This window comes from Shewanella sp. ISS20 (assembly GCF_056522965.1).
This window is the reverse complement of sequence record NZ_JAWRZK010000001.1, coordinates 3402109-3517451: the sequence shown is the minus strand read 5'-3', so window position 1 is coordinate 3517451 and position 115343 is coordinate 3402109. Positions and strand designations below refer to the sequence as shown.

Here is a 115343-nt window from a genome sequence, read left to right as displayed (position 1 = left end):
GGTTTGCAAAATAGGGACTAAGCGATTGTCACTTAACTCTTTGATGAATAAATTGCCTTGATAAACATACGCCTGATATTGACCATTTGGGCTAGTTATCACATCAGTTGCAGCTTGATATTGCTCATTGATGGCTAATGGGCGGGTTTGTTTATCGGCGAGATTTAGTGCAAAACGCTCAGCAATTGCCGCTTGGCTGGCTTTACGCTCGAAATAGATAGTTTGGCTATCTGCACTAAAGTAAGGATTTTGCGCCAATAACCCCATCCAATCAGGATTAGCCATAATTTGCTCTAAGGTTAAGGCGCTAGTTGCCGTGGGCGGCGCGGCTACCAGTAACTTATGGGCGTTGACTGAATTATCGATTTCTACTGCCGGCTTTGATACCGCTGACAAGCCGCAACCACTAAGTACGGCAATAGCCAGTGCGCTAAGAGCTAAGTGTCGTCGCAAACAACTCATGACGTGTCCTTCTTTATTATTGTTATCTGTGCTGATTTTGAGCAGATGTTATAACACAGACAACAAGGTTAACAGAAGGTGTAAAAAGCTGTCTAAGACATGGATAAGAAGTTAGCTAACAGCTCATGCCCTTGCTCAGTCATAATAGACTCTGGGTGAAACTGCACTGAATACAAACGTTTGGATTTATTGCTAATCGCCATAATTTCGCGGCCATAATGCTCATCATCAAACCATGCATCAAGCTCAAAGCCTGCTGGCACACTATCGAGCAATAAAGAATGGTATCGAGTGACCCGCAGATTAGGATTTAACTGCGTAAATAAGCCTGTACCATTATGTTGAATTAGGCTGGTTTTGCCATGCATGACCCTTTGCGCCCGAATCACCTTAGCTCCAAACACTTGCCCTATGGCTTGATGGCCTAAACACACACCTAATATCGGCAGGCGGCCAGCAAAATGTTCAATCACAGCCAAGGAAATTCCGGCATCATTTGGGGTACAAGGGCCTGGTGAAATAACAATATAGTCAGGCGATAACGCCTCAATCTCAGCCAGGCTGATGTCATTATTGCGTTTAACCAACACCTCTTGTCCCAACTGCTGAAAATACTGCACCAAATTGAAGGTGAAGGAATCATAGTTGTCGATCATTAAAATCATGGATTTAACCTACCACAAATACACTGCTGCGATGCTATCACAGTGAAGGTTGGCAATCATCAAACACTAGGAATTGCTGCGCTCATTGGACGAAATTCGCCTACAATTGTCAGAGCGCCTACTTCTATTTATTTAGGGAAACGCGTACCCTTTTGACAAGGAGTGTCCTTGAAGATTTTGGTCAAATTATTAGCCATAGGCAATCAACATTGCAGCAGTCATAACCAGCAACGCAAGTTGATGATTGTTAACCTTGGCGCCTTATTAATGATGATCACCACACTCGTCTTTTGGCTGCTTTACCTTATGATTAACCATCCGCTACTGGTGTGGATTGGTAATGTGCAAATGTCGTGCTTAGTGTTTGTGCCTGTCATTTATTATCTTAATCATACTGGGCGATTATTGGCTGGCTGTTTACTAGTCTTTATTTGCGCTATGGTCTCGACCTTATTAGCCATATTTTTAGGCCAAGGTACTGAATTTAAGACTCAATATTTCTTCTTACTGTTTGCTATCTTGCCTTTAGCTATGTTGCAACGATCCCAATGGCCGGCACAACTTCTACTTGTTATCAGTAACTTAGCTTTATATATCTATCTTGACGTCTACCAGTGGCCACCAAATCCCGAGTTATTATTGGTACCACGATCAATATTGAACCTTATTCAAATTGCGGTCATTTGTTCGTGTGTCAGTTCCTTAATGATCATTCAAATCATCAATGAGCAGAATACCGAATTAGGTGAACGCGATCTAGAAATCATGGCCAATACCGATCCCTTGACCCATTTAGCCAATCGACGAATATTTATGAAGCTGTTGCAGCAGAAACTGCAGCAAGCCAAATCTAAGCCTGCCTGGCTATTAATTCTGGATTTAGATTACTTTAAACGAGTCAATGATGAGGCGGGACATGAATGTGGAGATATGGCGTTGATTCAAGTATCCAAGCTACTGAGTCAACACATAGCCCATGATGAAATGTTAGCCCGCATTGGCGGAGAGGAATTTGCTATCCTACTAGAGCATAGCGACAACATATTCGAACGCTGTGATGCTATTCGCCAAAGCGTTGCTGCGGTACCACTGATTTATCAAAGCCATACCTTCACGCTTACCATCAGCATAGGGCTTTGCCAAATTGTACCAGACGATAGTCTTCACACTTTACTAAGCCGCGCTGACCAAGGCTTGTACCAAGCCAAAGCCCAAGGTCGCAATTGCGTGGTACCTAGCATTCAACAGGCATAAAAAAACCAGCGCTAAGCTGGTTCTTTTGATGACACATGATTACTTCACTAACGTTAGATGGCTTTTGCGTTTTGGCTTATCGTCATCAGGTGATGAAGGCTCAACTGTTGCAAGCTCTTCACTCTCTTCATCCGCTAACTCGTAAGCATCTTCCTCTTCAAACACCACGCCAGCGCCGTTTTCTCGGGCATAAATACCAATAATCGATGCCATTGGCAAAATGACATGATGAGGTACACCACCAAAACGGGCATTAAACTGGACATATTCATTATCAAGAGTCAGTTGACCCACGGCAGATTGAGCAATATTCAGCACAATTTGACCGTCTTTAACAAACTGCTGCGGAACTTCAGTGCCAGTGACATAAGCGTCAACAACGACATGAGGAGTCAGCATGTTATCAGATAGCCAATCGTAATAGGCTCGTAGCAAATATGGACGGTTGGGTGTTAATGGCTTCATTAGATTCCCATGCGCATTTCGCGCTCGGTCTCAGTCAGCGAAGCTTTAAATGATTCACGCTCAAAAATGCGGGTCATATAAGCTTTAATATCTTTAGCTGCTGGAGTATTAAGCTCGATACCTAATACTGGCAGACGCCATAATAACGGGCCTAAGTAACAGTCAGCTAAACCGAATTCTTCACTCATGAAGTAAGGAACTTCAGCAAATACTGGAGCAATTGATAATAAGCTTTCAGTTAATTCTTTACGCGCAGCGTCGGCACGATCACCTTTACGGATACGATCAACCAGCACATACCAATCAGAATCGATGCGGTGCATCATCAGACGAGTTTGACCACGTGATACAGGGTAAACCGGCATCAAAGGTGGGTGTGGGAAACGTTCATCCAGATACTCCATGATGATGCGAGATTCATACAGAACCAATTCACGGTCTACTAACGTAGGTACTGAATTGTAAGGGTTCACTTCCAGCAGGTCTTCCGGCATGTCACTAGGGTCTACCTGCAAGACATCAACAGTAACCCCTTTTTCTGCCAGTACAATACGTACCTGGTGGCTGTAAAGATCGTCGGCACCTGAGAACAGGGTCATAACTGAGCGTTTGTTGGCAGCAAGAGCCATTGGTACCCTCCAGAATAAAAAACAACGCAAACGAGGGGAAAAACCCCTCGTTTACAATTTGCAGATATTATATTTTACCCGTTATTGCCGTCTAGTGCACATCTTTCCAGTACTCTTTCTTCAAGAGATAGGCAAGAATAAAGAATATAAACAAGAATCCGAGTACCCACCAACCCAATTGCTTACGCTCCATTTGACTTGGATCGCCTGCATATTTTAGGTAAGCCGTGATATCACGAGTCGCTTGTTGATACTCATCCTGCGTCATAATGCCACCAGTTGCCACAATTGAACCATCGGCTTGCATAACAGGAATACCTTGCAACCCTTGCAGCACATGCGGCATACCAACCATAGGGAAGACAGTGTTATTCACCCCAAATGGACGACTTGAGTCGGCATAAAAACCGTTCAAATACGAATATAGCCAATCTTCACCGCGAACGCGGGCTACCAGAGTTAAGTCAGGTGGCGCAGCGCCAAACCAATTGGCAGCATCTTTGGTTGGAATTGCGTTTTCCATCAGGTCGCCGACTTTAGCATCGGTAAACATATGCTTTTCACGCATTTCATCGATTGGCATACCAATATCGGTAGCTACACGATCATAACGCTGATACTGAGTGCTATGACAACCTGCGCAGTTTTCTTGGAACAAAACAAAACCACGTTGTAATGATTGCTTATCGTTCAAGTCAACATCTGCTGACTGGAGTGGCACACTACTACCTGCTGCCAAAACCATTCCCGGTACCAAGGCAGCTAAAATAATTAGAAGCTTTTTCATAATTAGGTCAACCTCTCTGGTACTGGCTTGGTTTTTTCATTCTTGCTATAAATCCACAAGGCAAGGAAGAAACCAAAGTAGGTAATGGTACATACCTGAGCTGCGATGGTTAATGCTGCAGTTGAAGGTACCGCGCCTAAGTAACCAAGGATGATGAAAGACACAGCGAACTGAGCAATATTCAGCTTGTGCACAGTACTGCGATAGCGCACTGACTTTACCTTACAACGATCAAGCCATGGTAAGACGAACAACACGGCAATCGACAGGCCCATCATGACTACGCCACCGAGTTTATCTGGAATAGCACGTAAAATGGCGTAGAAAGGCGTGAAGTACCACACAGGCGCAATATGATCAGGAGTTTTCATCGAGTTAGCCGCTTCAAAGTTTGGCTTTTCAAGGAAGTAACCACCGCCCTCTGGCATGAAGAACAAAACATAACAGAAGATGATTAAGAAACCTGCCACACCTAAAATATCTTTGACCGTGTAATAAGGATGGAAAGGCACGGCATCAACAGGCCAACCGTTTTCATCTTTATTCTTCTTAATTTCAATACCATCTGGGTTGTTAGAACCCACTTCATGCAAAGCAATTAAGTGCAGGAAGACCAGTACCACTAACACTAATGGCAGTGCAATCACGTGTAAGGCGAAGAAGCGGTTCAAGGTTGCCCCAGAAACAACATAGTCACCACGTATCCAGAGCGTCAGGTCATCACCAATCACAGGGATAGCGCCGAACAGTGAAATAATCACCTGTGCGCCCCAGTAAGACATTTGTCCCCATGGCAACAAATAACCCATGAAGGCTTCAGCCATTAACACTAGGAAAATCAACATACCAAATAACCACAGCAGTTCCCGAGGTTTTTGGTAAGAGCCGTAGATAACGCCGCGGAACATATGTAGATAAATCACCACAAAGAAAGCCGATGCGCCCGTAGAGTGCATATAACGTAATAGCCAGCCATATTCTACATCACGCATGATGTATTCAATCGAGGCGAAAGCACCTTCCGCGGTGGGTACATAGTTCATTGTTAACCAAATACCAGTTAACAATTGATTGACCAGCACTAGCATGGCTAGTGAGCCAAAGAAATACCAGAAGTTAAAATTCTTAGGAGTAGCGTACTGACCCACATGACGATTATACGTCGCTGTTAATGGAATACGCTCATCAATCCAATCAATTAGCTTTGCCATTATGCGACTCCTTCGTCTACACCAATGATGACATTGCTCTCATCCAAATATTGATGGGGAGGAACAACCAAGTTCAATGGTGCCGGAACGCCTTGAAATACACGGCCAGCCATATCAAATTTAGAACCATGACATGGACAGAAGAAGCCTGAAGTGACACCTTCTACTTTTTCGCCAAAACTGTCAGGCAAATAGGTTGGAGAACAGCCTAAGTGAGTGCATAAGCCGACGGCGATGAAGTATTCGGGTTTAATCGAGCGAACTGAGTTAGTTGCGTAACTTGGTTGTTGCGGTTCTTCAGAGTTAGGATCTCGTAACTCTTTATCAATGCCAGGCAGTTGTTGCAGCACAGTTTCTGTACGACGCACTACCCATACAGGTTTGCCACGCCATTCAACTCGGATAAGTTGACCTGGCTCGACTTTACTCACATTTACTTCAACCGGTGCGCCTGCAGCTTTTGCTTTAGCACTCGGATTCCATGACTTAATAAAAGGAACCGCGACAGCGACGGCACCTGCTCCGCCTATGACTGCGGTTGCGGCTGTCAGGAACCTGCGACGTCCGGTATCGACTGGCGCATTGCTCATCCACTTATTCTCCACGAGGGTGTTGGAATTATTTTAATATGGGTCTCTCAACATTATTCCTATGCTGAAATTTGAGACACGACTCATTATATCGAAAAACAAGAAGCAGATCATAGCAAAACGTGCAACATTCGCTGTTAGTTTGTCATTTTTCGTTAAATTGCGAGAAATACGTAGCAAAGTAGAAACATTGCGACGAGCGTGAGCAGATAATTTGATGACAGGACTTACATTTAATTTAGCTAATTTAGCTACTTAGCCGTGTTTGCCTCGGTAAAAATTTCTCTCATAAAAAACCCAGCCTTAAGCTGGGTTTTTAGCGAGTGAGTAAGCTAATGGTTATTGCTTACCAGATTCATTACGCATATAGCGGAAGAATTCACTGTCTGGCTCTAAGACCATGATGTCTGAGTTGTTATTAAAACTCTCACGGTAAGCTTCTAAACTTCTGATGAAAGAATAGAACTCAGGATCTTTTGAGTAAACATCAGCATAAATCTTAGCAGCTTGTGCATCACCCTCACCGCGTACGGTTAGCGCTTTACGCTCGGCATCCGCCACTTTAATCGCAACGGTAGCATCGGTAGTAGCGCGGATAATTTCCGCTTGCTCTTTCCCTTGAGCTCTATGCTCTTTAGCCACAGCTTGACGCTCGGCGCGCATACGCTGATAAATACTGCTACTGACGTTGGCTGGTAAGTTAATTTGCTTAACTCGCACATCGACAACTTCAATCCCCAAATCCTTGGCGCTCAACGAGGCATTTTTTAATGCATCGTTTTGCAATTCATCACGGCTACCTGAGACAATTTCTTTGATAGTGCGACGACCGAATTCAGTACGTAAATCGTTGTTGATTTTACGCTGCAACAAAGACTCTGCATTGGCCTTAATACCGCCATTAGTCGATAAGAAATACTTTTCGAAATCACTAATACGCCATTTGACATAAGAGTCGACCATCAAGTCTTTCTTTTCCGACGTCACGAAACGATCAGCGGCGCCATCTAAGGTCTGAATGCGTGAATCTAGGTATTTGATTTTATCGATCATAGGGATCTTAAAATGCAAACCTGGTCCGTAGACTTCAGTCACGCCTTCATTTTTAGCCACTTTACCAAAGCGAGCAACGATGGCGCGCTCGCCCTCATTCACCACAAAAATGGATGAGGCTAAGATAGCCAACACGATAGCGGCAATAATCAATCCAATTCTATTCATGATTATTCTCCCCCTTGACGCATGCGCTCTTCACGAGTCATACGACCAGAGCTCTGGTAATTTGGTGTTGACGATGAGTTAGAGTTAAATTGCTGACTCTCAGAATCTGGACGTACGGCTGGATTCTTTGATTCAACTGGCTTTCTATCCATCATTTTATCTAAAGGCAAATACATCATGTTACCGCTGCTCTTAGTATCAACAATGACCTTGTTATTACCAGACATTACATGCTGCATAGTATCGATATAAAGACGCTGACGAGTTACCTCTGGCGCTTTTAAATATTCAGGCAGTAACTTATCAAATTTAGCCACTTGACCTTGAGCTTCTAGCGTCACTTTCTGCTTATAAGCTTCAGCTTCTTGCGACATACGCTCAACCACACCACGCGCCTTAGGTTCTACTTCGCGGGCATAAGCTTCAGCTTCGCGAATAAAACGCTGCTCATCTTCCTGAGCTGAAATCGCATCATCAAATGCGTCTTTTACTTCTTCAGGTGGACGGGCGGGCAAGAAGTTAACGTCAACAACGGTTAAGCCTAAATGGTAAGGCTCAATGATGCGCTCTAACTCTTTCCAGGTGTCATTGCGAATCGCTTCACGACCTGTAGTTAAAATGTCATCCATCTTGTTGTGGCCGACAACATAACGCAAGGCGCTGTCAGTGGCTTCACGCAAACTGGCATTGGCATCCACGGCGCTGTACATAAAACGGTATGGATCAGTAACACGATACTGAACGTCTAATTCGACTTTAACTACGTTCTCATCAGTGGTCAGCATGCTACCGCTGGCAGGAATAGAGCGTACAGTTTCAACGTTAACCGGATACACTTCTTCAATAAATGTCGGTTTCCACTGTAAACCGGGATCTTTTAAGCCAACAAATTCACCAAAACGCAATGCAACACCGCGCTCAGCTTCTTTGATTGAATAAAAACCAGAAAGCACCCAAACAACGACTAAAACACCAAGGATCACAAGGATTCCTTTAGTTCCAAAGCCGGCGCCAGAATCTGAAGGACCACCCTTTTTGCCAAAACGCTTCGACAAGTTGCGGAAAACTTCGTCCATATCTGGTGGCCCTTTATCATTGCCACCTTTATTCCCCCAAGGGTCATTACCCTTGTTACCGGGCTCATTCCAAGCCATTTAGTACTCCATAAGTGGATAGAATATAAGAAAAAATATAAATATACCTATACTGTATCAGTAACAATATAGGTTTCCAATTCACCCTGACTTTGTTTTACCATGCGCCGCCAATCCGTATCAGATAAACGCACAGACAAGATACAGTTACCAAAGTCGTCATACTCTTGTTGCTGAATCGCTTCGAGTCGATGAAACTGACCAAGATATTGCCCTGCTGCGGCTGGCAGCCGTAGCGTGAGTGCAACAATCACTTCACCGACTAACTGAGTAATCGCCTTAGCAACTAATTCTAAGCCAAGCTTACGCTGAGCAGAAATCCACACTCGAGTAGGCTTACCTTCAGCATCATAATCGATCCTAGGGCTTTGCTCATCAAGTAGATCGATTTTATTGCAAATAATCAGTTGCAAAATGTTATCGGCTTTAATCTCTTTTAGTACAGCTTGAACCTGCTCAAAGTTATCATCCATGTTCTCATCGGCACAATCCACCACGTGTAGCAACAAGTCGGCATCACGAGTTTCTTGTAAGGTTGCTTTAAATGCAGCCACCAGATCATGGGGAAGATGACGGATAAAACCTACGGTATCCGCCAGAATAACCGCTCCATCATCAATAGATAATTTGCGTAAGGTCGGATCCAAAGTAGCAAAAAGCTGATCAGCCGCATAAACATCGGATGATGTTAATGCATTGAAGAGAGTCGATTTGCCAGCGTTGGTATATCCCACTAAAGAAACAGTCGGCATATCGCTGCGTTTACGCGCACGCCGACTTTGTTCACGTTGACGATCAACTTTGTCTAACCGTTTATTGATAGCCTTAATGCGGCCACGCAGTAAACGTCTATCTGTTTCTAGCTGAGTTTCACCCGGTCCGCGAAGACCAATGCCCCCTTTTTGCCGCTCAAGGTGCGTCCAACCACGAATAAGGCGAGTCGACATGTGGCGCAATTGCGCTAGCTCCACTTGTAACTTACCTTCGTGCGTACGCGCCCGCTGGGCAAAAATATCTAGAATTAGCGTGGTACGATCAAGCACACGGCATTGACAAATGACTTCAAGATTACGCTCTTGAGCCGGTGTCAACGCATGATTAAAAATCACTACATCAGCATCAGTTGCAGCAACTAATGTAGCGATTTCATCAGCTTTACCTGATCCTACGAAAAATTTACGATCTGGACTTCTGCGACTTGCAGTAATCACCCCTACTTCACGGGCACCAGCCGATTCCACCAACAACTGCAGCTCGACTAAGTCTTCACGGCGGTCTTCGTCAGTAAAATTGATATGGACAAGTACCGCATTTTCGCCTGCCTCATAACGATCAAACAAAGAACATCTCCCGCGAATAATTATTCAGCGCTATTGTCGTCAGCACCATAACCGCCAGTTTGTGGCTGGTGATTCGTCACAGTGAAAGGACGTGAAGGAACAACGGTTGAAATCGCGTGCTTGTAAACCATTTGGCTTACCGTGTTCTTCAATAAAATGACGAACTGGTCGAAAGATTCAACTTGTCCCTGTAGCTTAATACCATTGACCAAATAAATTGATACTGGAACACGCTCACGACGGAGAGCATTCAGAAATGGGTCTTGTAAAGATTGCCCCTTAGCCATTTTTATTTCCTTTTATTTTTGAAATTCAAAATTAAATTCTGCGATAACATCTGATTGCATTTTAGTATTATACAGCTCTGCTTATTATGCCAGCAGCCCAGATATAAAGTTCCAATCAAATCTTATCTTTACAGTTATATGCAATGTTGTTTTAACTGCGATAAATTACTGTCATTACCACTTTCTAACCATTGCAGCTCCGGCCAACTTCGCAGCCAAGTTAATTGCCGCTTGGCTAATTGCCGAGTTGCTGCCACGGCTTTTTCTTTCATAACCGCTTCAGAAAACTCACCATCTAGATACTGCCAACATTGACGATATCCTACACAACGTATCGACGGTAAGTCCAAGTGTAAATCTGGACGTGATTTAAGTTTAATCACTTCTTCAACAAAGCCATGACCCATCATGATATCAAATCTTTGTTCAATTAAACTATGTAACTCATGCCTTTGCGTCGGAGCGATGGCATATTGAACAAAATCATAAGGTAATGCAGGAGCTTTAGTCTGGGTAAGTTCAGTTAATGATTTACCCGAGATCCTAAATACTTCTAACGCCCGTGATAATCGTTGTGGATCATTGGGATGAATGCGTGCCCCAGCGATCGGATCTATCGCAACTAATTGATCATGCAGAGCCTGCCAGCCTTGTTGCTCAGCCTCAAGTAATATCTGCCGACGTATGTCTTCATTGGCACTAGGTAAAGGCGATAAGCCTTCTAACAGCGCTTTAAAGTACATCATGGTTCCCCCAACCAGCAAGGGGGTTTTACCGCGACTAATAATATCTTCGATTAATCGCAAGGCATCTAATCTAAAATCAGCCGCCGAATAACTCTGCAGTGGATCTAAAATATCCACTAAATGGTGCGGCGCCAACGCAAGCTCATCTGCCGTTGGTTTGGCCGTACCTATGTCCATGCCGCGATAAATTAGCGCAGAATCGACGGATATTATTTCACAGTTATGATCTTGGGATAACGCCATAGCTAAACTCGTTTTGCCAGAAGCGGTCGGTCCCATCAAACATAGTACTTTTGCTTTAGTCACTTAGATTCTCTTTTAGGTAGTCTTGCCAAGGCAAATCCACCTTGTGCCGCGATAAAGTTTCCACTTCATCTTGAGATAATTGGGTAAAATACAGCCAAGACTCCTGAGCGTCGCCTTGACGACTATGTTGCGCTAACCATGCCGCTAACGCTTCTAGCGCTGGCTCATCAAAGGTTAACCATTGCAATAATTCAGGCACTATTCGCTCTAACTGACTCTCTTTAATATATGGGGGCACTTTGCGAATTATCAACTGCTGATGGCGAATGATTAATTCAAATCCAAGCTGACGTAGTAACCCGTCTTTATCATTAATTAGTTGCCGCCAATCCTTGTCGGCTGTTAATGCTATCGGCATTAACAAGGGCTGCGCAATTAACCCGGTGGCTAATCTAGCCAAGATCTGTTGCTGCAACCACTGCTGCCTAACTATATCTATGCTGAGCAGTTGCAGGTGCGTGCCTACCGTCATCACCCAGTATTGATTATCAAGTACCGGCGGCATGGTCACACTAACATTGGCAGCGCTCCCAACCATTGGGGTTTGCAGTAACTGGCCATAACTACGCGCCGCACCTTTAGAGACTGGCGCAGAGCCATAATGGCGACTTTCTGCAACTCGGCCAGAATAACTGGCGCCCGAGCCAGCAGATGGGCTTGAGTAACTTGACTGACTTCCTTGGCTTGAGGAGTAACTGCTAGTCAGCGGCGCGCCATATGATGGTGAATCATGACTGTAACTAATATCTGTATCAACCGCACTAGCATCTGCGCCTGCTGCATCATAGCCGCCGCCCCTAGGGCTTGTGTGTTCAAACACATTGACCGATGTTGAGGCATTATCAAGCGGTAACTTTTGCTCAGCAAATTGCGATAATGCCGACGTCAGTGCTTGCAAGATAAAATCATGCACATAACGCGCTTGATGAAAACGCACTTCATGTTTAGCTGGGTGCACATTAACATCGACCTGCTGCGGCTCGATGCTGAGCATCAACACAAAGCCTGGCAACACAGCATCCACATAACTTGCAAATGCTTGCTTAATGGCATGATTGACTAATCGATCGCGCACTAAGCGGCCATTGACATAAAAATAATGCAAATCCGGGTCAGCCAATGCAATGGCTGGTGATTGCACGTAACCGGCTAATGTCATGCCATCATGCTGGCAATTAATGCCTATGGCTGATTCTGCAAAGGCTTTACCACCTATTTGGCTTAGTCTTTGTATATATTGGCTATCTGTCATGGCAGGGCGCAATTGCCGCACAGGCTTACCGTTATGACTCAGCACAAAATGAATATCAGGGCGGGCTAGAGCAATTCTTTTGAGCCATTCATCAATATGAGTGAATTCAGTTTTATCGCTTTTCAAAAAGCGGCGGCGTGCAGGCGTATTAAAGAAGATATCTTTCACTTCAATGGTAGTGCCATTAGGGTGCGCTGCCGGTATCACACTAACCGCCATTTCAGAGCCTTCGGCATAAGCCTGCCAAGCTTCGCTCTGTTCCGCCGTTTTTGAGGTTAAGGTCAGACGCGATACCGAGCTAATACTCGCCAGAGCCTCACCACGAAAACCAAAACTCATGATGGCCTCTAAGTCATCCAAACTGCTGACTTTAGAGGTGGCGTGGCGTGCCAATGCTAAGGCTAACTGATCTTTAGCTATGCCAGCGCCATTATCACGGATCTTAATGAGCTTACTGCCGCCCTTTTCAATCTCAATTTCAATTTTAGTTGCGCCGGCATCAAGGCAGTTTTCCACTAACTCTTTAACCACCGATGCGGGGCGCTCAACCACCTCACCTGCCGCTATTTGGTTAGCCAGTTGTGGTGGCAATATTTGAATACTGCTCATGTTATGCCTTAGGAATTGTGAGTTGCTGCCCTAACCTAACCGTATCAGAGCTTAAGTTATTGGCCGCCTTAATTTGGGCAATCGATACTTGATAGCGCGACGCTATCACCGACAGAGATTCGCCTTTACTCACTTTATGTTTTATTACCCCGCTGCGGCTAATCTGCTGCTTAGCCGCGCCTTTATTGGCAAATAAACTGCCATCGGGTGGATTGGCTTCAAAATATCGGACTAACCCGGTGTGCAAGGCTTTAGCTAAGCGCTCTTGGTGCTTGGTATTAACTAGATTGCGCTCTTCACTGGGATTAGAAATAAAGCCTGTTTCCACTAAGATTGACGGAATATCTGGTGATTTCAACACGGCAAAGCTCGCCGCTTCCGGCTTACTCTTATGTAAATGAGTCACCTTACCTAAATCCCGCAATAAATTGTCAGCAATCGAGTGACTCACTGCCATCGACTTATCCATCGACATATCCAGCAGTGTCATGGTCAGGTATTGTTCACTGTCCGTGCTTTGAATGATTTCGCCGGCGCCACCCAATAATTCTGAGTGTTTTTCTTTCTGCTCGAGCCAGCGACCAATTTCACTGTTAGCGCGGCGACGCGATAACACCCAAATGGATGCGCCCTTAGGGTTAGGTGATGTAAAGGCATCGGCATGAATTGAAATTAAAATATCGGCTTTATGATCGCGCGCTATGGATGAGCGCTTATCAAGATTCACGAAGTAATCGCCGCTGCGAGTCATCACAGCTTTCATACCTGGGGTGTTATTGACATGCTGCGCCACGCGTTTAGCGATTTGTAGCACTACCTTTTTTTCATACACGCCACTTGGACCAATGGAGCCTGGGTCATCACCGCCGTGACCTGCGTCAATCGCTACTATGATGTCTCTGAGAGCTTGCGGCTTACTTTTCACCACAGGCTTAGCAGTCTCTTGAATTTCATTAAGATCAAGCACTAAACGATTACCGTAAGGCGCCGTCGGGGATAAAGCGTAAACATTAGCCTTAACCGGACGTTTAAGGTCAATCACCACTCGTAAAACCCCTTTACCTGGCGCTTTACTCAGGCGAATGCCTTTGACTAACTTACTGTTATTATCAATCTTATCGAACTTAACCTTGGAACTGGTTTGCTTTAAGTCGATAACTAAGCGCTCAGGGTTATTTAACGTAAAAAAGTTGTAATCAGGACGCGTTGAGAGATCGTATACCACTCGCGTCGATTCTGGCGCAGCCCAAATCCTGACCCCTTGCAAATTATTTGCAAACGCCGTTGAGCTCCAACATAGCAACGTCAGAAGGATGAGATAGGGATAACCCTTAAAGTATGTAATTGGCATTGTTTTTATAATTATTCTTATAATTTTTCTAACAGACTCTTACCTAACTCACTGCCAGCATTAATCGTTAACAATCGACTATCGCCGTCATAAGCGAGATGTAAATGTAAATCGGCATCAGGTAATAAGCCTGCTCCCTGCTCTGGCCATTCCACTATACATAAGCTGCGATCGCTAAAATAGTCACGAATGCCCATATACTCTAATTCTTCAGGATCCGCTAAACGATAAAGATCAAAATGATAAACATCGATATCAGCGAGCTCATAAGGCTCAACTAAGGTATAAGTCGGGCTTTTAACCGCACCTTTGTGACCTAAGCTTTGAATAATTCCTCGGCTTAAGGTGGTTTTGCCAGCCCCTAAATCGCCAGTCAAATAAAGGGTTAAGGGCGGGGTTAACAAAGCCGCCATTTTTTGACCAAAAGCAACAGTCTCAGTGTCATCGTTCAGAAAAATAGTCTTGGGATCCATGATTAAATTCATTCTCTTCATTTTCAAACTAACAATATAAGACACGCCCAGCACTCAAAATAGCCTAAATTACCACTACTATTAAGTCATCAATAAACCAATGAGGATAATCAACCGCGCTGCCGATAAGAAAACGAGAGATTATATCAGAGATAACAGCGCAAAATTAACACCTATAATGAAACTGCTTCCCAGTTAAACAGGTATCGGCTTGCAAATGCTCAAGAGAACAGCATTTAGTCTTAAGCCTTAGAATTGTTTTGATCTGATCCAATACTTTTGGACACCACGCTAAGTGAGTAAAATGACTTAACGAGGTGAATATGACAATCAAAAAGCCCCGCAAGACCCACACGGCTGAATTTAAAGCTGAAGCCCTGAAACTAGCTGAACGTGTCGGTGTTGCTGAAGCTGCTAGGCAGCTCAAAATCTACGGATCACAACGTTATAACTGGCGCTCTGCCATTGAGAAGAAATCGACAACTAGCCAGCGTGAAGTCGAGCTTGCTGCTGAAGTTGCCAAGTTAAAACGCCTGTTAGCCGACCAAGCTGAGGATTTAGCCATCCTAAAAAAGGCGGCCACCTACTTCGCGAAGAATCAAAAGTAGAACGATTCGAATTTATGCTCGAACACCAGCACCAGTTTCGCCTAAAGCCAATGGCGACAGTGCTTGGCGTGACGCGAAGTGGGTATTATGCCTGGCGAAAATCAAGCAAAGAGCCGAGTACACGCTTGCGCAAACAGCACAGCCGTGATAAGCAAATCAAAGCTATTTTTGTCCAGAGCAAGGAACGCTCTGGCGCTCGGCGTATTCAAGTCGACCTCGCGGAAGATTACGATCGCGCTAATTTGAAAACCATGATGAACAGCATGACAAGACAGAATTTAGTGGCTAAAGCAGCCCGTAAATTCAAAACAACAACTGACAGCGATCACCAGCTTTCGGTAGCGCCAAATCTGCTGGAGCAGAACTTCGATGCCAGCGGCCCGAACCAAAAATGGGTCGGTGATATCACGTATCTGATGACAAGCGAAGGCTGGCTGTATCTGGCGGTGATTATCGATTTGTACTCGCGCGCCGTGATTGGCTGGTCGATGAGTAATCGCATGACGGCTAAGCTGGCTTGTGACGCACTGACAATGGCGCTGTTTCGTCGTGGTTTTCCAAAAAAAGTGATTGTTCATAGTGACCGAGGCAGCCAATATTGTTCACATGCGTATCGAGATCTGATTGAAAAAAATCAGCTTATCCAAAGCATGAGCCGCAAAGCCTGCTGCTGGGACAACGCCTGTGCAGAGAGCTTCTTCCATTCATTGAAGGTTGAGGCCATTCAGTACGAGCCGATCATGGACCGGGAAACCATGAAGCACACAGTGTTTGAGTACATAGAAGTTGATTACAATAAAACCAGAAGGCATAGTTCACTTGGCTATTTAAGCCCTGAGAATTTTGAATTGAAAATAGTGCTTAGTTAAGTGTCCAGAGTTAGCGGATCAGATCATTTATCTTGCTTAAACCAGAGTTAAGCGAGCAACTTAGAGCAAGTTTTTTGGCTGACAGCTACAAGTCATCAAAGCGAGCAGCACTATGAATGAACCTTTGCTGCTTGATTTCGGCACTATTGACCAAGCTTTTTAAAGCTAACTGAATTTTATGATTGAGTGAATTGGCCGCTAAGTTATCCAATGTGGCTATGACTTCTGAATCCAATTGCAAATGTAAATCGATAACCTGATCGGTTGACATATTGGCGGGTAGATAGATATTGGCGTAGCTACTGGTTAACCCAACGACAGAAGCATTTTCATACCAAGTATCCAGCATAGCTTTAGTGCTAGTTTCAATATATGTTGCCAATACTTGGGATTGTACTAGTTCTTGTTGCTGAAGATAATTAAGCAGTAATTTCGCCCGAGTACCATCAGCATAATGATAGAGACGCAGATAGAGTTTATGCATTTCTAAATAAGTTTCGACCACATGCTCTAGCATATCGCGTAATTGCTGAATTCGCATATCAACTCCTCAAGCACTTATCTCACTATGAATAAATGGAGAAATCAGTGTAGGGGCTAACTGCTTAAAAACGAACCAGAGCCGAATTAAAGCTGCAGTTGTTAGTCAATTATTTGAATGTGGTCACAAAAAAACCTAAGTCAGACGCTTAATTATTGGTTGTTAGAAAAATGGGTGAATTACCTCACCATATGAGTGATGAATAAGAGCAGACTAAGTGGGCAGAAAAGTATAGCTATGCTAAAGAACTTAATATATTGGTAGTGGTTTGTACGGATTAGAATGAGAATAAAAGAGATAAGTTAACGCAGAAGATTACAGGAGATAATTAGAGGAAAATAATTTAGGAGAAGTAATTTGGAGCGGCATATCGGGTTCGAACCGATGACCTATACCTTGGCAAGGTATCGCTCTACCAACTGAGCTAATGCCGCATCTTGTTTTGCTTTACATCTTTTAACTTTCAAACTTGGAGCGGCCCTGTCTTTTTACAAAGAGTGGTTGAATCGATGACCTATACCTTAGTAAGGTTTCGCTCTACGCACTGAACTGCTACCGAATTTTTTAACATCTAAACTTGGAGCGGCATATCGGGTTCGAACCGATGACCTATACCTTGGCAAGGTATCGCTCTACCAACTGAGCTAATGCCGCATCTTATTTACTTTACAACTTCAAACTTGGAGCGGCTCTGTCTTTTTACAAAGAGTGGTTCGAATCGATGACCTATACCTTGGTAAGGTTTCGCTCTACGCACTGATCTGCTACCGATTCTTTTAACATCTAAACTTGGAGCGGCATATCGGGTTCGAACCGATGACCTATACCTTGGCAAGGTATCGCTCTACCAACTGAGCTAATGCCGCATCTTATTTACTTTACAACTTCAAACTTGGAGCGGCTCTGTCTTTTTACAAAGAGTGGTTTGAATCGATGACCTATACCTTGGTAAGGTTTCGCTCTACGCACTGAACTGCTACCGAATTATTTAACTTTCAAACTTGGAGCGGCATATCGGGTTCGAACCGATGACCTATACCTTGGCAAGGTATCGCTCTACCAACTGAGCTAATGCCGCATCTTGTTTACTTTACAACTTCAAACTTGGAGCGGCCCTATCTTTTTACAAAGAGTGATTCGAATCGATGACCTATACCTTGGTAAGGTTTCGCTCTACTCACTGAACTGCTACCGAATTTTTTTACTTTCAAACTTGGAGCGGCATATCGGGTTCGAACCGATGACCTATACCTTGGCAAGGTATCGCTCTACCAACTGAGCTAATGCCGCATCTTGTTTGCTTCACAGAAGCAAATTTATGACTCTGAGTATTTTCAGATTAAAATTTGGAGCGGCATATCGGGTTCGAACCGATGACCTATACCTTGGCAAGGTATCGCTCTACCAACTGAGCTAATGCCGCTTATCTGTGCTACTTGAGGTGTTTCGCTAAATTTGAAGCCACCCCAGAAGTGAGGCAGCATTATATGAAAATTTCAGACCCCTGCAAGCCCTATATTGCAAAAAACTGTTCGTTTGCTCAAATTTTAAATACTGTTGCTCGATAAAACTGCAATTCGGCAATAGATTCTTGAATATCCATGAGTGCTTGGTGGGTATTTTGCTTTTTGAACTGACTCATCAGCTCAGGTTGCCAGCGACGAACTAACTCTTTAACTGTGCTGACATCTAAATTGCGGTAATGAAAGTAATCTTCCAACTCACGCATGTAGCGGTTTAAAAAGCGGCGATCTTGGCCAACGCTGTTACCACAAAGTGGAGATACACCTTTTGGCACATATTGTGAGATGAACGCTATGGTTTCATCGATTGCTTGCTGCTCAGTAACAGTACTCGCTTTAACACGCGTAATTAATCCAGAAGCACCATGGTGCTCTTGGTTCCAATCATCCATCAAACCTAAGATTTCATCTGACTGATGAATCGCCAGCACAGGCCCTTGAGCCAAAATATTTAATTGTGCGTCTGTCACTATGGTAGCGATTTCAAGGATACGATCAGTTTCAGGCTCAAGCCCTGTCATTTCCAGATCGATCCAAATTAGGTTGTTTTCATTTGCCGCCATACTCTGCCTTACTTCTTCCATTTGCCGCTAAATCAGGCTTTTTTATTCAAGACCGTGTATCATACTGCTTTTTATTGAACACGACATTACCTTAATGGCGAAGAGATACCTGTGACTAAAAAGAAACCATTAAATCATGGGCAGTTACGCAGAATGCGTGCAAACCATGAAAAAAGGCTTAACCGCGGTCATTCGCAAAACGATGCTCCTGAGTTACAGGATAGTTCACTTGGTCAAGAACAGCCTGCTATCGTCATCTCTCGATTTGGCCAACACGCTGATATTGAAACCGCAAGCGGACAAGTGGTGCGCTGCAATATACGTCGCAACATAGGCTCGTTAGTCTGTGGCGATAAAGTGCTAGTGCGTTTAGCCAGTGATACTAATCTTGATGAACCTACGACTGTTCGCGCTGGCATTGGCGGCGTGGTGGAAGCTGTGCACCCGCGCCACTCACTCTTGAGTCGCCCCGATCTTTACGATGGCGTAAAAATTATTGCAGCCAACATCGACCAGATCTTGATTGTGTCATCAGTATTACCCAGCTTTAGTACGCAGATTATCGACCGCTATTTAGTGGCCGCAGAAGATACTGGTATTCAGCCAGTCATAGTACTGAATAAAATAGACTTACTCGATGATGCGTTAAAGCCTGAAATTGATGCGGCGCTAGCTGTCTATGAAAAAATTGGCTATCAAGTGTTTAAAGTTAGTAGTCACGAACAAACCGGTATCGATGAGTTGCAAGCCTTACTAAAAGATAAGGTCAGCGTATTTGCTGGGCAATCTGGTGTGGGTAAATCATCCCTGATTAATGCACTATTACCCGATGTGGACTTAATCATAGGTGATGTGTCTGAAAACTCAGGTCTTGGGCAACACACTACTACTACAGCTAAATTATTACATTTCCCAGCGGGTGGTGATTTAATTGACTCTCCAGGCGTGCGGGAATTTGCCTTATGGCATTTACCCCCTGAGCGTGTGGGTTGGTGTTTTATTGAATTTAGAGAATACCTAGGCGGCTGTAAATTCCGTGATTGCAAACATGGCAGCGATCCAGGTTGTGCCCTGCGCACCGCCGTTGAAGATGGCCACATAGCCAATGAACGCTTTGCCAACTATCACAAAATTATCGCCAGTCTTGATGAGCAAAGACACGCGCGTCATTTCCGACATAGTGTTGACGACTTGTAAGCACTTATATACATTCTCGCCGTGACATTTTTTGTCACGGTGCCCAAGGTTTATTTGGGGCAAGTACGAATTAAAGGAATTTAGCTGTGGATAAAGTAAAAATTGCGTTGCAGTACCTGCTACCTAAGCATCTAGTGTCGCGCCTAGTGGGTAAGTTTGCCGCAGCACAAGCGGGCAGCATGACAACGGCTGCGATCAGCTGGTTTATTAAGCAATACAAAATCGACATGAGTGAAGCAGAGCGCGAGGCCCCAGAAGCCTACAGCACTTTTAATGACTTCTTTACTCGTGCATTAAAGCCAGGACTTCGCCCAATAGATAGCAATGCCAAGGTATTAGTGCATCCAGTTGATGGTACTGTTAGCCAGTTTGGTGAAATTAACGATGGCCGAATTTTTCAAGCCAAAGGCCATGATTACACCTCGCTTGCATTATTAGGTAATAACGCCAAAGACGCGCATCGTTTTAAAGGTGGCGACTTTGCCACTATTTATCTGGCGCCAAGTGATTATCACCGGATTCACATGCCAATTACTGGTACCTTGTCAAAAATGACCTTTGTGCCAGGCGATCTATTTTCAGTTAATCCATTAACGGCTCAAAACGTACCGGGTTTATTTGCTCGCAATGAACGTGTAGTGGCCATTTTTGAAACTGAGCATGGCCCACTGGCCATGGTGTTAGTTGGCGCAACTATTGTTGCCAGTATCGAAACCGTATGGGCAGGCACTATTACGCCGCCAGGCGGCAAAGAAATCGTGAGCTGGGATTACCCAACCACTGGTCCTGATGCCATTACTTTGCAAAAAGGTGATGAAATGGGTCGGTTCAAGCTTGGCAGCACTGTTGTTATGCTGTTTGCTGATGACATGCTTGATGACTTTGCTGATGGCATTAAGCCTGGCGCAGTTACTCGCTTAGGCCGCCCGCTGGCTCACCTAGAGTAATGCCGAAGCAGCAACATGCGCTGATTGAGCTACATATTGCCGTACTCCTATTTGGCGGTACGGCATTATTTTCTAAGCTCATCCCTTTAACAGCGCTTGATATTACTTGGCTTAGATGCGTAATTGCGGCGACCGCCTTAGCCATTTTTGTAAAATGCACCCAAGCATCGCTGCGCTTACGATCCCCCAAAGATTATCTCATTGCCCTGATATTAGGTGTGTTAGTTAGCCTGCATTGGGTGACTTACTTTGCCGCATTACAACTCTCAACCGTCGCTATCGGTATGATTGCCTTTTTTAGTTATCCTGTGATGACAGTGCTCATTGAGCCGTTACTGCATAAGCAGCGCCCAGCACTTAAAGATATTGTCAGTGGCATGGTTGTGCTTGTGGGGATTTTCTTACTTATCCCGCAATTTTCATTAGGCAATGAAACCACCTTAGGTGTGTTAGTCGGTATATTATCGGCCGCCTTATTTACCGCTCGAAACCTCACCCTTAAACGCTATTTCAGTCAGTACAATGGCGCCCATGCCATGTTTTTTCAAACCTTAGTGGCAGTAGCCATTTTGATGCCCGCCAGCGATTTAGCATTAACAGAGGTGAGTTCAAGCACTTGGCTATATTTGTTATTGCTAGGCCTAATGTTTACCGCCGCGCCCCATGCGTTATTCACCTCAGCATTAAGGCAACTTAAAGCGAAAACCGTGGGCTTAGTGGCTTGCCTGCAACCTTTATATGGCACGCTGCTAGCGTGGTGGTTACTTTCTGAACCCATTAACTGGCAAACCGCGGTAGGCGGAACCTTAGTGGTAGTCACAGCCCTCTATGAAACCGCACAAAACCATAACTCACAAGTACAGAAAAAAAAGTAAGAATAGATGTTATTCCACCAATAACTTAGCTAAGATCAGCACTTTCCTAGCTGTTATTATGTCTGTCATGTTTCGTATATTTTTGCTCGTATTATCTCTAATTAGTGCCTCTGCTTTTGCGAACTCCCCATTAGCATTAGACAAGCGCATGGGCATGAACTCGAATCAGGCTCAGACCTTGACTCTTGATCAGCAAATAGATCAATTAACTGTCAGCATAGTGAGCCTAGAGACGAGTCAACAGTCTTACGAGCAAGGGTTACGTGACAGTGAAATTCGCCGTCATAACCTAAATGCTAGGCTCAAAGCCGCGCGCACAGAACTTAGCATTAATCCCAAACAAGATTTAGGCCAGCAAGCCTCTATGGCTTATCTGCAATTATCTGAACTCAAAGAAACTGAGGCCAGCCTTGGTAAACAGATAAATGATGATATTCAGCGGCAAAAACAATTACCCCAAGCCTTAAAAGATGCCCGCGACGCACTGGCGCTACAGCAAAAAAATGTGAGTGCCCCCGCGGATACGCCAACCGGCCAACTGCAACGCACCCAACTTGACTTGTATCAACAGCATTTATTGACGCTGCAAGCCGAATTAAATTCAAGCCCCACCCGCATTGAACTCGCACAGTTGCAACTGCAGTTAGTGCGAGCGCAATTACTGCAACAAGAAAAACTGATTGAAGCCTTAAATCGCGCCTTAAGTGACGAGCGCAGCCAAAACACTGAAAATACCTTACTGGATAATTTATCAACCAATGTCACCTTGATTGATGAAATGTCACTGAGCCTTAGCAATACCAACATTAGTTTGGGCGATGAACTGCAAAGCGTGACTAAACAAACCAATCAGGTAGTGCGCGAGCAGGAAGACGCTGAAAATCAGTACCAACAGCAAGCTAAACAGCTTACCAATATTCAACAGCAAATTAGCTGGCTACAAGGTAACTCAGCCTTTGGTGAGCGTTTCTTGCAGATGCTGCAAAACCTGCCTAAACCACCAGATACTGAAGCGCTGCTAATTAAAATTGCCGATACGCGCTTAAGTCGCTATCACGTGGAGCAGCAACTCAGTCAAAATGAACAGCTGTTATTAAGTGATTCTGAGCTCAGCGAGTCGCAGCAAAAACTGCTAGATTCGCAGCAAGTGTTACTCAAAAAGCTAATGGAATCTTATGAGATTTATCTCGGTGAGTTAGCCAAGCTCAAATTTAGTTATGAGCAATTATCTCAGCAGCATCAAGAGTTAAAAAATACCCTCAATGAGCAGTTATTCTGGGTCCCCAATGCAGCGCAAATCAATAAGCCGTGGTTTATCGATTTGCAGCGCAGTATTGTGTGGATGTTTGACCAAGCGCCATGGCAGCAAGTCAGCTCAAGTTTTAGCCATCAAACCAATCTGTGGTCGTGGTGGATAATTCTTTTGACCTTGTGTGTGGTGATCCAAGATCTCATGGCCAAACCCTATCATAAGGTAGTGACTCACTATAGCCGTAACGTCGGCAAGGTGACCCAAGACAAATTCAGTAACAGCTTAAAATCATTATTAGTGAGCTTAGGTTACGCCATGCTGCGGCCCATCCCTGTGATAGTCGCAGGCGCTATTGCACTGGATTCCGACCACAACTTTACCCAAGCAATTGGCATGGCGACCATTGCAATTGGCGGCTTATACCTATTACAACGAGTAATCGACTTATTGTGCGCCGAAACCTCGCTTATTACTGGGCACTTTAATAGCCCGCGTGCAAGCGTTGTGCTCATGCAGGCTAAGTTTGACCGTTTTGTCATCATGGTGCTGCCGCTTGTGGGTATCATGGGGTTTACGGAAATCTTAGATGCCTCACTCATTCGCAACAGTTTAGGCCGCGGCGCCTTTATCTTATTCTGTATTTTATTGTTTTTGCTGTATCGCGATTTGGTCGGGATCTTCAACCAGATTAGAGACAACGCCGATAAAGACGGTAAGAATAAGCGCTTAATACATAAGACTTTATCCTATGTATTAGTGTCAGTTCCCTTGCTAAGTGCGGCTCTTGCCTTTATGGGCTTTTACTACACAGCGTTTCAGTTATTACTGCAACTGCAGTTATCACTAGTGCTCGGTCTTGCGGTGTTATTGTCGTATCAGCTGATTAAACGTTGGATGCTGATTGAAAGACGGCGCATTGCCTTTGATCGCGCCAAAGCTAAACGTGCTGAGCGCTTAGCCCAGCGGGAGAAAGGTGAAGCCCATGCTAACGATGGCCTTGAAACCTATGAAGAACCGATTGTCGATTTAGAGACCATTTCTAGCCAATCCTTAGGTCTAGTACGCTCCTTATTACTGTTAGGCTTCCTTGCCAGTATTATTGGCCTGTGGACCCAAACCCACATGGCGTTATTTTCCTTCTTAGATGGCATTACGTTGTGGAGTAGCACCACCAGCATTAATGGTATTGAACAGGAAATTCCGATTACGCTCAAATCCTTACTCTTGGGGCTAACGATAGTCGGCTTCTCTATGATGATAGCCACTAACCTCCCCGGCCTATTAGAGCTGATGATATTGCAACGGCTTGATTTATCACCAGGTACTGGCTTTGCTATTACTACGGTCAGCCGCTATTTAGTAGTCTTCTTTGGTACCTTGATTGGCTTTTCAACCTTAGGGATGGAATGGTCAAAACTGCAATGGTTGATTGCCGCGCTCTCGGTAGGTTTAGGTTTTGGTTTACAAGAGATTTTCGCAAACTTTATTTCAGGTCTTATCATCTTATTTGAAAAACCGGTACGTATTGGCGATACCGTTACTATTCGCGATCTCACTGGTACTGTCAGCAAAATTCAAATCCGTGCGACGACTATTATTGACTGGGACAGAAAAGAAATTATCGTGCCAAATAAGGCCTTTATTACTGAGCAGTTAATTAACTGGTCACTGTCTGATCCTATTACTCGCGTCATTATTAATGTTGCCGTGGCAAGGGATTCAGACCCATCGAAAGTAGAAGCGGCGCTCTATCAAGCGGTACAAGATTGCCAACTTGCCTTGCTAGTTCCTGAGCCAGAAATTTGGTTCGCTGGCTTTGGCCAGCACACTCAAGATTATGAAGTGCGCGCATACGCTAAAGACATGAATTCACGTTGGCCGCTGCGCCATGATTTACATAAACGGATTAGCCAGAAGCTTAAAGAAAATGATCTACAATTGGCCTATCCGCAGCTTGAAATCCATATATCTCAGCCGCAGCGGGATACTAATCCCATCATACGATAGGACATCATAATGCTAATTTTTGCTCACCGCGGCGCCAGTGGTTACGCGCCCGAAAATACTATTAAAGCGATGACACTCGCCATTGAGTTAGGCGCCACTGCGGTTGAACTCGATATTCATGCGGTGGAAGGCGAATTGATGGTGTATCACGATCGGCGCCTAGAAACTAAAACCTCAGGCCAAGGCATAATTGATGAGCAGACCCTCGTTTATCTTGCTGAGCAAAAACTAGCAGGCGAAGCCATTCCAAGCTTATGGCAATTAATGCAAAGCTTACCCACTAGCACGGTTGTGAATATTGAGCTCAAAGGTCGCAGCGTACTGGAGCCCTTTTTAGCCCTGTATCCAAGGTTAATCTCTGAACTTGGATTTGCGCCAGATAAGCTACTGATTTCATCTTTCAATCATCAGTATTTACTGACCTGTCGTAAGCTCTGGCCAGATGCGCGTATTGCGCCCTTGGTTGAAGGCGTGCCGCTAGATTTATGCCAATGCGCCACCACGCTAAATGCGCAATCAATTCACTTAGATATCAATTTCATGACAGATGAAATGTTAGCGGATGCTAAGCAGCGCGGCATTGATGTTTTTGTTTATACTGTAGATTATCCAGAAGATATCTTGTTACTGCAGCGCAAAGGGGTAGCAGGTATTTTTAGTAATTATCCCGATAATGCCGCCGCCGTATTAACTAAGGCATCGGCTAATCAATAAACCGATAAGGATGTTATGGCGCATTTACTGTTACTGCTGACCAAAGATAATAACTGCTACCGCCAACTATTAGCGCAGCAACAATTACCAGGATTAGTCATTGCCAGTGATGATCCGCAGTTCATTAGTAAAGCTGATATTTGGTTGGCAGAACCCGCCTTAGCCAAGCCATTATTGCCCTTATCCCCAGCACTAACTTGGATGCAAAGCACCTTTGCTGGGGTTGATTTACTGATGGCCCCAAGGCTTAAACAGGACTATTTACTCACCAATGTGCGCGGCATTTTTGGCCCCTTGATGAGTGAATATCTGTTTGCTCATCTCCTCACTCATATTCGCCAGTTACCAAGGTATCGCACCCAGCAAACTGCAGGGCTATGGCAAGCTTTGCCTCATGCCAGCCTTATGGGTAAACATATGCTGATTTTAGGTACTGGCAGCATAGGTAAGCATTTAGCCTTAACTGCGCGCCATTTTGGCATGCAAGTCACTGGCGTTAATCGCAGCGGCGAGCAACATCCAGAATTTGACCAATGTTATTCCTTAAGTGATTTATCCCGCGTGATCGCGACTTGCGACATCCTAGTGAGCGTATTACCAAGCACTACAGACACTAAATTACTGCTTAATGCTGAGCGCCTTAGCTTACTAAAAAGTGATGCCATCATAGCTAACCTTGGTCGAGGCGACTCGCTTGATGAAACCGCCCTTTACCAGCAACTGCTAACTAAGCCGCAGCAACTGGCGATTTTAGATGTGTTTCAACATGAACCTCTTGAGCAGCAACACCCGCTATGGCGCTGTCCGAATGCCATCATCACCCCACATATTTCAGCCCCTAGCGTACCAGAGCAAGTAGTGGCTATTTTTGCTGACAACTACCGTAAGTTTATTCAGCAGCAACCGCTTAACCATAAGGTCGATTTCAAGCGCGGCTATTAAGTTAGCCACTAGGCAGGCTTGCTATAAACCACCACTCATTTATTACATTATGGGCCGCCAAGCGCACGCTTCAATAATCCAGCGAGCGCTTACCACTTACAGCATCCTTAACAACAAAAAGCATCCTTACGGATGCTTTTTGTTGTTAAGGCTTACTTCGGAGTTGAATTCGGGATTAAGCCTTATCCCTGTTTCATTACTCTGTCTAAGAATTGCTTCACTAACGCCTGCTGCGCATTAATTTTTTGCAGTACTTGCTCATTAAGCCCAACCATATCCTCACCTAATGCATTGTTGCTATTTGATAATTGCGACGCATTGACTATGTTGCGATTTACTTCATTAGATACACTCGATTGCTCTTCAACAGCGCTTGCAATATGATGGGTCATATCGGTAATAGATGCTACAGCTTCACTGATAGTTCTCAGGGCAACACCCGCCTCATCGGCTTGTTTAACGCAAGACTGCGCAGCATCGACCCCTTGGTACATGCTTGTCACCGCTCGCGCGGTTCCTTGTTGTAATAAATTAATAATGCTTTGAATTTCAGTCGTCGATTCATGGGTTCGTTTAGCCAGCGCTCGAACTTCATCAGCCACTACAGCAAAGCCGCGGCCTTGTTCGCCCGCTCTCGCCGCTTCAATAGCCGCGTTTAATGCCAATAAGTTAGTTTGCTCAGCAATACTTTGAATCACATCCAGTACAGTGCCTATGCCTTTGCTGTGATTTTCAAGCTCAGCTATGGCTGCAGAAGTATCTTTAAGTTGGCTTGCCATAGACTCAATCGACTTAATAGTTTTATCAACAATAACATCGCCATTTTTCGCTTCAGCCGAGGCCTTTTGCGACGCATTAGCAGCGTCTGTACAATTGGCAGACATGTCATTTAAGGTCGCAGTCATTTCTTGCATTGCCGTGGCCACTTGATCCATCTCGCCTTGCAGTGAATGTCCGTTACCTTGCACATCTTCACCTTTAGCGGCCGATGTCCGCGCATCGGAGCTTGCTTGCTCACAAGAATCAAATGCTCGCCCTAACAGGGCTTTTAACTCTGAAGACTGCATTTGCATGGCAAGTTCAACCACCGCCACATCATCATTACGGCCGACATATAAATAGGTCATAAGTGGGCTGTCATAAATGGTTTTGGCTTTAGCCACTAACTGGCGAAAATGCCCCAAAGCCGCGTAACCACCACCAAAAATTAATAACGCTGACAAGGCCCACAAACCTAAGCCCATAGCGCCACTTATCCACGCCAGATACAGCATAGGTAACATGCCAAGACCAGCAAACAAGGCCAACTTGGTCGCTGTCGCCATACCGCCTCGTAGCGCAGATACCTTGCCTTTGGCATTTAATTCTTTATAAGCAGCTTCTGCGCGATCAATTTGCGCTTGTTGCGGTTTAACCCGTATTGATTGAAATTCAACGATTCTACCATGTTCAGAAATAGGAGTAACAAAGGCATCTACCCAATAATGATCGCCATTAGCGCAGCGGTTTTTAACTAATCCTTTCCAAGGTTGGCCTTTTTGAATTTTGCCCCACATGTCAGCGAATGCTGCTGGCGGCATATCAGGATGGCGCACCATATTGTGATGCTGACCTTGCATTTCACTTAATTTGTAACCCGCAATTTGACAAAACTTTTCGTTGGCATACTTGATACGACTTTGATCATCGGTAGTTGATAGTAAAATCCAATCCGCAGGATAATCATTGTTACGTTGGGTGACGGGCATATTCTTGCGCATAATGGGCTCCAATCCTTGTTATCACTGACACTTATCCAAAGTGACCTGCGGTTCTATTTCCTGAGCTTATATAAGGTGATTCCTAACACTGAGTACAACGACTGCATGACGTTTTAAAGCTCGCAATATTGAATTAAGCCTAGACTAGGTATAATCCAATTACCAAATTGATTTCAAACAATAAGCCCATTTTGACAACCTTTTTTAAAATTAATAGATGTGATAATCATTCTCAACTAGAATGAGGGGGTAAATTAGCCGGAGTTTCTATGTTTATTTGTCTTTGTAATGGCATCACTGATAGCCAGATTAAACGCGCTGTAGCCGCTGGCGACACTAGTCTTAACGATGTGCGCAATCGTCTTGGGGTTGGCGACCAATGTGGTAAATGCATCAGCATGGCAACCGATATAATACAAGCGCAATTACTCAGCATAGCGACCGATGCCGTCGCGGTTAAAAACACGGATTCAGCAACTACAACTATCAATACTGGTATGAATGATGACAGCCAGGTTCAAGGGAATTGCATGACCAAGCCCGATAATTTCTATCAAGTGGCTTAAATTCTTTAGCGCCTACCTAACGCTTACGTCTGCGGCTTAGCCCTGTGACTTAGCACTGTGACTTAGACCTGCTACTTAGCACTGATGCTTAAGGTCAATACTTAACACTGCCGCTTAAACCGTATAGATATAAAAAAACCGACTAACTGTCGGTTTTTTTTATGATTAAAGACTTATGCTGTCATCACCTAAGGTGACTTGGTCAACGCGCTGTAAACCGCGCGGCAATTTATTACCACGCCGTCCGCGCTCACCGCGATAATGCTCAAGATCACTCGGCTTTAAGGTCAGCTTGCGTTTACCAGCCCATAACGTCACAGGCATGTCAGCAGGCACCAGCAATAAATGCATCAACCACTCTTCACGCTCTTTGGCGCGCTCAGTTGGAATACCTATGATTTTATTGCCCTTACCCTTGGTTAGTTTAGGCAGCGCATCGAGTGCAAATAACAGCATTCGACCTTCATTGGATATCGCCAAAATCGATGGGGATAGCGTCTTATCCACTTTTTGCGGCGTTAATACCTTAGCGTTTGTCGGTAAGCTTAACAGGGCTTTACCAGCCTTATTGCGCGACACCATATCGCTATAGCTACAAATAAAGCCATAACCGGCATCACTTGCCAATAAGAAATCTTGGCTTTCATCCGCCAGCACCACATGGGCTATGGTTTCGCCAGTCGCTATATTAAAGCGCGTAGTAATTGGCTCGCCCTGACTTCTAGCCGATGGCAGAGTATGAGTTTCAGTTGCAAAGGCGCGGCCACTGGTATCAATAAATACACTCGGCTGATTGCTGCGACCAATGGCACTGCATAAATACTCATCACCAGCCTTATACGACAAACTGGTGGGGTCAATATCGTGCCCCTTAGCGCAGCGCACCCAGCCCTTGTCTGAAATCACCACAGTCACAGCTTCTGTTGGCAGTAATTCTTGCTCGGTCAGCGCTTTAGATTCGGTTCTTTCTTTCAGTGGTGAGCGGCGATCATCACCATAAGTGGCGCTATCTTGCTGTAACTCTTTTTTAATTAAGGTTTTTAAACGGCGCTCTGAACCTAACAGTAATTCTAACTTGTCACGTTCAGCGGCTAAATCATCTTGCTCGGCGCGGATTTTAACTTCTTCTAACTTAGCTAAATGGCGTAACTTTAATTCTAAAATCGCTTCGGCTTGCTTATCAGTTAAGCTAAAACGCGCCATCAACTCAGCTTTAGGTTGCTCATTGAAACGAATAATCTCAATCACTTCATCAATGTTGAGAAACGCCACCATCAAGGCTTCAAGAATATGCAGGCGCGCTAAGACTTTATCTAATCGATAAGATAAACGCCGCTTGACCGTTAGCGTTCGAAACTCTAACCACTCACTCAGCATTTGCTTTAAGCCTTTAACTTGCGGACGGCCATCAAGCCCCAGCACGTTCAGGTTAATGCGAAAGCTTTTTTCTAAATCCGTGGTCGCAAATAAATGCGCCATTAGTTGCTCAAAATCAACACGGTTTGAGCGTGGCACTATGATAAGACGCACGGGATTTTCATGATCGGACTCATCACGTAAATCGCTGACCATAGGCAATTTTTTAGCTTGCATCTGCGCGGCAATTTGCTCAAGGATTTTGCCACTACCGGTTTGATGCGGCAGTGCAGTAATCACTATCTCGCCTTGCTCAACACTATAAACTGCACGCATTTTAATGGAGCCGCGGCCAGTCTCATAAATCTTGGCAATATCGGCTCTTGGAGTAATGATTTCTGCTGCCGTTGGGTAATCAGGGCCCGGCACTAACTCCATCAATCTTGATAAGGGTGTTTGCGGATCATCTAACAATTCAATACAGGCAGAGGCCACTTCACGAGCATTGTGCGGCGGAACATCGGTAGCCATACCCACAGCAATACCAGTAATGCCGTTGAGTAAAATATGCGGCAAGCGCGCAGGCAAGACTTTAGGCTCCTTCATGGTGCCATCAAAGTTTGCGCCCCAATCAACAGTGCCTTGGCCTAATTCAGATAACAAGACTTCTGAAAAGCGTGACAGTCTAGCTTCGGTATAACGCATGGCCGCGAATGACTTAGGATCGTCTGGCGCCCCCCAGTTACCTTGACCATCGACTAACGGATAACGATATGAGAATGGCTGAGCCATTAATACCATGGCTTCATAACAAGCGCTGTCACCGTGGGGGTGATACTTACCTAATACATCACCCACAGTACGGGCAGATTTTTTATGTTTTGACTGCGCTGATAACCCCAGTTCACTCATGGCATAAATAATTCGACGTTGCACCGGCTTTAAACCGTCACCAATATGGGGCAATGCCCTGTCCATGATCACGTACATGGAGTAATTCAGGTAGGCCTCTTCGGTAAAGCGGCGCAACGGCATTTGTTCAACGCCGTCTAAGCTCATCTCAATCGAATCACTCATTGTTTTTTCCTATTCAAGCTCAGAGCCTTGGTAATACAGGCGATAAATGTTGCCTTTAAGGTCATCTGAAATAAACATGGCTCCATCGGGAGCCGTTACTATGGAATGTGGTCTACCTACGGCAAACTCACCATCCATAAAATTCACTAGGGTTTGTCTTTGTGTTATTTCATCGCCCTCAAACAGTAAGGCGACCACTTGATAGCCGACTTTGCTGGAGCGATTTAGAGAACCATTTTCAGCCACAAATAGCTGTTCCTGATAGTTATCAGGAAATTGTTGGCCTCGATAAAAATGCAACCCCATGGGCGATACATGGGCCGGTAACAAATACTCAGGCAAGCTGATGGCTAACTGTTGTGGCGACGGATAACTGGCTTCATTCACCTTATCGCCGTGACGATAGGGAAAACCAAAATGGCTGCCAGGCGTTGCTATGGCATTAATTTCATCGGGGGGTAGATTATCGCCCATCCAATCCCGACCATTATCGCCAAACCACATTTGCCCTTGGGCAGACCAAGCCATACCGCCGACATGGCGCACGCCACTAGCCACTTGCTCAACCGCGCCGCTTTCAAGGGTTATGGCAAGAATACTGCCAAGCGGCGCTTGCGGTTCACACACATTGCAACCGGCACTTAAGGCTAAATACAAACGACCATCGCTACCGAGTGCTAACGTACGCATGATTTCGGCGCCAAATCCCCCCAAGCTGGTAAATACCGATTGCGGCCGCCCAGGGCGTTTGAGTTTGTGCTCAATTTGGCTGTATTTCACTATGCCAGTATTTAAGGCGACATATAAATCGCCATTAACAAAGGCCATAGCACTCGGAGAATCAAGATTACGCCCTATGGTATAGCGCTTATCAACGCGGCCATCATGGTTTTCATCCACTAAGGCCACCAGCGTCCCTTCCAGATCGCTACCGACAAACAAAGTACCGTTATCGCCAATGGCCATTTGCTTGGCATCACCTAAGTCAGAGGCATATAAACTAATGCCAAAGCCTTTGCTGACGGTCAGCACCACACTCTCAGCCGCCTGACCCGATGCTGTCGTTAATAGCATCAGCATTAATCCGTTCATCCATTGAAGCATTATTTTATATGACATCAAACATCCTGTTGAGCCGATTGAGTTGGTACTGTTATCTTGCCGCTGTTGTGCGTGTTACCTGTAGCCTTTTTCACGTGCAAGCTTTAATCATAAGATGACTTAAGTGGCTGGTACTTATAAATAAGCAACCATTTATAAAGAAGCAACCACTCACTTAAGCCCGCCTTACTGCACCGCCGCCAAATCACCTTTGCTCTCTAACCAAATTTTACGATCGCTCGAGCGCTTTTTCGCCAATAACATATCCATTAAGGCATGAGTCTCATCGGCATCATCTATGGTTAATTGCACTAAGCGGCGAGTGTTGGGATCCATAGTGGTTTCACGCAGTTGCAATGGGTTCATTTCACCTAGACCTTTAAAGCGGGTCACTTGCACCTTGCCTTTCTTATTTTCAGCCGCAATTCTATCTAAAATGCCAGCCTTTTCAGCCTCATCCAAGGCGTAAAACACTTCTTTACCAATGTCGATTCTAAACAAAGGTGGCATAGCAATATAGATATGACCCTTTTCCACTAACACGCGGTAATGCTTAAGGAATAATGCGCATAACAAGGTGGCGATATGCAAACCATCCGAGTCAGCATCGGCCAAGATGCAAATTTTACCGTAGCGTAATTCCGAGATATCAGAACTATCAGGATCGCAGCCAATGGCCACGGAAATATCATGTACTTCCTGCGAGCCTAATACTTGAGAGGCATCCACTTCCCACGTATTTAATATCTTACCGCGCAGCGGCATAATTGCCTGAATTTCGCGCTCACGGGCTTGTTTGGCACTGCCACCCGCTGAATCACCTTCCACTAAAAATAACTCAGAGCGGCTTGGGTCTTGGCTAGTGCAATCGGTAAGTTTACCGGGTAATGCTGGGCCTGCCGTCACGCGCTTACGAGCCACTTTCTTCGCGGCTTTCATGCGGCGCTGGGCATTGTTAATACAGATTTCAGCTAAGGCTTCTGCTTGATCGGTATTGGAATTTAACCACAGCGAAAATGCGTCACGCACTATGCCAGAAACAAAGGCGGCACTTTGACGACTCGAGAGTTTTTCTTTAGTTTGACCAGCAAACTGCGGGTCTTGCATCTTGAGTGAGACGATATATGCAGCTTTATCCCAAATATCTTCGGCCGACAATTTAAGTCCGCGGGGGATGAGGTTACGAAACTCACAAAACTCACGCATTGACTCTAATAAGCCTTGACGAAAACCATTAACGTGGGTACCACCTAAAGGCGTGGGAATGAGGTTCACATAACTTTCACTGATGGACTCGCCGCCTTCAGGCAGCCAAGTTATCGCCCATTCAATGGCTTCTATCTGGCCACTAAAGTTACCGACAAAAGGATCTGCAGGTAAACATACATTATCAGCCATGGCCGAGCGCAGATAATCGGTTAACCCCGCCTCATAAAACCATTCGTGGGACTCACCATTTTGCTTATTCTGAAAACGTATCATTAAGCCTGGGCATAATACTGCCTTAGCTTTGAGCAGATACATTAAGCGGCTCACCGAAAAATTAGCTGAGTCGAAATAACTAGGTTCTGGCCAGAAACGCACCCGAGTACCAGTATTACGGCGACCACAAGTGCCAGTGACATGTAACTCTTCTACCCTATCACCGTGCTCAAACGCCATTTCATAGACTTGAGCATCGCGGCGCACACTAATTTCAACACGGCTTGATAGCGCGTTGACCACAGAAATACCAACGCCGTGCAAGCCGCCCGAAAACTGATAGTTTTTATTGGAGAATTTTCCGCCCGCATGCAGCTTAGTTAAAATCAACTCGACCCCAGGAATACCTTCTTCAGGGTGAATATCCACTGGCATGCCGCGGCCATCATCTATGACTTCCAGTGAATTGTCGGCATGCAAAATGACTTCGATTTTACTGGCATGGCCTGCCAAGGCTTCATCAACGCTATTATCAATGACTTCCTGACCCAAATGGTTTGGGCGTGTCGTGTCGGTGTACATACCTGGACGGCGTTTTACAGGGTCTAAACCATTGAGAACCTCAATGGCATCAGCAGTATATTGATTGGTCATAGCACACTTAATATATGATTACGTGAGCCATAGGGCTCACGCTTAGGTTGTTAAGGCAAAAAATTGGAAAATGCCGTCGAGTTGTTCCTGGTATCCCGTAAACGCGTGATCGCCACCTTGCTGCACTCGTAACTGACAGCAATGGTAATAAGTGACCGCCTCGCGATAATCTAAAACCTCATCACCGGTTTGCAATAACACTAAAAAACGGTCTGGATGAGCGATAACCTTAACGGCCATTGCCGCTAATTGCGTTTGATGCTCTAGAGTAACCTGATATCGCTCGCCGGTATAAGGATTCGTTTGCCATCCAAGCAATGAGGTCATCAATTGATGAGGCTCAATGGCAGGGTTTACCAGCGCCGCGACACCGCCATAACGCTCAGCCAAGATTGTCGCAAAAAAACCACCCAATGAGGAGCCGATATAGTATAGCGGCTCATCCTTGGCCAAGGCTTGTTCTGTGATATCACATAACATAGCAAGTGCGGCTGCTGGATGAGAAGGTAGCTGAGGTTGATGCACCAGCAGCTCAGGATACTGCTCTTGGCAATAGGCTAAGGTTATCCGCGCCTTATCCGATTGAGGGGAACTGTTAAATCCATGAATGTATAACAGCATAATTCCTCACGCTGCGGCAGTATTCAATAACCACCGGCCGATTCGTCCGGAAAAAAGGTTTTTCCCGGTACCCGATAAACATGAGTGCTCATGCTACCATCGGCGTGCAAGTCCAGCAAACGATAGCCAGGCTGTAAATTATCTAAAGCAAAAAAATCAGACTTTGGGGTGAACTGAATGCAGGTCGATGGCGTCGCCATTAGATGTATGTCACCCGTGGCGCCTGGATAAGTTTTATCAATTTGTTGATGCACATGCCCCCACATGATACCGCGAACATTCGCCAATTGGCTCACACTCTTGAGCACCTCATTGCCATTAGCCAGACAATGCTGATCTAACCAAGCCGCGCCCGTCAATATTGGATTATGATGCATCACCAGTAAACAATGGCGCTGCGGCTCTTGCGCCACACTGCGCTCAATAAAGCTCAATTCAGCATCACTGAGTAAGCCGCCAGGCTTCCCCCTAACGGTTGAATCAAGCATCAGAATTTGCCAGTTACCCACCAAGATTTGTTTATCACCAGAGAGTTTCTCGCCTTGCAAGTGCAGATTCATGGTATGGATATCATCATGATTCCCAGGCAAGTAATGACAAGGAACAGTATGAGTCGACATCATAGCGGCAAAGGCTTGATATGACTGCGCCGAGTAATCTTGGCTGATATCGCCAGTCGCTAAGATGCAATCGACGTTTTGATGATTATCATGCACCAATTGCAGGACTGAGGCTAAGCTCGCACGGGTATTAACCCCTAGCAATTGCCCTTGAGGATCAGAAAAAAGATGCGGATCTGTGATCTGAACCAAGCGTATGCTTTGGCCTTCAATAATGTCATAGGTTGTGGCATCTTTTTGCAAACGATCACATCCAACACGGTTAGGACTGACACACCAATGTCGCTCGGTGGCCTATTTTAAGTAAATCCTCAAGGAATGCATTGACCTGGTATTTTTCATCTCGTTGGTACATATGCATATTTGGGTAATCATAAACTGGATTTAGGTCACAAATCTGTCGACTAGTTAACACTTCTGCCAATTGCGCGTCATGGTAAACCCTAACTAACAACAACGGGTCTTGCATCGACGGATTAAGCGCCCCTAACGCGCTGTAGCGTTTTATTTCGAGCACCTGAGTGTAAGGAGTGTTTTCCAGTAACGTCACCGATAAGCAGCCAAACACGCCCTGCCACTGCCATTGCTGCCCAGCACTATGGCCCCTAGGTAGCCATTGCTGAATATGACTATAGTTACGGGCACATAATGCCAGAAAACGACTGAGATCGACGCGGTACGGTTTTGCCTTCATGTTACTTGTCACTGTGTTACTGATACTCATTGCTATGGACGCTCATAGGGCAGACTTAGATTGCCCCCCCCCATGCAAGGCTTATGACAACTCTTGATAGTTAAGCTGCAGCCACTGCAAACCAATCACAGTGGCGCCGTTATCTATTTGCCCTTGCTTAAGTAAAGTATATGCCTGTTGGCGCGACATCACATGCAGGCGTATATCTTCATGCTCATCACATAAACCGTGCAAGCCTTGGGCTTTACTCGCATCTATCTTGGCCCAGTAAAAATATAATCTTTCTGAGCAGCCGCCAGGGCTAGGTAAATACTGACTAACGGCTGTCATAGCACTGCATTCAAGCCCTGTTTCCTCAAACAATTCGCGCACAGCCACATCATCGCGCGCCTCACCCGCATCTATCATGCCCGCCACTAATTCAAGCAACCAAGGTCGCGATGACGTGGCTAAGGCTGGAATACGGATTTGCTCAATTAAGACCACTTGATCGCGCGCCGGATCATAAGGCAGAACCACTACTGCATGGCCGCGCTCAAATACTTCGCGGCGCACTTCTTCACTCCAGCCGCCGGCAAATAATTTATGCCGAAAGCGGTACTCTTGCAGCTGAAAAAAACCTTGATATAACGGGCGCTGACTAATGACTTCAACATCGTCGTTGCCAAAGGTGGTCATAGTTTCCATGGGTGAATCCTTCACTGCTGACATAAAGTTTCCTTTATCCTTTAAGCTCAATGACTAGCCATTATTAGGCCCTCAGAGTAGAAAGCAAAAGCCCCTAATAAAATCTGTTACACTTGACATTTGACTTGAATGAAAATTATTACTTATTATCTATGCTAACTTGCTAATAGAAATATTAAATTTACCTTATTGACGCATTGAAATGTCCTAATAAACCTTGTGAAAAGGCATAATTTCGACTAATTATATTTTCATTCCATCAGCAGAGGCTGATGAACTGCGTCTCACCAAAGGACAACCCATGAAATTTAACATCAGTTCCCTCTGCGCCGCCATGACCTTAGCTGCTATTAGCAGTGCTAGTTATGCTGACGATTTACTGCAGGTCTATCAAAAAGCCCTAACTAACGATCCTATCGTCCTGCAAGCTCAAGCTCAACGTGATTCATTGTATTCACAAATTGAGACCTCGCGCGCGCCTTTATTACCAAGCTTATCTGCCAATGTAGGTTATGGTAAAAGCTGGGTTGATGAAAACAATGACACCAATGCCTCTTATAATGCTGGCGGTTTCACTGGTGGCGTAACCTTAAACCAAGTCATTTATAATCATAGTGCATGGGTTGGCTTGAGCTTAGCGGAAAAGGCCGCGTCACAAGCTGACGCATCTTACGCTTCTGCCCTGCAATCATTAATTATTCGCGTCACTAGTGCCTACTTTGACGTGTTGAGCGCTAAAGATGCGTTAGTGTTCCAGCAAGCGGAAGTGTCTGCCATTGGCCGTCAACTGGAGCAAACTAAACAGCGCTTTGCCGTTGGTTTAACTGCAATTACCGATGTGCATGAAGCTCAAGCTCAATATGACTTAGCCCGCGCCCAAGAAATCTTAGCGGAAAACACGCTGCAAAATAGCTATCAAGCCCTGCAAGAAATCACAGGCCTTGATTACGACAGCATTAACTTATTAGATACTCAGCGTTTTTCCGCCGCTAAACCTGCGCCAGAAGGCTCAAATGAGTGGCTGAAGATGGCCGAAACCAATAGCATTGATTTGCTTATCCAGCGCATTGGTAAAGAAATTGCGACTGAGCAAATTGAACTGGCTAAATCGGGTCACTTACCATCATTAAATTTAAATGCTGGCTATAACACCAACCTTGATCGTAATGGCAGCAATAACTACCCAGGTGGCACTAACGATAATGGCACTACTAATGTGGCATTACAGTTAAGCGTACCGATTTTTGAAGGCTTTAAAGTGAGCTCGCAAGTTGATCAAGCCCAATTTAACTTTGTTAATGCGAGTGAAAGATTAGAGCAGACTTATCGCGCTACCGTAAAAAACATCCGCAATAACTATAACAACGTTGATGCCTCTATCAGCTCTATCCGCGCTTATGAGCAAACGGTCATTTCATCTGAAAGTGCCTTAAAAGCGACTCAAGCCGGTTTTGAAGTTGGTACTCGTACCATAGTTGACGTGCTAAATAGCACAGTGAATTTATATAACTCTAAGCGTCAGTTATCTGATGCACGCTACTCGTATATCAAGTCGATTTTGGCCTTGAAACAAGCGGCAGGCACCTTAACTGAGGCCGATGTAGTGGCTATTAACAATGGCTTATCTCAAGCCACCACCACCTCTGCGCCGCCACAAGCTTAAGCTCTGACTACTCATTAATCATAAATTAGTGATACCAAAAAACCGCCACACTGGCGGTTTTTTATTATGGGTGTTAGTCATACCTTGTTTTAGAAATCTAATTCAACACCGGCAAACACACCATCAAACTTCAAGTCAGAATTGGCGCCAGAGAAATCATTGGCATCAAAGTTAAACTGGCGATAACCAACGCGTACGCTGGTATCTAATAGCGTGCCATCAAACTTCCAACCTAAGCCTAACTGCACGTCATGAACGCTAGTTTCATTGAGCCCTGCCATCACATCCGCAAAGCCAAATAAACCTAAACCAGGAATACCTACCATGGCATTGGCATACGCCATGACTATGCCTGAATCTATGTCAGTGTTAGTACCAGCAGTGCGGTAGCTGCCATGCATCAACTTATAAGCGCCGCCCACATCTAACGAGACTAAGTCATTGTCGAGCAGCTCGTAATACAGCACATAGTCGGTATTACTTAAATCAACTTTGCCTGAGGTAGCTGCGCTTGAATAATCATCTTTAACGCGATTTTCACGCACTAATACATTCGGGATCAGCGGAATTGGATGCTCAAGTGCAAACCATAAACTTCCTTGCGATGATGAATCGAAGTTGTAATTAGGCTGAATTGCGCCTTCATTAGCAAAAGTGCCACTGGTGTCTGCCATCCAGTAATCAGCACCGACTTTAAAGCCCAGTAAGGTATCAGCTGATGCGCTACCTGCTGCCATGGCAGCAAATAAAGAACTGACTAATAATACTTTTTTCATAATTACCCTTGTGTTAACAAATTAGTTAAATCAATGACAGCAGCATTGGCACGCGAAATATAGTTCGCCATGACTAATGAATGGTTGGCCACAAAGCCAAAACCGTTGCCATTTAAAATAATCGGCGACCATACAGGTTGCTGAGTTGCCTCAAGCTCACGAATAATCTGACGTAAGCTCACCTCGGCATTTTTCTTCTTTAGAACATCAGCAAAATCGATTTCAATCGCTTTCATAAAATTCAGCAGTGCCCACGCTGAGCCACGAGTTTCATAAAAGACATTATCAATACGCCACCAACTAGTTTTCACTTGCGTAGTGCCATGTGACGGGGTTGATTGGCGCGCGCCAGAATCGCCTGCTAAATCAGTATTTAATCTATCTTGGCCCACACTCGCCGATAAGTTTTGTGACAAGCTACCTAAACGCTTTTGCACTTCTTTCAGCCATTCATTGAGGTTGTCAGCGCGGGCGTAAAACTGGGCGTCCTGATTATCAGGATCAGCCATTCTGGCGCGATACAGCTTCAATAATTTAACCGCATCTTGATACTCACTTTCTGAACTTGGTACTAGCCAGCTAGTGTGGGAAATATTCAGTTTAGAATGCGCACCTAACAAATCTGGGTCGGCCGATGACTGCGATTGACTGCGGCTAAATTCTTTACGCATGACACCCGCAAGATCGCGCACTTGCTCAAGCGCACCGAACTCAAACGACGCCATATCATCCATCATCACAGTCGGCAGCAAGATATCGTTAGACTGCCAACCACCGGGTTTAGTCAGTAAGGTCTCCATAGTGTCAATCAAGGCACTGGTAGTGGCGTAACCGACGAGCGGTTTACCTTGAGTGTCATTCATCTGTTTGGCGTGGATCACGTCAGGTTCAACGCTCCACCAAATAGTTATTCCATAAAGAATTACAAACAATCCCAGTAAGGACAATATTATTCGTTTTGCGGATAGAGCTATCATAATCAGTCCTTTACAGTAGCTTTGGCTAAATAAATTTAGTGATGTTGGTGATGAGTTTCTTCTGCGCCTATGGCCATCACAGGTAGGCTGACATCTAAGGTTTGACCATCATCAAATTGCAATTGCAAGCCAACGGATTGACCAAGCGTCAGCGGTGTCTTAAGTCCGAGCAGCATAATATGATCGCCGCCAGCGCTTAAGGTTAAGCTGTGCTGCGGCGCAATAGTTAACTCATGGATTTGGCGCATTTTAACCACACCATCTTGCTCGATAATAGTGTGTAGCTGCGACTCACGGGCGATATCAGTCCTTACACCTACCAGCTTGACGGTTTTATCCCCTTGATTAGATAAACTCAAATAAGCGGCGGTATTAGGGGCTGAAGGCGGCATGGCGCGGACATGACCTTGGTCAAATGTTACTTCGGCATAACTTCCAAGACTCACAACACTGATGCCAAAGGCTGTAAACAGCTGTTTAATTTTTGTTCTCAATGTCATAAACTCCTTTTTACTTGCCTTCCCGTTAGGACGTCAACCCATGAACAATATCCAAGTCCAAGATCAACAGGGCGTTAGGATAATTTGCTTTAATCGGCCAGAAAAGCGCAATGCACTTAATCTTGATATGTATAAACGAGTTACAGAATACCTGATCGAGGGGGAAGCCGACAACGGTATTCGTGCTTTTATGTTCTGTGGAAAGAATCAATGTTTTACATCGGGCAACGATATTGCTGATTTCCTTAACAATGGCGATTTAGGCCCAACCCACCCTGCGGTTCGATTTTTGTATTGCTTGTTAGAGCTTAAAAAGCCCGTGGTAGCAGCGGTGTCAGGCTCAGCGGTCGGGATAGGAACCACCTTATTACTGCACTGTGATTTAGTCTATGCCGATGACAGCGCGGTATTTCAACTGCCATTTGTTAATTTAGCGTTAGTACCCGAAGCGGGTGCCACTTTGCTGCTACCTAAATTGATTGGCTATCAAAAAGCCGCTGAATTATTGCTATTAGGCGAGAGTTTTAGCGCTGAAACCGCCAAGCAGCTCAATATGATCAATGATATTGTAGAAGCATCGCAACTGTATGAATTTGCACTGGCTAAAGCGGTACGTTTGGCACAGCAACCCCCGCAATCATTACAAGCCACTCGCCAGTTAATGCGGCCAAATAAGAGCCGAGTACAACATCAAATGCATCAAGAATTAGAGCAATTTAGCGCTTGTTTACACGGCGAAGAAGCACGGACTAAATTGACTAGATTTATTCAAAAAAAGTAACTCTCATTTAGGCCAATCAAGGTAACTGCGGCTGTGATTGGCCAATGACTACACAGATAACACCGACTATACAAAAACTCATTACTGGCATCAGCCATAACCACAACAGCATCCTGCTTAGCTCAACCATCATGGCTTGGCTCGGTTAAGATCTACGCGGCCCTCTGTTTGGCTCGCGCTAGCTTTACTTGCACTGGCTTCAAATAATTGCTGCTGCTCTTTAGCTGTTTGTTGAATATGATTTTTTAATCCTAACGACAAGGTCACATCATTAAGCATGGCTTGCTGCGCATCCGCCATACTTGAACCTAATTCAGACTCAACCCCAGTTGCTACCATTAATTCAGAATCACTTCCTGTCACCATCAAGTTTGAGGTAACGTCAGCAACCATTTGCTGCTGCGCCAGTGCCATACTTTGCTCTAATTCCGCGAAGATGGATGGCTCTTGCGCTTTATCATTGGCTAAGGCAAAAGCGGCAGGTGACAACATCATAGTTAACAGTAGGGATTTGATAGTAATGGTGTTCATGGGTTATTCCTCTAAGGTATCGTTGACATTAGAGGTAATTCAAGACGCGTGCCAATTGAGATAAAAAACCAAACGCTAATATAACCACCTGATTTTTAGATATAAAAAAAGAGCTAGACAGTGCTATCTCTTAGATTATACGCCCGGTCTCGCCCCTTCAATGTTAGCAACTAGTGAAAAATGCTAACAACTTACGGTTTAACTCATTAATCGGCGAGAAAGAGTGAAATATTAATACTGACTGACTAACTGAGCTTGCTCATTCATCATCTCACGCGCCTTAAGCATGACCTCAATCCCAGCGCCAGGCTTATGGGCTTGCTCACTTAAATGACGACGCCAAGCGCGCGCGCCAGGTAAGCCTTGATATAAACCGAGCATATGGCGGCTAATATGGTTTAAACGCCCGCCATCGGCTAAATGCTGCTCGATATAAGGCAGCATAATATCAACCACTTGATCGCGGGTTAACACTGAGGTATTGGTGCCAGTCAGTTGCTTATCAACTTCGGCCAATAAATAAGGATTCTGATAAGCCTCGCGCCCCACCATCACGCCATCTAACTGCGCCAAATGCAGCTTAGCTTCTGCAAGTGAAGTCACGCCGCCATTCACGCTAATGTGCAAATGCGGATAATCTCGTTTGAGCTGATAAGCCCGCTCATAATCTAATGGCGGAATTTCACGATTCTCTTTTGGGCTCAAGCCATTAAGCCATGCTTTACGCGCATGAATAATAAAGGTATCGCAACCGGCATTAGAGACAGTATCAATAAACTGAGTCAAAAACTCGTAGCTATCGTGATCATCTATGCCAATGCGCGTCTTAACAGTGACAGGCATAGAAACTTGCGCACGCATCGCATTTACGCATTCAGCAACTAACCGCGGCTCAGCCATTAAACAGGCACCAAAGCGGCCGTTTTGCACCCGATCCGATGGACAGCCGACGTTAAGATTGACCTCATCATAACCATAATCCTCGGCGCGCTTAGCGCACTGCGCCAAACTCACAGGATCGCTACCACCGAGCTGCAAGGCTAACGGATGCTCTTGCTGGTTATAACCTAAGTAATCACCTTTACCGTGTAAAATAGCGCCCGTGGTCACCATTTCGGTATAAAGCAAGGTATTGGCCGACATTAGACGTGCAAAATAACGATAGTGTCTATCGGTCCAATCGAGCATTGGCGCAACGCTAAACACTCTACTTATTGATTTTAAAGACATTTAATACCAACCATTTAATTTAAAACGAGTGACGACCACTAATAGCCGCATATTTTAAATTATTTTGAGATCTTTTTAAGAATTTTCGCTTAATGGTTAAGCATGAATCCTGCTCTTACCCTCACAAAGAGTTAGTCATTGAGTGGATAACACCACTAAAACTTGGCTGGATGATGAAAAACACTGTGGTTACAGACTCACTCCCCGTCAGCTGAGTCACATGTTCAGGCTTAATTGGTTATGATTTTAACGGCTATTTTGAAGTCACACCCGCGCTAAAATTTCGCTAAGTTTCACTTTCAATGACGATTTATCTTCTATGCTTAGACCTATTGATATCGTGAGGGTAACTACATGGAAGTTAAATACATCAATCCGTTTCTTGAGTCATTCTTGAACGTGATAAGCACTATGGCCACTATTGAGCTGTCGGCTGGCCGGCCGCGAATCAAGCAAGATGAGATAGCCCTTGGTGATGTGTCTGGGCTGATTGGCATGATTAGCCCACAAGTAAAAGGCTCACTATCTATAACCTTTGAAAAAGGCTTAGCCCTTAAGATAATGCACAACATGCTGGGGGAATGCCCCGACCATATCAATGATGAAGTTACAGATATGGTAGGTGAAATTACTAACATGGTGTGCGGCGGCGCCAAAAGAATTTTAGGCGAGAAAGGCTATCAGTTTGAAATGGCCACCCCTATGGTGGTGGCCGGTAAAGAGCATCATATTTCCCATCAAGCTCATGGCAAGAAAATTATCCTGCCCTTCACTAGTCTCAATGGTAAAGCTTTCGTCGAAATTTGTTTCCAAGAAAATGGTTAAAACGGCTGACTAACCATCACCCAGAATTGCGTGCTTTCTTGGCTTTTCGCGATTTCAGCACGCACGACTATGCTTTCCACTTCAAAGCGTACACCAGTGCCTAGGGTCCAGTGCATGTCTTGATGCAGACTCGCCGCAGAAAACTCATCGCTGACTTGCCCCGCTTCTGCAAACGCAACCCATTGCCACCAAGGCACTTGATACCACTCAAACACAGGCCAGTGTTGCAATGGTTGCCAATGGGGTTGCACCCGATACTCCATACTATAAAGTAAGGCGCTGCGGCCGCTAAAACGCTTAGCGGAATAACCGCGCAGGCGATCAAAGCCGCCTAAACCAATGCCAGCGTAATAGGGCGGTCGATGAGCTTGACCTTGATTATCTGTGTCATTCCAGCTCGGGGTATCAGCCAGATACAAATTCAGCGCCATCACTTGCTGGCGAAATAACTCATTGCTACTCAGTGAAACAAAGGCCGATTGCTCAAGCTCCCACGTGGTCCATGACGGTGCGCCTCTACCTTCAAAGCCATGGCGCAGAGTAAAACTGGTTTCACCACCTTGTGTACTGTTATTCGCTTGATCACGATTATCCCAATTAAGGAGTAACTCAGCCCCTTGCGTACGCTCTGGAATCATCGACTCTATGCCAAGCTGCTGCGCCCGCGTAAAGGCGGTTAACTTAACGCTAGATACCCCAGAGACTCTTGGGTCCCAACTAATATCCGTTTGCGGCAACATGCTTGGCGCCGCGCCATAAATGCCATGACCTACAGGTAATACATAGCGGGCATGCAGCTTAGTAAAGGATTCATCCCCTGTAGTGATTGCACGCTGCTCTTGCCCATTAAGATCCGGCAAGTAATACACGCCTTCGCTAAAATGCGCTTGATAGGTTTCTGCGCTAAAGAGCCATTGCTCAAGCCCTGGCAACTGATAATTATTGGCTGAAAGATAAGTAACATAACTGTCATTACTTGAATAAAGGCCGATGCCAAAAATACTCGCTTGCACTTGCCCTGCATGCTTAATCACGCCAGCACCACCAAAGGCAGTACTGAGATTTTCACTAGAAAACACAAAAGGCACAGCCGCAAATTCAGGGGATGACTTAGCATTGGTAGCCGCGGCTTTTTCTAATTGTGTTTGTGCTAATCCAGTTTGCGCCAGAACAGGCGCTGCAATAGCCGTTAATAAACACAAGCTAACACTAGCAAAGATGGTTTTATAAGAAGACTTCAAGGCAATTCCTAACAAGATGGCGACGCATAAGCAAAAACGGCGCTAGGCGCCGTTTAATGTCAAAGCAGACGGATTACTCAAAGAACAAGCTGACTCGCGGCGTTAACTTAGTGACTAGCTCATAAGCTATGGTACCAATATGCTCAGCAACTTCTTCTACGGGTAAAGCTTGTCCCCACAACAAGACATCATCACCGACTTTATCGCTCGATGCTGGCCCTAAATCGACGGTAAGCATATCCATAGAGACGCGCCCGACAATCGGTACCCGCCGGCCATTAATCCACACAGGGGTGCCAGATGGCGCATTGCGCGGGTAACCATCGCCATAACCAATAGCCACGACCCCAAGACGAGTATCTTGCGGCGCGCGCCAATAAGCACCATAACCCACTGAATCACCAGCCTTATGGTCACGAATAGCAATTAAGCGTGATTTCAATTCCATCGCCGCCACTAAACCATGATTACTGCCTACGTCACCGGTCACAGGGGACACGCCATACATGGCTATGCCTGGGCGAATCCAATCTCGCTGAGTTTGCGGCCAATACAAGGCGCCAGCTGAGTTTGCAAGCGAGCGGTCACCATCAAGGGCTTGAGTTAATTCGCAAAATTGATCGTATTGCGCCAGCGTAAACGGATTATCAGGCTCATCGGCGCAGGCAAAATGAGTAATCAAGTGCACAGGTTTAGCCACGCTTGGGCAAGCGAGCAAACGCTGATACACAGCTTCAAATTGCGCCGCAGTAAAACCTAATCTGTGCATGCCGCTGTCTATCTTCAGCCACACAGTTACAGGTTTAGCTAATTGCGCTTGCTCTAACATCTCAAGCTGCGACTCATGATGCACGACTGTGTCAATATCATGCAGCACTAACAAGGGCAGATCTTCTGCTCTGAAAAAACCTTCCAGCAGCAGCAACTTACTTGTTATTAGCCCATGGCGTAACTTCAGGGCTTCTTCAAGGCGCGCGAGGCCAAAACCATCCGCCACGCCATCTAAGGTTCGGGCCACAGGCAGTAAACCGTGACCATAAGCATTGGCCTTCACCACTGCCATAATTCGGCTAGTGGGGGCCACTAATTTTAATTGCGCAAGGTTATGCTGCAGCGCGCTGACACTGATTTCAGCTCTAGGAAAGGGTTTCAAAAATCAACCTTGTTAGTGTTCAGGCCTTAGTCCTCTTCGAACTGCGGTCCTGCATAGTTATCGAAACGGGAATATTGACCTTGGAAAGTTAAACGTACGCGTCCAATGGGGCCGTTACGCTGCTTACCAATAATAATCTCAGCGGTGCCTTTATCAGTAGAGTCATTGTTATACACTTCGTCGCGATAAATAAACATAATTAAATCAGCGTCCTGCTCGATAGAGCCTGATTCACGCAAGTCAGAGTTAATCGGACGTTTATCGGCACGCTGCTCAAGGGAGCGGTTTAACTGCGACAGTGCAATCACAGGAATGTCGAGCTCTTTGGCCAAAGCTTTAAGCGAGCGTGAAATTTCCGCAATTTCTAGGGTACGATTCTCAGCTAATGACGGCACTTTCATTAACTGCAAGTAGTCGACCATGATCATCGATAACCCGCCCCAATCACGCGCAACCCGCCGAGCGCGGCTGCGAAGTTCGGTTGGGGTTAAGCCTGAGCTATCATCTATGTACATCTTGCCTTGTTCCAGCATGATCCCCATAGTCGATGATACACGCGCCCAATCCTCGTCATCCAACTGACCAGTACGAATTTTGGTTTGATCGACGCGGCCAATAGAGGCCAGCATACGCATCATGATCTGTTCTGACGGCATCTCAAGACTGAAAATAAGCACGGGCTTATCTTCATGCATAGCCGCTTGCTCACACAAGTTCATGGCAAAAGTAGTTTTACCCATGGACGGACGCGCCGCCACAATCACTAAATCGCCGCCCTGAAAACCTGTGGTCATTTTATCTAAATCACCAAAACCACTAGAAACCCCAGTCACCCCTTCGTGCGGGTTATTGTAGAGTTTCTCAATCTTATCGACGGTTTTGGCCAGAATACTTTTAATATCCTCAGGGCCTTCGTTGGCATTGGTGCGCGATTCAGCAATTTTAAATACTTTGGTTTCGGCGAAATCTAGCAAAGCACTGGAATCACGACCTTCAGGGTGATAACCCGCATCGGCAATTTCGTTGGCAACACGGATCATATCGCGCACAACCGCACGCTCACGCACAATAGAGGCGTACGATAATATGTTACCCGTACTTGGGGTATTTTTAGCGATTTCAGCTAAATAGGCAAAGCCACCGGCGTCATCCAGCAAGCTTTCAACTTCTAGCCCTTCAGACACAGTCACTAAGTCAATCGGGTGACCGGCATCAGTCAATGACTGCATGGCGGTAAAAATAAGCTTATGAGCTCGCGAGTAAAAATCGTCTCGAGATACGGCTTCAGCCACTTTATCCCAAGCCTCAGAATCCAGCATCAAGCCACCCAGTACCGATTGTTCCGCTTCCAACGAATGCGGTGGTAACTTTAAAGCATCAAGCTGAGCATCTCTTGGCTTTCCCTTGGGCTTAAAGGCAGTTTGCTGTGACATTCACGCTCCCAATTACAATGAGTGTTCAAAATATGTTATAACATTGCAGCGTTTTTACGGAATTTTTACCGTAACACTCCAAATTTAACTCGTTTACCCTGCCGCATTCTGCGCTTTGCATCCTTGAGTTATCCCGATAACTCAAGATGCCTAGTGTTAACTGTGAAGGACATAAAGATAACAATAAGGAAAAGACATGCGCATCACTTTGATTGCAGCTATGGTGGCGGTTTCAACCGCCGCGATGGCTGATGAAGGCCAATGGCAACCTCATCAAATGCCAAGCATTAGCGATAAATTAGTCGCCTCAGGCATCAAAATAAGTGCCGACCAATTAGCCGACCTCACTCAGCATCCTATGAATGCCGTTGTCAGCCTCGGCTATTGTACCGCCAGTTTTGTTTCGCCCCAAGGGCTAGTTGTCACCAATCATCATTGTGCCCACGGTGCCATTCAATATAACAGTAAAAAAGAACACAATTATCTCGCCGAAGGCTTCCTGGCAAATCAATTAAATGAAGAACTTAGTGCCGGCCCTAATGAGCAGTTGTTTATTACCGAAGCGGTGGATAATGTCACGACTGCTGTACTTAGCAATGTCAGCGAGCAAGCATTAGCCCGCTATGAGGCCATAGAAGCCAACAAAAAAGCCTTAATTAAGCGCTGTGAAGTCGATAAAAATTATCAATGCTCAGTGCGCAGCTTTCACAATGGCTTGGAATACTACCTCATCAAACAGTTAATTTTACGCGACGTACGCTTAGTGTACGCGCCGCCTGAAAGTGTTGGCAGTTTTGGTGGCGACATTGATAACTACGAATACCCACGCCATAGCGGCGACTTTACTTTCCTGCGCGCTTATGTCGCTAAAGATGGCAGCCCTGCGGCATTTCATCCCGATAACGTGCCCTATCAGCCTAAGAGCTATTTAGCTATTAATGCCAATGGCGTGAACGCGGGTGATGGTGTGTTTGTTGCAGGCTACCCAGGAGCCACCAGTCGTTATCGCTTAACCTCTGAATTGCTGTTTGCTAAAGACTGGCAATATCCAGCGCAAGCGGCACGCTTTCAGCGCCAAATTGACACAATTACGGCTATGGGTGAGCAAGACCAAGCCATCAAAATCGCCTACGCCAGCACTTTAGCCGGTAATGCTAATCGTATGAAAAAGCTTAATGGCTTACTCGATGGCTTTAAGGCCACTAATATCATTAGCATTAAAGGCCAGCAACAAGCAGGCTTTGATGCTTGGCTCAGTAAGCAAGCTGCCAATAAAGATGTCAGCAAGCGCTTAGAAGCTTTACTGAGCAAACAGCAGCAACAAATTCAAACGCAATTTTATTTCGATAACGCTCAGTCAAGCGCCCTGTTAAGCGCCGCTAATCAACTCTATCGCTGGGCCAAGGAGCAGCAAAAAAGCGATATTGAGCGAGAAACTGGCTATCAAGAGCGCGATAAAAAGCAGTTTAGCGCCGCCTTAGCGCGTTTAGATTCACGCTTTATTAGCGAAGTTGATAAAGATTTGTGGCGGCAAGACATTAACGCTTATATCGGCCAAACGAATCGAGTCGAGACGCTGGATAAGTGGCTTAATGTCGATGCTGATGCCCTCAATGCCAAGCTTAGCGCTATGTATGCAGAAACCCGCTTAACCAATAAAGAGCAGCGCTTAGGCTGGATGGAAAAATCCGCCAGTGAATTTGAAGCCAGTCGCGATCCTTTCATTCGTCTAGCGGTCGCCTTATACCCAAGCAATATGGCAAACGAGCAAAAAACCAAAGAGTTAGTCGGTGAGCTTACTATGGCTCGCCCTGCCGTCATGCAAGCTATTATTGATTATTACCGCGCTAACAACTGGCCCGTGTACCCTGATGCCAACGGTACCTTAAGAATTAGCTATGGCAGTGTCGATGGCTATCAATCGGCTGACGGCCTGTATAAGCAGCCTTTTACTCGTCTTGAAGGCATTAAGGCCAAGCACACTGGAGAATCGCCATTTAATGCCCCAGACAAATTACTGAATGCCATTGATGCCGGCAATCTTGGACAGCATAAGGTGGCTAGTGTGTATCAAGACCCACGCGGATGGTTGTGTCGACTCGTGTCATGCGCTGCAACCCCTGAGCAATTTAACTCAGTGCCAGTCAATTTCCTCTCCAGCGTAGATACTACCGGTGGCAACTCAGGTTCCCCAGTATTTAACGGTCAAGGCCAATTAGTAGGATTAAATTTTGATTCCACTTATGAAGCCATCACCAAGGATTGGTTCTTTAATCCAACCATAACCCGCGCCGTACATGTAGATATTCGCTATATCTTATGGATGATGGATAAAGTGGATAACGCGCAGAACTTATTGACTGAACTTACAATAGCAAGGGATTAGCCAAATAATGCAGAGAGTAACTGAGTAACTCAGTAACTCAGTAACTCAGTAACTCAGTAACTCAGTAACTCAGTAACTCAGTAACTCAGTAACTCAGTAACTCAGTAACTCAGTAACTCAGTAACTCAGTAACTCAGTAACTCAGTAACTCAGTAACTCAGTAACTCAGTAACTCAGTAGAGCGTGCGCCACGACTCTATGCTTAGCAAATATTTATGCCTAAGCATGGAGTAACATCCACAAAAAATAGGCAAAAAAAAACACCGCCGCAGCGGTGTTTTTATTCGTCGGTGTTAATTAAGCTTCTGCAACAACAGTTACTTTAACAACAGACTTAACTTCGGTGTGCAACTGAACTTCAACTTCGAAGTCGCCAGTGTTGCGCAGAGCGCCCAATGGCAGACGTACTTCAGATTTAGCCAGAGCAACGCCAGCAGCAGTAACTGCATCAGCGATATCACGGTTGCCAACTGAACCGAACAGCTTACCTTCATCGCCAGCTTTAGAAGCAATAACAACTGCTCCTAAGGCAACGATCTTTTCAGCACGTTCGTTAGCAGCAGTTAATTCTGCAGCTAATTTAGCTTCCAGCTCGGCGCGGCGAGCTTCGAAAACTTCAGTGTTAGCAGCGTTAGCTACAACTGCTTTGCCTTGTGGCAGCAGGTAGTTACGAGCATAACCGGCTTTAACAGTAACTTTGTCACCCAGGTTGCCCAGGTTCGCGATTTTATCAAGCAAAATAACGTTCATTATCAATTCCTCTAAATATGACTAGGAGTCAATACCGATTACTGAAGATCAGTGTACGGCAGCAGTGACAGATAACGAGCACGCTTGATAGCGCGAGCCAGTTGACGCTGGTATTTAGCACTAGTACCAGTGATACGGCTAGGAACGATTTTACCGCTCTCAGTGATGTAGTTTTTCAGGGTAACAATATCTTTGTAATCGATCTCAGTAACACCTTCAGCGGTGAAACGGCAGAACTTACGACGACGGAAATAACGTGCCATGGTGACAGTCTCCTAAGATTTCAATTCGACATTTTCAGCATGGAGAACCAAACGGTTTTGCCCGTTTCGGCTTTGCTGCAGATTAATAAATCCCTGCACCTCGATCTCCACACCGGCTTTTAGTTTGTCTGCGACGCTTAAAAAGCGTTCTCCACTTAAAATCACCTGTATCTGGCAATATACATCTCGCAACATTTCAGCTTGATAACGCTGAGACTTATGTTCCAGTGTTAACACCCAATGGCTAATGCCAGCAGGACTGTCAAATTGTCTTGAGCGCACTATGCTCCCAGACATAGACAGATGATTCAGTGACACAGATAAACTTACTCAGCAGATTCTTCAGCGTTTTCAGTAGCTTCGTCACGGTCAGATGAGAAAGAACGACGTGAGTCGCGCTCTTCTCTGGCCTTAGACATTGGAGAAGCTTCAGTGATGGCTGCTTTAGTACGCATTACCATGCTACGCAGAACGGCGTCGTTGAAACGGAAAGCAGTTTCCAGTTCTTCGATTACTGCAGCAGTTGCTTCTACGTTCATCAGAACATAGTGAGCTTTATGCAGGTCTTGGATTGGGTAAGCCAGTTGACGACGGCCCCAATCTTCCAGACGATCAATTTTGCCGTTAGCTTCGGTGATTAAACCTGTGTAACGCTCGATCATGCCTGGTACTTGTTCACTTTGATCTGGGTGAACCATAAATACGATTTCGTAATGACGCATTTATTGCTCCTTACGGTTAGGTAGCCTCGGTTTTGGCTCAGTCGGACCAATTGGAGGCAAGGAACGAAATATAGTGACTGATTAAGGAGCGCGATAGTACAAAAACCCTGCCATAAACTCAAGCATTAATCGCCAAACTATCTAAATTTGCTACTTTGCCCCACAGAAGTTAATCGGTATTATGATCATCAATAGGTTTGCAACTCTTTGCAGCTAAGGTCATAGCCATCACACCATAAGAAAATATTCATGCCTAAGACATTTAAGACGCTGTTGGCTTTAGGCCTTTATTCAAGTAACGCTTTGGCCTTAGTGCCACCCGATTACCAAGAGCCACCGAGCGATTTTACCGCCGAAGTTGAGGCGGGATTTCAGCTCAATACCGGCAATACCGAATCTGCTAGCTTTAATGGCCGCACTAAACTTGAATATGACACAGTAAACACCACCCAAACCGCTGTGTTTAAAAGCTATTTTTCATCTGAAAATGAAGTCACTAAATCTGAGAAATATGACTTACAGCTGCAGTCTAACTACAAGCTTGATGGTGGTTATGTGTTTGGCCGCGGTGATTTTACTTGGGATGAATTTGGCTCTTATACGAAAATCGTCACAGTATCGACGGGTTATGGTTTTGATGCCGTTGATTTACGCAACACTAAATTGAGCTTAGAAATAGGCCCAGGTTATCGTTATAACGTGCCGTTTGCTGTGGATAGTAGCGATGGCGAAGTGCTGGCAGAGCGGGATTATATTTTACGTACCGCCGCCAAATTTGAGCAAAGGTTTCATGAGTATTCCAGCATGGCTGCCGATATAACCGCTGAAACTGGTGAAAACAACAATACCTTGACCTTAGACATGGGCTATAAAAATACCATGTTTCAGGACTGGGCATTTAAGATAGGTATCAACGTAAAATACACTGAGCGCGTGCCAGAAGGCACTAAGCCCACAGATACCATTACCACCTTCAATCTGCTCTATACCTTCCAGTAATAGCCAAAAAAAAGATGAGCTAGGCTCATCTTTTTTATGACGTTAACTCAAATTAGACTACTGCCTATTTAAGCTAAAGCGCATGATCGCTAAAACCAACTCAGGCTAAGCGTTGGCGCACGGCTTCAAATAAACAAATACCGGTAGCAACTGACACGTTCAGGCTTGAAACACTGCCCGCCATAGGGATTGAAATCAAGCTGTCGCAAGCTTCGCGGGTTAAACGGCGCAGTCCCTTACCTTCAGCACCCATAGCTATAGCTAATGGTCCCGTCAGCTCGGCTTGATACAAGGTACCATCCGCTTCGCCAGCTGTGCCTATGATCCAAATACCTTGCTCTTGTAAATAACGCATAGTGCGCGCCAAGTTAGTTACTTGGTACAATGGCACGATTTCCGCGGCGCCGCAGGCCACTTTAGTCACAATCGAAGTAATACCTACGGAGTTATCTTTAGGTACTATGATGCCTTGCACGCCAGCGGCATCGGCATTACGTAAACAAGCGCCCAAATTATGCGGGTCTGTTACGCCATCTAAGATCAATAAAAATGGCTTATCTGTGGCTTTTAACAGCTCAGCTAAATCATGCTCACTCAGGATTTTCGCCGGCTTTACGCGGGCAACAATACCTTGATGTTGGCTGCTAGCCGTTTTTTCATCCAGTACTTTGCGCGACATTTGCTGCAAAGACACGCCATATTCTTGCGCCTTAACAATCAAGGGGGTAACTCTATCATCCACTCGACCTTGCAGCAGATATAACTCGAGCACGCGCTCTGGGCTGTTTTCGAGTACGGCGCTTACGGCATGAATGCCAAACACTAATTCTTGCTTTTTCATTAACTACTTTCTCTTACGACTTGCGCTTAGTTTTGGTCGGTTTTTTTGCCTTTTTAGGTTTAGCTGCGCTACTAGCAGCAGCTCCACCTTTGGCTGGCGATTTACGACGGCTTGATGATCCACGCTTTTTAGCTGCAGGCTTATCTTTAGCGCCATCTTTACCTTTTGCGCCATTGCTAGCTTTAGCTTCTTCTTTAGTCGCTTTAGCTAACTTGGCACCTTCTAAATTAACGCGCTCACGAGCGGTTAATTTATTGGCAGGCTTGCGGCGACGACTGCCGGCAACTTCGCCTTCCATCAATAAATCAATCTGGCGATCATCAAGGTTGACCGCAGCCACTTTAACCGTGACGGCATCTCCTAGTTGATACACTTGACCACTCGCCTCACCGACTAAGCGTTGACGCATTGGGTCGTATTGGTAGTAATCGCTACCTAAGCTTGAGATATGCACTAAGCCATCAATAAACAAGTCGTTAAGGCGCACAAATAAGCCAAAGCTAGTGACCGAGGCAATGACCGCATTAAAGGTATCGCCCACATGATCTTGCATAAACTCGCACTTGAGCCAATCACTCACATCGCGCGTTGCTTCATCGGCGCGGCGCTCGGTGTTAGAACACTCTTCACCCAGCTTATCTAGCTCATCAAGCTGATAATGATAGCCGCCATCACGGGTCCACTTTTCATCACTAGCGCCTTCAGCTTTAGTCAATAAGTAACGAATAACGCGGTGCAATACCAAATCTGGATAACGGCGAATTGGCGAGGTAAAGTGAGAATAAGCTTCTAACGCTAAACCAAAGTGGCCTTGATTATCAGGGGTATACACAGCTTGGCGCATAGAGCGCAGCAGCATAACTTGAATCAATTCGGCGTCTGGACGACCCACTAATTTTTCCATCAAAGCTTGGTAATCAGCTGGTGTTGGCTCAAGACCGCCATCCATGCTTAAGCCACGCTCAGCCAAAAACTCTTTAAACTGCGTGAGTTTTTGCTCTGATGGCGCGTCATGCACGCGGTACAAGACTTCGCCCTTGTTCTTTCTCACAAAAGCCGCCGCGGAAACGTTAGCTAAGATCATACATTCTTCGATGATCTTGTGCGCCTGATTGCGCGAGCGCGGCACTATCTTGTCAATCTTGCGATCAGCATTAAAGATAAACTGAGTTTCTAAGGTCTCAAAGGCGATGGCGCCACGCTTAGCACGCTGTTCATCCAAGGCCAAATATAAGTCCTGCAATGCTTTAAGATGCGGGAACAGTGCTTGATGCTCAGGCTTAACGTCAGCACCTTCGAGCATGTCAGCCACTTGGGTATAAGTGAAACGGGCGTGCGAGTGCATTACAGCTGGGTAAAACTTATAGCCAGATAACTTACCATTGGCAGAAATAGTCATTTCCGCCACCATGCATAATCGATCAACGCCAGGGTTCAGAGAACACAAGCCGTTAGACAGCTTTTCTGGCAGCATAGGGATAACTTGCGATGGGAAATATACCGAGTTACCACGAGCGCGCGCTTCAGCATCTAAGGCTGAATCTGTGCGTACGTAGTGACTTACGTCTGCAATCGCTACCCATAAACGCCAGCCACCGCCACGCTTAGTTTCGGCATATACCGCATCATCAAAGTCGCGAGCATCTTCGCCATCAATAGTGACTAAAGGTAATTCGCGTAAATCTAGCCGACCTTTTTTATCATCTTCTGTGACTTCATCGCTGATACGCTTAAGCTTTTTCTCAATATTGCTCGACCAAGTGTGCGGTAAATCGTAATTACGCAGTGCAATTTCAATTTCCATACCCGGCGCTTGTTGCTTACCCAGCACTTCGGTCACTTTACCGGCGGCTTTAACATAGCGACCTGGGCGGCGAGTTAACTCAACCACTACCACATCGCCATGACGAGCACCCATGCGATCGTCTTGATCAATCAAGATTTCTTGAGTGATGCGACGATCGTCAGGCACCACAAATGCCATGCCACAATCGACATAGAAACGGCCAACTAATGCGGCATTTCTTGGCTGCACTAAGCGAACAATACGTGCATCGCGGCCACCTTTGCGGCCTACACCTGCTTTTTGGGCTAAGACTTTATCGCCGTGGAAATACAGCTGCATATCTCGCTCAGAGATAAACAGATCATCGCCACCTTCTTCAGGGCGGAAAAAGCCAAAGCCATCACGATGCCCAAGCACAGTGCCTGTCAGTAAATCCATACGTTCTGGAAGGCCATAACACTGACCACGGGTAAAGACCAGTTGACCATCACGCTCCATGGCACGCAAACGGCGGCGCAGGGCTTCGAGTTGATCTTCATCGGTTAATTTGAGGGCGTCAGCAATATTCTGCCGCGTAAGAGGTGCGGATTGAGCTTGTAAGTAATTTAAAATCCACTCGCGACTGGCGATTGGGTTTTCATAATTTTCGGATTCACGCTCAAAATGAGGGTCTTTTATCATTCAATTTCCATTTTTGCCCTGATCTTTGCAGGACATATCAATTACCAGATAGCCGCTGTTGCTGCGCCCTAGAAACGGCGCTTGCCGGCATTTTGGTTTCTAATTGTTGTAACAGTCGCAAGGCTTCAAGTTTGGTCTTGGTATTGACAAATACCTCATTAAATAACCAGTGATAGCCCATTTCATAATCCATAGGACTACCATACCCCTGCGCCTGTAATCTGACCAGCATAATACGAGCTTGCTGATCGCCATTGGCCGCGGCAGGTAATACGAACTGCACGGCCCGGTGTTTATTCTGGATCACGAATCTACCGTCGTGATAATACTCAGCAATTTTTACCATGGCTTCACTGCTGCCTTGTTCTGCCGACATCTGCAAAATTGACATGCCATAGCGGGGATCGGCGGTCACACACACGCCATGATTGAGCATTTCTCCCCAGAGAAACTGATATAACGGTTGCTTAAGCACCATAGCGCGAGCTTCGATGTCTTGCAATAACTGACAGTCATCGGTTTTGACTCGCTGCAAATAGGTTTGCGTACGAATTAACGACAACAACTGTGCATCTGAATAAATATCTACGGCTTCAATTGTCGCTAACGCCTTTGGCGTAACGAGCCACAAACAGCTCAGTAGTAGTAATATTCGGCTAATACTTTTTTCCATAAGGTCAATATCCATAGCAGTCGCTTTAGTTGGATATCGGCCGTGATGGGATTTTCTTAATTAAAAAAGGCCGCAATTTGCGGCCTTTTTGATATCAATAAACTTAGTTAAATGGATTAACTAAAATCATAGTCTCGTTACGGTCAGGACCAGTAGAGATGATATCGATAGGCGTTTCGAGTAACTCTTCGATACGCTTAATGTAGTTGATGGCTGCTTGTGGCAACTGCTCAATTGAAGTAGCACCAAAGGTGACATCGCTCCAACCAGGCATTGACTCATAAACAGGAGTCACTAAGTCATAACCTTCTGCCGCTAACGGCGTGGTTTGAGCAATAGTGCCATCGGCATTCTGGTAACCAACACACAGTTTAACTTCTTCTAAGCCGTCTAATACGTCAAGCTTAGTCAGACAGAAACCTGTGATGCTGTTGATTTGAACGGCGCGGCGCATAGCCACGATATCCAACCAACCTGGACGACGCTTACGACCTGTGGTCGCGCCGAACTCATGGCCTTTAGTTCCCAAGTAATCACCGATTTCATTTTGCAATTCAGTCGGGAAAGGACCGGCACCAACACGAGTGGTGTAAGCCTTAATGATACCCAGAACATAATCCAAGTGACGTGGACCGAAGCCACTACCCGTTGCCACACCACCTGCGGTAGTGTTTGACGAAGTCACGAAAGGATAAGTACCGTGGTCAATATCCAGTAAGGTGCCTTGAGCGCCTTCGAATAAGATGTCGTCACCAGCTTTACGCGCTTGATCTAACAGATCAGCCACGTCAACACACATGCTCTTCAGGTAATCAGCAATTGCTAATGCATCATCCAGCGTGGTCTGGTAATCAACTGCATCTACGCCATAGTATTCTGTCAGCATAAAGTTGTGATATTTCATCACTTCTTTCAGCTTTTCAGCAAATAGCTCTGCATTGAACAGATCGCCTACGCGTAAACCGCGACGGGAAACCTTATCTTCATAGGCAGGACCAATACCGCGACCGGTAGTACCAATGGCATTGTTGCCACGAGCCTGTTCGCGAGCGATATCTAAAGCGCAATGAAATGGCAGGATCAAAGGACATGCTTCTGAGATCAGCAAGCGCTCCTCAACCGGAACGCCGCGCTCTTTGAGCATAGCGATTTCCTTCAATAGCGCATCTGGTGCTAACACCACGCCATTACCGATAATGCAAGTTACATTATCACGTAAGATCCCTGACGGAATTAAGTGAAGGACGGTTTTTTCACCATCGATAACCAAGGTATGACCAGCATTGTGGCCGCCTTGATAGCGAACTACATATTTTGCCTGTTCGGTGAGAAGGTCGACAATTTTACCTTTTCCCTCGTCACCCCATTGAGTGCCGAGAACAACTACGTTTTTGCCCATTGTTTGCTGCAAGGTTGCGGTTAAAGCAGGATTTTAACAGATTTTAGGGGGCATAAGGCAAGTAATTTATGAAAAAATAATCAATAAAACTATTCCGGCCGTTACTAAAGCGCCACCAATGCGTTGCAAAGCATTGTTTTCTATAGCGGTCAATTCCTGAATATAATTTCGCCAGCGATTTGGGAACAAAAAAGGACCTACGCCTTCTATCACTAATACTATGGCCAAAACCAGCATCCACTGTGCAAATGTCATTAACGATCCTCCTAAATTGAAAAACATGACCTATGCGATAGCCTGTGATCAACAAACTTATGCTCAGGCGCCCTTATCATAATTTGCAGCCATAAAAAAACCCAGCCATAAGGCTGGGTTTCCAAGTCGTACTCGAGCGAAATATTAACGCTTAGAGAACTGTGGTCTACGACGTGCTTTACGCAGACCAACTTTCTTACGTTCAACCTGACGAGCATCACGGGTAACGAAACCAGCAGCGCGCAGTGAAGGACGCATTGCTTCGTCCAGTTGCATCAGAGCACGGGTAATACCGTGACGGATAGCACCTGCTTGACCGGTGATACCACCGCCCTTAACAGTCACATAGATGTCCAGCTTTTCAGTCATTTCTACCAGCTCAAGTGGTTGACGAACAACCATACGAGCGGTTTCACGACCGAAATACTGGTCTAATGGACGCTGGTTAACAACGATGTTACCACTACCTGCAGTTGCGAAAACGCGGGCAGTTGAAGTTTTGCGACGGCCAGTGCCGTAGTACTGAGTTGCAGCCATTTGCTTAATCCCGTTTAGATATCAAGAACTTGAGGTTGTTGTGCAGCGTGGTTATGTGCAGCGCCAGCGTAAACTTTCAGCTTACGGAACATAGCGCGACCCAGAGGGCCTTTTGGCAACATACCCTTAACAGCCTTCTCGATGATCATTTCTGGCTTATGAGCTTGCAGCTTTTCAAAGCTGATTTGCTTGATGCCACCTGGGAAGCCAGAATGTGAATAGTAGATTTTGCCTTTAGCTTTGTTACCAGTAACAGTCACTTTTTCAGCATTAACAACGATGATATAATCACCGGTATCAACGTGAGGAGTGTACTCAGCTTTGTGCTTGCCACGCAAACGCAAAGCAATCTCGGTAGCAATACGACCTAAAGTCTTGCCTTCAGCATCCACGACGAACCAGTCACGAGATACAGTTTCTGGCTTAGCAGTAAAAGTAGTCTTCATTTTTACAAAAACCCAAAGTTAAATTTTATCTCACATGCTATTTGCCAATCAAATAACACGAAGTGTCACCACCTCACCCCTTCGAGCGAAGTAAGCAAACATGGTTTGTTCCGCCCAATCGGCGGAGTAACGTGGGCAGGTGGCGGATTATAGCCAAGCATGAGTTAAAAATCACCTGATATTTCACTAAATTTCTAAAAAGATCGGCGATCGCAACGATCTGATTCACTGTTATCGGCTAAGCCAAATGCGCCATAGCTAAATACTCATGGGATTGCATTTCAGTTAAGCGTGAACGGCAACGGCGAAACTCAAAACTCAGTAAGCCATCGCTGTAGATGTTTTCAAGTGGCACGGCCGCAGAAATAATCAGCTTTACCTGGCGCTCATAAAACTCATCCACTAATGCTAAAAAACGCCGCGCGATATCATCACCCGCAGTGGCAGCGCCCATTTGCTCCACATTACTTAGCAATACGGTATGGTACTCTTTTGCCAATTCCATGTAATCCACTTGGCTGCGCGGACCATCACATAAGGCGCGAAAGTCACACCATAAAACCCCTTTAGCTTGGGCGCGAATCGTTAACATTCGTCCCTCTAGTTCAATGTCGGTCTGCTTGTCATCGGCTTCTGGTGCCAGCTTAGTAAAATAAGTCGCTAAGTTACTGTCAGCTTTACTATCTAATGGATAGTGGTAAATTTCGGCCTGCTCTAAAGTACGCAGGCGATAATCAATGCCGGCATCCACATTCAGCACTTGGCAATGACGTTTAATTTGCTCGATTGCCGGTAAAAAGCGGGCGCGTTGTAAACCATTTTTATAAAGCTCATCGGGGATAATATTAGACGTCGCGACTAGCACTACACCTTGTTCAAATAACGCAGTAAATAAGGTGCCAAGCAACATGGCGTCGGTAATATCTGATACAAAAAACTCATCAAAACAAATAACCCGATAACGTTTTGCCATTTCGGCGGCGATCACAGGTAAAGGATCGCGCGTGCCTTTACGCTCATGCAAGTCATGATGTAACTGATGCATAAAGCGGTGAAAGTGAGCTCGCAATTTATCGTCAAACGGCAAAGCTTGATAAAAGGTATCCATTAAATAGGTTTTACCGCGCCCAACACCGCCCCATAAATACAGTCCCTGTATGGTTTGTGGCTGAGAGCCCATCAGCTTTTGCTGTAACCATTGCCACTTACTTGTGGCAGGCTTGGCAATTAGCGCCTGATAAACGCCTTCGAGAGCAATAACAGCTTGCTCTTGGGCACCATCATGACTGAAATCCTCGCGTAACAAATCTTGCTGATAATGTTCTAGTGGCGAAAGTCGAGACACGTTGCATCCTATTCATGGTCTTTTTAGCGAGAATAACATGCTGAGAAACATTTGCAGAGTGCAAACACAGTCTGCCTATTCATGCTTTCTATAGCGCGCTTACACTGACAAGGGTTTTGCTTTCTGGCACAATCTGGGCTGGTTTAACAACTAAGGAATAATTATGGAATTTGCGCTGTTATTGGCGGCATTTGTTATGGGAATAGTTATCGGCGCCGTTGGCCGCCCATTACTTTTTAGAGCGACTCACACTCAAGATAATCAAAAGCAGTTAGAGCAAGTGACGCTCGAATTGACTCAGTATCGCCAAGAAGTGTCTGATCGTTTTGTGGAGCATTACCAGCAGTTAGCTAGCCTCACTGAACAAATCAATAAATTAAATGCTAATTGGAACTTAGCCGCCAATCAGTTAACTCTTGATGCTGACGATGAAATCAAACATCTGCCACAACTCGTCCCACATTCAGAGCGTGAACAGCCGCTGCCGGCGGTTTATTAAACTCATTTTTGCTGCCAAATGAACTTTTCAATAAGCTATTAATCTTATTTAATAACCATAACTTAGCTTAACTGTACTTCAGCAATCGTTAATTTTTAGCGCAAGTTCAGTCATGGTCAGATGCATTTGTCGCAACTATGGAGTTTATATATTGATGAAGAAAACCTCATCCTTACTCACTGCTACGCTAACAGCCACCCTCTTATCATCAAGCTTGGCTTTAGTGGCCGCGCCGGTTAGTGCGGCTCTTCCCGTAGTCGTTGAGGGTCAAGCCCTACCAAGCTTAGCGCCTATGTTAGAGCGCACTACGCCGGCTGTGGTATCAGTGGCAGTGTCTGGCACACAAGTATCCACCCAACAAGTTCCTGAAGTCTTTCGCTATTTCTTTGGCCCTAACGCGCCGCAGCAACAAGTGCGGGAACGACCATTTCGTGGTCTTGGCTCTGGCGTCATTATCGATGCCGACAAAGGCTACATAGTCACCAATAACCACGTCATCAATGGCGCCAATAACATCATGATAGGTTTGCATGATGGCCGCGAAGTGGAAGCTAAACTTGTGGGCACAGATGCCGACTCTGACATAGCGTTACTGCAAATTGATGCCGAGGATTTAGTGGCCATTAAAGTCAGTGATTCTAATCAACTGCGAGTTGGCGATTTTGCTGTCGCTATTGGTAATCCCTTTGGTTTAGGTCAAACCGTCACTTCAGGCATTATTAGTGCTTTAGGTCGCAGTGGCTTAGGCATTGAGATGCTTGAGAACTTTATTCAAACCGATGCAGCCATCAACTCAGGTAACTCAGGCGGCGCCCTCGTTAACCTAAATGGTGAACTATTAGGGATTAACACTGCCATTGTTGCCCCCAATGGCGGTAACGTTGGCATTGGCTTTGCCATCCCAGCCAATATGGCCTTAAGCCTTGTTGGCCAGATTATTGATCATGGCGAAGTGCGGCGCGGCATTTTAGGGATTTCAGGGCGCGATCTTGATAATCAACTCGCAAAAGCCTTAGGAGTATCGACTCAGCACGGCGCTTTTGTCATCGAAGTCTTGCCTAATAGCGCCGCTGCCGATGCGGGCATTAAAGCCGGTGACATTATTACCAGCATAGATGGCAGAAAAATTAAAAGCTTCCACGCACTTAGAGCGCAAGTCGCGACCTTAGGTGCGGGTTCTAGCATCAATTTAGGTATCAATCGTGACGGCAACACTAAGACGTTTAACCTCACCTTGGGTGAAGCCAAAGCTGCCAATCAAGCCGCGGTTGAGCAAATGCATCCACTCTTTGTTGGCGCAAAGCTTGAAGATACTAAGCAAGGGGTGAAAGTGCTAGATGTAACTCAAGGCTCGCCTGCTGCCATGAGCGGGCTAATCTCCGGTGATATGATTACCGCAGTAAACCGCACAGCCATCACTAACCTCAAGCAACTAAAGCAAGCCTTAAGCGATAAACAAGGGACCACGGCCCTTAGAATTATACGCGATGGCAATGCCTTATATCTAGTTCTCAGAGGCTAAGCAAAATCAGCGGACGCGTATGCGTCCGCTGACGCAAGCAACAATTTCATGATAGGCTAGCGCCACTTATTGAAATTGATAACGACCATGAATTTTAAGAACCTTTTCCTATATCTGAGTAAAGCCGTCTTACTCGGCCTGTTTATGGCTGGCGTGATCTTATTGGTCAATCAGTTATTACCTAAGCAAGCATCACTCAATAACCTCTTTCAAACCCGCGCCAATGGCACGGTCGAATTATCCTTCGCTAATGCGGTGCGCCGCGCAGCGCCTGCTGTGGTTAACATTTATAGCCTCAGCATAGATCAGCGCCAGCCTTTAGGTAACAGTGCCCTGCAAGGCCTGGGCTCTGGCGTTATCATGAGTGGCGAAGGTTATATCCTTACTAACTTTCATGTGATCAAACAAGCCGATCAAATAGTGGTCGCCTTGCAAGATGGCCGTAAATTTACCGCGGAAGTGGTGGGCTCAGATCCTGAAACCGATTTATCGGTAATTAAGATTGAAGGCGATAACTTACCTATTATTCCTTTAAGTCTATCAACCCCTGCAGAAGTGGGTGATGTGGTATTAGCCATTGGTAACCCCTACAACTTAGGTCAAACCATTACTCAAGGTATTATCAGCGCCACTGGTCGCAACGGTCTTTCAAGCGGCTATTTAGATTTCTTACAAACTGATGCAGCCATTAATGCTGGTAATTCTGGCGGCGCCTTAATTGATACTAACGGCTCGTTAATCGGCATTAATACCGCCGCCTTTAAGATAGGGGATGACAACGGCGGCCATGGCATTAACTTCGCCATTCCGATTAAATTGGCTCACAGCATCATGGCTAAACTCATTAAAGATGGCCAAGTGATCCGCGGCGCACTCGGGATTTCTGGTGAACCCGTAGTGCCTGTGATGGCGCAAATCCTGAATCTTCCCAATCTTAATGGTGTAGTCGTTACAGGTATTGACCCTAACGGTTCGGCGGCAAAAGCTAAATTAAAAGTGCGCGATGTCATCACTCAATATCAGCATGAAGATGTGCCAGGGGTTGAAATGCTGATGGATAGAATTGCTGAAACCCAGCCAGGTAGCAAAATCACCATGACGCTGATTCGTGATGGCAAGGCGATGGAATTACCCGTCATCATTGGTGAGAAAAGTAATAAACGCTAAGTAATCAGCGCTAACAGCTAAAAGCAGCGCGGGTTGGCAACAACTAAGCTAACCCGCACTAAGCTAACGCGTAAGCGCCAGACTAAACCTTGCCCTTATTAACCTTACCTTAAACGCCTAAGCGTTAGCCCCTAAACGTTAGCCATAAAAAAACTCGGCAAGCCGAGTTTTTTATGAGTGTTACAAGCGTTATTAGCTCTCTTTCACAAACTCTTTTACGCGAACCACATGCCCGCCTAAGCCTTCAAACTTCTGTTCGATATGCTCATAACCACGGTCAAGGTGGTAAATTCTATCTACTACTGTGTCGCCATCAGCCATTAAGCCTGCTATCACTAAGCTTGCTGATGCGCGTAAATCGGTCGCCATCACTTGCGCGCCGCTTAAACGCTCAACGCCATGGATAATACAAGTGTGACCTTCTAATTCCATGTCAGCGCCCATACGCAGTAGCTCAGGGACGTGCATAAAGCGGTTTTCAAAAATGGTCTCAACGATAGTGCCAGAACCAGTCGCCAGGGCATTCAATACACAAAATTGCGCTTGCATATCGGTTGGGAAACCTGGATATGGCACAGTCTTGATGTTGACCGCTTTTGGACGTTGACCTTGCATATCAAGCTCAATCCAATCAGCGCCAGTCGTGATAGTTGCGCCCGCATCTTCAAGCTTAGCAAGAACCGCTTCTAAAGATTTTGGCTTAGCATTTTCACAGCGAATATGACCGCGAGTCACAGCAGCAGCGACCAAGAAAGTACCAGTCTCGATGCGATCTGGCATTACGCGGTAATGACAACCATTTAATTTTTCAACGCCTTGAATGCGAATGGTATCAGTACCTGCGCCTTCAATGTTGGCACCCATGGCTATCAAGCAATTGGCTAAATCTGTAACTTCAGGTTCACGCGCCGCGTTCTCAATAATGGTTTCGCCATCAGCTAATGCCGCAGCCATCAGTAAGTTTTCAGTGGCGCCAACGCTTATCATATCCATCACGATATGAGCGCCTTTCAGGCGGCCATCAACACGCGCCTTGATATAACCTTCTTTCACTTCGATGTGAGCGCCCATTTGCTCTAAACCATGCAAGTGCAGGTTCACTGGGCGGGCACCGATAGCACAGCCACCAGGCAAAGACACATCCGCAGTACCAAAACGAGCCAGCAAAGGGCCTAAAATTAAAATCGAGGCTCTCATGGTTTTAACTAAATCATAAGGTGCACAGAAATTATCGAGCTTGTCGGTACGGATTTTAATGAGACCATCAGCAGTCACATCAACTTCAGCGCCTAAACAGCGCAGCAGTTTGCAACTGGTAGTTACATCGCGCAGCTGTGGCACATTACTTAACACAAATTCAGACTCAGCCAATACGCCTGCCATTAAGATTGGCAAGGCAGCATTTTTTGCACCCGAAATTACGACGCTACCACTGAGCGCGCCATTGGCTTGAATTGTTAATTTATCCACACTTACTCTCTACACTGGCGAGTTAAATATTTTTTCGCGTTTCCACTGGGTCGGCGTAAAAGTTTTAATAGTTAATGCATGTAATTGACCACTGGTGATGCTTTCCATCAATGGACCATAAATACTTTGCTGTTGCTTAATGCGGCTCAAACCTTCAAAGCATTCGCCTACGGCTATCACTTTAAAATGACTACCATCAGTGCTGACATGCACTTCTTCAAGCTGAAGTTGTGATAACAACAGCTGTTCGATTTCGTTGCAATCCATTTGATTACCCTTAACTGGCTCGCGGCAAACTCAAGATTATTGCGAGGGAAATTGTGAATCTAAATCATACAGACCGAGGAGTTTACTCAGTTGTGGCGAAGGTGCAACCAAAGTCAGCTGACTTTGGTGCACTAATCCTAGCTGCCATAGCTCGATTAAAAAGGCGATGCCAGCGCTATCACTATACTCAAGCTCAGATAAATTAAGCTTAAGTGTTTGCTTGCTAACTAAGTCATGGCGCTTAGGCCATAACTCAATGACATCTTTTTCCGTGAGACGACCGCGAATGAAACACTCGCTATCTTTAGCATCAAAACTCACAGCAAGACTCATGGCTTAATTCCCTTTGGCATTTGACTTAGGCGTAATAGGTTTGGCCGCCAAAGTTCCTAACTGAGTAATCACAGCATCTATGCCTTCACGGCTAATGATACCTGCTACCTCAGATTCTTTAGAGGCCAATAAGCTCACGCCTTCGGCCACCATGTCGATGGCTTTCCACTCATTGTTCTTAAGGCGGCGCATTTTAAAAGCCACGGTAATATTGGGTCTGCCGGGCGCTAAAATAACCACGTCCACTGAGACGATTTTCTCTTTGCTGAAGTCTTTAACTGGGCTAAACGCAATTTCCTGATTGGTGTATTCAGTGAAAGCCTGCGCGTAGGTGGCAATCAAATACTGCTTAAAAGCATCAGCAAAGGCATCTCTTTGCTCAGGCGTCGTTTGCTGTAAATACTTACCTAATACTTTATAGGCTGCGTATTTGGCATCCACATACGGCATAAGTTCATCGGTGACTATCACCTTTAAATATTCAGGATCTGCCGCAATTTTGGCTTGTTCTTGCTTAAAGCGGTCAAAAGTTTGATTCGCCACTACTTCAATCAAGAGGTAGGGGTTTTGATTATCAACGGGCGCCGCTTTTGCGCTTAATGACACCAACATAAAAAACATCGCAGCAATTGATGGCAACAATTTAGACATAGCTTAGCTCCCCTTATTTATCTGATTTACTGTAAAGAAATTGACCAATCAAATCTTCAAGCACTAATGCACCGCGGGTATCATCAATACGATCGCCGTTTGCCAACATGCTCACGTCACTATCAACAAACCCTGGCGTCAAGCCGAGGAACTGCTCTCCGAGTAAGCCTGAGGTTAAAATCGCGACGCTGCTAGTGTCTGGAAATTGATTATATTTATTATCAATTTTAATCGTCACTATCGGCTCAAGACGTTCAGTATCTAAGGTAATGGCTGTCACTCGCCCCACCACAACGCCGCCAACTTTTACGGGTGAGCGCACTTTTAAGCCACCTATGTTGGTAAATCTGGCCTCCAAGCTATAGCTATTTTCCCCATTGTTTAAATCGACATTAGCCACTTTAAACACCAACACCAATAATGCTGCCAGTCCTGCTAATAAAAACAGTCCCACTAGAATTTCAATCTTTCGAGTTAACATTGGTCATTTCCCATTGTGACTATTAACGTGCAAACATCATTGCTGTTAGTAAAAAATCTAACGCTAAAACCGCTAAGCTGGATTGCACCACAGTTTTAGTGGTCGCTTGGCTAATGCCTTCTGGATTAGGCTTAACATGGTAACCACGGTACAGGGCTATCCAAGTCACGACCACGGCAAACACTACGCTTTTGATGATGCAATTGACTATGTCTTGGCGCCATTCAACCGATGCCTGCAAAATAGACCAAAACGCACCTTCATCAATGCCTTTCCACTCCACCCCGACTAAATGGCCACCAAAAATACCCACGGCCGTAAACATTAATGCCAGTAATGGCATGCTAATGACCCCAGCCCAAAATCTTGGTGCTATCACTTGCCTCAGTGGATCAACAGCCATCATTTCTAAACTTGATAGCTGCTCAGTACTTTTCATCAAACCGATTTCAGCGGTTAATGCTGAGCCTGCGCGCCCCGCAAACAGCAAAGCGGTGACGACTGGCCCAAGTTCTCGCAACAAACTTAACGCCACCATAGGGCCTAAGCTTTCTTCGGTACCGAAATCTGCCAGCACGGTATAACCTTGCAGCGCTAATACCATGCCGATAAACAGGCCTGACACTAAGACAATCAGCATAGATTGCACGCCAACTACATAGATTTGCTTAATCAGTAGTGGCAAGCCTTTTTTTACTCGCGGCCAATGGGCAATGGCGCCCCACAGCATCAAGCCAGCCCGGCCAAAGCCTGCCACCTGATTGATGCCATAGCGCCCAAGTGTCGCAATTGAATCAAGCACGGCCATTGGTTAACTCCTGAATATAATCCTTGGCAGGAAAATGAAATGGCACTGGGCCGTCGGGCTTGCCACATAAAAACTGCTGCAATTTAGCATCCGTTGATACTCTAAGCTCTTGCGGCGTGCCTTGCGCAATAATGGTTTTATCCGCGATGACATAAACATAATCGGCAATCGACATCACTTCATCGACATCGTGACTCACCACCACCGAGGTTAGATTAAGGGCGCTGGATAAATCACCGATTAATTTAACCACTACTCCCATAGAAATCGGGTCTTGGCCAGCAAAAGGCTCATCATAGAGCACCATTTCTGGTTCCATGGCGATGGCTCTCGCTAAGGCGGCGCGTCTTTGCATACCGCCGGATAGTTCATTGGGGAATAATTGCGCCGCGCCGCGCAAACCAACCGCTTCAAGCTTCATTAATACTATGCGCTCGATAATGGTGCTTGGCAGACCCGAATGCTCGCGTAAGCCAAACGCCACGTTATCAAACACATTGATATCGGTAAATAAAGCGCCACTTTGAAAGAGCATGCTCATGCGCCGACGCAGCTGATATAAGTCATCTCGCGATAATTGATGAACATTGTGGCCATCAAATAAGACTTCACCGCTGTCTGGCGTTAATTGACCAGCAATGAGTTTTAATAAGGTAGTTTTCCCTATACCACTCGGCCCCATGATCGCTGTGACCTTGCCTCTGGGAATAGTTAAATTTAAATCTTTGAAAATAGGACGATTACCACGACTGAAATTCAGGCGTTTCACTTCCACTAAGGCTGTTGATAGCTCAGGCATTTTGCATCCTATCGTAAATCAAAATCCATGGTTCTTAGAGGGCTATCAATTAACGCCGCTCACGTCTATGCCAATGAAAGGGCTGACTGGATGACACACAGTGCCTCAGGTCAAAGGTCGAGATTTTGCCTCAAGAGCCACAGAAACAGAAGGCAAATTGTACGTAAATGACAGCTTAAGCACAACCAAGTCACGACTCTGTTACCTCAGCACTTTTAATTTGACTCAAATCCAGCGAAAATGCGCACCATAATCCCAATACTCATTATTTTAAGAATGCTGTTTAATCTTTTGCTCTTGGCCGCTGGACTCGCGTTATTAGTATGGAGCGCGGACAAGTTTGTTTATGGCGCTGCCGCCTTTGCCCGTAATTTAGGCCTGCCACCTATGCTCATTGGTCTCACCATTGTCGCCATGGGCAGTTCGGCGCCAGAAATGTTTGTATCGGTCACTGCTTCACTCAATGGTATGAGCAATACCGCCATAGGTAATGTGCTTGGCTCTAACATCGCCAACATCACCCTGATTTTAGGGATTACCGCGCTGCTTGGGGCGATTGCTGTTAGCAGCCAAACCATGAAACGCGAAATTCCTATGATGCTAGCCGCCACAGTGCTGGCCGGCTATTTACTGTATGATGGTGAATTATCACGCTTAGATGGCGCGATTTTACTTGGACTCTTTGTGGTTCTAATGGGCTATTTGATTTGGCAAGGCATTAAAAGCCGCCCAAGTGATGCCTCAGATGAAGATGACAATGATGATATTCCTACAGGGGTATCAACCAAGATGGCAGTATTTTGGATAATCCTTGGCATCATACTGTTACCTCTGTCAGCAGACTGGATGGTCGATGGCGCCGTAGGTATAGCTCAAGCTTTTGGTATGTCTGATTTAGTGATTGGACTGACCATTATCGCGGTCGGTACTAGCCTGCCAGAACTGGCGGCCTGTGTTGCAGGTGTATTAAAGAAAGAAGATGACTTAGCCATAGGCAATATCGTCGGTTCAAATTTATTCAACATTTTAGCCGTATTGGCCATTCCAGGCTTATTGGCCCCAGGCAGCGTTGATGCCATGGCCAGTAGCCGTGATATTTACATGGTACTCGCCAGCAGCAGCGCCTTAGCCATCTTGGTATTACTGAGCGGTAAACGCCAGCAACTATTGCCATGGCACGGCGCGCTGTTATTAGCCTCATTCATTGGCTACCAAGCTTTGGTATTATGGTCTAATTAATTTCCCGCTTAGGGCAAGGACTCAGAGAAACCGTTATGACAGAAGAACATCAATGGCGCCAGTGGGGCCGCAAGGTCGTAGATATTGAAAAATCTGCACTAGACAATCTTTATCAATATGTTGACTCACCTGAATTTGCCGCAGCTTGCACTATGCTGCTCAACTGCAAAGGTAAAGTCATAGTCATGGGCATGGGTAAGTCTGGGCATATTGGTAATAAAATTGCCTCGACCTTAGCCAGCACCGGCACTGCTGCCTTTTTTGTTCATCCTGGCGAAGCCAGTCATGGCGACTTAGGCATGATAGCCGAGCAAGATGTGATTATTGCGATTTCAAATTCAGGCGAAGCTTCTGAAATCTTGACATTAATGCCGGTTATCAAGCGCTTTGGCATAGAAGTTATTACTATTACCGGTAAACCTGAATCCACTATGGCCAAGCTTAGCAATGTCCATTTATGTATTCAGGTGCCTGAAGAAGCTTGTCCATTAGGACTAGCACCGACTTCAAGCACTACCGCTACCTTAGTCATGGGAGATGCCTTGGCCGTTGCCTTACTGCAAGCTAAGCGCTTTACCCGCGATGATTTTGCGCTGTCGCATCCTGGTGGCAGCTTAGGGCGCAAGTTACTACTCAAAGTAGCTGACATTATGCACTCTGGTGATGAGTTACCACTGGTATCGCCAAGCGCCAAGATCACCGAAAGCTTGTATGAGATCAGCAACAAAGGCCTTGGCATGACAGCTGTGGTAGATGACAATCATAAGTTATTAGGCATTTTTACTGACGGTGACTTACGCCGGATCATAGATGCCAACATAGATTTACGTCATACTGAGATTGGTCAAGTGATGACGAAAAATTGCGTTACCGTCGCCGCGGATATTTTAGCGGCCGGCGCATTAAAAATTATGGATACCCGCAATATCAATGGCTTGATAGTCGTTGATGAACAGCAGCACGCCATTGGGGCGTTAAACATGCTCGATTTGGTAAAAGCTGGAGTAATTTAACTGATGCAAGAAACATTTTATGGCCCAGTCGCCCAAGCGATTTGGGATAAAGCCAGTGCGGTCAAATTACTCATTTGTGATGTCGATGGTGTATTTTCTGATGGTCGTATTTATCTTGGCAATCAAGGCGAAGAGTTAAAAGCCTTTCATACTCGCGATGGCTTTGGCATCAAATCGCTATTTTCTGTTGGCATTCAAGTCGCTATCATTACCGGCAGAAAATCCAACTTAGTCGCACAGCGCATGTCAGCCCTAGGGGTTGAGCATATTTATCAAGGCGTTGATGATAAACAGCAACCCTTTACTGAACTCTTAGCTAAGTTAGCCTTAGATCCAAGCCAAGTGGCTTATATTGGCGATGATGTGGTTGATTTACCTGTGATGCAGCACGTAGGTTTGTCGGTATGTGTTGCCGATGGCCATCCATTTGTTAAGCAGCAAGCCGATTGGGTGACCCACATTAATGGTGGCCATGGCGCAGTGCGAGAACTCACAGATTTATTGTTACTCAGCCAAAATAAATTTCATTTATCCCATGGGATGAGCGTATGAATCGGGTCACTCTGGCCATAGTCTTATTCTTTAGCGCGGCGTTAATCCTGTATTGGCAAGTTCAAGTAAAAAAATCGGCTCAAGAATTACATACATCGCAAACGCAAGAGCAACCCGATTTTGTGGCCGACAATCTTAAAAGTGTCGAATTTAACCCAGATGGTACTGTGAGCAGTCGCGTAAGCGCGCTGCATATGGAACACTTTAATCAGACTCAGACTACGTTTTTTACTGAGCCTGTGTATCAGTTGTACCCAGAAAATAGTGATGACCAATGGCAATTGCATGCCAAACAGGGCAGCTTAGATAAGCTTACGGGTAAAGTAATATTAGAGAATGATGTTATTATTGAAGCTCTTGCTCCTAATGAACCCATTCAAACGCTGACAACCAGCTATTTGGAGCTAAACCTGAATACTATGATTATGACCTCAGATAGGGACATAAATATTCAAGGCACAGGTTTCACTGTAAAAGGCAAAGGCCTCTACGCTGACTTAAATACCCAAACTATTGAGCTTAAAAGCCAGATAGAAGGAACATATGAACCTAAGTAAATCAATCGCTACCCTTATCTTTTGCGGTTTAAGTTTTAGCGCTACGGCTATCAATGATTCACTCAATCAAGAAGTGAAAATTGATGCCGCGCGTCAGTTTGCCGACATCAAGAATAAGCAAGTCATCTATTATGGCCCAGTGGTAGTGACTCAAGGCAGCATTAAGATCCATGCCAAAGAATTAAACGCCAGCAGTAATCCAGATGGCATGACAGTATTAGTGGCGCACGGCACGCCAGCCACTTACTCGCAAATTCTTGAAAATAACCTGCGCGCGACCGCTAGCGCCAATGAAATTCAATACAACATGAGTAAGCGCATTATGACCTTAATTGGCAATGCTACCATTGAGCAAGCAGGCAGTAAGGTTAGTGCCGAAAAAATCGTTTATAACATTGAAAAACAACAATTAATGGCTGAAGGTGATAAGCAAAAAGACGAGCGAGTCATTACTATCATCAAACCAGAAAGCTTTAGAGATGACTTGCCAAGCAAAGACGATGGCAAGTTTAAACTACTAAAAACTAGCCAGTCGGTCGACTCAAAGAATAACGAGGGGCAATCTCAATAATGACAAGCTTGACTCTTAGGGCTGAGCATCTCGCCAAAAGTTATAAAAGCCGACAGGTAGTTAAAGATGTGAGCTTAACCGTCAAAACCGGCCAAATTGTCGGCTTATTAGGCCCTAACGGTGCTGGCAAAACCACCACCTTTTATATGGTGGTCGGGCTGGTAAAAAGTGATAAAGGCCATATTTTCATTAATGATGAAGATTTGACGCAAGACCCTATGCATTTACGAGCACGTAAAGGCATAGGTTACTTGCCGCAAGAAGCCAGCATTTTTAGAAAACTAACCGTCTATCAAAATATTATGGCGGTGCTGCAAACCCGTAAAGAGCTCAATAGCGATGAGCGTGAAGCGCAGCTAGAGCATTTACTGGAAGAGTTTCATATTACCCATATTCGCGATTCGCAAGGTATGTCGTTATCGGGTGGTGAACGGCGTCGGGTTGAAATTGCTAGAGCATTAGCCGCCAATCCTAAGTTTATTCTGCTCGATGAGCCATTTGCAGGGGTTGATCCCATTTCAGTGATCGACATTAAAAAGATCATTGAACAACTCAAAAGCCGCGGGCTTGGGGTGTTAATCACTGACCATAACGTCCGTGAAACCTTAGACGTCTGTGAGCATGCCTATATTGTTAGTCATGGTGAATTGATTGCAGAAGGTACCCCCGCTGAAATATTAGATAACCAGCAAGTGCGCGCAGTGTACTTAGGTGAACAATTCAGGCTATAGTTAACTTTAACAAGGCGATCAGTAAGGTCGTCTTTTACTTTGTGATATACGCTTATTATTCAGTGTTTTCCATCACAACTCTCATAAGTAGGGATAGCGGTAATTATGAAAGCGTCACTCCAGCTTAGACTGGGTCAGCAACTTACCATGACTCCGCAATTGCAGCAGGCCATTCGTCTGCTGCAATTATCATCCATGGAACTCCAGCAGGAAATTCAGCAAGCGCTGGAGTCTAATCCGCTATTAGAATTGGATGAAGAGCAATATGATCCCATCCAAGCCGCGACGGAAGGCAACGAGTTTGATGTCACTCACGTTAAGAGTCAGGACAAAGAACTAGAAACCAATGACAACAATACAGCAGACAGCAGCGACATGAGTTATGAAGCTGATGCCGTTGAAGCTGACTCCTATGAAGTCGATATGGAGCGCGATAGCTCAAGTGTCGATACTAGTGATGCCCTCACCCAAGAAACTATGCCAGAAGAGCTGCCTTTTGATAGCAGTTGGGATGAAGTGTTTACCGCAACTAGTAACACAGGCTCTGGTAATCTGCGCGATGATGACATGCCGTTTCAAGGTGAAACCTGCGAAGGCTTGTATGAGCATTTAGAATGGCAAAAGAATCTGACTCCGTTTAGCGATACCGATCGCGCCATTGCAACCACTATTATTGAAGCGATTGATGAACGCGGTTATCTCACCTTATCGACTGCTGAAATTCTGGATGCCATTAGTGATGATGACGATATAGAGCTTGATGAAGTGGAAGCGGTTCTTAAACGGATTCAGCATTTTGATCCCATAGGTGTCGGCGCCCGAGATTTGCGCGAATGTTTACTTATTCAGCTGTCGCATTTTAATGAAAACACACCATATTTAGCGGAAGCTAGACTGCTGATTGATGAACATTTGGATGTCTTAGCCGCCAAAGATTTTCGTTTATTAATGCGAAAAACTCGGCTCAAAGAAGATGATGTCAAATATGCGCTGCAACTGATCCAGACCTTAAATCCGCGCCCCGGCTCGTTAATTACGCCAAATAGCGATGAGTACGTGATCCCTGATGTATCGGTCAGCAAAAAAAATGGTCGTTGGGTTGTAGAGCTCAATCCCGATAATATGCCTAAACTGAATGTGAACCAGCATTATGCCGCCATGGCTCGCAGCAGTCGCAATCAAGCCGATAGTCAGTTTATTCGCGGCCACTTGCAAGAAGCCAAATGGTTTATTAAAAGTTTAGAGAGTCGCAATGATACGCTTCTAAAGGTGGCGACTTGCATAGTTGAGTTCCAGCAAGGTTTCTTTGAGTTTGGTGAAGAAGCGATGAAACCTATGGTTCTTAATGATATAGCTGAAGCCGTTGAAATGCATGAATCGACGATTTCACGGGTAACGACTCAAAAATATATGCATACCCCTAAGGGAATTTTTGAATTAAAGTACTTTTTCTCTAGCCATGTAGGCACGGATGACGGCGGAGAATGCTCCTCTACAGCAATTAGAGCCTTTATCAAGAAGCTAGTCGCTGCAGAAAACCAAAAGAAACCACTGAGTGACAGTAAAATGGCTCAGCTTTTGGCAGAACAGGGAATTAACGTTGCACGGCGCACCATAGCCAAATATCGAGAAGCTATGTTGATCCCACCGTCCAATCAGCGTAAAAGTTTATAACCCACCATCTCACTGGAGGCAGGCATCTATGCAAATTAATCTGACAGGGCACCACGTAGAAGTAACCGATTCGTTACGCGAGTATGTTGAAAACAAGTTCACAAAGCTTGAACGTCATTTTGAACAGATCAATAATGTGCATGTTGTTTTAAATGTTGAAAAAAATCAGCAGATTGCTGAAGCCAAGCTACTAGTGAGTGGTGGTGAAATATTCGCTACCTCCGAACATCAAGATATGTACGCCGCGATTGACGCCCTGATAGATAAGTTGGACCGTCAAGTCATTAAACACAAAGAGAAATTAATAAAACATTAACGATGGAACTCAGTACCATCCTGCGACCAGAGTGCACTACCTGTGCCACTCCGGGCAGTAAGAAAAAGGGGCTTGAGCTTGTCAGTGATCTAGTGGCAGCTCAATACCCCAACCTATCTTCCCAAGAAATTTTTGAGAGCCTATTAGCTCGCGAGAAGAAAGGTAGCACAGGCATAGGCAATGGCATTGCTATCCCTCATGGTCGCCTTGATGCAATCAGCGAGCCCATAGGAGTGCTTATTAAATGCTTAACTCCTATATCGTTTGATGCCATCGACAAGCAACCAGTAGATATCATATTTGCTTTATTAGTGCCGAGCGATGAATGTCAGCAGCACTTGACGACCTTAGCGGCAATAGCCGAAAAACTGAGTGATAAGCAAGTTCTCAAGCAAATTCGTAAGACCGAAGATGAAACTCAACTCTATCAGGTGATCACAGCATGAAACTGGTTATAGTCTCTGGCCGCAGTGGCTCAGGGAAATCCGTCGCCCTGCGAGTATTAGAAGATCTTGGTTATTATTGTGTCGATAATTTACCTTTATCCCTAATCGGTAGTTTGCTGAGCGAATTGCAAGTAAGTAACGATAAAATCGCCATCAGTGTCGATGTACGTAATTTACCTGAACAAGAAAAACTGCTTGAGCAAGAGCTGCGTAAACTGCCTAATAGTACTGTTATTAAAAGCATGTTTTTAAACTCTAGCGATCAAGTACTTCTTAAGCGCTACAGTGAAACCCGCCGCCTGCATCCTTTATCTAAATCCCAAAGTTCACTCGGTGATGCGATTAAACGTGAAGGCGAATTGCTCGCTCCTCTGTCCAAAATAATGGACCATTTCATCGATACCTCGAACTTAACCATTTATGAGTTAAGCGATAAGGTGCGGGAAATTTTGCTCGGCCGCGTTGAAAAAGAGCTAGTCATCACCTTTGAATCCTTCGGTTTTAAGCATGGCATGCCAACCGAAGCCGATTTTATGTTTGACGTGCGTTTTTTGCCAAACCCCCATTGGGAGCAAGAACTTAGACCGCTTACCGGGCTTGATGCGCCAGTGCAAGAGTTCTTAGGCCGCCAAGTGCAAGTCAATAAGTTCATCTGGCAAATTGAAAGCTTACTGGGTACTTGGTTGCCACAATTAGAACGCAATAACAGAAGTTACCTAACTATTGCGATTGGTTGTACCGGTGGTCAGCACAGATCGGTTTATGTTGCCGATCAACTCGCAAAACGTTTTGCTAACGGTAAGCACACAGTGCAATCGCGCCATCGAGAGCTTAATAATGCCAGTGCTTGAGCGCCAAGTAACTCTATGTAATAAGCTTGGATTACATGCCCGCCCAGCCACTAAACTTGCGTTATTGGCCAGTGAATATCAGGCTAATATCACCTTAATTCAAGGTGATAAACAAGCCTCGGCCGCAAGTGTCTTGGGGTTATTAATGCTGGGCTCAGGCCCTGGAAAAACCATACTTATCCGCGCCGAAGGCGAAGAAGCACAAGCGGCCATGGATGCAATTTGCAATCTAATCAACGCCCGATTTGATGAGAATGAGTAAACCCGGCGCTAAAAGCCGCTGAATTGGGCGTGTTCATTTAGCTAGGCTAAGAGTATGATATGCGCCTGCCAAAAAGGGAGGGATGCATGCCAGTCGAAGCACTCAATAATGATCATACTCAGTTACTCCTAGATCAACTGTCACACGCCCTTGGTAGTGGGACGTTTGTCCATGTACGCGATATGCTCAGCAACATGGCCGCTCAAGACATAGCGCATATTATGGAGTCATCGACTCCTCAAACTAGGCGAGTGCTATGGCAGCTTATCGATCATGATCAAGCCGGTGAAATTCTTGAAGAACTTCCTGAAGATTTAAAAGATCATCTAATTAAACAAATGTCCCCAGAAGGCGTTGCTAAGGCAACCGCTGGCATGGACACAGACGATCTCGCCTATATTTTACGCAGCTTACCCGATGCCTTGTACCAAAAAGTACTGCTGTCTATGAGCACCCAAGATAGGGCTAGGGTTGAACAAGCCCTGTCTTATCCTGAAGATACTGCTGGTAGTATCATGAATACCGATACTGTGACTTTAAGACCGGATGTCACTATTGATGTGATTCTGCGTTATCTGCGCCTACGCGGCCGCCTGCCAGATGCGACCGATACTTTATATGTGGTAGATAAGCGCGACCGTTTACTCGGTGGCATTCGTATCACCGACTTACTAGTGTCAAACCCTACCACTTCAGTGCGCGATATAATGATCCCTGATATGGAAGGCATTCCTGTCACTATGTCAGATACTGAGATTTCGCAGTTATTTGAACGCCATGATTGGTTATCTGCGCCAGTGATTGATGCTGAAGGTCATCTATTAGGCCGGATCACCATCGATGATGTGGTCGATATTATTCGTGAAGATGCCGAGCACTCCATGATGGGTATGGCCGGTATGGACGATGATGAAGATACCTTTGGCCCTGTGCTCAAAAGTACTTTAAAGCGTTCTTTGTGGCTGACCATGAACCTGTTTGCGGCCTTACTTGCCGCCTCTGTCAGTAACATGTTTGAAGGCACCATTGAAAAATTTGCCACAATCGCGGTATTAATGACAATTGTCCCAAGCATGGGCGGCGTGGCGGGTAATCAAACCTTAGCCTTAGTTATCCGCGGTATTGCCCTTGGGCAAGTGGGTCAAAGTAACTCACGTTGGTTAATAGGCAAGGAACTTGCCATTGGTTTCCTCAATGGTGTCTTATGGGCTTGCTTAGTCTTTGTCGCCGTGTGGATGTGGAAGGGCGATATGGCCCTTGGCATGCTAATAGGCGGCGCTATGCTTATCAATATGACAGTTGCAGGCCTTGCCGGCGCGGCCATTCCTTTAATGTTGAAACGCTTAAACATTGATCCCGCATTAGCTGGCGGCATGGTGCTCACCACAGTTACTGATGTAATAGGTTTATTTGCCTTCTTAGGACTGGCGACTCTGTTTTTGATGAATCACAGCATCTAGACAAATAGCCTCTAAACCGTCATTTCAACATCAGCCGCTGCCAAAAGCGCTGCGACTAAATAAACAAGGACCCGTCGGGTCCTTGTTTATTTTACTAACTTATTGAGCTTAGCTAGCTCATGCACTCAGATCATTCATGCACTTAGATTATTCATGCAATGAATGGCCGAATAAGTTAATTACTTAATTGGCGTCAGCACAATTTCAACCCGGCGGTTTTGCGCTTGACCAGCCTTAGTGCTATTGCTCGCAATCGGGTTAGCTTCACCCATGCCTGAAGCGCCGAGACGCTGGGGCTTAATGCCTTGCTGCATCAAATAATTACTCACCTCAGATGCGCGCACCTGCGATAAACGCAAATTGTAACTATCTGAACCTGTGCTATCGGTATAACCCAACACATTTAAGCGAGTTTTTGGATATTCGTTGGCAACTAATGCCACTGAATTTAACACGCCCATAGCCGCAGGATTGAGGTTAGTTTGATCCACCCCAAAGGTCACTTCATTAGGCATATTCAAAATGATGTTATCACCATCACGAGTCACGCTCACGCCTGTGGCCTGTAATTGCTGACGCAATTTGGTTTCCTGCACGTCCATATAATAACCAATGCCGCCGCCCAAAGCCGCGCCTGAGGCTGCGCCAATTAACGCGCCTTTACCGCGATCATTTTTACTTGATGAAGCCACACCAATAGCAACACCCGCAAGCGCGCCAATAATAGCGCCATTGGTTGCTTTCGCAGATTGCTGTTCATTCGTATACGGATTGACAGTACTGCAACCACTCATAGCAACACAAAACAGCGGAGCTATTATCCAATTTTTATTCATTCATTTATTTCCTACAGCTAAAAAATGGTCACCATAATAACTGGCCAAAACATAATCGCAAGCATCCCTTGATTAACTGCCCACCACACTACAAATATTGACTACACTTAATTCAATTGATTTATGGACTTAATTAGTTTCGTCAAGGATGCGGCTATGCAAACCCAACAGTTACGCTTTAGCAATGGCTACTGGGATCAAGCCATCAGCTTAGATACCTCAAAGCCGCAGCAGATATTAGTACTCTTATTTGGCAATCTACCCCTATATCAAGAAGCCATAACTAGCCTGCAACAACAACTTCCCCTAGCCTTCTATATTGGCGCGACCACCGCTGGTGAAATCAGCCAAGACCAAGTGATAGATAATGGCTTAGTGGCAACCCTCATTGCTTTTAGTAACACCAGTATCCGTATGACGACCCAGCAAGTGGATATGCCGCAAGAGTCGTATGAGACAGGTAAACGGCTGGCTCACGAACTGCTTGGGGACGACCTAAAACTGGTCATGGTATTAAGTGATGGCCTTAATGTGTTTGGCAGCGACTTAACTCAAGGCTTAGTCGATAACTTACCCAAAGAAGTGGCTATTACCGGCGGTTTAGCGGGGGATAATTTCCTGTTCCGCCAAACCCATACCTTGGCGCAAGACCACATTAGTAGCAAACAAGTCGTGGCCATTGGTCTTTATGGCCGTGCCTTGAAAGTAAGCCATGGCTCTCGCGGCGGTTGGCTGCCATTTGGCCCAGATAGACTCATTACGGCATCCGATGGCCATGAGCTATTAGAGCTTGACCATCAACCCGCGTTAACGGTTTATAAAGAATATCTGGGTGATAAAGTTGAAGGCCTGCCTGCCAGCGGCCTGCGTTATCCGCTTGAAATATCACAAGTGGGACACGGCACTAAATTAGTGCGCACTATGGTGGCCGTGAATGAAGAACATCAAAGCATCACCTTTGCCGGCGGCATTCCAGTAGGGGCGACCGCCCGCCTGATGCGCGCCAATGTTGAATCCATCATTAATGGCGCAGCCAGTGCTATTGAGGCGTGCTTAGAGTCCCATGACAATCCACAGCTTGCCATTCTCATCAGCTGCGTTGGTCGCAAACAATTACTCAAGCAAATGAGTGATGAAGAGCTTGATATAGTTAAAGAAAGGCTCAATCATGACACTCAAGTGTGCGGTTTTTACTCTTACGGGGAAATAGCGCCCTTTGATAACAAACATCAAGCAGAATTACATAACCAAACTATGACTATCACCTGTATTTCTGAACTATGCACAGATTACTAAAACGTCAGCTCCATAAATTATATCCAGATGGTCTACCAGACGATCCTAAGCTTGCCAGCTTAGTTGAGCTGGTAGAGCAAGCTTATGAAGATTTTACGGAAGATTTACTGATCACCGAGCGCTCATTAGATCTCAGCTCCAATGAGCTTAATACTAAGAATCAAAACCTTAATTCTTTACTGAATGCCATGCCTGATACTTATGTGTGGCTTGATAGCAAAGATAGAGTATTAGAGCTCAGAGTCGGGCAATCGCTGCAAGGCGTGTTTAGCTTACATGAGAAAAATCAAAGCTTAGCTAACACCATAGTCACTGACGATATTAGTAGCTTGCTGCAACATTTAGCCGGGGTGCGCGATAAAAACCAACCCAACATCTATGAATTTAGCTTACATACTCACGGTGATGATATTCACCTTGAAGCGCGATTTGCGCATTTAAGCCAAGGGCAAGTACTGATTATTTTTAGAGATATCACCATTAGAAAACAGCTAGATAACTACCTTGCCAATGCACTTGAAGAGTCCAAACGTACCTTGCAGCAACTGCAAGACGTGATTAACTCAGCGCCCATAGGCTTTGCGATTACCACCTTAGATAATCAAGTGCTTATGCTTAATGACTATGCGCTCGAGAAATTTAAATTAGGTAAAAATAAGCCGCTGCCGCAAGACTTCTCCCAATTAATTACCAGCAATTATCAAGAGCATTATCATCAATGCTTACGCACCTTTCAAAACAATGACGGCCAGCCCTCAAGTATTAACCGCATTGATATCGAGATGGGCTCAACCACAGCGCGCCGTTTTCTCGCTGAAATTGCCTTTTGCAATTTAGTGATTGAAGGCAAGGCCATTATTATTCAAACCTTCCTCGATATTTCTGAGCGCAAACACCTTGAACAACAGCTGCGCTGCCTAGCGCACACCGATTCGCTCACTGGCTGCTTTAATCGTGGTCATTTTACGGTAGCGGCAAGCCATAGCTTGGCCCAGTGTCAAGCCAAAACACAAACCTTTAGCCTGTTAGCCTTAGATTTAGATAAGTTTAAGCAGATTAATGATACTTATGGCCATGCGGGCGGTGATGCTGTACTCAAAGCCTTTTGCAAAATTACTGCGCAGCAACTGCGAGAGCACGACATATTTGGCCGCTTTGGCGGCGAGGAATTTATTATTGCGCTGGCCAATACCAACCATCAACAAGCGCATTTAATTGCCGAGCGCATTCGCCAGCAATTTAATGAGCTCGTTATACAACACGAACAATATCAAATACAAGCCAGTGTCAGCATAGGATTAATCAGTAGCGAGGGCGATGATGTTCACTTAGAAGCGCTTATCAAAAAAGCCGATGAATATCTGTATCTCGCCAAAAATATTGGCAGAAATCGCGTCTATGGCTAATAACACCTAGACGCAAACACAATTCACTCACCAATTACCAACAAAAACAAAACAAGCAACTGATTATAAACAATAAATCACCCAAATCAGGTTTAATTTTAGCCAATAGACTGCCATAATCACGCATTATTTTTGCGCACATAATTTTTCATGAAAACCCAAACTCAAGGCAATTTATTTGCAGCCGCAGCCTTTGCTGTGTGGGGACTGCTACCCCTGTATTACCAATTTTTACCTGGCGCCGATGTCCTTGAATTATTGGCCTATCGGTTAGTGTATTCAGTGCCGGTAATGCTTGTCTTATTAGCCTTGTTAAAACAGCCCATTGATTGGGCGCAAGTACGGCAAGATAAGCGCTCCAGCTTATTATGTTTACTGGCCAGCCTTATCATGTGTTTTTCATGGTACGCCTTTACTTGGGCGATTACCCATGACCAAGTGTTGGCGGCAAGTTTGGGCTTCTTTATCAACCCCTTGTTTGCCATTGCTCTTGGGGTGATATTTCTGAATGAAAAATTGACTAAGGTGCAGATGGTCGCGGTATTACTTGCCATCGCCGGCATTAGTTATCAAGTCTGGGGTTATGGTCAATTACCTTGGATAGCACTAGTAATGAGTGGCTTTTTTGCCCTTTATGGCCTGTGCAAGAAATACATTAAATTTGATTCCATGACGAGCGTGACGTTAGAGGCTATCTGGCTCGCGCCAATTGCTTTAGCTTATCTCACCTATGTGACGCTGAGCGGTCAGAGCCAAGCATTTGCCGGCGGCGCCATTGAAGTCGCGCTGTATATGGGCTCAGCGCCAGTTACCTTAGTGCCATTGGCCTTGTTTACCTTAGCCGTAAGCCGCACTAGTCTCACCAATATTGGCCTGATGCAGTACATAGAACCAAGTTTACAATTTTTGCTGGCGGTATTTATCTTCGCCGAAGCTTTTGATGAAATTAAGCTAGTGAGTTTCAGCCTGATTTGGGCGGGATTATTGCTATGCACCTTAGATTCACTGCCATGGCGGCAATATCGAGTGCACAGCAAATAAACTTAAGTCGTGGCAGCTTAATGCTGCCACATCATCAAGACTAACTCAGGCAAGTAGGAGCACAACACCAAGGTCAATACTCCAAAGATAATCAAACCGTACTGACCTCTACTCGGGCGCTGCCAAAGTGTCGCTTGATGCACTACAAATGCTTGCTGCTCTGCCGTTAGCTGCCCCCGATAACGACTGATAATTATCCCCACCATTAAAAATACCAAAGTACCTATAGGCGCATACCAAGGCCAAGCCATTTCTGTAAAGCGGCACAACACAATAGCGATTGTGCTAACAACACTCGCCCAAATAACGCCCTGTTCATTGGCATAACGACAAAACAGCCCAAGTAAGAACGAGCCTAAACGAATCCCCACAAATAAGGAGGTGAGTGATGCAATCGTTTTCAATACTGATTCATTAGAAATGGATAATAAAGCTGGGATAATCACACAGACCGCTGCCAGCAAACTCAGCCAACGTGCGGTTTTTTCATAATGATGAGGAGTGGCATCTTGCTTAATAAAACGCTGATAAAAATCGAACGTCATCACAGTTGCCATCGAATTAAAGGTTGAGTCTAAAGTCGACATAGCGGCAGCGGTTAAGGCAGAAATAATTAAGCCAATAATAATAGGATTGGTGTGATTAAAGACAAAATCTAAAATGACATTATTGCTGTTATCAAAGGATTCACCTTGATAAAACACAAACAGTAGCACACCTAAAACACTAAAAAATAAGTACACAAAAAATGAGCCGTAACCGCAAACCATCATGGCCGTTCGTGCCGACTTAAGATCTCGTGTTGCCAGCGTTCTTTGGATAATTAACTGATTAGTTCCATACACACTTAAATGCAAAAAACTCACAGCCACTAACCCGGCTAATAAGCTGGTATCGTTATCAAGCTCAGAACTAAGATTTATTACACGAAATTTTTCAATAAGTTGCGGCGTTATACTGATGTGAGACATATCGGATATCAGCACACCAAACAAGGCTGCACTGCCAATCAAGAGCACCACACTTTGCAGCATATCCGTCCAAATGACGGTAGAAATACCTCCAAAAAAGGTATAGGCCACGGTAAAGAGACTTAAATAAATAATGGCTTGCTCAATCGAGATGGGCAACACTCTCACTAAAATCAGGGAAATAGCATAAAGGATCACACCTGCCGATATACATTGAACAATTAAGAACACCAAAGCATTGATGGTTCGCGCTATTACGCCAAACCTTAATTCTAGATATTCATAGATACTGGTCAGCCTTAAGCGATAAAATACAGGGACAAAAAAAACCACAGCACAAAAAATCACAAAGGGATAATTTAAATGCACGGCCATGGCCTGCATGCCAGCTTGATATACCCACCCAGGCATACCAATAAAAGTCATAGCACTAACATAAGTCGCTAAAATTGAAACCCCAGCTGTGACACCGCCAAACTGACGCCCTCCGGTCGAAAAATCATCACTACTATCGCGATTATGATTGACTAATATACTAAGCGCGACCGTCAGCACTAAGTACATCAACATCACCCAGACACTTGAATACGTAATCATTCTAATCAATAAGCTCTCTACTGAGCGCAAAACCCACAGGAATCAATCCCACCATAGTGCCACCAATATCTAAAAACACTGATAACAACCCGCCATCAACGTGAGCAACACCACAACCCAACCCCAAGAAATTGACAAAGATCACACTAGGCGAATATTTACTACCAAAATCACGCCAGCGATCATTTTTGGGTACGTATTCATTTTGGTGTGATTTGAATCACAGCGACTCACTCAAGCAAATGTGTACTATGCACTCGCCAAAACCAAAGCATGCAAATTAAGTTTGTGAATTTTGCAATTTTAACTGCTCACACCTGCTAGTCAGGTCGATAAGGGCAGAGGAATTTAAACGATGACAACTAAAATCCCAATGAAGGATGTGCCATTATTCCAACGTATTGCTGCGTATCTAGCAATCTTGGTCGGTTACTTCTTCTACTGCTACAACTTTGTAATTATTGACTATGTTCGCCCGTATATCGTCGAAGCGTACGACGGCATCACTCTCGCCGATACCGCACAATTTTATACCTGGCAATCCATTGGCGCTCTAATAGGTGCGCTGAGCTGCGCTTGGGTTGCGAGCCAATTCGGCAAAAAACGCACCTTGATTGCAATTACCGCCCTTAACGGTGGCGCCACCATCATTAATATGATGTTCACCGACTATGCCGCGTGGGCCGCCATGCGTTTAATCATAGGCATTTCGTTAGGTGGTTATTTCACCGTAGCCGTTTCCACCATGATAGGTTTATTTGAACCTACGGTTCGCGGCAAGTTAACTGCATTTGCATCCAGTATGTTTTCAGTAGCGCTGATGGTTATGGGGGCGTATGCCGCCTTTATTTCTAGCATTGACGCTCCTTGGGAAAGTCTGATGTGGGTGGGTGGTGTACCACCACTAGTCGCGGCATTGGTAATGATATTTGTGCTGCCAAGCGATAAAAAGTATGCAGCCTTCGGTGAAGAAGCGGTACTGGATGCCAATGGCAATGCCGAACCTGAACTTAAGGGTTCTTGGGGTGAAATGCTGCGTGGTCGCAACTTACGCATCACTCTCATCTGTTTACTATTAGCTGGCCTTAACTTCTACGGATACCAGTTCTTTAGCGGCTTTGTGACGACTTATCTTAAAGAAATCCGTCAGTTTGATGGCGCCACCATAGGCATCATCTTCTCGATCTCAGCCTTTGGTAGCTTATTTGGCGCCTGGGTATGGGGAGCCATTGCAGACAAATTTGGCCGTAAAGTGAACGCCATTGGCTTCTTATTAGCAGGAGTGATGGCGTCATTATTCTTCATCGCCCCAAGCGACATCATGATAGGCAGCCTCAACCTACTTGCATTATTAGGCTTGATTTATAACTTCGGTTTATCTGCCAGTGCTGTGTGGGGTGGCTACTTCTCAGAACTATTCCCAGCTCACTTACGTAGTTATGGCGCAGCGCTATTCCACGGTGGTCGAATCCTCGGCATGTGGGCACCTATGGTGTTGATCTTTATCTCCGAACGTACCGATTTAACCACAGCTATGTGGGGCGCCCCAATCGTGTGGATAGTTGCAGCCCTCTTATGGTTGACCCTGCCAGAAACACTTAAAGGCGGCGTAATGTACAAAAAAGAAAAAGCAGCCCATCAGTAAGCTGTATTTACCGTCAATAGTGCTGGCGATAACGCCAGCCAGTAAATCAATAATTTAAGGTTAATCAGATGACTAAGTATCAAGAAACCAAACGTATTGTTCGCGAATATTTTACCGCCATTGAACAAGCAACTCCGGCCAATATAGCCGATGTACTTAAGGCCCACACCAGTGACGATTACCTTTGGCGCGGCGTTTATCCATTCCGTGAACAGCAAGGTGCTGCCGCTGCCGCCGAGGTTTTCTGGGCGCCATTAATGAGTTCACTAACTCGCATGCAACGTCGTCAAGACGTCTTCATTGGTGGCACCAATGAAATTAGTGGCGAGCAATGGGTTATGAGCATGGGCCATTTTATGGGCTTGTTCGATAAAGATTATTTAGGTGTTCGCGCCACAGGCAAGATGATCAGCCTGCGTTACGCCGAGTTTAACTGTGTTGAAAATGGCAAGATCACTAAGACCGGCTTATTTGTTGATTTGTTAGGTTTAATGCAACAGGCCGGAGCTTATCCACTGCCGCCTTCTACGGGTAACTATTTTGTGTACCCAGGTCCACGCAATCATGATGGCTTGTTATTTGAAGATGCTCCAGAAGAAGAAGGCGTTGCAACCTTAGCTTTAGTGAACAAAATGGTTGCTGATTTAAGTGCGCTCAATGACAGCGGCGCTATGGGTTGTCCGCCAGAAGTATTAGAAATGAGCTGGTCTAAGGACATGATTTGGTATGGCCCATGTGGTATTGGTGCTTCTTACACCATTCCACGTTACCAGCAGCAGCATCAGCTGCCATTTCGTAACAACTTAAAAGATAAAAAGTTCAATGGCCATGTTTGCCGTTTTGCTGAAGGTAACTTCTCTTGTTTCTTCGGTTGGCCAAACCTGTCTAACACCCCAGTGGGTGGTTTCCTAGGCATGCCTGGTGGCGAAATTCGTGCAGATATGCAAGTGGTTGATGTTTATTACCGCGAAGGTGACAAATTAGTTGAGAACTGGGTATTAATTGATATTCCATTCTGGTTAAAGCAGCAAGGTTTAGACGTTTTTGAACGCACCCAGCAAATCTTGAACCCAAGCCTGTAATCCCTAAGAAAGCAAGCAGCTTCATCCCCTGCTTGCTTTCTTAAAGCTCACTATCTCGTATACCTGTCGTAGCTAATAGCATGGTAACCCAATGAAATTAAAATCTTTATTAACCATTATTGCAGCAGGCTTATGCTCAAATGCTGCTTTAGCCGATTTCACTTTCTCCAATAAACAAGGTGACTCATTAAGCATTGACGGTCGTTTTGAAGTTAGATATCAAAACAAGGGTAATGATCATCAAGGTGAATGGAACAGCGGTAGTTCTCGCTTAGGCTTTAAAGGTGTAAAACAGTTAGAGAATGGCTGGGCCGGTTTTGGTCATGCTGAATGGGGCTACAATTCTGGCGCCAATGGCAGCAACATTTACGATCGCGTTCTTTACGCAGGAGTTCAACACGAGAAATACGGCAAAATTTCTGTCGGTACTAAGCAGTGGAGTGCTTTTTATGACGTAGCTTGGTTTACTGACTTAGGACGCACCTTCGGTAGCCGCGCATTCGGTACTTATAACCTTAATGATTGGGGCATTGATAGTGGCGCAGGCCGTGCATCTAACTCTGTGGTATATCGCAATAACTACCAAGGGATTAAGTATGGATTTACTTATCAAACCACTCGTGAAGGCGTAAAACTTGGCAACAACCAAACTGCTGACTTTGATAACGGCTTAGGTGCATCGGTACAATACAGCCCTGCTGAAGGATACACCTTGGGCCTCGCTTATCATCAAAATGATATGAGCAACTTTTCTGTTGGTACCAATTTATCTGGCGATCAAACCAGCCGCATTGCAATGGTGGCTGCCAATTATACTGACGAGAGTTTCTATTTAGGTACCAGCATTAACCAAGGTAGTAATTGGGAAGTAAACAGCCAAGGCCAATTTTACGACTCCATAGGTTATGAGCTGTATACCTATTATCATTTTGAATCAGGATTCAGAGCAACTTTAAACCTAAACTACCTAGCTGATACCGATGATAGAAGCCAAGGTTATGAACGTAAAACCATTATTCCCGGCCTTGAATATCATTTTGATAAAAATAAACTCGTCGCATGGGCTGAATACCAATTTGATTTAGGTAGCGACCAGTGGGACGCCAACCAATATCAAAATAGTGATGACCAATTTGCATTGGGAATTCGTTACTACTTCTAATTAGTGTTAATATACTAGGCCATCAATTTTGATGGCCTTTTTTGTAATGGCAATAAAAAAACATACGCTTAGTGCATTTAATTATCATAACACTAGCTATTGTCGCCACATTGGTGAGTTTTCACGTAAATCATTTATTTTGATGCCGCAACATTTTGAATTTGGGTAATTTATTCTATGTCTGATGACAAAAAAATGGTCACATCAAGAGATGTCGCAAAATTGGCTGGGGTATCACAATCAACAGTATCTCGCGTATTTGTTGAGGGCAGTTCTTGCTCTGAAAAAACTAAGACAAAAGTGATGCAGGCGGCCAAAGCACTTAATTATCGCCCTAACTCATTTGCCCGTAGCCTGACAACCCAAGAATCTCGCCTCATAGGCCTAGTTTTTCCTGATGCGGAATACCCATTGCACATGAAAACCTTGCAACTGCTAAGCAGTACCTTACAAGCTCGTGGCTATTCGGCAGTGTTAATCCCGTGGCAGTATGACGATCACAATCAACACAGCATTCCCAATATATTCAACTATCGAGTAGATGGCGTTATTGCCGCATCGGCCCAATTTAACAACCATCTTTATGAGGAATGTCAGCAGTTTTCTATTCCCATAGTGCAATTTGCGCGAGTAGCACATAACAGCAATAGTAGTTTTGCTATCAGTGATAACTATAATGCGGGAAAAATGGCGGCTGAAAAACTGAAAACGGCAGGCGTTAAGCGCCCAGCTTACCTAACAGGTAATATTCCAACCTTAACCAATAGTGAGCGTTGGCGTGGCTTTAATGACACAGTGTTACAGCTTTATGGTCATGCGGCAGGCTTGCTAGAAACTAATTATGATTATGAGCAAGCACTGCCATTAATCAGCCAGATGTTAGACCAAGCGAATAGGCCTGATGGCATATTTTGCTCTACCGATTTGTTAGCCATAGCATTAATTGATAGCGCTCGTCATCAACACCAGTTACGCATACCTGACGATTTACAAGTCCTTGGCTTTGATGATATTCCACAAGCCGCGTGGTTAAATTATCAACTGACAACCTTTAAACAAGATTTTGAACGACTTGCCTTAGAATCAATCAATATTCTGTTGGCGCAACTAAGTCAGCAAACCTCTCATCAGACCCAATTAATGATCCCAGTGCAATTGATTGAGCGCGGTACCACCCGCTAAACAGCACTTCTCAATTAACAATTTAAGCCAATCTTATAAACAAATTGGCTTTTTTACGCCCAGCACGATTACAATCCGCATCAAGGGGTAACACCGCCCCTCATTTAAGATATTCAATAAATATCAGCTGTATATGAATCATAGCGGAGTCATTATGAAACTTACTTTAGCCTGCATAGCTATCACCGGTTCACTGTTAATTCATGCCAATGCCGCTGAATTACCTCAGTTATGTCATCCTTCAGAACCAAATTGCCAAGAATTAATGGCAATACCTGAAACAGCCATCCAATTGCAATTATTGAACACACTAGAGCAAGACAAACAACTGGCGCCGCACTCCCCTTTCGCCATTACTAATATAATCCAGTATCAACAACAGCTAAACGTAAGCAGTGACTCGCAGTGGCAACTAGAGTTGAGTGATAATCGCGATCATAGCCGCACGCAAATATTTCATGCTATGTCGAATTGATAGCAAATATTCAAAAAAAATGGCCACTATAAAGTGGCCATTTTTTATATCCAAAGAAATGAAAGATTAATCTTTAATTTCTGCGTTGTGATACACGTTTTGCACGTCATCACAATCTTCTAATTGGTTGATGAACTTATCAAAGGTTTCAACATCTTCACCAGTGATTTCAGTCATGGTTTGCGGCACGAAAGAAATCTCTTCCATGGCAAAAACTACATCAGGCATAGCTTCTAACAAGGCAGTGCGCGCATGGTTGAATTCAGTGACTGGGGTAAATACACTCACCATGCCATCTTCTACTTCAACGTCAGTCACATCGACATCAGCCATCATCAGCATTTCTAAAATGCTTTCGTCATCATCGCCTGGGAATACAAACACAGCTTGATGGTCAAACATATGAGACACAGTGCCTGGGCCGCCTAATTTGGCGTCATTTTTAACGAATGCTTGGCGAACGTCGGTAAAGGTACGCTTAACGTTATCCGTTAAGCAATCGACGATGACCATACAGTTGCCAGGGCCAAAGCCTTCATAACGGGCAACTTCATAATCTTCACCGCCAGCGCCTTTGGCTTTATCAATAGCGCGCTCAATAACATGTGTTGGCACTTGATCTTTTTTCGCGCGCTCAATTAAACGGCGCAGTGATAAGTTACCATCAGGCTCTACGCCACCTTGTTTTGCGCAGACATAGATCTCTTTACCGTATTTAGAGTAAACCCTTGTCTTTTGGGTCGCAGTTTTTGCCATGGACTCTTTACGGTTTTGATAAGCTCTTCCCATCTTAGTGACTCTTTGACCAAAATAATTCAGATAAGTATTGATTTTAACAGTGTTGGCCGCCAAAAACGACCCTAGGGCATGATCCAAAACAAGGCTTAATCAAAAGTGTCGAGTTTGCTCTAACTTTAGCCACTACATGATGCTAACCTTTTGCTAGTTTGCTGCAAAAAACCTAAGGATATTATGTGAAATTTGCCATCATGTTGACTGCGGCGGCCCTTAGCGCGCCATTAACCGTTGTTGCGAATGAGAGCCCTTGGCAGCTGATGTATGCCATAGGTGTACATGATTTAATCGTTGATCAAGCAGATTCAGATACCTTAGGGGTTAATGGCTATTTTGGTTTCTCGCTCACCTTGCAGCAATCCATAGTATTTAGCGGCAAAATTCATGTATTCCTTGATAAGGATACAGACAAGCTAGACCCAGACCATATTCCACTATGGTTTAGCTCCGACTACTTATTAACGGGCGAACTCTTAAGTTTATCTCCCCATAACGCCCTTGATTGGTGGCTAACATTAGATGGCAGGCGCAACACTGTAAGCTCAGTTGAGACACAATTGCGCTTATTCCCTGGGCTCGCGTGACGCTATCAAACTGAATGGTTACGCACCGAATTAGGCATAGGCGCGGGTTACTATTCCCTAGAAATTGATGATGATGTGCCTAAGACCCGCGGTTATCAACGCGGTGAATTTGATCATGATACCTTGGCCTATACGGCTAAATTTGCCACCGCGTGGGCAATTACCCCTAAGCTTGATGTCAGTGTCTCTGCCCAGCAATGGCACACCGCGGATCTTGATCTAGAAAATCAATATAAGCTCAAAGTTTCCTATAACAATGCCTTATCTAAACAAGAGTTTAATCAAGGTCATATCCTGAGTTTAGCCATTGAGCATCAGCATTATAACTTAGACCCCTATGCCAGGATGGCCACTAATGCGGTAGGTTATGTGCCTATTTTACCTTGGGATCAAGACACACTCGTGCGATTAACGCTGGAAATGCCATGGTAAAGGGCGCCTTAAGCAAGCTCTAGTGCTCGCATGAGAAAAGCTAACTGTGCTAATAGCGGATAATGTATATAATCCGTTATTAGCTTGAGGACGAGATTAATGAGGTAAGGGATTGAAACTACAACAACTAAAATACTTAAAAGCGATTAAGGATAATAACCTCAACGTCTCTAACGCATCATTGGCCCTGTATACATCGCAGCCTGGGGTCAGTAAGCAAGTGGGCTTACTAGAGAAAGAATTAGGGGTCAGAATTTTTGAGCGGCGCGGCAAAAACTTAAGCGGCATCACTGAGATTGGCGAAAAAATTATCGTTCAAGCCGAGCGCATGATAGCTATTGAGCAAAAAATTAAAGTGCTCACTAAAGAGTATCTTGACCCAGAAACCGGCGCGCTCAACATCTATACCACACACACCATAGCGCGCTATTTATTGCCTAACAGTGTGTCGTACTTCACTAAGAAGTACCCGAAAATCAACTTCCATCTGCACCCTACCTTGCCGCTGCAAAGCAATGCCGTGATAAGTAAAGGCTATGCTGACTTTTCCATTGTCGCCCATGACATAGGCTCAGATCAGGACTTAATCGTACTGCCAGCGTATCTGTGGACCTTAGGCTTAGTGGTACCTAAAAATCACCCGTTAGCCAAGGAGCAAGCGCCTACGTTAGCGCAGTTAAGCCAATACCCATTACTGAGTTATGAGCAAGGCTCTACTGGGCGGCGCACCCAAGACATTATGTTTGAGCGCGCGGGGTTATCGCCCCATTACTTTATGACGGTAATGGATGCCGATGTGATTAAGCGCTACGTAGAGCTAGGTTATGGCATAGGCATTATCTCATCGCTGGCGGCGCGAGATATTCACAATAGTGAATTGACTTACATTAACTTGAACCACTTATTCCCGCCGAGTAAGGCGTGGATTTGCTTTAGCAAAGATATTTTGCTGCAAAATTATATGTATGACTTTATCTCGTCGTTCTCGCCCCATTTATCTAAAAATGTCGTAGAAAGCGTGATGCATCAACATAATGAAGAGCAAAGCCAGCAACTGCTCGCCAGCCTTAAACTGCCCGTTTATTAAAAGCTTCAGCCAATAAAAAAGGTGTCAGGTCATGTACACATGCGTGTATTGACACTGACACCTTAAGCCCACTTGGCATTAACTTAGCAAGCTGAACATTGACTGACGCTTAGCCTTAATTTGAGCTTAGCTAGAAGCTAATTTGATAAAGATTTGCGCGCCAATCAGCATGAAATCATCATCAATAAAGTAAGGGTTAGCATGCAGGTAGTTGCTAATACCTTTAGCTGAATTACCGCTACCTAAGAAGAACATAGCGCCCTTGGCATCTTTAGCAGCATTAACCATTAAGCTGAAATCTTCGCTACCTGACATAGGTAAGCCATTGGCTTGCAAGCGATCGCTTGGCACTATGCCTGCAGCTACTGTCAGCAAGCGCTGATAAGCTTCAGGATGGTTGATAACCGCAGGGTAACCTACGCAATCCATAGTGGTATTAAAGCCGCGAATTTCACTCTCTTTAACAAACATGTTAAAGCTGTCTTTTAAGATGGCATCGGTTTCAGAATCCATGGCGCGAATGGTGCCGCGGGCAGAAGCATGATCAGGAATAGCATTCGGAATGCTACCGCCATTAAACATGCCGCAACCAAATACCGCTGGGCTAAATGGATTGGTGCGTTTAGCCACCACGTAATCCATATCCATGATGATGCGGCTCGCTTCGCGAATGGCATCTAAGCCTTTTTGCGGGGTAGAACCGTGAGCCGATACACCGTGAACATTCAAGGTCCACGCTGAGCCATACGATGACATAATGCCATTGTTAAACTTCACTGTGCCGTATTCCAGCGCCGCATCATTGTGCAGTGCATACACTTCACTGATGTTATCCATGCAGCCCAGCTCCACCATTTTATTGGCGCCTGGTACTCGCATATCTTCTTCAGCCATTTGGAACACAAAACGCACGTTGTGCTTAAGTTCAGCGGTATTCGCCGCCATATACTTAGCTGCGGTCAAGGCAATGCTCATATGAGTATCGTGACCACAGTTATGGGCGCAGCCTGGGTGCTTAGAGCTGAACTCATTGTTGGTCAGGTCATCCATTTCCAGCGCGTCCATATCGGCGCGAAATGCAATCCAATCCCACTGTGGGTTAATCTCTAAATTAGCCACAAAGCCAGTGCAATCATCATAACGCGTCAGCTGGTAACCCGCTTGCTCCATCAACTCGCTGCAATAAGCCGAAGTTTTGGTTTCTGCGCCAGATAACTCAGGAATTTGGTGTAAATGACGACGAGTTTCTTTACTGAACTCAGCCAATGCCAACAACTTAGAGTCTAAGTTAAACGCTTGATATGGATTACTCATTAGATAATTCCTTTCATTTGGAAACCAATCTGGGCGATGATCGATGCGCCGAAGAAACAACAAGTCGATACCAGTAAGAAGATAACGATGACTTTCCAAGACATCTTCTTCAATTCTTCCATCTGCCCGCCCACTGATAAACCAGCAAAGGTCAACAAAGGAACACACACAGATAAGAATTGAATTTTACCCACTGACTCTAAAAAGTAAGTGCGCACTGGTGTTTCTGGTAAACAAATCAAGATGCCAATAATGGTGGCATACGCAAATGTTGGCAGTGAAGATGGTAAAAACTTCTTAGCTACCAAAGACATAAACACAATCAGCGACATAGCGATAAAGCTATGAACCATCTCTAACGGCGGCGTAGCGTTGGTCAGAAACTGAGTAAAAGCAGCTAACAGAATGGCCAGAGAGACCAGCTTCATATCATCGAGGATCAGTTTCATGTTATTTATCCTTGTTACAAATTTTGTACATCATTTCAGCTAATGGGACCCCTAAGAAGGTCAGCGACAAGGCGCCCAATACTGAAGACAGCAAGTTTGAAGCCGCAGCAATACTTAATACCTGCTTAGCCATTTCAGGATCTAATCCTGAGATCAGCGCGCCAGATGCGGCACTTAACATAGAGCCACTACCCACACCAGCGCCTGCGCCTAATGCTAATGGGCTCAAGCCAGTTAATGGCGCTAAGCTGCCTAAGATGCTGAACCATAAGGTGCCAACTACAGAGCCACATAAGTAAATGGCCAGTACGCCCACATATTCAGGGCTACCAGTACCAAAACGGCCTTGGATAACGGCAATCGATGGCTCGCGGCTGATGGATGAACAAGCACCAATAGCTTTACGGCCGAAACCAAATTTAACTGCCAGCGGCACAGCAATGAAGATAGGTAACAGGTTGCCTAACTCTTGGAATAATAACGGCACGCCCGCTTGGATGATGATGTCCAAGTTAGGAATGATCATGCCAGCATACTGAGTGCCTAAGATAAGTAAGCAAAAGCCCACCATCTTGCTACAAAAGCTTTCTTCTTTTTCAGTAAAGACCTTGCCCCACACTTTGATTTTTTGCTTGGTCCAGTTGACCGACAGCAACATACCAATCATTACCGCAAACAACATAGGTAAGATAGATAAGGTGGCAAAGCCTAATTCAATTTTTTGCAGACCAATGATGGCTTGCGAGATAAAAATGACGACGGCGGCTACCGCGACACTGGTCAGCACCACACGTGCCTGACTCGATTTAACTTCTTGCATAAGTCGTACTTCTATAATTATGGGTGGTTACCTCAACAAGTATTCACGAGAAGTTAATTAGCAACTGTGATAGCTCTCACTCCCTAGGTTCGATAGATAGATGAAAACTGCATACCATATTCCAAAAATCGCAGACTCGTTACCAAGAGTCGCCGCGAGTGTAACGAGCTAATATCCAAGTCGTTTTAAGACTGCTTTTACCCCCACTAATAAGCGCACCGCGATCAAAGTTTTCACTAAGGCGTGAACTAATACCCCCTAAAATGCAAAGCGTGACACAAAGCACGCAATCATAGCAATGTGCACTCACGGTTAGTGATAGGCTGACACTTAGGTAGGGACACGAAAATAGGGCAAACAATGACGTTTAAAATTGAAGTCACCTTTCGCCAAGGTAATAACAGGCGCACCCGTAGCTATAAAACCGAACTCTCGGCCAAGCGCAATATTTACAAATGGCTCAGCCAGCAAACGAGTAACTATGTTAAAGCTAGCTACTTTTCGCCAGAGTTTGGGCACCTGCAATTTACTGACGCAGAACAATTACAGGAATTTGCTGCCAAGCCAGCCGCTAATTTCTACGTGTCAGAGGCTTGGAGAAAGCTTAGATTTGAAGTGCTGAAGCGGCCAGCGATTTGCGTAGTGTGCCATCCCACACCCACTGAGCATGGGATAAGTTTGCATGTTGATCATATTTTACCGAGGTCAAAACATCCGCAGCTCGCACTTGATATCAATAATTTACAGCTTCTTTGCCAAGACTGTAATTTAGGTAAAAGCGATAGTTAACTTATGGTTTGCCAGTGAATACACCTAGCTAACGTGGTTAATGCCTTAAGCAAGAGTACTGAAGGCCATACCTAGGTTAGCGGTTATGCCTTAGCGCTAACAGGTGTTAGCGTAAACAGCTCTTAGGCTGCGGCCGCTTGGCCACGTAATCGCCATAACGCAAGATTCACAACGGCGGCGATGGCAATTACATGGGTTAACACTAATGCAGCCATCAATACTGACGCTGAACAGTGCCATCATTAAAGAATTCAATTTGATTTAATAAACTTTGCGCTTGGTCAGCCATAGATTTACTGGCGGCTGACGCTTCTTCCACTAATACCGCATTCTTTTGGGTCATATCATCCATTTGGCTCACAGATAGTGTTACCTCGCGAATACCAATTGATTGCTCTTTACCGGCATTGTCGATATCACCAATCATGCGACTCACTTCTTCAATGGCGCTAAATAACTCTTTAAAGGTGGTGCGGGTTTGGTCAACGAGCTTAGTGCCCTTCTCGACCGCATCAACGCTGTCATTAATCAGCCCTTTGATTTCTTTCGCGGCGCTGCCAGATCGCTGCGCCAAGTTGCGCACTTCTGCTGCCACCACGGCAAAACCGCGTCCTTGCTCACCGGCTCTTGCCGCTTCAACCGCCGCATTAAGTGCCAACAAGTTAGTTTGAAAGGCAATTTCGTTAATCACACTAATAATATCGGCAATCTTATTACTAGAGGCATTAATGTCTTCCATCGCCAAAATGGTGCTCGCCACCACATTTCCGCCATCGTTAGCTTTACTCATCATAGAGGTAGATAACACCGCCGCGCGGCTGGCATTTTCGGCGTTTTGCTGCACTGTGCTATTAAGCTGCTCCATGGCGGCTGACGTTTGCTCAAGCCTAGAGGCTTGACCTTCGGTGCGATGACTCAACTCATCATTGCCTGAGGCGATTTCCTTAGCAGAATCAAAGACGGTATTTGATGCGCTACGAATATTGGCGACCATGTCTTTTAAGGTCTCGATAAAGTCATTCAATGAATTACCTATGACTTTAAATTCGCCGAATAATTCTTGATCTATATTGCGACTTAAATCCCCGCGCGACATCGCCATTAAAACATTACGGATTTTAGCGATAGTGCGCTTGCGCTCGGTAATATCACTGGCATATTTGACCACCTTAAACGGCTTACCATTGAGATCAAAAATCGGATTGTAAGATGCTTGGATCCACACCGTTTTGCCCGCCTTACCTAAGCGCAAGTATTCGCTGACCTCATATTGCCCACGATTAAGGCGCTGCCAAAACTCTTGATATTCGTGACTGGTTTTATATTGGGGATCAACAAACATGCTGTGATGCTTACCCCTAATTTCATCAAGGCTATAACCCATAACCTGGAGGAAATTATGATTAGCATTAATGATGGTGCCATCCATATTAAATTCAATCACAGCTTGCGCCTTACTAATAGCGTCTAACTGGCCACTGGTATCAGCACTTTTAAATTTTTCGGCGGTAATGTCGGTGGCAAACTTAACCACCTTAAATGGCTTACCATTTAAGTCAAAAATAGGGTTGTACGAGGCTTGGATCCACACCTCTTTGCCGCCTTTAGCGATACGCTTATATTCTTTATTCTCATATTCACCGCGATTAAGCTTTTGCCAAAACTCGCGGTATTCATGGCTATCACGCAGGCTTGGCTCAACAAACATACTGTGATGTTTACCTTGAATTTCAGTAAGATTGTAGCCCAACACGCTTAAAAAATTATTGTTCGCATTGATGATGGTGCCATCTAGATTAAATTCAATCACGGCCAAGGCTTTATTAATGGCAATCAATTGGCCACTGCTATTCACATTATGAAATTTTTGCTCTGTGATATCAGTGGCTAACTCAAGCACCTTATACGGCTTGCCATTAGCATCTAAAACCGGGTTATAAGAGGCTTGGATCCACACATCTTTGCCGCCGCGCCCAACACGCTTATATTCATTAGACTCATGCTCGCCCCGATTGAGTTTTTTCCAAAACTCTTGATACTCAAAGCTAGCCTTATGTGCTGGTGTGACAAAAAAACTATGATGCTGCCCCTTAACTTCTTCGAGACGGTAGCCCATCATGTCCAAGAACAGCGAATTAGCGGTAATGATAGTGCCATCAAGGTTAAGCTCAACAATGGCTTGCACCTTATTCATAGCAACCAATTTTGCGGTTAGCTCTAATAACTCAACACTTGCTTCACTGCCAGACTGCATTGCGCCATTCATATTCAAGCCCTTTTTTAAGCCATATCAGAGTTGTTTTAACATCATAAGAGGGATGCACTAATCAAATAAAAATGCCACACCAATACCCTAGAGCATTCGGCTGGCTTGGATGTAGTGCTACATGGAATAAACAATGAGGATGACAATCTAGGTACTGAGATACATAACATTAGAATCCATTCCATTGTCGTTAAAATCCTTAGTATTTCAGAGTATAGACCAAGCTTTATTTACCCACTGAAAATTGTATGAATGTGCAGCAATTACTCTTGCTAAAAACACCACTAAGTGTAGGCGCGCTAAAGAATTACCGTGATAAAGCCAACTGTGGCAAGCTAATAGTTGTCATTAAAAAAGCCCCGAAACCGTTAAGTATCGAGGCTTATGCTTTTGGCTTTTGGCTTTTGGCTTTTGGCTTAAGACCAGTAGAGGTGTTGCGTTGGATAAATCAAGTGAAGCAAGACAGTTATCACAGCGCAAAGTTAACTATTTGTATTTAAAGTAACTTGTCAGTGCCACGCCAAATACACCATACGGAAAAACGCGCAAACTGTCGCGCAGAACGCCTTAGCCTATTTGCATCAGAAGCATCTGCATCAAGAGCTTGGCGATTTAGGTTTTTGCTATGCCACAAAACAGCGTTATCTGCCTACTGCGTTATCCCCATCACAATGCAAATCAAATGCACTTAGATTGAAGAATGAGAACACTAAAGTACCCCGCATTGACCCCTAATCATTCTGGGAGGTCGCCCAATAGTATTAATTTAACTGGAGGGGTACTAACAAAAAAGCCCGCAAACACTAGGCTTGCGGGCTTTTTAGAAGTACTAGTCCTTGGGCAATGCTTTACATCATGCCGCCCATGCCACCCATACCGCCCATGCCACCCATATCTTGAGCAGAAGAGGCTTGTGGGATTTCACCAACCATAGCTTCGGTTGTAATCATCAGGCCAGCAATCGAGGCTGCAAATTGCAGCGCGCTACGAGTTACTTTAGTTGGGTCTAAGATACCCATTTCCAGCATGTCGCCGTAAGTATCGTTACCTGCGTTGTAACCATAGTTACCTGTGCCGTTTTTAACGTTGTTAGCAACCACTGAACCTTCTTCACCAGCGTTGATAGCGATTTGACGCAGTGGCGCTTCCATCGCGCGCAGTGCAATCACTACACCGTGCTTTTGATCTTCGTTGATAACATCCAGCTCACCAATGCGAGAGGCTGCGCGGATTAAGGCAACACCACCACCAGCAACCACACCTTCTTCTACGGCAGCGCGAGTAGCGTGCAGCGCATCTTCAACGCGGGCTTTCTTTTCTTTCATTTCAACTTCGGTCGCAGCACCGACTTTGATAACAGCAACACCGCCAGCTAACTTAGCCATACGCTCTTGCAGTTTTTCTTTGTCGTAATCTGAAGTTGATTCTTCGATTTGTTGCTTAATCTGTACTACGCGGCCTTGAATTTGCTCTTGGTCGCCATTGCCATCGATGATGGTAGTGTTGTCTTTAGTGATAACAACACGCTTAGCAGTACCTAAATCTTCTAACGTCGCTTTTTCCAGCTCCAGACCGATTTCTTCAGAAATCACATTACCACCGGTCAGGATAGCGACGTCTTGCAGCATAGCCTTACGACGGTCACCGAAACCTGGCGCCTTAACCGCAGCCACTTTAACAATGCCGCGCATGTTGTTCACTACCAGAGTCGCTAAGGCTTCGCCTTCAACGTCTTCTGCCACTATCAGTAATGGCTTACCGGTTTTAGCCAGACCTTCAAGGATTGGCAGTAATTCACGGATATTAGTGATTTTCTTGTCAACTAACAGTACGAATGGGTGATCTAATTCAACGCTGCCAGTTTCTTGCTTGTTGATGAAGTATGGAGACAGGTAACCACGGTCAAACTGCATACCTTCAACTACGTCCAACTCGTTTTCCAGCGCTTGGCCTTCTTCAACGGTGATCACGCCTTCTTTGCCCACTTTTTCCATCGCTGTTGCAATGATCTGGCCGATTGACTCGTCAGAGTTGGCAGAAATAGTACCTACTTGGGCGATAGCTTTAGTGTCAGCACATTCTTGTGACAGGTTTTTCAATTCAGCAACCGCTGCGATAACAGCTTTGTCGATACCGCGCTTAAGATCCATTGGGTTCATGCCAGCAGCAACGGCTTTTAAGCCTTCAATCACAATGGCTTGAGCCAGAACTGTTGCAGTAGTGGTACCGTCACCGGCAGCATCGTTGGCTTTAGAAGCAACTTCTTTCACCATTTGTGCGCCCATGTTCTCGAACTTGTCTTCCAGTTCGATTTCTTTGGCAACCGAGACACCATCTTTAGTGATCAGTGGTGAGCCAAAGCTCTTGTCCAGAACCACGTTACGGCCTTTAGGGCCTAAGGTCACTTTAACTGCGTTAGCTAAAATATTTACGCCAGCTAACATTTTTACGCGAGCGTCGTTACCAAATTTAACTTCTTTAGCGGCCATCTTGATAATCCTTAATTTTTAATATTCAGTGGAAATGTCGAGTGGTTATTCAACGATAGCCATTACGTCGGCTTCAGATAAGATCAGCACTTCTTGGCCATCAATCTTTTCTTTCTTCACGCCATAACCTTCGTTGAAGATCACTGTGTCGCCGACTTTAACATCTAATGGACGAACGGTGCCGTTCTCCATGATGCGGCCATTGCCCACAGCCAGAACCTCACCGCGTGTTGACTTTTCGGCAGCGCTGCCTGTCAGCACAATACCACCAGCAGAAGTTGACTCAACTTCTAAACGCTTAACGATAACGCGATCATGTAATGGACGAATATTCATCTGTGGATTCTCCTAATGATTTTTTTGCCCAAAGTAGGTTGGGTATGATGGTGTGATGCAGCAAATCCTGTTTGCTTAGCATCTGATAAATACTTAATGGGGACGTACAAGTGAGATTCAAGTGCGAACATGGATTTTTTTTAAGAATTTCATCAATCGAGCCCAAACTCAGCATGAAATCTGGGCTTAAGGGCTAACAGCGTGATGAAGCTGACAGATTAAGAGTGAGATAGCTCCATGGCTGGCAGTTTGTGGCTTGGGCTAGTTTACGCTTTCCTGCTAATATGCCCGCTTTCTGATGCATTGTAATGGTAGTGAATGAGAGACAGACACGGGTTACTCAGTGCCCCTATCAGTCAGGTACTGCTAGCTATGAGCCTGCCAAATTTGGTGGGAATGCTAACTGTACTCGGCTTCAACCTAGTTGATACGTTTTTTATCAGTCAATTAGGCACGCTGCCATTAGCCGCTATTAGCTTTACTTTTCCTATGACCTTAGTAGTGGCGAGCATAGCCATTGGCATAGGTGCGGGCGTGGCGACTCAACTTGGCCGGCTTATTGGTTCAGGTAACGCCGCGCGCGCTAAGTTATTTTTGGGCGATGCGCTCTTACTCACCTTTAGTTTAACCGCGCTACTGGCTTTACTTGGCGGCGCGTTAATCGATCCACTCTTTAGCGCCCTAGGGGCGAACGCCGCCGCACTCATACTCATCCATCAATATATGTCGGTGTGGTATTTAGGCGCGCCATTATTAGTGCTGTTAATGGTGGGTAATCAAGGGCTACGCGCCACAGGTGATACCGGTTCGCCTGCCAAAATCATGGCGTTAGCGGCGCTGATTAATTTAATCCTCGACCCGTTACTGATCTTTGGCTTAGGTCCGTTTCCGCGCTTAGAAATTCAAGGCGCCGCCATAGCCTCGGTGGCATCTTGGGTGATTGCCTTAGGGTTATCCGGCCATTTATTACTCGTGAAACGTAAACTCATTGCTTGGGGCGGCTGGTCATGGCAGCGGATTAAACACAATTGGCAGCAACTGGCATTAATTGCCCGCCCCGCCACCTTAATGAATTTAATTAACCCGATTTTCAATGCCTTGATGATGGCCATTTTAGCGCGCATGGACTTAAATGCCGTGGCGGCCTTTGGCGCTGGCACTCGGGTCGAGTCCATTTTATTGCTCGGAGTCATGGCGTTATCATCAAGCTTAGTGCCTTTTATCGCCCAAAATCTTGGCGCTAATCAACCGGCGCGGGCGCATCAAGCCTTAATGCTGTCGCTTAAATTTGTGCTGGTTTTTCAAACCTTGCTCTATATCCCTATCGCCCTGCTCGCTCACCCTATTGCTACGCTGTTTTCAAGCGATCCGCAGGTAATTGAATGGCTGCACCTGTATATCTTATTGCTGCCATTGGCTTATGGGCCACTGGGCGTCGTGATTATCGTGGCCACCAGCCTTAACGCTTACCATAAGCCGATGGCATCGTTAACGCTTAACTTATGCCGGCTGTTTTTACTTATGCTGCCACTGGCTTGGCTTGGCGCCGAACTCTTTGGCGTGACGGGCTTATTGGCAGCGCTGCCACTCAGTAACTTAGTGATGGGCATAGGTTGCTACATGTTAGCTAAACGCTTATTTAGTACGCCTGCGCCCGCTAAGCTCAGCAGTGTTTAATCATTTGGCTAAGCGTTAGCAGAGCGCAGCTGCGCAAACAATAAAGGAGCTCAAGGCTCCTTTATTGTTTGCGATTTTTGCAGTTAAATTGGCGAGCCCGGGGGCAACTGCGCAGGCGTTGGGATAAACCTAAACTTAGCGTCGTTAATTGCTTTCGCTAACCCTAAGGATAACCACTGATAATGCGCCGCATATTCACTGCTACTGCGATTAGATAAGCGCTCTAACTTCTCTTCAATCAACTTAAGCTCCATCAGCAATATCGCCCGCACTTCACTGCTAGTCGCAGCGTTATGGTAGGCGTTAAGTAAGCTATCAAGCATCACAGCATTAACCCTTTGGCTAATGGCCTTTAACTGCCTACCTAACACTTCATCATCTAAGGTCACTCGCTGCACTTGCTTTAACAGCGATGACAGAGTCAATTGCTCTGGGTCGGTTAAGGATGCCTGATAGATACGGTTTAAGCGCTCAGGCTGCAATATGGCATCTAGGGTATGGCGACTTAATACTTCGGCCATATACAAGGGGTCAGTAATCACCCCAAGATGAGAGCCAAAGCTTTCGCGGCTGGATTGATAGTTACCCATCTTAGGCACTAAGTTTTGCAGCAACTCATCTTTAAGGGCGAGCGCGTCTGGCGTAATGGTTTGCAGCAAGGCGCTGAGGGCTTGTTTTTGCTGCTCGGGCGCTATGTAATCCCAACTTTGCTGGTCACCTTGATAGGTATAATCTGTGCCCCCTAAATATTTAGCAGCGGCGGTAATTTGATAGCGGCTAAATAAGTAAATAGGCACTAGCGCATCGGATAACTGACCTTGAGGGTCATCAGCCAATAAAGCATTAGGATTAAACTGAGCTAAGGCCAGTTTACGGATACTTTGCATGCGCGTGAGTTCAGAGGCGGCATTAGAGCCATTATCCCATAGGCTAGCGTAGGCGTGACTGGCATTATCAGTGCGCGAATCCGCTTCACCTATGTACCTTAATCCGTGCTCTAACACTTGCTGCTGCAGCTTAATCATGGCTTTAGCGCTATTGTCGCCAAAATCCCCATAGCCATAGGCAATGGCGTAATCATCCCAGCGGCCGAGCGTATTGGTATAGGCATGGCCTATATCTATTTGTTCGTTATTAATGCGCACCATAGGATGGGGGTAATCCATCACTGAGGCATTGGCATTGGTGGAAGCCGCAAAGTTATGATCTAGCCCTAAAGTGTGGCCGATTTCATGGGCGGATAACTGCTTTAAACGCGCTAACGATAAATCCATACTGGCATCAGCGGCCGCTTGTCTATCTTCCCAGCCAGAAGTTAATCCGCGGGCAATTAAGTGATCATGGCGCACCCTAAGGCTGCCTAAGGTCACATGGCCTTTAATGATTTCGCCATTGCGCGGATCGATAATAGCCGCGCCATAAGACCAGCCACGAGAGGCCCTATGCACCCACTGAATGACGTTATAACGCACATCTTGTGGGTCAGCATCTTCTGGCAATAACTTCACTTCAAAGCCATCAATAAAGCCTGCCTTAGTAAAGGCGGTTTTCCACCAAGCGGCACCTTCCAATAACGCAGTGCGCATAGGTTCAGGCACGCCAGGGTCAAGATAATAGACAATAGGTTTAACAACGCGCGATGGCGCGGCACCAGGGGTAATCTTTTGCAGGCGATGGCGCAGCAACATGTGTTGCTCTAACGGCTGAAACAAAGGCGCGGCGTAATCAAAGTAGCTATCGGATAAATAGCCGCTCATAGGCGTGTATGGCCGCGCTTCATAACCAGGTTCTGGCAGCTGAATAAAGGAGTAACGCATTCTTACCGTGAGCGCTTTACCATCGGGCGCCACTTTGGCAACTTCAGCGCCAGATGCCTCGGCACTAAAGGTTAATGACACATCAACATCCGCGTTGCGGGCAAAGGCTTTAATGCTCTTAGGTAAAATTAACGAACGCTCTGGGTCTAGCTGATATTGGCCTTGATTAGTGCTTGCAAGGCGGGCGCTTACGCCATGCAAATCTGCCAGCACTAACGAGCTAATATCGACAGTCGAAGGCTGACCGCTATTGATGCGGCCTTGCCACAATACCGATTGGGCAAAGGCTTCGTTCACTGCACGCTGCTCTGCGCTATTATCGCTGTCTGCGCGATAACGGCTATTGAGTTGCACTAAGCGCAGAAAGTTACCGTGGCGTTCAAACTGCACTAAGCGCGTCCAACCTAATTGACCTCTATCTAGACCAATATCGTTAGAGCCGACGCCATGGGGCAGTGCGGTCAATAAGATAAATGGCTGCTTGAAGGCGATAGCCTGCTCATTGAGTTGTAATAATAATTGGCCATCGGCTTGGTAAGCGAGCTTAAGAAAACCTGATGTCTTGGTTTGCTCCTCACCATAAGCGATTGAGACTGGCGCCATCATAGGCGCTGCTAGCATCAGCGCCGTTAATATTGGGGCTATCTTTAAGTTCATCCCTACTCCTTGGACTTAGCAATTTAGTCTCTTACAAATAACGCTATGAGTGCATTATCTTTTTATAATTCTGGTGTGCATATTAACTAGCTATGGGTTGACTGTAGTGACGGTTAATAGTCACTGGGCTTACGTCGAGCCTATCCTAGAGCAGGCACACATCATAAGCTGCGGTAAAGTAAATACTCAACTCATTCCCAGCTTATTATGGCCATCTTTTTATTGGCCCATGCATTCCTTGCATGAGCCATGCATAACTGATGTTAGCCACGCTAACCTTGCTTTAGCACTCGCACTAATAGTGATTACTTAGCTATCCAGTATTCTAGGGTTTCAAACAATTCACTCAAGACAATAGGCTTAGTGATGTGGTCATTCATGCCTGCCGCCAAACTCTTATCTTTATCACCACTCATGGCATGAGCTGTCATGGCTATGATTGGCAGCTCTTGGCTTGAATAAATCTTACGTAACTCTTGGGTGGCCGTAAGACCATCCATCACCGGCATTTGAATATCCATAAGCACAGCATCGTACTTATTCGGGGTTATCATGGCTAACGCGATTTCACCATTATCCGCCACATCGACTATGTAACCTGCGCTTTTTAACAGTTCACTCGCCACTTGCTGGTTAATTAAATTATCTTCCACTAACAAGACATAGGCGGCTTTGGCGGGCAGTGCTGGCGTTTTATTTGGCTTGGCATCGATAGCCTTAGTCGTTTGATGGCTATCAAACGCACTGATGATTTCATCATACAGGCTTGAGGCCTTTAACGGCTTATGCAGCACGGCATGGACACGTTCATCATCAAGCAAAGCTGGGAAGTCTTCAGTGTTGTGCGCCGTCATTATGATAACCACAGGGCGAATCGATAAGCGGCCATCACTGACCATATCATCAATGGCAGTCACGACTTGCAGGCCATCCATTTCAGGCATGACCCAGTCCAGTAGAATTAAATCTACCGGATGATGCTCAAGCTTATATAAGGCTTCGGCGCCACTGGTTGCCGTTAACACTTCAAAGTGCAATTCGCGCATTTCAGTGGCATACATCTGCAGGGCACTCGGATTATCATCCACCACTAAGGTGCGCAGCTTTTGCAGCGGTTTCAGCGGCGCTTTAATGGCAGGTTTTAATTCTTCTGCAATTTCAAAACTTAAAGTGAATGAGAAAATACTGCCGCTACCTGGCTCACTTTCTACCGCTAGGGTGCCGCCCATCATAGACACTAAATGTTTACTGATAGATAACCCAAGGCCTGTGCCGCCGTATTTGCGCGTGGTGGAACCATCGGCTTGGGAGAAAGCATCAAACAGCTTAGCTTGCTGCTCTTGACTGATGCCTATGCCGGTATCGCGCACCCAAAACATCAAGGAAATGCGACTATCTCTATCGCCGACATCTTCACAACCCAGCTCAATCTCGCCATAAGGTGTGAATTTAACGGCGTTAGATAATAAGTTAATCAGCACTTGGCCTAAGCGTAATGGGTCGCCTTTTAGCACTAAGCCCGAGGTCACAGGCGCGTACAGCAGTAATTCAACGCCCTTTTCTTGCGCCTTCCACCCATTAAGGTCAAGCGCGTGATCTAACACTTTATCGAGCGGGAATGGCACGCGCTCAAGCTCCAACTTACCTGCCTCTATCTTAGAAAAGTCCAAGATATCGTTAATGATGCGCAGCAAGGACTGCGCCGAGAAACTTGCCTTATCTAAGTAATCTTCTTGCTGCAGCGTCAGTTCGGTGCGATTGGCTAATTCCAACATACCAATAATGGCATTCATGGGGGTGCGGATTTCATGGCTCATATTGGCCAAGAATTCACTCTTATACATGTTGGCAAGTTCAGCGTCTTGCTTAGCTTCTAACAAGGCCACTTCGTTAATCTTTTGGCGGGTAATATCTTTATGAGTTCCCACCATACGCTTAGGTTGCCTATCGGGTGTGAATTCCACCATACGGCCACGAGCCAATATCCAGTGATAATCACCATTTTTAGCGCGCATTCTAAATTCAATCTCATAGGCGCCGACGGGATTAACTAAATACTGCTCGCGGTATTGCACGACTCGCAGGCGATCGTCTCTATGGATTAAGCCATCAATAGTGCTGATTAACGCCGGGAATTCATTATTGCGATAGCCCAGCATCGAATAATAAGACGGGTTACAAATGATTTGCTCTGAGTCTAAATACCAATCCCACAAGCCATCTTCTACCGCGTCCATGGCTAAGTGATAACGCTCTTCTGACAAGCGTAACTGTTCGGCTGACTCGTATTCACGGGTGACATCACGCCATACGGCAATCAGGCCTAACAGTTCACCGCGCCTGTTATAAAACGGCAGCTTTAAGGTATCATACAGCACAGGTTTGCCCGCAAGCACGGCTTTTTCTTGGTAACGCAGCGAAGTACGATCGCGTAATACCTGCATATCTTCTGTGCGAATACGCGCGCCATGTTCAGGTGATGACACTTCTTCTGGCGACATGCCCAGCATTTCACTTTCGCTAATGCCAAGCATACGTTCGGCGGCCTTATTGCAACCTAAGTACTGACCTTCTTTGTCTTTAAAGACAATAGCCTCTGGGATTGAATCGAGCAGCGAGCGCAGTAATGCATATTCGCGCTCTCGCCTTTCTGTGGTTTCTTTTAAGCGTTCAGTGCGCCGCGCAACCAAGTTATCTAGCCGTTTGTTTTGCTCAGATAGATGGGCGGTATATTGCAAGTTTTCCTCAAAAATCCGGCTCACCAACTGAAACCACGGCTCCCACCCTGGGCTAATTTCTTGGGGCGGTTTACGCGGTGAAATCGAGCAGCCTTCAAGATGTGACAACAACTTAGAGGCTGGGTTTACAAACGAGCGCCGAGTCTGCCAATGCACCACAGTGACCAATAAAGACAGAGCCATGACCACAATGAGGAAGGTATTTTCCAGTTTTTTCCACGATTCAGCGTAAAGCGCATCTTCATTTTGTAAATACAGCAGACGCCAAGGCACATTTTGCAGATTAATCGCCTGAACATAATAGCCATTTTTCACTTGGCCGCGGCCAGGACTTAACAAGTCTGCTTCGGGTAATGAGTGCAGCGCCGATGGAATACGCTGACTAATGTGATAAACGCGATTGTTATCGCTCACCTTAAAGTCGCTGTGAGACAAGATATTGTTTTGCTGATCGAGCAAGATAACTGTGCCCGGCATTTTAAAATAAGTGCGCATCTGTTTAATTAAGCTTGATAAGGTCATATCAAGATTAATGGCGCCAATGAACTCATCCCCCAAATAAATAGGAATGCCTAAGGTAGTGAGCAACCCTTTGCCCGCAGGGTCGGTATAAGCCTCAGACCAATAGACACTGCGCTGCGGATTCATCTCAGGGGTCGCGAGTAAAAACTGACTCTTCTTAAGGAGTCCCAACCTAAAGCCTTTCTCATTTTCAGGCCAAGGGTAATAGGACATTAACTCGCGATTAGATAAGTAATAAATCGCCGAGGCATTCGGCACAGCTTCTTTGGCCACCGGGAATGATAAAGATAATTCAAACAACATTTCTAATTCTTTATAGAAACCAGCATCCCTATCTTTTAAAGAGCCAGCGCCAGTAATTCGCCCCATATTAAGGAACGGCTTACCGTTGGCGGCATAATTGGGGGATAAGGTAAAAAAGCCTTCTTGCCTAGTAAACTTTTCGATGCTTGGCTCTTGATTGAAATGCGAGTCTTGGCTTAATTCGAGGCTATCTTCGGCGGCATCTTTAAGACTGGTGACGGCTCGAATACTCGATTCAAGCAACATGTCGATTTGGGTAACGTGGCGCTCAATTTGTTCTTGGCGCTGACTTACTAACGCCTCTTTTTCAGCATCAAACGCCGACCAAGTCGCTAAGCAAGATAATAAAATAACGCCCATATAAGTATAAAATACGGCCCAGTTATAATTTTTTTGAATGGCCGATTTTAATTGATATTCTGGCTCGTTTGACTTCATTGTCTCGTTATCTCAGGCTCTTACGGTGGTTAATAATAATATCAGGAAGCGTCACCTAGACCAACGGCTATAAAATGGTTAATGGGCAGATAAAAATAACAATGCCGATAAAATCGGCATTGTTATTGTCTAATCGCGGCTAACTTGAGCGTTAACCTTAGGGCTAAGTGTTATCTGGTCAATTGTCTAGTGACTACAAATGCTCCTCAGCATATTCAGCCAAGCGTGAACGCACTACGCCATTAAGATAAATATTGGCACTACCATCAAAGTTCTTAAAACGCTCCACCATGTAAGTTAAGCCTGAGGTAACGGCGGTCAGATAATTAGAATCAATTTGCGATAAATTACCGCAGCAAATTAATTTAGTACCCTCGCCCATGCGAGTTATCATGGTCTTGATTTGTGATGCAGTAAGGTTTTGGCATTCATCGAGCAGCACAATAGAGTTTTGAATCGAGCGACCGCGCATAAAGTTAATCGACTTAAACTGTATGTTGGCCTTTTCCATGATGTAACTCATGCTGCCATTGGGGTTAGCATCATTCTTATGCAGCACTTCTAAGGTGTCGGTAATGGCCGCAAGCCATGGCATCATCTTTTCTTCTTCCGTTCCCGGTAAGAAGCCAATAGATTCGGCCAATTCTGGGGTATTACGGGTCACTATCACCTTTTCGTACTTGTTACGCTCCACCACCATTTCAAGCGCTGCGGCCATGGCCAGCAAGGTTTTACCGCAGCCCGCGGGACCCGTTAAAATCACTAAGTCAATATCAGGGTCGAGCAGCGCATTGAGCGCCATGCCTTGATAAATGTTTTTAGGCTTAATGCCCCAAGCTTCTTGGTTTAATAAGCGATTACGCCCAAGGTCGCGCACGATTAAATTTTCAGGCCCTGGGGAGACTACCCGTCCACAAAAGTCTGAGTCTTCATCAATTAAATATTGGTTAGTGTATAAGCCTTCGGTGGCTAACGCCGAGGTTGGGATTGAGTGCTCAGTGTAACGCCCGTGTCTTTCGGTGCTCACCTTATCAAGGCGCTGCCAAAAGCCACCATCAAACTGATGAAAGCCTTTCGATAGAAAGCGAATGTCATCAATAAGCTGGTCTGTGCGATAGTCTTCAACCCGCTCCATGCCTGCGCCCTTAGCTTTGAGGCGCATGTTGATGTCTTTGGTAACTAATATGACTTGTCTAGGTTGGAACTGACGCTGTAGATGCAGCGCAGTATTGATAATGCGGTTATCGTTATTATCCCCAGGCAAGTCACCTATGGTGTAGGCAATTTTATGGTCGGGGAAAATCGCTAAGCTGCCAACAGCATCTTCATGGCCTTCACGTAAAGGTAATGGCACACCGCTAATGATGTCTTCTGGAGTGACAGAGCCACCAAGTATGCTCTCAAGCGCGCGAATGGCGACGCGGGCATCACGACTAACATCGCTCTTGCGATCTTTAATGTTGTCCAGTTCCTCAAGGACTGTCATGGGAACCATGACATCATGCTCTTGAAAGGAGTAGATGGCTAAAGGTTCATGTAACAATACGTTAGTATCCAGTACAAATAACTTTTTGCTGTCAGTATCCATGGAGCCTCCAATTTGCTGATTTAAGATGCCGTCCTGAATCTCACCTAGCTTGCCCTCCATTAAATGTCACCTCATCTTTAATACTACACCCAAGTTGATAAAGCTCAATCGCTTTGTAAAGCCTTTATTAATAGCTTGTCTGCTATCACAGCCTGTAAATGTGACCAAAGTATGACAAGGATGAAAAAGCTTATTCAGCCGTGCATTTGAGATTTCATCACTGGCGACTTATGCTGAAGCCAGCGGTTTTAAAGTCCCCCCGATTGGTGTAAGATTCGCGCCCTTTGTGACTAGCCCCAGATGAGAGTAAAAGATGCCGTTTGCCTTAGGTCAGCGCTGGATAAGTGATACTGAATCAGAACTTGGTTTAGGAACTGTGGTACAAGTTGAGCCCCGCATGGTGACTGTGATGTTCCCTGCCACCGCGGAAAACCGCATGTTTTCCCGTACCGAAGCGCCATTGACTAGGGTGATCTACAACCCGGGTGATACCATTGAAAGCCACGAAGGTTGGAGCCTTAGCGTTACTGAGCTAGAAGAGCGCGACAATCTGGTGTACTACACTGGCCCGCGCACCGATAACGGTGAAGTGACGACTCTCAGAGAAACTCTGCTTAACCACAACATTCGCTTCAATAAGCCACAAGACAGATTATTTGCCGGTCAAATCGACAGACTCGATCGTTTTGGCATGCGCTATAAAAGCCAATTACTGCGTCATCAGCTATCAAGCTCAGACATGCTCGGCCTGCAAGGCCCACGCGTTGGCTTAATCGCCCACCAAATGTGGATTGCCCATGAAGTGGGTCGCCGTCACGCGCCGCGCGTATTGTTAGCCGATGAAGTAGGTTTAGGTAAAACCATTGAAGCTGGCTTAATTATCCACCAGCAATTAATGACAGGTCGCGCTGAACGTATTTTGGTATTAGTGCCAGATACCTTGCGTCACCAGTGGTTAGTAGAAATGCTGCGCCGCTTCAACTTACGCTTCTCTGTTTTTGATGAAGACAGATGCGTAGAAGCTTATGCTGATAATGACAACCCTTTCTATACCGAGCAGTTAGTGATTTGTTCATTAGAACTGCTGCGTAAAAAGCGTCGTCTTGACCAAGCCTTAGATGCCGACTGGGATCTGTTAGTGGTCGATGAAGCGCATCACTTAGAATGGTCTGAAGATGAGCCAAGCCGCGCTTATCGTATCGTTGAAGCCTTATCAGAAGTGGTCCCTGGCGTATTGCTGTTAACGGCAACCCCAGATCAGTTAGGTCATCAGAGTCATTTTGCGCGTTTGCGCCTGTTAGACCCAGATCGTTTCTACGACTACGACACCTTCTTACAAGAAGAAGAAAACTATAAAGATGTGGCCGATGCGGCGGCATCTTTAGTGGCGAGCGAGCCATTAAGCCCTCAGCAAATTACGGCCTTAACCACCATTTTGGCGGGATCGGATGTAAGCGCGCAGTTAGCTGTGGTTAACGCTGACAGTGATGCCAGCGTTGCTGCTCGCGATGCCTTGCTGCAAGAACTGCTTGACCGTCATGGTACTGGCCGCGTCTTGTATCGCAACAGCCGCGCCTCAGTCAAAGGCTTCCCGACTCGTATTTTCCATGCTTATCCGCAGCAAATGCCTGAGCAATATGCCACGGCCGCGCGCGTGAATGCCATGATGGGCGGCTACAAGAGCCAAGCCCAGAAAATCGCCCAAGTATTAAGCCCAGAGAAACTCTATCAAGCGTTTGATGATAACAATGCCTCGTGGTGGAAATTTGATCCTCGAGTAGATTGGTTAATCGATTTCTTAAAGAGTCATCGCAGCAAGAAAGTACTCATCATTGCTAGCCAAGCTGAAACCGCTTTGGCACTGGAAGAAGCGCTGCGTACCCGCGAAGGTATTTTAGCGACCGTATTCCATGAAGGCATGTCGATTATCGAGCGTGATAAAGCGGGCGCTTTCTTTGCCCAAGAAGATGGCGGCGCGCAGGCACTGATCTGTTCTGAAATTGGCTCAGAAGGACGTAACTTCCAGTTTGCTAGCCACTTAGTGTTATTCGACTTACCGTTGAATCCAGACTTACTAGAGCAACGTATCGGTCGTCTTGACCGTATCGGCCAGCAAAATGATGTTGAAATTCATCTGCCTTATTTGCAAGACACAGCCCAAGAGCAGTTAATGCGTTGGTATCAAGCGGGCTTAAATGCATTTGAGCTGACTTGCCCAAGTGGTCACTTACTTTATGGTGAATTTGGCGAAGCCTTATTAAATGCCTTAATCGCCTGCGATCAAGACAGCATAGATACCATCATAGAAGACACGCAGGAGCGTTATCAGAGCTTAAAGCATGCTATGGAGCAAGGCCGTGACAAGTTGCTTGAAATCAACTCTCATGGCGGCGACAAGGCCAATGCATTAATCAAGCGCTTAAGTCAGTTAGATAACAACACTAACTTAATTGCGTCAGTCATTCGTTTATGGGACATCATAGGCGTAGATCAGGAAGATAAAGGTGAAAACACCATTATCTTAAAGCCGACCGAACACATGATGTTCCCGACTTACCCAGGTCTGCCAGAAGATGGCATTACTGTGACTTTTGATCGTGAAACTGCGCTATCGCGTGATGATATTGCGCTTATCACTCAAGAGCATCCGTTAGTGCAAACCGCCCTTGATTTAATTACTGGCTCAGATACTGGCTCCACCAGTGTCGCGGTATTAAAGAATAAGGCTTTACCCGCAGGCACCATCTTCCTTGAGCTGATTTATTTAGCTGAAGCAAGTGCGCCTAAGGCAAGCCAAGTGTATCGCTACTTACCACCAACCCCGATTCGGGTATTACTGGATAAAAACGGTAACAACCTCAGCGCCAATGTTGATTACGATAGTTTTGATCGCCAATTAAGCGCTGTGAACCGTCATGTCGGTGGCAAGCTAGTGAGTGCTTCGCAAACCTTACTGCACCCATTATTTGCTAAGGCTGAAGTGGTAGCGCAGGCGCAATTAGATGAGTTGTTGGTGAGCGCGCGCACCCAAATGACCGAGCAATTAGGTCATGAGTTAGCCCGCCTTAAAACCCTAAAAGCGGTGAATCCCAACATTCGTGATGAAGAGTTGCAGCATATCGAAGGGCAAATGACTGAATTGGCGCAATATCTCAATGATTGCCCACTTAAGCTTGATGCCATTCGTTTAGTGTTAGTTAGCCACGCTTAAGCTATAACGCTAATGCACTTGATGCACTAAAACTAACAGCCCCGCATGCGGGGCTGTTGTGTTTGGGGGCTAAAATAA

107 protein-coding genes, 6 tRNA genes and 2 pseudogenes (1 of these 115 running past the window's edge) are annotated in these 115343 nt (G+C 45.4%); 45 read left to right on the top strand and 70 right to left on the bottom strand.

Going from position 1 to position 115343, the window contains the following annotated elements:
- Positions 1 to 462, bottom strand: partial view of a S9 family peptidase gene (locus tag AC1HDP_RS16020; RefSeq protein ID WP_479639504.1) — the 5' portion only. Its footprint begins 2022 nt before the window's first position; only the first 462 of its 2484 coding nucleotides appear in the window; it begins with the start codon at positions 460 to 462; its stop codon lies off the left edge, out of view.
- Between the two features lie 92 nt (positions 463 to 554).
- Positions 555 to 1127 carry an anthranilate synthase component II gene (locus AC1HDP_RS16015; RefSeq protein ID WP_479639503.1) on the bottom strand — a complete coding sequence of 191 codons (573 nt, stop codon included), beginning with the start codon at positions 1125 to 1127 and terminating at the stop codon, positions 555 to 557.
- A gap of 168 nt (positions 1128 to 1295) precedes the next feature.
- On the opposite strand from AC1HDP_RS16015, the gene AC1HDP_RS16010 reads away from it, so the two are divergent.
- Positions 1296 to 2381: a GGDEF domain-containing protein gene (locus tag AC1HDP_RS16010; RefSeq protein WP_479639502.1), complete on the top strand. Its 1086-nt coding sequence runs from the start codon at positions 1296 to 1298 to the stop codon at positions 2379 to 2381.
- Between the two features lie 39 nt (positions 2382 to 2420).
- Here AC1HDP_RS16010 and AC1HDP_RS16005 read toward each other — a convergent pair whose 3' ends face one another.
- From AC1HDP_RS16005 to tsaE, 13 genes are all read right to left on the bottom strand, one after another.
- Complete coding sequence (locus AC1HDP_RS16005) at positions 2421 to 2846, bottom strand: ClpXP protease specificity-enhancing factor (protein ID WP_479639501.1); 426 nt, start codon at positions 2844 to 2846, stop codon at positions 2421 to 2423.
- Entirely contained in the window at positions 2846 to 3475 is a 630-nt protein-coding gene (sspA, locus tag AC1HDP_RS16000) for a stringent starvation protein SspA (RefSeq protein WP_140931009.1), read from the bottom strand. Before sspA ends, AC1HDP_RS16005 begins: the two co-directional genes overlap by 1 nt.
- Positions 3476 to 3566: 91 nt before the next feature.
- Complete coding sequence (locus AC1HDP_RS15995) at positions 3567 to 4262, bottom strand: cytochrome c1 (protein ID WP_479639500.1); 696 nt, start codon at positions 4260 to 4262, stop codon at positions 3567 to 3569.
- Positions 4263 to 4264: 2 nt separating this feature from the next.
- Positions 4265 to 5473, bottom strand: coding sequence for a cytochrome b (locus AC1HDP_RS15990; RefSeq protein ID WP_479639499.1), 1209 nt, complete (start codon positions 5471 to 5473; stop codon positions 4265 to 4267).
- Complete coding sequence (gene petA, locus AC1HDP_RS15985) at positions 5473 to 6063, bottom strand: ubiquinol-cytochrome c reductase iron-sulfur subunit (RefSeq protein ID WP_140931003.1); 591 nt, start codon at positions 6061 to 6063, stop codon at positions 5473 to 5475. Before petA ends, AC1HDP_RS15990 begins: the two co-directional genes overlap by 1 nt.
- 339 nt (positions 6064 to 6402) lie before the next feature.
- Positions 6403 to 7284: a protease modulator HflC gene (gene hflC, locus AC1HDP_RS15980; RefSeq protein ID WP_479639498.1), complete on the bottom strand. Its 882-nt coding sequence runs from the start codon at positions 7282 to 7284 to the stop codon at positions 6403 to 6405.
- A 2-nt stretch (positions 7285 to 7286) separates the two neighbouring features.
- Complete coding sequence (gene hflK / locus AC1HDP_RS15975; RefSeq protein ID WP_479639497.1) at positions 7287 to 8438, bottom strand: FtsH protease activity modulator HflK; 1152 nt, start codon at positions 8436 to 8438, stop codon at positions 7287 to 7289.
- 47 nt (positions 8439 to 8485) lie between these two features.
- Entirely contained in the window at positions 8486 to 9778 is a 1293-nt protein-coding gene (gene hflX / locus AC1HDP_RS15970; RefSeq protein WP_479639496.1) for a ribosome rescue GTPase HflX, read from the bottom strand.
- 20 nt (positions 9779 to 9798) lie between these two features.
- Positions 9799 to 10065 (bottom strand): RNA chaperone Hfq, encoded by a 267-nt coding sequence (hfq, locus tag AC1HDP_RS15965; RefSeq protein WP_140930995.1) that lies wholly within the window; start codon positions 10063 to 10065, stop codon positions 9799 to 9801.
- A gap of 134 nt (positions 10066 to 10199) precedes the next feature.
- Positions 10200 to 11117: a tRNA (adenosine(37)-N6)-dimethylallyltransferase MiaA gene (miaA, locus tag AC1HDP_RS15960; RefSeq protein WP_206194368.1), complete on the bottom strand. Its 918-nt coding sequence runs from the start codon at positions 11115 to 11117 to the stop codon at positions 10200 to 10202.
- Positions 11110 to 12978, bottom strand: coding sequence for a DNA mismatch repair endonuclease MutL (gene mutL / locus AC1HDP_RS15955; protein ID WP_479639495.1), 1869 nt, complete (start codon positions 12976 to 12978; stop codon positions 11110 to 11112). Before mutL ends, miaA begins: the two co-directional genes overlap by 8 nt.
- Before the next feature lies 1 nt (position 12979).
- On the bottom strand, positions 12980 to 14329 hold the full coding sequence (locus AC1HDP_RS15950) for an N-acetylmuramoyl-L-alanine amidase (protein ID WP_479639494.1): 1350 nt from the start codon (positions 14327 to 14329) through the stop codon (positions 12980 to 12982).
- Positions 14330 to 14346: 17 nt separating this feature from the next.
- On the bottom strand, positions 14347 to 14802 hold the full coding sequence (gene tsaE / locus AC1HDP_RS15945) for a tRNA (adenosine(37)-N6)-threonylcarbamoyltransferase complex ATPase subunit type 1 TsaE (protein WP_140930989.1): 456 nt from the start codon (positions 14800 to 14802) through the stop codon (positions 14347 to 14349).
- 323 nt (positions 14803 to 15125) lie between these two features.
- Between tsaE and AC1HDP_RS15940 the strand changes: the two genes are divergently transcribed.
- A protein-coding gene (locus AC1HDP_RS15940) for an IS3 family transposase (protein ID WP_479639493.1) occupies positions 15126 to 16279 on the top strand; the annotation gives its coding sequence in 2 pieces (ribosomal slippage) (positions 15126 to 15369 and positions 15369 to 16279; 1155 coding nt in all).
- 85 nt (positions 16280 to 16364) lie between these two features.
- Here the strand turns inward: AC1HDP_RS15940 and AC1HDP_RS15935 are convergent.
- The 8 genes from AC1HDP_RS15935 to orn form a co-directional block, all read right to left on the bottom strand.
- Positions 16365 to 16820 (bottom strand): hypothetical protein, encoded by a 456-nt coding sequence (locus tag AC1HDP_RS15935; RefSeq protein WP_479639492.1) that lies wholly within the window; start codon positions 16818 to 16820, stop codon positions 16365 to 16367.
- 358 nt (positions 16821 to 17178) lie between these two features.
- A tRNA-Gly gene (locus tag AC1HDP_RS15930) sits at positions 17179 to 17254 on the bottom strand.
- Positions 17255 to 17398: 144 nt separating this feature from the next.
- Positions 17399 to 17474: transfer RNA gene (locus AC1HDP_RS15925), tRNA-Gly, on the bottom strand.
- 136 nt (positions 17475 to 17610) lie between these two features.
- Positions 17611 to 17686: transfer RNA gene (locus AC1HDP_RS15920), tRNA-Gly, on the bottom strand.
- Between the two features lie 136 nt (positions 17687 to 17822).
- Positions 17823 to 17898, bottom strand: a tRNA-Gly gene (locus AC1HDP_RS15915).
- A 136-nt stretch (positions 17899 to 18034) separates the two neighbouring features.
- Positions 18035 to 18110, bottom strand: a tRNA-Gly gene (locus tag AC1HDP_RS15910).
- 57 nt (positions 18111 to 18167) lie between these two features.
- A tRNA-Gly gene (locus AC1HDP_RS15905) sits at positions 18168 to 18243 on the bottom strand.
- Positions 18244 to 18360: 117 nt separating this feature from the next.
- Complete coding sequence (gene orn, locus AC1HDP_RS15900; RefSeq protein WP_479639491.1) at positions 18361 to 18906, bottom strand: oligoribonuclease; 546 nt, start codon at positions 18904 to 18906, stop codon at positions 18361 to 18363.
- Between the two features lie 111 nt (positions 18907 to 19017).
- On the opposite strand from orn, the gene rsgA reads away from it, so the two are divergent.
- From rsgA to AC1HDP_RS15870, 6 genes are all read left to right on the top strand, one after another.
- Entirely contained in the window at positions 19018 to 20103 is a 1086-nt protein-coding gene (rsgA, locus tag AC1HDP_RS15895; RefSeq protein WP_140930983.1) for a small ribosomal subunit biogenesis GTPase RsgA, read from the top strand.
- 86 nt (positions 20104 to 20189) lie between these two features.
- Complete coding sequence (gene asd, locus AC1HDP_RS15890; RefSeq protein ID WP_479639490.1) at positions 20190 to 21050, top strand: archaetidylserine decarboxylase; 861 nt, start codon at positions 20190 to 20192, stop codon at positions 21048 to 21050.
- Positions 21050 to 21925 (top strand): DMT family transporter, encoded by an 876-nt coding sequence (locus AC1HDP_RS15885; protein ID WP_479639489.1) that lies wholly within the window; start codon positions 21050 to 21052, stop codon positions 21923 to 21925. Before asd ends, AC1HDP_RS15885 begins: the two co-directional genes overlap by 1 nt.
- 67 nt (positions 21926 to 21992) lie before the next feature.
- Positions 21993 to 25184, top strand: a complete 3192-nt coding sequence (locus tag AC1HDP_RS15880) for a mechanosensitive ion channel domain-containing protein (RefSeq protein WP_479639910.1) — start codon at positions 21993 to 21995, stop codon at positions 25182 to 25184.
- A gap of 9 nt (positions 25185 to 25193) precedes the next feature.
- The gene (locus AC1HDP_RS15875; protein ID WP_479639488.1) at positions 25194 to 25898 is read left to right on the top strand and encodes a glycerophosphodiester phosphodiesterase; all 705 of its coding nucleotides are present in this window, start codon (positions 25194 to 25196) and stop codon (positions 25896 to 25898) included.
- Positions 25899 to 25913: 15 nt separating this feature from the next.
- Positions 25914 to 26840: a D-2-hydroxyacid dehydrogenase gene (locus AC1HDP_RS15870; RefSeq protein ID WP_479639487.1), complete on the top strand. Its 927-nt coding sequence runs from the start codon at positions 25914 to 25916 to the stop codon at positions 26838 to 26840.
- Between the two features lie 182 nt (positions 26841 to 27022).
- Here AC1HDP_RS15870 and AC1HDP_RS15865 read toward each other — a convergent pair whose 3' ends face one another.
- Complete coding sequence (locus tag AC1HDP_RS15865; protein ID WP_479639486.1) at positions 27023 to 28600, bottom strand: methyl-accepting chemotaxis protein; 1578 nt, start codon at positions 28598 to 28600, stop codon at positions 27023 to 27025.
- Between the two features lie 269 nt (positions 28601 to 28869).
- Between AC1HDP_RS15865 and AC1HDP_RS15860 the strand changes: the two are divergent.
- A pseudogene (locus AC1HDP_RS15860) lies at positions 28870 to 29028 on the top strand (bacterioferritin-associated ferredoxin); the annotation flags it as partial.
- Positions 29029 to 29331: 303 nt separating this feature from the next.
- Here AC1HDP_RS15860 and parC read toward each other — a convergent pair.
- From parC to nudF, 7 genes are all read right to left on the bottom strand, one after another.
- Entirely contained in the window at positions 29332 to 31599 is a 2268-nt protein-coding gene (parC, locus tag AC1HDP_RS15855) for a DNA topoisomerase IV subunit A (RefSeq protein ID WP_479639485.1), read from the bottom strand.
- Between the two features lie 9 nt (positions 31600 to 31608).
- On the bottom strand, positions 31609 to 32718 hold the full coding sequence (locus AC1HDP_RS15850) for a PQQ-dependent sugar dehydrogenase (RefSeq protein ID WP_479639484.1): 1110 nt from the start codon (positions 32716 to 32718) through the stop codon (positions 31609 to 31611).
- A gap of 168 nt (positions 32719 to 32886) precedes the next feature.
- Complete coding sequence (gene parE, locus AC1HDP_RS15845) at positions 32887 to 34776, bottom strand: DNA topoisomerase IV subunit B (protein WP_479639483.1); 1890 nt, start codon at positions 34774 to 34776, stop codon at positions 32887 to 32889.
- Between the two features lie 42 nt (positions 34777 to 34818).
- Complete coding sequence (locus AC1HDP_RS15840) at positions 34819 to 35397, bottom strand: YqiA/YcfP family alpha/beta fold hydrolase (protein WP_479639482.1); 579 nt, start codon at positions 35395 to 35397, stop codon at positions 34819 to 34821.
- 23 nt (positions 35398 to 35420) lie between these two features.
- Complete coding sequence (gene cpdA, locus AC1HDP_RS15835; protein WP_479639481.1) at positions 35421 to 36260, bottom strand: 3',5'-cyclic-AMP phosphodiesterase; 840 nt, start codon at positions 36258 to 36260, stop codon at positions 35421 to 35423.
- A 19-nt stretch (positions 36261 to 36279) separates the two neighbouring features.
- Entirely contained in the window at positions 36280 to 36711 is a 432-nt protein-coding gene (locus AC1HDP_RS15830; RefSeq protein WP_479639480.1) for a DUF1249 domain-containing protein, read from the bottom strand.
- 81 nt (positions 36712 to 36792) lie between these two features.
- Positions 36793 to 37422 carry an ADP-ribose diphosphatase gene (nudF, locus tag AC1HDP_RS15825; protein WP_479639479.1) on the bottom strand — a complete coding sequence of 210 codons (630 nt, stop codon included), beginning with the start codon at positions 37420 to 37422 and terminating at the stop codon, positions 36793 to 36795.
- A 277-nt stretch (positions 37423 to 37699) separates the two neighbouring features.
- On the opposite strand from nudF, the gene tolC reads away from it, so the two are divergent.
- Positions 37700 to 39061 carry an outer membrane channel protein TolC gene (gene tolC, locus AC1HDP_RS15820; RefSeq protein WP_479639478.1) on the top strand — a complete coding sequence of 454 codons (1362 nt, stop codon included), beginning with the start codon at positions 37700 to 37702 and terminating at the stop codon, positions 39059 to 39061.
- Positions 39062 to 39150: 89 nt separating this feature from the next.
- On the opposite strand, the gene AC1HDP_RS15815 is transcribed toward tolC, so the two are convergent.
- From AC1HDP_RS15815 to AC1HDP_RS15805, 3 genes are read right to left on the bottom strand one after another with little or no spacing between them, the layout of a single operon-like run.
- On the bottom strand, positions 39151 to 39837 hold the full coding sequence (locus AC1HDP_RS15815; protein WP_479639477.1) for a TIGR04219 family outer membrane beta-barrel protein: 687 nt from the start codon (positions 39835 to 39837) through the stop codon (positions 39151 to 39153).
- Between the two features lie 2 nt (positions 39838 to 39839).
- The gene (locus tag AC1HDP_RS15810; protein WP_479639476.1) at positions 39840 to 40814 is read right to left on the bottom strand and encodes a DUF2333 family protein; all 975 of its coding nucleotides are present in this window, start codon (positions 40812 to 40814) and stop codon (positions 39840 to 39842) included.
- A gap of 35 nt (positions 40815 to 40849) precedes the next feature.
- A complete protein-coding gene (locus AC1HDP_RS15805; protein ID WP_140930950.1) occupies positions 40850 to 41314 on the bottom strand; it encodes a copper chaperone PCu(A)C in 465 nt (154 codons plus the stop codon).
- A gap of 40 nt (positions 41315 to 41354) precedes the next feature.
- On the opposite strand from AC1HDP_RS15805, the gene AC1HDP_RS15800 reads away from it, so the two are divergent.
- Positions 41355 to 42095 carry an enoyl-CoA hydratase gene (locus AC1HDP_RS15800; protein ID WP_479639475.1) on the top strand — a complete coding sequence of 247 codons (741 nt, stop codon included), beginning with the start codon at positions 41355 to 41357 and terminating at the stop codon, positions 42093 to 42095.
- A 129-nt stretch (positions 42096 to 42224) separates the two neighbouring features.
- Here AC1HDP_RS15800 and AC1HDP_RS15795 read toward each other — a convergent pair whose 3' ends face one another.
- On the bottom strand, positions 42225 to 42626 hold the full coding sequence (locus AC1HDP_RS15795; RefSeq protein ID WP_479639474.1) for a hypothetical protein: 402 nt from the start codon (positions 42624 to 42626) through the stop codon (positions 42225 to 42227).
- A gap of 231 nt (positions 42627 to 42857) precedes the next feature.
- Positions 42858 to 43856 carry a tRNA dihydrouridine(20/20a) synthase DusA gene (gene dusA / locus AC1HDP_RS15790; protein ID WP_479639473.1) on the bottom strand — a complete coding sequence of 333 codons (999 nt, stop codon included), beginning with the start codon at positions 43854 to 43856 and terminating at the stop codon, positions 42858 to 42860.
- A 354-nt stretch (positions 43857 to 44210) separates the two neighbouring features.
- On the opposite strand from dusA, the gene AC1HDP_RS15785 reads away from it, so the two are divergent.
- Positions 44211 to 44681 (top strand): chemotaxis protein CheX, encoded by a 471-nt coding sequence (locus tag AC1HDP_RS15785; RefSeq protein ID WP_140930917.1) that lies wholly within the window; start codon positions 44211 to 44213, stop codon positions 44679 to 44681.
- Here the strand turns inward: AC1HDP_RS15785 and AC1HDP_RS15780 are convergent.
- The 3 genes from AC1HDP_RS15780 to dnaB form a co-directional block, all read right to left on the bottom strand.
- Complete coding sequence (locus AC1HDP_RS15780; protein ID WP_479639472.1) at positions 44678 to 45922, bottom strand: BamA/TamA family outer membrane protein; 1245 nt, start codon at positions 45920 to 45922, stop codon at positions 44678 to 44680. The two genes, AC1HDP_RS15785 and AC1HDP_RS15780, sit on opposite strands and share 4 nt — an antisense overlap.
- Before the next feature lie 73 nt (positions 45923 to 45995).
- Positions 45996 to 47075 (bottom strand): alanine racemase, encoded by a 1080-nt coding sequence (alr, locus tag AC1HDP_RS15775; RefSeq protein WP_479639471.1) that lies wholly within the window; start codon positions 47073 to 47075, stop codon positions 45996 to 45998.
- 26 nt (positions 47076 to 47101) lie between these two features.
- Positions 47102 to 48508 (bottom strand): replicative DNA helicase, encoded by a 1407-nt coding sequence (gene dnaB / locus AC1HDP_RS15770; protein ID WP_140930913.1) that lies wholly within the window; start codon positions 48506 to 48508, stop codon positions 47102 to 47104.
- Between the two features lie 196 nt (positions 48509 to 48704).
- Here dnaB and AC1HDP_RS15765 point away from each other — a divergent pair, with 196 nt between their 5' ends.
- Positions 48705 to 50894, top strand: a complete 2190-nt coding sequence (locus AC1HDP_RS15765; RefSeq protein WP_479639470.1) for a S46 family peptidase — start codon at positions 48705 to 48707, stop codon at positions 50892 to 50894.
- 297 nt (positions 50895 to 51191) lie between these two features.
- Here AC1HDP_RS15765 and rplI read toward each other — a convergent pair whose 3' ends face one another.
- The 4 genes from rplI to rpsF are packed head-to-tail and all read right to left on the bottom strand — an operon-like array spanning position 51192 to position 52629.
- Positions 51192 to 51644 carry a 50S ribosomal protein L9 gene (rplI, locus tag AC1HDP_RS15760; protein ID WP_140930909.1) on the bottom strand — a complete coding sequence of 151 codons (453 nt, stop codon included), beginning with the start codon at positions 51642 to 51644 and terminating at the stop codon, positions 51192 to 51194.
- A 38-nt stretch (positions 51645 to 51682) separates the two neighbouring features.
- Entirely contained in the window at positions 51683 to 51907 is a 225-nt protein-coding gene (gene rpsR / locus AC1HDP_RS15755) for a 30S ribosomal protein S18 (RefSeq protein WP_140930907.1), read from the bottom strand.
- 12 nt (positions 51908 to 51919) lie between these two features.
- Positions 51920 to 52225, bottom strand: a complete 306-nt coding sequence (priB, locus tag AC1HDP_RS15750; protein WP_479639469.1) for a primosomal replication protein N — start codon at positions 52223 to 52225, stop codon at positions 51920 to 51922.
- A gap of 8 nt (positions 52226 to 52233) precedes the next feature.
- Complete coding sequence (gene rpsF / locus AC1HDP_RS15745) at positions 52234 to 52629, bottom strand: 30S ribosomal protein S6 (RefSeq protein WP_140930903.1); 396 nt, start codon at positions 52627 to 52629, stop codon at positions 52234 to 52236.
- Between the two features lie 249 nt (positions 52630 to 52878).
- Here rpsF and AC1HDP_RS15740 point away from each other — a divergent pair, with 249 nt between their 5' ends.
- Entirely contained in the window at positions 52879 to 53628 is a 750-nt protein-coding gene (locus tag AC1HDP_RS15740) for a DUF481 domain-containing protein (RefSeq protein ID WP_479639468.1), read from the top strand.
- Between the two features lie 100 nt (positions 53629 to 53728).
- Here AC1HDP_RS15740 and rlmB read toward each other — a convergent pair whose 3' ends face one another.
- The 8 genes from rlmB to zapE all read right to left on the bottom strand — a co-directional run bounded on the left by rlmB (position 53729) and on the right by zapE (position 61591).
- Entirely contained in the window at positions 53729 to 54469 is a 741-nt protein-coding gene (gene rlmB / locus AC1HDP_RS15735; protein ID WP_479639467.1) for a 23S rRNA (guanosine(2251)-2'-O)-methyltransferase RlmB, read from the bottom strand.
- A 13-nt stretch (positions 54470 to 54482) separates the two neighbouring features.
- The gene (rnr, locus tag AC1HDP_RS15730; RefSeq protein ID WP_479639466.1) at positions 54483 to 56936 is read right to left on the bottom strand and encodes a ribonuclease R; all 2454 of its coding nucleotides are present in this window, start codon (positions 56934 to 56936) and stop codon (positions 54483 to 54485) included.
- A 37-nt stretch (positions 56937 to 56973) separates the two neighbouring features.
- Positions 56974 to 57624, bottom strand: coding sequence for a tetratricopeptide repeat protein (locus tag AC1HDP_RS15725; RefSeq protein WP_479639465.1), 651 nt, complete (start codon positions 57622 to 57624; stop codon positions 56974 to 56976).
- Positions 57625 to 57712: 88 nt separating this feature from the next.
- A complete protein-coding gene (locus AC1HDP_RS15720) occupies positions 57713 to 59008 on the bottom strand; it encodes an adenylosuccinate synthase (RefSeq protein ID WP_140930894.1) in 1296 nt (431 codons plus the stop codon).
- A 66-nt stretch (positions 59009 to 59074) separates the two neighbouring features.
- On the bottom strand, positions 59075 to 59263 hold the full coding sequence (locus tag AC1HDP_RS15715; protein WP_140930893.1) for a DUF2065 domain-containing protein: 189 nt from the start codon (positions 59261 to 59263) through the stop codon (positions 59075 to 59077).
- 144 nt (positions 59264 to 59407) lie between these two features.
- Positions 59408 to 59800, bottom strand: coding sequence for a 30S ribosomal protein S9 (rpsI, locus tag AC1HDP_RS15710; protein WP_140930891.1), 393 nt, complete (start codon positions 59798 to 59800; stop codon positions 59408 to 59410).
- A 14-nt stretch (positions 59801 to 59814) separates the two neighbouring features.
- Positions 59815 to 60246: a 50S ribosomal protein L13 gene (rplM, locus tag AC1HDP_RS15705; protein WP_140930889.1), complete on the bottom strand. Its 432-nt coding sequence runs from the start codon at positions 60244 to 60246 to the stop codon at positions 59815 to 59817.
- Positions 60247 to 60484: 238 nt separating this feature from the next.
- Positions 60485 to 61591: a cell division protein ZapE gene (gene zapE, locus AC1HDP_RS15700; RefSeq protein WP_479639464.1), complete on the bottom strand. Its 1107-nt coding sequence runs from the start codon at positions 61589 to 61591 to the stop codon at positions 60485 to 60487.
- Positions 61592 to 61754: 163 nt separating this feature from the next.
- On the opposite strand from zapE, the gene AC1HDP_RS15695 reads away from it, so the two are divergent.
- From AC1HDP_RS15695 to degS, 3 genes are all read left to right on the top strand, one after another.
- Positions 61755 to 62090, top strand: a complete 336-nt coding sequence (locus AC1HDP_RS15695; RefSeq protein ID WP_479639463.1) for a ZapG family protein — start codon at positions 61755 to 61757, stop codon at positions 62088 to 62090.
- A 154-nt stretch (positions 62091 to 62244) separates the two neighbouring features.
- Complete coding sequence (locus tag AC1HDP_RS15690; protein ID WP_479639909.1) at positions 62245 to 63612, top strand: DegQ family serine endoprotease; 1368 nt, start codon at positions 62245 to 62247, stop codon at positions 63610 to 63612.
- 87 nt (positions 63613 to 63699) lie between these two features.
- The gene (gene degS, locus AC1HDP_RS15685; RefSeq protein WP_479639462.1) at positions 63700 to 64779 is read left to right on the top strand and encodes an outer membrane-stress sensor serine endopeptidase DegS; all 1080 of its coding nucleotides are present in this window, start codon (positions 63700 to 63702) and stop codon (positions 64777 to 64779) included.
- A gap of 192 nt (positions 64780 to 64971) precedes the next feature.
- On the opposite strand, the gene murA is transcribed toward degS, so the two are convergent.
- The 7 genes from murA to AC1HDP_RS15650 are packed head-to-tail and all read right to left on the bottom strand — an operon-like array spanning position 64972 to position 69588.
- The gene (murA, locus tag AC1HDP_RS15680; RefSeq protein WP_140930881.1) at positions 64972 to 66249 is read right to left on the bottom strand and encodes a UDP-N-acetylglucosamine 1-carboxyvinyltransferase; all 1278 of its coding nucleotides are present in this window, start codon (positions 66247 to 66249) and stop codon (positions 64972 to 64974) included.
- 9 nt (positions 66250 to 66258) lie between these two features.
- The gene (locus AC1HDP_RS15675) at positions 66259 to 66516 is read right to left on the bottom strand and encodes a BolA family protein (RefSeq protein WP_479639461.1); all 258 of its coding nucleotides are present in this window, start codon (positions 66514 to 66516) and stop codon (positions 66259 to 66261) included.
- A gap of 36 nt (positions 66517 to 66552) precedes the next feature.
- The gene (locus tag AC1HDP_RS15670) at positions 66553 to 66849 is read right to left on the bottom strand and encodes an STAS domain-containing protein (protein WP_479639460.1); all 297 of its coding nucleotides are present in this window, start codon (positions 66847 to 66849) and stop codon (positions 66553 to 66555) included.
- Positions 66850 to 66852: 3 nt separating this feature from the next.
- Entirely contained in the window at positions 66853 to 67500 is a 648-nt protein-coding gene (locus AC1HDP_RS15665; protein ID WP_479639459.1) for an MlaC/ttg2D family ABC transporter substrate-binding protein, read from the bottom strand.
- Between the two features lie 13 nt (positions 67501 to 67513).
- Complete coding sequence (mlaD, locus tag AC1HDP_RS15660) at positions 67514 to 67981, bottom strand: outer membrane lipid asymmetry maintenance protein MlaD (protein WP_479639458.1); 468 nt, start codon at positions 67979 to 67981, stop codon at positions 67514 to 67516.
- 22 nt (positions 67982 to 68003) lie between these two features.
- Entirely contained in the window at positions 68004 to 68789 is a 786-nt protein-coding gene (gene mlaE / locus AC1HDP_RS15655; RefSeq protein WP_479639457.1) for a lipid asymmetry maintenance ABC transporter permease subunit MlaE, read from the bottom strand.
- Positions 68776 to 69588 carry an ATP-binding cassette domain-containing protein gene (locus AC1HDP_RS15650; RefSeq protein ID WP_140930869.1) on the bottom strand — a complete coding sequence of 271 codons (813 nt, stop codon included), beginning with the start codon at positions 69586 to 69588 and terminating at the stop codon, positions 68776 to 68778. The genes mlaE and AC1HDP_RS15650 overlap by 14 nt, the downstream gene beginning before the upstream one ends.
- Before the next feature lie 276 nt (positions 69589 to 69864).
- Between AC1HDP_RS15650 and AC1HDP_RS15645 the strand changes: the two genes are divergently transcribed.
- The 12 genes from AC1HDP_RS15645 (at position 69865) to mgtE (ending at position 79260) form a co-directional block, all read left to right on the top strand.
- Positions 69865 to 70827 (top strand): calcium/sodium antiporter, encoded by a 963-nt coding sequence (locus tag AC1HDP_RS15645; protein WP_479639908.1) that lies wholly within the window; start codon positions 69865 to 69867, stop codon positions 70825 to 70827.
- Positions 70828 to 70862: 35 nt separating this feature from the next.
- Complete coding sequence (locus AC1HDP_RS15640; protein ID WP_479639456.1) at positions 70863 to 71840, top strand: KpsF/GutQ family sugar-phosphate isomerase; 978 nt, start codon at positions 70863 to 70865, stop codon at positions 71838 to 71840.
- Complete coding sequence (kdsC, locus tag AC1HDP_RS15635; protein ID WP_479639907.1) at positions 71841 to 72392, top strand: 3-deoxy-manno-octulosonate-8-phosphatase KdsC; 552 nt, start codon at positions 71841 to 71843, stop codon at positions 72390 to 72392. It abuts the gene before it with no gap.
- On the top strand, positions 72389 to 72949 hold the full coding sequence (lptC, locus tag AC1HDP_RS15630; RefSeq protein ID WP_479639455.1) for an LPS export ABC transporter periplasmic protein LptC: 561 nt from the start codon (positions 72389 to 72391) through the stop codon (positions 72947 to 72949). Before kdsC ends, lptC begins: the two co-directional genes overlap by 4 nt.
- Complete coding sequence (gene lptA, locus AC1HDP_RS15625; RefSeq protein ID WP_479639454.1) at positions 72936 to 73520, top strand: lipopolysaccharide transport periplasmic protein LptA; 585 nt, start codon at positions 72936 to 72938, stop codon at positions 73518 to 73520. The genes lptC and lptA overlap by 14 nt, the downstream gene beginning before the upstream one ends.
- Positions 73520 to 74251, top strand: coding sequence for an LPS export ABC transporter ATP-binding protein (gene lptB / locus AC1HDP_RS15620; RefSeq protein ID WP_140930859.1), 732 nt, complete (start codon positions 73520 to 73522; stop codon positions 74249 to 74251). The genes lptA and lptB overlap by 1 nt, the downstream gene beginning before the upstream one ends.
- A 105-nt stretch (positions 74252 to 74356) precedes the next feature.
- Complete coding sequence (locus AC1HDP_RS15615; protein ID WP_479639453.1) at positions 74357 to 75925, top strand: RNA polymerase factor sigma-54; 1569 nt, start codon at positions 74357 to 74359, stop codon at positions 75923 to 75925.
- A 28-nt stretch (positions 75926 to 75953) separates the two neighbouring features.
- A complete protein-coding gene (gene hpf / locus AC1HDP_RS15610; RefSeq protein ID WP_140930855.1) occupies positions 75954 to 76241 on the top strand; it encodes a ribosome hibernation promoting factor in 288 nt (95 codons plus the stop codon).
- 2 nt (positions 76242 to 76243) lie between these two features.
- Positions 76244 to 76687 (top strand): PTS IIA-like nitrogen regulatory protein PtsN, encoded by a 444-nt coding sequence (gene ptsN, locus AC1HDP_RS15605; RefSeq protein WP_140930853.1) that lies wholly within the window; start codon positions 76244 to 76246, stop codon positions 76685 to 76687.
- Entirely contained in the window at positions 76684 to 77538 is an 855-nt protein-coding gene (rapZ, locus tag AC1HDP_RS15600; RefSeq protein ID WP_479639452.1) for an RNase adapter RapZ, read from the top strand. Before ptsN ends, rapZ begins: the two co-directional genes overlap by 4 nt.
- On the top strand, positions 77525 to 77800 hold the full coding sequence (locus AC1HDP_RS15595) for an HPr family phosphocarrier protein (RefSeq protein WP_479639451.1): 276 nt from the start codon (positions 77525 to 77527) through the stop codon (positions 77798 to 77800). Before rapZ ends, AC1HDP_RS15595 begins: the two co-directional genes overlap by 14 nt.
- An 86-nt stretch (positions 77801 to 77886) precedes the next feature.
- Positions 77887 to 79260: a magnesium transporter gene (mgtE, locus tag AC1HDP_RS15590; RefSeq protein WP_479639450.1), complete on the top strand. Its 1374-nt coding sequence runs from the start codon at positions 77887 to 77889 to the stop codon at positions 79258 to 79260.
- A gap of 179 nt (positions 79261 to 79439) precedes the next feature.
- Here mgtE and AC1HDP_RS15585 read toward each other — a convergent pair whose 3' ends face one another.
- Positions 79440 to 80096: a YiaD family glycine zipper/OmpA-like lipoprotein gene (locus AC1HDP_RS15585; RefSeq protein ID WP_140930845.1), complete on the bottom strand. Its 657-nt coding sequence runs from the start codon at positions 80094 to 80096 to the stop codon at positions 79440 to 79442.
- Positions 80097 to 80252: 156 nt separating this feature from the next.
- Between AC1HDP_RS15585 and AC1HDP_RS15580 the strand changes: the two genes are divergently transcribed.
- The 3 genes from AC1HDP_RS15580 (at position 80253) to rarD (ending at position 83839) form a co-directional block, all read left to right on the top strand.
- Entirely contained in the window at positions 80253 to 81392 is a 1140-nt protein-coding gene (locus AC1HDP_RS15580) for an FIST signal transduction protein (RefSeq protein ID WP_479639449.1), read from the top strand.
- Entirely contained in the window at positions 81377 to 82798 is a 1422-nt protein-coding gene (locus tag AC1HDP_RS15575; protein ID WP_479639448.1) for a sensor domain-containing diguanylate cyclase, read from the top strand. The genes AC1HDP_RS15580 and AC1HDP_RS15575 overlap by 16 nt, the downstream gene beginning before the upstream one ends.
- A 150-nt stretch (positions 82799 to 82948) precedes the next feature.
- The gene (rarD, locus tag AC1HDP_RS15570; RefSeq protein ID WP_479639447.1) at positions 82949 to 83839 is read left to right on the top strand and encodes an EamA family transporter RarD; all 891 of its coding nucleotides are present in this window, start codon (positions 82949 to 82951) and stop codon (positions 83837 to 83839) included.
- A 17-nt stretch (positions 83840 to 83856) separates the two neighbouring features.
- Here rarD and AC1HDP_RS15565 read toward each other — a convergent pair whose 3' ends face one another.
- Positions 83857 to 85407: a sodium:solute symporter family transporter gene (locus AC1HDP_RS15565; protein WP_479639446.1), complete on the bottom strand. Its 1551-nt coding sequence runs from the start codon at positions 85405 to 85407 to the stop codon at positions 83857 to 83859.
- 355 nt (positions 85408 to 85762) lie between these two features.
- Between AC1HDP_RS15565 and AC1HDP_RS15560 the strand changes: the two genes are divergently transcribed.
- From AC1HDP_RS15560 to AC1HDP_RS15540, 5 genes are all read left to right on the top strand, one after another.
- Positions 85763 to 87052: an MFS transporter gene (locus AC1HDP_RS15560; protein ID WP_140930835.1), complete on the top strand. Its 1290-nt coding sequence runs from the start codon at positions 85763 to 85765 to the stop codon at positions 87050 to 87052.
- Between the two features lie 68 nt (positions 87053 to 87120).
- Positions 87121 to 88134 (top strand): ester cyclase, encoded by a 1014-nt coding sequence (locus AC1HDP_RS15555; protein ID WP_479639445.1) that lies wholly within the window; start codon positions 87121 to 87123, stop codon positions 88132 to 88134.
- A 91-nt stretch (positions 88135 to 88225) separates the two neighbouring features.
- Positions 88226 to 89296 (top strand): porin, encoded by a 1071-nt coding sequence (locus AC1HDP_RS15550; RefSeq protein ID WP_479639444.1) that lies wholly within the window; start codon positions 88226 to 88228, stop codon positions 89294 to 89296.
- A 177-nt stretch (positions 89297 to 89473) separates the two neighbouring features.
- Positions 89474 to 90478, top strand: coding sequence for a LacI family DNA-binding transcriptional regulator (locus AC1HDP_RS15545; protein WP_479639443.1), 1005 nt, complete (start codon positions 89474 to 89476; stop codon positions 90476 to 90478).
- Between the two features lie 154 nt (positions 90479 to 90632).
- A complete protein-coding gene (locus AC1HDP_RS15540) occupies positions 90633 to 90953 on the top strand; it encodes a hypothetical protein (RefSeq protein WP_479639442.1) in 321 nt (106 codons plus the stop codon).
- Between the two features lie 66 nt (positions 90954 to 91019).
- Here the strand turns inward: AC1HDP_RS15540 and AC1HDP_RS15535 are convergent, their stop codons facing one another.
- Positions 91020 to 91742 carry a YebC/PmpR family DNA-binding transcriptional regulator gene (locus AC1HDP_RS15535; RefSeq protein ID WP_140933987.1) on the bottom strand — a complete coding sequence of 241 codons (723 nt, stop codon included), beginning with the start codon at positions 91740 to 91742 and terminating at the stop codon, positions 91020 to 91022.
- A 185-nt stretch (positions 91743 to 91927) separates the two neighbouring features.
- Between AC1HDP_RS15535 and AC1HDP_RS15530 the strand changes: the two genes are divergently transcribed.
- The 3 genes from AC1HDP_RS15530 to AC1HDP_RS15520 all read left to right on the top strand — a co-directional run bounded on the left by AC1HDP_RS15530 (position 91928) and on the right by AC1HDP_RS15520 (position 93851).
- A complete protein-coding gene (locus AC1HDP_RS15530) occupies positions 91928 to 92332 on the top strand; it encodes a hypothetical protein (RefSeq protein WP_479639441.1) in 405 nt (134 codons plus the stop codon).
- A gap of 75 nt (positions 92333 to 92407) precedes the next feature.
- Positions 92408 to 92764 (top strand): hypothetical protein, encoded by a 357-nt coding sequence (locus tag AC1HDP_RS15525; RefSeq protein WP_479639440.1) that lies wholly within the window; start codon positions 92408 to 92410, stop codon positions 92762 to 92764.
- Between the two features lie 112 nt (positions 92765 to 92876).
- Positions 92877 to 93851 carry a LysR substrate-binding domain-containing protein gene (locus AC1HDP_RS15520; RefSeq protein WP_140930825.1) on the top strand — a complete coding sequence of 325 codons (975 nt, stop codon included), beginning with the start codon at positions 92877 to 92879 and terminating at the stop codon, positions 93849 to 93851.
- 126 nt (positions 93852 to 93977) lie between these two features.
- Here AC1HDP_RS15520 and AC1HDP_RS15515 read toward each other — a convergent pair whose 3' ends face one another.
- From AC1HDP_RS15515 to AC1HDP_RS15505, 3 genes are read right to left on the bottom strand one after another with little or no spacing between them, the layout of a single operon-like run.
- Positions 93978 to 95165: a M20 metallopeptidase family protein gene (locus tag AC1HDP_RS15515; protein WP_479639439.1), complete on the bottom strand. Its 1188-nt coding sequence runs from the start codon at positions 95163 to 95165 to the stop codon at positions 93978 to 93980.
- Positions 95165 to 95614 carry a hypothetical protein gene (locus tag AC1HDP_RS15510; protein WP_140930821.1) on the bottom strand — a complete coding sequence of 150 codons (450 nt, stop codon included), beginning with the start codon at positions 95612 to 95614 and terminating at the stop codon, positions 95165 to 95167. Before AC1HDP_RS15510 ends, AC1HDP_RS15515 begins: the two co-directional genes overlap by 1 nt.
- Position 95615: 1 nt before the next feature.
- The gene (locus tag AC1HDP_RS15505) at positions 95616 to 96434 is read right to left on the bottom strand and encodes a DUF3100 domain-containing protein (protein ID WP_479639438.1); all 819 of its coding nucleotides are present in this window, start codon (positions 96432 to 96434) and stop codon (positions 95616 to 95618) included.
- 360 nt (positions 96435 to 96794) lie between these two features.
- Here AC1HDP_RS15505 and AC1HDP_RS15500 point away from each other — a divergent pair, with 360 nt between their 5' ends.
- The gene (locus AC1HDP_RS15500) at positions 96795 to 97223 is read left to right on the top strand and encodes an HNH endonuclease (RefSeq protein WP_479639437.1); all 429 of its coding nucleotides are present in this window, start codon (positions 96795 to 96797) and stop codon (positions 97221 to 97223) included.
- A gap of 214 nt (positions 97224 to 97437) precedes the next feature.
- On the opposite strand, the gene AC1HDP_RS15495 is transcribed toward AC1HDP_RS15500, so the two are convergent.
- A complete protein-coding gene (locus AC1HDP_RS15495; RefSeq protein WP_479639436.1) occupies positions 97438 to 99489 on the bottom strand; it encodes a methyl-accepting chemotaxis protein in 2052 nt (683 codons plus the stop codon).
- A 248-nt stretch (positions 99490 to 99737) separates the two neighbouring features.
- Here AC1HDP_RS15495 and AC1HDP_RS15490 point away from each other — a divergent pair, with 248 nt between their 5' ends.
- Together AC1HDP_RS15490 and AC1HDP_RS15485 are read left to right on the top strand one after the other, a co-directional pair.
- Entirely contained in the window at positions 99738 to 99989 is a 252-nt protein-coding gene (locus AC1HDP_RS15490; RefSeq protein WP_479639435.1) for a hypothetical protein, read from the top strand.
- Between the two features lie 40 nt (positions 99990 to 100029).
- Positions 100030 to 100161, top strand: a pseudogene (locus AC1HDP_RS15485) (recombinase XerD); the annotation flags it as partial.
- A 176-nt stretch (positions 100162 to 100337) separates the two neighbouring features.
- Here AC1HDP_RS15485 and groL read toward each other — a convergent pair.
- Positions 100338 to 101978, bottom strand: coding sequence for a chaperonin GroEL (gene groL / locus AC1HDP_RS15480; protein ID WP_479639434.1), 1641 nt, complete (start codon positions 101976 to 101978; stop codon positions 100338 to 100340).
- 45 nt (positions 101979 to 102023) lie between these two features.
- Entirely contained in the window at positions 102024 to 102314 is a 291-nt protein-coding gene (locus tag AC1HDP_RS15475) for a co-chaperone GroES (RefSeq protein WP_140930793.1), read from the bottom strand.
- Positions 102315 to 102632: 318 nt separating this feature from the next.
- On the opposite strand from AC1HDP_RS15475, the gene AC1HDP_RS15470 reads away from it, so the two are divergent.
- A complete protein-coding gene (locus AC1HDP_RS15470; protein ID WP_479639433.1) occupies positions 102633 to 103991 on the top strand; it encodes an MATE family efflux transporter in 1359 nt (452 codons plus the stop codon).
- Positions 103992 to 104074: 83 nt separating this feature from the next.
- Here AC1HDP_RS15470 and AC1HDP_RS15465 read toward each other — a convergent pair whose 3' ends face one another.
- The 3 genes from AC1HDP_RS15465 to AC1HDP_RS15455 all read right to left on the bottom strand — a co-directional run bounded on the left by AC1HDP_RS15465 (position 104075) and on the right by AC1HDP_RS15455 (position 112054).
- Positions 104075 to 106465, bottom strand: coding sequence for a zinc-dependent metalloprotease (locus tag AC1HDP_RS15465; RefSeq protein WP_479639432.1), 2391 nt, complete (start codon positions 106463 to 106465; stop codon positions 104075 to 104077).
- 305 nt (positions 106466 to 106770) lie between these two features.
- Positions 106771 to 110466: a response regulator gene (locus AC1HDP_RS15460; RefSeq protein ID WP_479639431.1), complete on the bottom strand. Its 3696-nt coding sequence runs from the start codon at positions 110464 to 110466 to the stop codon at positions 106771 to 106773.
- 193 nt (positions 110467 to 110659) lie between these two features.
- Positions 110660 to 112054 (bottom strand): PhoH family protein, encoded by a 1395-nt coding sequence (locus AC1HDP_RS15455; RefSeq protein ID WP_479639430.1) that lies wholly within the window; start codon positions 112052 to 112054, stop codon positions 110660 to 110662.
- A gap of 313 nt (positions 112055 to 112367) precedes the next feature.
- Between AC1HDP_RS15455 and rapA the strand changes: the two genes are divergently transcribed.
- On the top strand, positions 112368 to 115265 hold the full coding sequence (rapA, locus tag AC1HDP_RS15450) for an RNA polymerase-associated protein RapA (protein WP_479639429.1): 2898 nt from the start codon (positions 112368 to 112370) through the stop codon (positions 115263 to 115265).
- The last annotated feature ends 78 nt before the right edge of the window (positions 115266 to 115343 follow it).

Bases quoted from the DNA above. Each gene is read 5' to 3' on its own strand.
- rarD (WP_479639447.1), top strand. From the start codon at position 82,949: ATGAAAACCCAAACTCAAGGCAATTTATTTGCAGCCGCAGCCTTTGCT.
- dusA (WP_479639473.1), bottom strand. From the start codon at position 43,856: ATGTCTTTAAAATCAATAAGTAGAGTGTTTAGCGTTGCGCCAATGCTC.
- AC1HDP_RS15695 (WP_479639463.1), top strand. From the start codon at position 61,755: ATGGAATTTGCGCTGTTATTGGCGGCATTTGTTATGGGAATAGTTATC.
- AC1HDP_RS15815 (WP_479639477.1), bottom strand. From the start codon at position 39,837: ATGAAAAAAGTATTATTAGTCAGTTCTTTATTTGCTGCCATGGCAGCA.
- AC1HDP_RS15875 (WP_479639488.1), top strand. From the start codon at position 25,194: ATGCTAATTTTTGCTCACCGCGGCGCCAGTGGTTACGCGCCCGAAAAT.
- AC1HDP_RS15650 (WP_140930869.1), bottom strand. From the start codon at position 69,588: ATGCCTGAGCTATCAACAGCCTTAGTGGAAGTGAAACGCCTGAATTTC.
- AC1HDP_RS15545 (WP_479639443.1), top strand. From the start codon at position 89,474: ATGTCTGATGACAAAAAAATGGTCACATCAAGAGATGTCGCAAAATTG.
- AC1HDP_RS15615 (WP_479639453.1), top strand. From the start codon at position 74,357: ATGAAAGCGTCACTCCAGCTTAGACTGGGTCAGCAACTTACCATGACT.
- mlaE (WP_479639457.1), bottom strand. From the start codon at position 68,789: ATGGCCGTGCTTGATTCAATTGCGACACTTGGGCGCTATGGCATCAAT.
- AC1HDP_RS15640 (WP_479639456.1), top strand. From the start codon at position 70,863: ATGACAGAAGAACATCAATGGCGCCAGTGGGGCCGCAAGGTCGTAGAT.
- hflC (WP_479639498.1), bottom strand. From the start codon at position 7,284: ATGAATAGAATTGGATTGATTATTGCCGCTATCGTGTTGGCTATCTTA.
- AC1HDP_RS15870 (WP_479639487.1), top strand. From the start codon at position 25,914: ATGGCGCATTTACTGTTACTGCTGACCAAAGATAATAACTGCTACCGC.
- rplM (WP_140930889.1), bottom strand. From the start codon at position 60,246: ATGAAGACTACTTTTACTGCTAAGCCAGAAACTGTATCTCGTGACTGG.
- AC1HDP_RS15500 (WP_479639437.1), top strand. From the start codon at position 96,795: ATGACGTTTAAAATTGAAGTCACCTTTCGCCAAGGTAATAACAGGCGC.
- AC1HDP_RS15455 (WP_479639430.1), bottom strand. From the start codon at position 112,054: ATGGATACTGACAGCAAAAAGTTATTTGTACTGGATACTAACGTATTG.
- tsaE (WP_140930989.1), bottom strand. From the start codon at position 14,802: ATGGATCCCAAGACTATTTTTCTGAACGATGACACTGAGACTGTTGCT.
- AC1HDP_RS15515 (WP_479639439.1), bottom strand. From the start codon at position 95,165: ATGAGTAATCCATATCAAGCGTTTAACTTAGACTCTAAGTTGTTGGCA.
- AC1HDP_RS15720 (WP_140930894.1), bottom strand. From the start codon at position 59,008: ATGGGCAAAAACGTAGTTGTTCTCGGCACTCAATGGGGTGACGAGGGA.
- AC1HDP_RS15995 (WP_479639500.1), bottom strand. From the start codon at position 4,262: ATGAAAAAGCTTCTAATTATTTTAGCTGCCTTGGTACCGGGAATGGTT.
- AC1HDP_RS15645 (WP_479639908.1), top strand. From the start codon at position 69,865: ATGCTGTTTAATCTTTTGCTCTTGGCCGCTGGACTCGCGTTATTAGTA.
- degS (WP_479639462.1), top strand. From the start codon at position 63,700: ATGAATTTTAAGAACCTTTTCCTATATCTGAGTAAAGCCGTCTTACTC.
- AC1HDP_RS15510 (WP_140930821.1), bottom strand. From the start codon at position 95,614: ATGAAACTGATCCTCGATGATATGAAGCTGGTCTCTCTGGCCATTCTG.
- AC1HDP_RS15540 (WP_479639442.1), top strand. From the start codon at position 90,633: ATGAAACTTACTTTAGCCTGCATAGCTATCACCGGTTCACTGTTAATT.
- AC1HDP_RS15865 (WP_479639486.1), bottom strand. From the start codon at position 28,600: ATGCGCAAGAATATGCCCGTCACCCAACGTAACAATGATTATCCTGCG.
- rlmB (WP_479639467.1), bottom strand. From the start codon at position 54,469: ATGAAAAAGCAAGAATTAGTGTTTGGCATTCATGCCGTAAGCGCCGTA.
- mutL (WP_479639495.1), bottom strand. From the start codon at position 12,978: ATGAGCAGTATTCAAATATTGCCACCACAACTGGCTAACCAAATAGCG.
- rapZ (WP_479639452.1), top strand. From the start codon at position 76,684: ATGAAACTGGTTATAGTCTCTGGCCGCAGTGGCTCAGGGAAATCCGTC.
- mlaD (WP_479639458.1), bottom strand. From the start codon at position 67,981: ATGTTAACTCGAAAGATTGAAATTCTAGTGGGACTGTTTTTATTAGCA.
- lptA (WP_479639454.1), top strand. From the start codon at position 72,936: ATGAACCTAAGTAAATCAATCGCTACCCTTATCTTTTGCGGTTTAAGT.
- AC1HDP_RS16015 (WP_479639503.1), bottom strand. From the start codon at position 1,127: ATGATTTTAATGATCGACAACTATGATTCCTTCACCTTCAATTTGGTG.
- rapA (WP_479639429.1), top strand. From the start codon at position 112,368: ATGCCGTTTGCCTTAGGTCAGCGCTGGATAAGTGATACTGAATCAGAA.
- parC (WP_479639485.1), bottom strand. From the start codon at position 31,599: ATGAGTGATTCGATTGAGATGAGCTTAGACGGCGTTGAACAAATGCCG.
- AC1HDP_RS15585 (WP_140930845.1), bottom strand. From the start codon at position 80,096: ATGAATAAAAATTGGATAATAGCTCCGCTGTTTTGTGTTGCTATGAGT.
- rpsF (WP_140930903.1), bottom strand. From the start codon at position 52,629: ATGCGTCATTACGAAATCGTATTTATGGTTCACCCAGATCAAAGTGAA.
- AC1HDP_RS15505 (WP_479639438.1), bottom strand. From the start codon at position 96,434: ATGCAAGAAGTTAAATCGAGTCAGGCACGTGTGGTGCTGACCAGTGTC.
- rplI (WP_140930909.1), bottom strand. From the start codon at position 51,644: ATGAACGTTATTTTGCTTGATAAAATCGCGAACCTGGGCAACCTGGGT.
- AC1HDP_RS15880 (WP_479639910.1), top strand. From the start codon at position 21,993: ATGTTTCGTATATTTTTGCTCGTATTATCTCTAATTAGTGCCTCTGCT.
- AC1HDP_RS15800 (WP_479639475.1), top strand. From the start codon at position 41,355: ATGAACAATATCCAAGTCCAAGATCAACAGGGCGTTAGGATAATTTGC.
- AC1HDP_RS15765 (WP_479639470.1), top strand. From the start codon at position 48,705: ATGCGCATCACTTTGATTGCAGCTATGGTGGCGGTTTCAACCGCCGCG.
- orn (WP_479639491.1), bottom strand. From the start codon at position 18,906: ATGGCGGCAAATGAAAACAACCTAATTTGGATCGATCTGGAAATGACA.
- AC1HDP_RS15795 (WP_479639474.1), bottom strand. From the start codon at position 42,626: ATGAACACCATTACTATCAAATCCCTACTGTTAACTATGATGTTGTCA.
- ptsN (WP_140930853.1), top strand. From the start codon at position 76,244: ATGGAACTCAGTACCATCCTGCGACCAGAGTGCACTACCTGTGCCACT.
- AC1HDP_RS15565 (WP_479639446.1), bottom strand. From the start codon at position 85,407: ATGATTACGTATTCAAGTGTCTGGGTGATGTTGATGTACTTAGTGCTG.
- AC1HDP_RS15535 (WP_140933987.1), bottom strand. From the start codon at position 91,742: ATGGGAAGAGCTTATCAAAACCGTAAAGAGTCCATGGCAAAAACTGCG.
- AC1HDP_RS15475 (WP_140930793.1), bottom strand. From the start codon at position 102,314: ATGAATATTCGTCCATTACATGATCGCGTTATCGTTAAGCGTTTAGAA.
- mgtE (WP_479639450.1), top strand. From the start codon at position 77,887: ATGCCAGTCGAAGCACTCAATAATGATCATACTCAGTTACTCCTAGAT.
- rpsR (WP_140930907.1), bottom strand. From the start codon at position 51,907: ATGGCACGTTATTTCCGTCGTCGTAAGTTCTGCCGTTTCACCGCTGAA.
- AC1HDP_RS15740 (WP_479639468.1), top strand. From the start codon at position 52,879: ATGCCTAAGACATTTAAGACGCTGTTGGCTTTAGGCCTTTATTCAAGT.
- AC1HDP_RS15550 (WP_479639444.1), top strand. From the start codon at position 88,226: ATGAAATTAAAATCTTTATTAACCATTATTGCAGCAGGCTTATGCTCA.
- lptB (WP_140930859.1), top strand. From the start codon at position 73,520: ATGACAAGCTTGACTCTTAGGGCTGAGCATCTCGCCAAAAGTTATAAA.
- rnr (WP_479639466.1), bottom strand. From the start codon at position 56,936: ATGATAAAAGACCCTCATTTTGAGCGTGAATCCGAAAATTATGAAAAC.
- hflK (WP_479639497.1), bottom strand. From the start codon at position 8,438: ATGGCTTGGAATGAGCCCGGTAACAAGGGTAATGACCCTTGGGGGAAT.
- AC1HDP_RS15850 (WP_479639484.1), bottom strand. From the start codon at position 32,718: ATGTCATATAAAATAATGCTTCAATGGATGAACGGATTAATGCTGATG.
- AC1HDP_RS15715 (WP_140930893.1), bottom strand. From the start codon at position 59,263: ATGACATTTGCACAGTGGATGCTGGTTTTGGCCATAGTATTAGTGATA.
- AC1HDP_RS15560 (WP_140930835.1), top strand. From the start codon at position 85,763: ATGACAACTAAAATCCCAATGAAGGATGTGCCATTATTCCAACGTATT.
- AC1HDP_RS15990 (WP_479639499.1), bottom strand. From the start codon at position 5,473: ATGGCAAAGCTAATTGATTGGATTGATGAGCGTATTCCATTAACAGCG.
- AC1HDP_RS15840 (WP_479639482.1), bottom strand. From the start codon at position 35,397: ATGCTGTTATACATTCATGGATTTAACAGTTCCCCTCAATCGGATAAG.
- AC1HDP_RS16005 (WP_479639501.1), bottom strand. From the start codon at position 2,846: ATGAAGCCATTAACACCCAACCGTCCATATTTGCTACGAGCCTATTAC.
- AC1HDP_RS15580 (WP_479639449.1), top strand. From the start codon at position 80,253: ATGCAAACCCAACAGTTACGCTTTAGCAATGGCTACTGGGATCAAGCC.
- sspA (WP_140931009.1), bottom strand. From the start codon at position 3,475: ATGGCTCTTGCTGCCAACAAACGCTCAGTTATGACCCTGTTCTCAGGT.
- AC1HDP_RS15670 (WP_479639460.1), bottom strand. From the start codon at position 66,849: ATGAGTCTTGCTGTGAGTTTTGATGCTAAAGATAGCGAGTGTTTCATT.
- tolC (WP_479639478.1), top strand. From the start codon at position 37,700: ATGAAATTTAACATCAGTTCCCTCTGCGCCGCCATGACCTTAGCTGCT.
- AC1HDP_RS15460 (WP_479639431.1), bottom strand. From the start codon at position 110,466: ATGAAGTCAAACGAGCCAGAATATCAATTAAAATCGGCCATTCAAAAA.
- hfq (WP_140930995.1), bottom strand. From the start codon at position 10,065: ATGGCTAAGGGGCAATCTTTACAAGACCCATTTCTGAATGCTCTCCGT.
- AC1HDP_RS15470 (WP_479639433.1), top strand. From the start codon at position 102,633: ATGAGAGACAGACACGGGTTACTCAGTGCCCCTATCAGTCAGGTACTG.
- lptC (WP_479639455.1), top strand. From the start codon at position 72,389: ATGAATCGGGTCACTCTGGCCATAGTCTTATTCTTTAGCGCGGCGTTA.
- AC1HDP_RS15675 (WP_479639461.1), bottom strand. From the start codon at position 66,516: ATGGATTGCAACGAAATCGAACAGCTGTTGTTATCACAACTTCAGCTT.
- groL (WP_479639434.1), bottom strand. From the start codon at position 101,978: ATGGCCGCTAAAGAAGTTAAATTTGGTAACGACGCTCGCGTAAAAATG.
- AC1HDP_RS15690 (WP_479639909.1), top strand. From the start codon at position 62,245: ATGAAGAAAACCTCATCCTTACTCACTGCTACGCTAACAGCCACCCTC.
- AC1HDP_RS15805 (WP_140930950.1), bottom strand. From the start codon at position 41,314: ATGACATTGAGAACAAAAATTAAACAGCTGTTTACAGCCTTTGGCATC.
- parE (WP_479639483.1), bottom strand. From the start codon at position 34,776: ATGACCAATCAATATACTGCTGATGCCATTGAGGTTCTCAATGGTTTA.
- AC1HDP_RS15885 (WP_479639489.1), top strand. From the start codon at position 21,050: ATGCCGAAGCAGCAACATGCGCTGATTGAGCTACATATTGCCGTACTC.
- dnaB (WP_140930913.1), bottom strand. From the start codon at position 48,508: ATGTCACAGCAAACTGCCTTTAAGCCCAAGGGAAAGCCAAGAGATGCT.
- AC1HDP_RS15725 (WP_479639465.1), bottom strand. From the start codon at position 57,624: ATGGATATTGACCTTATGGAAAAAAGTATTAGCCGAATATTACTACTA.
- AC1HDP_RS15950 (WP_479639494.1), bottom strand. From the start codon at position 14,329: ATGCCAATTACATACTTTAAGGGTTATCCCTATCTCATCCTTCTGACG.
- AC1HDP_RS15555 (WP_479639445.1), top strand. From the start codon at position 87,121: ATGACTAAGTATCAAGAAACCAAACGTATTGTTCGCGAATATTTTACC.
- hpf (WP_140930855.1), top strand. From the start codon at position 75,954: ATGCAAATTAATCTGACAGGGCACCACGTAGAAGTAACCGATTCGTTA.
- AC1HDP_RS15785 (WP_140930917.1), top strand. From the start codon at position 44,211: ATGGAAGTTAAATACATCAATCCGTTTCTTGAGTCATTCTTGAACGTG.
- AC1HDP_RS15495 (WP_479639436.1), bottom strand. From the start codon at position 99,489: ATGAATGGCGCAATGCAGTCTGGCAGTGAAGCAAGTGTTGAGTTATTA.
- AC1HDP_RS15810 (WP_479639476.1), bottom strand. From the start codon at position 40,814: ATGATAGCTCTATCCGCAAAACGAATAATATTGTCCTTACTGGGATTG.
- petA (WP_140931003.1), bottom strand. From the start codon at position 6,063: ATGAGCAATGCGCCAGTCGATACCGGACGTCGCAGGTTCCTGACAGCC.
- nudF (WP_479639479.1), bottom strand. From the start codon at position 37,422: ATGTCAGCAGTGAAGGATTCACCCATGGAAACTATGACCACCTTTGGC.
- rpsI (WP_140930891.1), bottom strand. From the start codon at position 59,800: ATGGCTGCAACTCAGTACTACGGCACTGGCCGTCGCAAAACTTCAACT.
- AC1HDP_RS15575 (WP_479639448.1), top strand. From the start codon at position 81,377: ATGCACAGATTACTAAAACGTCAGCTCCATAAATTATATCCAGATGGT.
- AC1HDP_RS15665 (WP_479639459.1), bottom strand. From the start codon at position 67,500: ATGTCTAAATTGTTGCCATCAATTGCTGCGATGTTTTTTATGTTGGTG.
- AC1HDP_RS15490 (WP_479639435.1), top strand. From the start codon at position 99,738: ATGAATGTGCAGCAATTACTCTTGCTAAAAACACCACTAAGTGTAGGC.
- AC1HDP_RS15465 (WP_479639432.1), bottom strand. From the start codon at position 106,465: ATGAACTTAAAGATAGCCCCAATATTAACGGCGCTGATGCTAGCAGCG.
- AC1HDP_RS15595 (WP_479639451.1), top strand. From the start codon at position 77,525: ATGCCAGTGCTTGAGCGCCAAGTAACTCTATGTAATAAGCTTGGATTA.
- AC1HDP_RS15830 (WP_479639480.1), bottom strand. From the start codon at position 36,711: ATGAAGGCAAAACCGTACCGCGTCGATCTCAGTCGTTTTCTGGCATTA.
- AC1HDP_RS15935 (WP_479639492.1), bottom strand. From the start codon at position 16,820: ATGCGAATTCAGCAATTACGCGATATGCTAGAGCATGTGGTCGAAACT.